This window comes from Ralstonia sp. 110700041-2 (genome assembly GCF_056280165.1).
Genome location: NZ_JBSFAI010000011.1, coordinates 107664 through 204105, shown reverse-complemented (window position 1 = coordinate 204105; position 96442 = coordinate 107664). Strand labels below are relative to the sequence as shown.

Genomic DNA, 96442 nt, shown 5'->3' with positions numbered 1-96442 from the left:
TGGCTATCTGTGAATCTCGACTTCTTCATCTGCAGAACTCCCTCTTAACGAGAAAATTCTACTTCTCCCAGCGGTGGATTTCAGGGGGTATTACCACACGAGCATGCCAAAACCGCCAGAGAGTCGCTTTGCGTTTTTTATCGAGAATATTCTATCCATCACTTACACTTGCATTGTTCGTGAGCATCGGGGCATCTTTGACCTTCGATTGGCGATCATTTGCACCGCAACGTCTGTGTCTGGTAATTCCGACCCGCTTCTGTCTTAGGCAACGCATAGGGCGCCATGCACTGCCCCTCCTTCCACTTCACCACCAACGTGCCTTGCTCCTGATTGAGCAGCACAAACGCCTTGCCGCTCGGGTCTGCAATTCCCAGTAGTTTGCCGGTTTGCACGTTTTCCACGCTGGCGCCAAACGGCACCGGTTTGCCGTCCGCTTGCTGCAGCGTGAACTGCACCCGCTGGCCGCTATAACCCTTGAAAGTTGCCTCCACGATGGCGCCACGGCGCGGCACCACTTGCTTGATGGTGTCTTCCAGCTCCACGTCTGCGCCAAGGTTGTGGGTGTCGGGGCGAAGCGCGTTCAAGCGGTACGGCTGGGCGTAAGTCACGACAGCGTAGCCGTTGCGACCGACCGAGGTGCCACTGTCGGTGCGCACGTCCGCACCCTTAAGGCCTTCCATCTTCATCAATGCGAAGGTGTCGCCCACGGTACGGCTAACATTAACGCCGCCACCATGTACCACCACGGCGCCAGTGGCGCCCACACTGGCGGATTGGTAATCGCTTGCGACGTTGACGTTGGCAGAGAGCTGCCCGGCATCGGCCTCGTGCGTAATGCTGGCACCGCCCGTTGCACCACGCCCTCGGCTGGTGTAGCCGGCTTGCATGGCGTACGACGTGTTGTCGCTGACATAACCGCTCAGACCGCTCTGGATATTGGTGCCGCCGTTGCTGTCGTTGCTTACGTTGGTGTAGGCACGCGGCGACCGCAGCTTGCCACCCAGCGGAATTGACATCGTCAGCATGACCTGGGTGTTGTTGCCACTGCCGCCAAAGCGCGTGTCCTTGGTCTGGCTCAAGCTGAGGTTGTAGCTCAGTTGCTTCCAGTTGTTGCCATAGCCAACGCTGATACTGCGGCTGGAGCCCGGCTGGTTCCAGTAGGTCTGCTGGCTTACGTTCAGATAGACGCTACCGTACTTGCGATCCACGCCTCCCAAATCCTGGCTGGTCGTCAAATCGATACGCGAGCGGCTGCGTCCGGATAGCGCACCCGTGCTACCGAAATCGTTGACATGGTCATTAAACGTCCGATAGCCCGAGGTCGAATATCGATACGCCGCCAGCGTGAAGTTGGTATTGGTGCGCGTAAAAGTCTTGGCATACAAGATGCGCACACTCTGCCCGGTGTCGCGCTTACCTTGCGCGCGGCTGCTCGATTGCGTGATGTCCACCGACAGGGCGCCGACGGGCGTGTTTGTACCGACCCCCACGTTGGCGGCCTGAAAGTCCGGCGAGGCTTGGAAGCCAGCCGCTACAGTGCTGTTGTCCGTCAGACCGTAGACAAGAGAACCGCTCACCAGATTGGGCGAGGCATTCTGATCGCCGTCGTACTTGCCAGCCACGAAGCTATACTTCAGCCGCCCCTTGCGCAGCATGAGCGGCAGGCTGGAAAACGCCTGATGCGTGACGTGCTTCGTACCATCCGCTTCGATGACCGTAATTTTCAGGTCACCGTTGGAGCCGGACGGAAAAATGTCGGTAAGTTGGAACGGCCCCGGCGGAACGTTCGCGCGATACAGTACGTAGCCGCTCTGACGCACTTCCACCACGGCGTTGGTCACGGCTTGCCCGCGGATGACAGGCGCATAGCCGCGTTCGCTGTCGGGCAGCATTGCGTCGTCGGAGGCAATTTGCACCCCACGGAAACGCACGCTATCGAACAATGTCGCGTCGGAATACTGTTCGCCGAGCGTCAGTTGCCCCTTGATGGCATCGACGTCGCGCTGCACCAGCGTTCTGTTGCTCTTGAAGCGCGTCTGGCCACTATTACTTCCCGTCAGAGCGGATTCATTGCGCAGACGCCAACGACCAATGTTCACCCCATTCTGCAAGCCAACGTAGTAGCTGCTGCTGTCCGTACCAAAACGGCTGTGGCCGTAGTTGCCGCTGAACTGGTAGTTCACATAGCCTGCAGTGACGCCCTCATCCCATAGGGCGGGGTCCACATAGCCACGGGCGGCCCGCGAAAGGAAGGCCTGCGGAATACTCAGGTTCAGTTGCAGGCGGCCGGAATCGAAATCGACGGCCGCCTGGTCCATCAGCTGCGGCAAGTCCAGGCACGCTTGGCTGTTGAGATCCAGCGGAGGCGTAATGGCGGTCAGGTTCACGCCAAAATCCTGCAGCATTTGAGCAGTCAAGCATGGACGGACCTTACCGTTGCCGCCCTCCTGGTGAAAATCGACGTCGCGCCTCCCCACGAGATTGCCATTGACCTTTACTTCCACGCGATACGTGCCGGGCGGCACGCTGTTGCCCGAAGAGAGCACGGCGCTGAGGTCAGCCGGGCGCCCCTGGCCGTGCAGGAAATCCGCATTGAAGGCGAGGAGTGTGGGATCAACCTGGGCGACAAGCGTTTCGCCCTCCGCCGCGCGCGCGCTGTTGAACATCGCCAGACACAACGCCAGGTACAGCGGGGTTGCCCTGGGACGAGCAGCGGCCGCATTTCCATCAATCTTTTTAGAGCATGGTTTGGTGGTCGGGCGTTTAGACATCGCAATGCTCGCTGTTGGCTCTGAGAGTCGGGGTGTCACATAGGCAAGCTCCGCTACGAAGGGGCGCGGGCTGACCCAGCCCAAGCAGGCCGGATCGACTGGATCGACGCGGTCGATCAGTTGCCGGCAGAGACCGGCGTGCTCGGCTGGCTGCCGTGCAAGGTGACGCGGTAGCTTTCGCGACCGCCGTAATCATTGATGACTTCGTAGCGCAGCTCAGGAGCGCTGTCGCTACCGGGCGGCAGCTTCACGGGCAATGCCAAAGTGGCGCCGGGCGCGATCATCTTGGCATCAACGACCGGTTCATCGGAGTTACCGACGTGCAGCTTGGCGTCCACCAAGGTCACGTGATACAGGCTCGGATTGGTCAAGCGCAGCAGCCCTTTGCCGGCGCCCTGGTTCAACTGCCATTGCAGGCGTGTAGGCGCCTTGACCGGATCGCCAGCCAGACCGGTGGGCCGGTAGAACACCTTGATGCGTTGACGAACAGCCAATTGCAGGACGTTGTCTTCTTTGGCGGTCTGAGGAATCTCCTGGACGTTCAGCCAAAATACGGATTCGCGATCCGTTGGCATGCCGACGCCTTCGTACAGCACACGCAGCAGTTGCTGCTGCTTGGCACCAACCTTTGCCAAAGGCGGTGTAATTGCGAACGGCAGTTGGGCATTGGCTACGTCTTCCAATGGATCCAGCCACGCCTGGAGCAGCGCATCTTGACCATCATTGCTGACGACCACTGAGCTTTCCTTGTTCTTTCCATCAAAGATGACGCGCGTGGTGCTGAGTGAAATGCTGGCGTGGCTCGCGGACGCAACCAACGCGCACGCCAACGCCGCGCCAACGGCGTATCGTTTTGCTTTCATATCCGGAACTGCCTGTGAAGAAATAGGCGGCAGCGGGGTAATGACCGCTGCCGATTGAAGCCAGCCGCGTTGGCTGGCGCTTGGCTTACGCTTACTCGTAGGTGAGCGTGAACGGCAGGCTGGCGTTGGCAATACCCGGCTTGATCTTGGTCGGATCTGCAGCCACATAGGCGGCGGAGAATCGGACGTTGACTGCCCCACCGGTCGCCGGCACCGTGGTCTGTGCCAGCAGGTCGCCGTTGCTCAGGTCGAACGCGTTTGCGCCTGCGCCCGTACCTTCGTACACAGCAATGCCCACACCTTGTGCGAAACCTGCAGCGGTGTTGCCGCTGTTCACGCGCAGCGTCTTCTTGTCGGCGCTGAGGTCAGCTGCCTTGCCGGCGAACTTCATGCTGACCTTGGCGCCTGTCTTGCACACCACGTCAATGTTGGCCGAGCCAGCACCGCTGGTCAGGCGCTTGGGTGCTGCAACGGTACCAATGTCGTCGGCAGCGATCTTGCCCATGTCCACGTTGATGGTGCCTGCGTCGCCAGTCAGCGAAGACACCTTGCAGGTGTCGCTCAGGATCGTGCCTTGGAAATTGATGACACCATCCACCGACGTGGGCGTCGTTTGCGCCATTGCGGCAGAGGACAGTGCAGACATGGCGAAGCCCGCCAGGAACAGTTTTGCTTTCATTGACTTACCCTTAAATGAGACCGCAGCAGAAAGGTGCCGGGACTTGGTCGAGAAGAAATGCCTATCGAATGAGGCAGGCGCAAGTATTCCAAGCGAGGCGCCCGCGCCATATCAGACTGCTCTGAAAAGCACCCTGAATTGACGCATTTGGTCTGCGCGATTCAGATCGGCGCCCGCTACGTGAAGAGGCTTTCTCGTTGTAAATGCAGGGTTACGTCGATGAGGCTGCCGAGATGGAGGATTGGGACAACACGAGGCGCAGGCCGCCGCAGGTGGGGTCGACAGCGCGTATGCCGGGGGAGCGCGATCAGGTCGACACGGGGCCCTGAGCGAAAGAATCAGGCGTCGGGGGTCTCTGCTCCGTGCAAGGATTGGAGTGCAACGAGGAGCGCCTGAATCTCCGCATTGATGTGGCTGGACGGGGGCGAAAGACGTCTTTCCAGATCTCTGGCCAAGTGGCGCGTCTGCAGATCTTCCACAACGGCCGCAGCGCCAGAAATTCGATGAGCAGCTCGACGTGCCTGCTCGATATCCCGATGCGCGATGCCCTGGCTAAGCATCTCAAGATCGGTTTTCATGGTCTGTCGGTAAACCGCGAGCACGTCCGACGACGGCGCCAGGTCGTGCTCCATAGGCTCCGTGTTGGTGGCGAGATCGCCATGGGCGCACCACAGCTCGATCAGCTCCCGCAATGCGGCAAGGCGCAGCGGTTTGCCGAGCACACCGTCCATGCCGCTGTCGAAGCACCGAATACGGTGCGCGTCGTCTGTCGCGGCGGAGATGGCGACAATCGGCGTACGCTCGCCTCCGCGCTGATGTTCGATGTCTCGCATGCGCTGCGCGACGGTATATCCGTCAATCCCGGGCAGATTGCAGTCGAGCAGCACCATGTCAAACGCTGCTGACGCAAACTGTTCGAGCGCGGCCTCGCCGGTGCCGGCAATGGCAGACCGACAGGCCAGTGCGTCCAGTTGGTGCTGGATCGCGTGCTGCACCGCCTCGTGGTCATCGACCACCAGGACCAGCGGCCCCTCCTTCGATTCCGGCGACGGCGCCTTTGCCGCCAGAGAAGGCGATATCGCGTGAGACGCAGACGCCCACGCTGCTTCCGCAGCCTTTGGCAACGCCATCGCTGCGTGTGCTTCCCGTGCCGGCAACATGACGGTGAACACCGTGCCGACCTCGGGGCTGCTGCTGACGGTGATCACGCCCCCCATCAATTCCACGAGTTCGTGGCAGATCGACAAGCCCAGCCCAGTTCCGCTGGCACCGCGATTGCCCACGCTTTCCACGCGTGCATACGGTTCAAAAATGTTCCGCTGGCGCTCCGGAGGAATGCCCAAGCCCGTGTCTCTGACCTCGAGCACGAGCGTTCCTGTGCCGCGTCGCTTTGCGGGCAGATAGTCGACGCGGAGGACAACCTTGCCGGCCGTGGTGAATTTGATTGCGTTCACCAGCAGATTCAGTGCGATCTGCCGCACCCGCATGGCATCGATCTCCACGCTGAAATCCGGCGCGCAGGCAAGATCGAGCGACAACGCCAGTTTCTTCTCATCGGAGCGCCAACGGACCATGTCCAGAGTCTGCTCGGCCCACGGCCCGATCGCTGTAGGCTGAAGCGCGAGTGTCACGCTGCGAGATTCGAGACGCGAGTATTCAAGGACATCGTCAAGCAGCGCCAAGAGCGTTTCCGACGCCGAGACAGCGGCATCCGCGCGACTGGCTTGCTGGCCCGTCAATTGCGAGCGCTGCAGCAGTTCCAGGGACGCGAGAATCGTGTGCATTGGCGTGCGGATTTCGTGGCTGATGAATGCGAGGAACATCGCCTTTTCACGCTCACTGCGAACGGCGGCCACACGCGCACGCCATAGCACATAGGCCAACACCGCAAACGCCAGAACAATGGCCGCAACGAGAGCGACCTGTCGCCAGCGGTAATGCAGGATCGACGCCAGCGACGGCGCACCGTAATCGGTTGTTTCCTGCCACCGCTGCCTGATCGCGTCTGCGTCCGACGCCGAAATGGCGGTCAGCGACTTATCGAGAATCGACGCGAGCACGGGATTGTCATCGCGCGTGACCATCGTCAACGCATAAGGCCGGTCCCAGAGGCTGCCCGAAAGGAACAGTTGGCCCTTGAACTGCCGGTGCAGTTGCGGAACGATCGAAGCGTCCGTTCCGAGTGCGGCGTCGGCATCGCCGTCAACAACCGCCTGCAACGCGTCGGACTCGCTTTGAAACGTTACCAACCTCACCGGAACGGAGCTGCGGCGGATGGCCAGTTCAAGACCACCGCCGCCCTTGATCGCAAGCCGTTTGCCGGACAATTGCGAGAAACTGGCGAATAGGTTTTCCTGTTCCGCCGTAACGATGGCGATTGTCCCGACATAGTAGGGCGTACTCGCGATGAAACCGTCCCGATAGGGTGCTACGGCTTCGTCCTTGCTCCAGTCCGGCAGCATGTCAACCTGCCCCAGCTTCAGTGCAGCCAGCGAGCCGTTCCAGCACGCACCGTCCACATATTCGAAACGCAGCCCGCTTTGATGGGCGACCGCATCGAGGAACGATGGAACCATGCCGGCCACCTTGCCAGCTTTGACAAACTCGAAGGGTCGCCAGTGCGCATCCACGCAGGTGCGCACGATCGGATGCGCGGTGATCCAGGCATCCTCTTCGGGGGTGAACAGCGAAGTTGGGGCCGCATTGCTGCCGCCGGACATCAAGCCGAGCCAGAAGCCTAAGATCAGCGCGCGGACCGCCGCGGCTACATTGCTCACATCTCCCCCCGTCCCCATATCGGAATCGATTGCCTCGGCGCGTCGGGTTCGCGATGTTGCTGATCGCGCCAATTCAGAAGCTTAATTCAGTCCCGAGCCGGATGGCCGGAAACGACCTTAAGGCTGTGTCGAACGGTCAGCGAACGCACGGATGCGATTCGACTGGTGATGGAGCTGCCGCGCGTCGCCCCAGGAAGAGCGCAGACGCTCAAGACCGACACGCACGACGCCGCGCCAAGGCTACCGCAGCTGCGGCCAGTGCGAGCCCGAGAATCGGGTCCACCGCACCGGCACCCCCCACCCCTGTGCTGCCCGTGGCCGCACCCGCCGCCGCATCGCCTTCCGGACTCGTGCCGCCACCTGCGGTCTGCGTATTGAGGGCGAGGTCGACCAGCACCGGGTCATGATCCGACGAGCGGTACGCGTCCGGTGCGTAGAACGTTTGTTGTTGCTCTGCGCTCTTGTGGCCGAACGCGTATTCGAGCGCGATCGGCTCGTCGGCATTGATATGCCACTCATGTACGGCACGCACGCGCTCTGCCAAGCCAGGGGTGGCGAGCGCGTGATCGATGTAGCCGGATTCGCCGCCGTAGACATAGCTGTACGCATCCCTGCCGACGAACTTCGCCACCATGTCGGCATACCCCTTCTGGGCGAACAGCACGACGGGGTCTTCCTTGGCATAGCTGTTGAGATCACCAATGAGGAGCTGGCCCACATCGGCCACGCCGGTCGGTGAGGTCGCCAGCCAGTCGGCGATCAGGCCGGCAGCACGTACGCGGGTTGGGTTCCAGCAGCTCTGGCCGTCGCCCTGGTCGGCGTCCTTGCCGGTCGCACCAGAACAGCCCTTGGACTTCAGGTGATTGACGACCACGGTGAAGTTCTGCGTGTCGCCAATGCGCCGGAAGCTGCGTGCCAGCGGCTGGCGGTTCTTGTTGTCGATCGCCAGCGTGGCCGGCGCCCCCACGGGCTCCACGGTGCGGCTGTTGTAGACGATGGCTACCGTGATCGCGTCACCGCCGAGCTTCGGCACGCCAGGATCGACATAGCGCCAGTCGGCCCCGAGCTGGCTTGTCAGGCGGCGGATGGCGCTGAGGTCGCCGTAGCCGTCGTTCTCGATTTCCATCAGGCCGATCACGTCGGCGTTGATGGCCCCGATGGCGGCGACAATCTTGGCTTCCTGCCGTTCGAACTCGGCCTGGGTCTTCGCCCCTCGGTCAGTCCGATCATCGAAGCCGGCCCCTTTGCCGTCACCGTTGAAGTAGTTCAGTACGTTGAACGAAGCCACGCGCACATCCGCCTGCGCGTGGCGCACAGGTGCACCGGCACGCGGGTTCGCGGCGGCATTGAAAACCGGTGCAGCCGCGCCCGGCACGGGCTGCAGACGCCAGGCGTTGTAGCGCATTTCCAGCACGCCTTGTAAACCGCTCACCGTATAGCCCGCACGCACGGGGTTGGTTGCCGACAAGCCGGGCGCTGGATAGCGCACGCTGGCGGGATTCTGCTGATTGGAGCCATCGTCGAGCACGATGCGGTTCAGCGCATTGGCCGCGGCCTGCGCGGCTGCGCCATGCGCGGGCGGAGCCACGTTTGTCGGCAGTGGCAGGCGTCCGTTGCTGAGCAGGACGCTGCCGTGGCGCCCAAGCTCGTACGTTTCGCTCACCGTCAGCGTCTGCGGCAGGCGCACGAGCATCCCTTCATACGCCGACAACGCCTTGGCATCGGCCACGGGCAATGTCACGTCGACCGGCGTCACGCGGTTGCCGCTGGCACAGCTTGCGATGCCGCCGGTGGCCAGCGTCAGTTGCGTCTGGCCGTACTTCTCCTCGACCTTGCCGACCAGGTGGACGAGGTCACCAGCGCGGGCGCTGACGCCGGGTGCATAGACGAACAGGCCTTCCGACACGCCAGACAACCGGCGGCGCTGCGCGTCGGGTTGTTGCACGAAGAAGCCGTTAAAGCCGGTGGCGCCACTATAGTCGGCGGTCACGACGGCTTCGATCTCGACGTTCAGGCCGACCAGCGGCGAAGTGGCCCCGGCGCCCTGCACATCCGCAAGGTGCGTTGCCGGCGCGCCGCACATCGCAACGGCGGGTGGTGGCGTGACGGTGCCCTGCCCGTTGTACAGGCCAAGGTCGGAGAAGTCGTCGATATTGAAGGCATCCCACTGAAGGGATGGATTGAAGGCAGCTGTGCTGTCCGTGTCGCCCGCCTTCACCGTGCCTTGGCGGCGCAGCGTGTGGTCCTTGGTGCCGGCGCTGGCTGTACCCCAGAAGCCGGACGGCGGTTGATAGCCAACCTGGCCGATGCGGTCGACAACAACGCCGGAGCGCGTCAGTCTCAGCGCATCGTCGCCGTTGAAGGAGAACGCCGCGGTCTGGTTGACGCGGCTGCCGAGCACGCTGGCCAGTGTGCTGTGGGCCATCACATGGACGGCGCCTGGCGCCAGCTTGCCCGAGAGCGCAAACGACGCGGTGGGCGTGCTGGCGCCATTGTTGTACTGCTCGATCTTGTAGACCGACAGATCGGCTTCGGCGCCGTCCGGGTTGTAGATTTCGATGGCCTTGTTGTTCGAGCTGCCTTCTACGTACTCGCTGATGAGAAGCTCGGCTTGAGCAGGCAACGCCACGGACAGCACGGCGGCAAGAAGGAAATGCAGGCGCATGGGGACGGGGGGTTGGGGAATAAAAGGATTTCGGCATACCCTCAGCAACGCCGATGACGCACGCATGGCGTGCCGTCACCGATCGTTCAGCATTCTGTAAGCCGTTCCTTCCTCGCAGCCCGCGCTCACCAAAAAATGAAACAAGCGTCGACGCTGCCGTCGGCGTGTTGTCTACGTGGGACCGATACAGAATCGCGAAAATTTATGGATTTCTGTACCTGTTGGCCGAATCGCGGCCAGTGCTAGCCTGCAAGCTCCTCGCCCTTTCCGCAGACAACGATTTCGCCATGCCTACCCTCACCAACCTGCTCACCTTTGCCTTGGTTGCGCTCGGCATGGTGCTGACGCCGGGCCCGAACATGATCTACCTGATCTCGCGTTCGATCTGCCAGGGGCGCAACGCCGGGCTGGTGTCGCTGGCGGGCATCGCCACGGGCTTCGTCTTCTACATGCTGTGCGCCGCATTCGGCATCACAGCCTTGCTGATGGCCGTGCCGTTTGCCTACGATGCACTGCGCTTTGGCGGCGCGATCTATCTTCTCTACCTCGCCTGGCAGGCAGTGCGGCCGGGCGGCCGGGCACCGTTCCAGGTGCGTGAACTACCGGTGGACAGCCCGCGCAAGCTTTACACGATGGGCTTGCTGACCAGCCTGCTCAATCCGAAGGTCGCAGTGCTCTATCTGTCGCTGCTGCCGCAGTTCATCGAGCCGGCGCACGGCAGCGTGCTGGTGCAGTCGGTCTGCCTGGGGCTCACGCAGATCTGCGTGAGCGTGACCGTCAATTCGATGATCGCCGCCACGGCGGGCAGCATCGCTGCGTTCCTCTCGCGCAAGCCGAGCTGGCTGTCGGTTCAGCGCTACCTGATGGGCACCGTGCTGACCAGTCTGGCGCTGCGCATGGCGATGGAAGCGCGCAAGTAAGCCACGCCAATTTGCGAAAAGATACGCCGCCAATGAAAACAAACGGGGCGATCCAGTTTGGCCGGATCGCCCCGTGCTTATTGAACGCGCTACCAGATCAGCGGCGGCGCATGTAGAACGTGAACACCTTGTCGTGCTCGCTGTGCTCCAGCAGCTCGTTGCCGGTTTGCTTGGCGAACGCCTGGAAGTCCCGCGTGGCGCCGGGGTCGGTGGCAAGAATCTTGAGCACGTCGCCGCTTTGCATGTCGGCAAGCGCCTTCTTGGTGCGCAGGATGGGCAGCGGGCAATTCAGGCCGCGCGCGTCGATTTCCTTCTGAAACTCCATGTCTTCCTCAGTGGTACGGGCAAGCGGCGCAGTGCCACTCGCGTCAGTCATTCCGGAATTGTAACGAGCCGCGTGGGTTGCCACTGGCGCGGCGGCGGCTCGGCCGGTTCGCCGGTACGGATGTCGATGTAGCTGACGGGCAAGCCGCGCGCGGTCAGAAAATCCGCGACGGCATAACCAGTGCCGGCCGTCCAGGGGCGGACTTTCTCGAACGGCTTCAGGCGGTATTCAACCAACTCTTCCGACAGCGCGATCTCGCCATCGGCCACCACGTGGTACGCGATGATCAGTTCGTTCTTGCGGATGAACTCATACACGCCGATCAGCGAGATCGATTGAGCGTCGAGGTTCGTCTCTTCCTTCAGCTCACGGGCGATGCCCTCTTCGGGCGTCTCGTCGCGTTCGAGAAAGCCCGTGACGAGCGCGAACATGCCCTCCGGCCACAGTGCATTGCGCGCCAGGAACATCTGCCCGCGATATTCGACAACCGCCGCCAGGACGGGCAACGGATTGTTCCAATGCACGAAGCCGCAGTCCTGCCCCGGGCACGCGATGCGCAGGCGGCCGGCATTGTGCTGCTCGACGAGCGGCGTGGCGCATTGCGGACAGAAACGGTAGTCGAAGCTCATGGCAGTCAGATGGATTAAACGGCCTGCGCGCAGGCTGCGCGAATATCGGCGGCAAAGGCTTCCACCGTCTCCGGTTGCACGTCCCACGAGCACATCAGGCGGCAGCCGCCCGCACCAATGAACGTGTAGAAGCGCCAGCCGCGTGCGCGCAACGCCTCGATGGCCGGCACTGGCAACTCGGCGAACACGGCGTTCGACTCAGTCGGGAACATGATGCGCACGCCCGGCACATCGGCGATACGCGCATGCAGAAGTTGCGCCATCGCATTGCCGTGACGCGCGTTGCGCAGCCACACGTCGTTTTCAAGCAAACCGAGCCATGGCGCAGAAATGAAGCGCATCTTCGAGGCCAGCTGCCCTGCCTGCTTGACGCGATAAGCAAAGTCCTCCGCCAGACGGCGGTCGAAGAAGACAACCGCCTCGCCGACCGGCAGGCCGTTCTTCGTGCCCCCAAAGCACAGCACATCCACGCCGGCGCGCCAGGTAATCTCCGACGGATGCACGCCGAGCGACGCCACCGCATTCGCAAAACGCGCGCCGTCCATGTGCACGCGCAACTGGCGACGCTTGGCAATCGCGGCAATCGCGCGGACCTCGTCCACGGTATAGATGGTGCCGACTTCGGTCGATTGCGTCAGCGAAACCACTTTCGGTTTCGGGTAGTGGATATCGGAGCGCCGCGTGACGAGCGCTTCGACCGCATCCGGCGTGAGCTTGCCGTTCTCGCCCTTGGCGGTCAGCAGCTTGGAGCCGTTGGAGAAGAACTCCGGGCCGCCGCATTCGTCCGTTTCGATGTGCGCCAGCTCGTGGCAGATCACGGAGTGATACGACTGGCATAGCGACGAAAGCGCCAGCGAATTGGCGGCCGTGCCGTTGAAGACAAAGAAGACTTCGCAATCGGTCTCGAACAGGTCGCGGATGCGGTCGCACACGCGCTGCGTCCAGGAATCATCGCCATAGGCCGGCTCGTGGCCGCTGCTGTTGGCCTCCAGGAAATACTTCAGCGACTCCGGGCAAAAGCCCGAGTAGTTGTCTGAGGCGAAATGCTGCTTGGGCTGCATGGCGGGCCGGCAAATGGGAGTGGAAGACGGGCTACTTCTGTTCGGACCACAGCACGCCGCCGGTGGCCCAGTTCTCGCGCTTGATGTCGGTGATGATGATGTCGACGGCGCCCGGCGCGCAGCCCAGCGATTCGCACGTGACACGCGTCACTTCTTCGACGAGCTTCCTCTTCTGCTCAACGCTGCGGCCCTCGAACATCTCGATATGGAAAGTCGGCATGGTGTCTCCTGTTTGGTGCGTCGCTCTGATAGTCGCGGCGGTTATATCAGTCGCGTCAGTCGCGATACGAAGCGTCGATTTTATCCAGTTTGCGCAACAGCGCCGGCCACTCGATCACGCCTTCGATGGCGCCGCCATCTTCGAGCTGTTCTGCCGCCCGATCTGCCACTTCCGGCGCGGGCGCGACGACCTCGCCGCCGGCAAGCGCGTGGATCTGGATCTCGCATGCCTTGATGAGCGTGGCCATCAGCACGTGCGCCTCGGCCACGGTACGGCCGATGGTCAGCGTTCCGTGATTGCGCAGCAACATGGCGAAACGGTTGCCCAACGATGCGGTAAGGCGGCTGCCCTCTTCCGGCGTGAACGCAAGGCCTTCGTAATCGTGATACGCGATGCGCCGGTGAAACCGCAGCGCATGCTGAGACAGCGGCAACAGCCCGTGCTTCTGCGCAGACACGGCAATGCCCGCCGTGTTATGCAGATGGATCACGCACTGCGCGTCGGGCCGGGCGGCGTGCACGGCTGCGTGCAATGCGAAACCGGTCACGTTAACGGAGGGATGCGTGGCCGCATCGGGCCAGATGCCGACGAGCTGGCCGCGGCCATTGATCTTGACCAGGTTGGATGCGGTGATCTCGTCGAACGCGAGGCCAAAAGCGTTGATCAGGAAGTGATCGGGCTCTCCCGGCACGGACGCAGACAGATGGGTGTAGACCAGATCGTCCCAACCGTTGAGCGCGGCCAGTCGGTACGCGGCGGCAAGGTCGACCCGCACAGCGCGCTCGGCTTGGCTGATCTCGCCGCCGGGCACAACGGCATCGGGGCGCAAGGCAAAAGACATGAGGCTCCTCCAATGGAGGAGGCATTCTAGAACGGGCGCGTCGACCGCGTGGTGGGCGCCTTCACATGCCGCGCATCACGCACGCGCCGGGGCCACGCGCTTGACCACAAGAAAGATGACCACGCCGGCCACGAGCGACACGGCTGCCACGGCAAGCGATGCATTGAAGCCGCCCGTGGCCGCAAACAGCCGGTTCGCCAGCGGCGGCCCGGCGATCTGGCCGATGCCATACGCGGCCGTCATCAGCCCCATCAGACGCGGCGCGGCATGCGGCCAGAGCCGGCGGGCCTCGCGCATGGCGAACAGCGTGATCGCCGTGAATGGCAGCCCGAGCAGCGTGCTGGAAAGCGCAAGCCCCGCCACCGTTGGCCACACGATGCTGGTAGTCACAGCAACCGCCTGCATGGCGTAGGCCGTGGCCAGCAGCGAGCGGTTGTCGCGCGCCAGGCTGATCCGGGTTGAAAGGAATGCGCCAAGGGCCACGCCCGCACCGAACATCGGCCAGAACAGATCGGGCCAGACCGAACCCGCCGGCAGCACCTTGCGCGCGATCACGGGCAGAAACGTGGCGGTGATGATATAGCCAAAGCCGGCCAGGCCGTAGGCGAGCGTAAGCGCGCTGATGGGCGCATCCAGGCCGGGTGCGGTCCCGGATACAGCCGGCGCCGGAGCGGCATGCGCATGCACTTCAGGCCGGATGGTCGACCACACCGCCGCCGAGAGCAGCGCCGACAGCACGCCAAACGCTATCCATGCCGACGTTGCGTGCCACCCCAGTGCAACCATGCCGCTGGCCGCCAGGCCCGGAATGGCGATGCCGAGACCGGGCCCGCAGAAAATGATGCCGCCGAGCGCCACGTGGCCCAGTTCGGTCAGCCGATGCAGGCACCAGCCCGCCGTAAAGACGAACACCAGCGCGCTGGCCATACCGGCCGCAAAGCGCAGCAGAAGCCACGCAGGCTGCCCTTGCAACACGCCCATTCCGGCGGTCAGCAGCACCGTCGCAACCAGACCGGTGCGGATGAGGCGCGCTGCATCGCCGCGCACCGCCATGCAGGCCAGCGCGCCCACGAAATAGCCCAGGTAATTGCCGGTGGCCAGCCAACTGCCCTGGGCCAGCGTCAAGCTGCCGTCGTGAAGCATCATCGGCAAGATCGGCGTGAAGGCGAAGCGGCCGATGCCCATCGCCACGGACAGCGCAACCATGCCCGCAACCGCCACGCGCCAGGCGGCGGCCCGCTGGGAATGCGCGGCGGACAAGGCTGGGGTGGACGACAGCGTGTGCTCCATGGAAGGGCCTGGATGGGGAAATCGGCACTTCATCGTACGCAAGGCCGTTCATCCTGAAAAATGAATTATATTGAACGAACCCATTAGCATTTGAGATACATCATGGATCTGTCCTCGCTAGAGATCTTCCGGACGGTCGTGCGGGAAGGCGGCGTCACGCGGGCGGCCCAGCAGTTGAATCGCGTGCAGTCGAATGTGACGACACGCATCCGCCAGCTCGAAGCGTCACTCGGCGTGCAGCTGTTCGTGCGCGAAAGCAAGCGCATGGTGCTGACGCCCGCCGGACAGACCCTGCTGACCTACGCCGACGACATCCTCCGTCTGGCCGCCGAGGCCCGCCAGGCCGTGCAGCCGAGCGAGCCGCACGGGCGCCTGCGCATCGCCTCGATGGAAAGCACGGCGGCCAGCCGCCTTCCTGCCCTGCTGGCCACGCTGCATCAACGCTGGCCGCGCGTACAGCTCGAACTGGTGACGATGACCACGCGCCACTCTCTTCAGGCGCTATCGAACTTTGAAGTCGATTGCGCGTTCGTTGCCGAAACGGCTTGCCTGAACAACACGCGCGCCGCCATGACGACGCTGCCGGCATTTGCCGAAGAGCTGGTGCTGATTGCCCACCGCGCCCATCCACCGATCCGCCGCGCGGCGGACGTGCAGACTGCCGGCATGCTCGCGTTCGAACCTGGCTGCGCCTATCGGCAATTGATCGAAGACTGGTTCGCCGCAGACGGCGTGGTGCCGTCCCGCGTGCTGGAGCTTGGCTCGTACCACGCCATCATCGCGTGCGCGGCGGCCGGCATTGGTGTGGCGCTGGTGCCCCGCTCGGTGCTCGAGCTGTATACGAACGCCCCGGAAATCAGCATCCACGCGCTCGGCAAGCCGGGCCGTGTCGACACGCTGCTTGCCTGGCACCGCGACATGGCTGGACCCGCCCTGCAGGCGCTCGTGCAGGTGCTGAGCGAGCCCCAAGCAGCGGCAAGCAAAACCGCGCGGGAAGCCATTGCCGCCTAAACTGAAACCGGATACTGGGACCGTGCCGCCGGTCTGATCGGGCAAAGCGCGGCAATCACGGACGGAGGCGCGAATGCGACCGTCGTTGCGGATGCGGCGTTGGATGGGATGGTTGGCAGCGGTCATCGCCGCGGTCTGGACCAGCCTTGCCGGGGCAGCCGCTCCGGTCGTGGTGTTGCCGGTCACCGGTGCCATTGGGCCGGCCAGCGCAGCCTACGTAATCCGCGGCCTGCAACAGGCACGCGATCAGGGAGCGCAGCTTGTTGTGCTGCAAATGGATACGCCCGGCGGCCTCGATGCGTCGATGCGCCAGATCATTCAGGCCATCCTTGCGTCGCCCGTGCCGGTGGCGGGCTACGTCGCCCCCGGTGGCGCGCGGGCAGCAAGCGCCGGCACCTACATCCTCTACGCCTGCCACGTTGCGGCGATGGCGCCCGCCACGAACCTGGGTGCGGCGTCTCCCGTGGCGATCGGCATGGGCGGCCATGCCCCGAGCCCCGGCGACGGCGCCAAGCCGGCAAGCGCACCAGCCGCCCCTTCCAGCAACGAAGACACCCTCGCCCGCAAGCAGATGCACGACGCGGCGGCGTACATCCGCGGGCTGGCGCAACTGCGCGGTCGCAACGCGGAATGGGCCGAGCGGGCCGTGCGTGAGGCCGTGAGCCTCGACGCGACCGAAGCCGCCAGCCAGCACGTGGTCGACCTTGTTGCCGCAAGCCTTCCTGATCTGCTCAAGCAAGTCGACGGCCGCGCGGTGCGCACGTCCGCCGGCGACGTCACGCTGCGTACAGCCGAGGCAACCATCGTCACGCTGGAGCCCGACTGGCGCAATCACTTCCTCGGCGTCATTACCGACCCAAGCCTGGCGCTGCTACTGCTGACGGTGGGCGTGTATGCACTGATCTTCGAATTCTCGACCCCTGGCATGGTCGTGCCCGGCATCCTCGGCGCCGTGTGCATCGTGGTGGCGCTCTACGGGCTGCAGATGCTCCCGATCAACTACGCGGGGCTCGCCCTCATTGCACTTGGCCTCGGCTGTATGGTGGCTGAAGCATTCCTGCCGACGTTCGGCGCGCTCGGCGTGGGCGGCATCGTTGCGTTCGTGCTGGGTGCGGTGATGCTGATCGATACGCAAACGCCGGGCTTTGGCGTGCCGCTTCCGCTCATCATCGGACTGGCCTTCGTAAGCCTGACCGTTGTTCTAGCGCTCTCCAGCCTGGCGGTGCGTGCGCGACGGCGGCCGATCGTGACCGGCGGCGATACGCTCATCGGCATGACAGGCGAAGTAGTGGACGTCGATACACCGGACGCCGATGCCGACAGCGACGGCTGGGCGCGCATCCATGGCGAGCGCTGGCGCGTGCGCTGCGATGGTGGCATCGCGCGTGGCGATCAGGTGCGTGTGATCGCCCGGCGTGGGCTGACACTGATGGTGGAACCCGTTGCCCCCCTCGCCGCGTCTTCATAAGGAGAAGAAAAATGCTTTACGGCTTCTTCAGCGCAGGCGGCCTGATCTTCCTGGCCGTGCTGCTGGTCATCTCGTCGTTCCGGGTGCTGCGCGAATACGAGCGCGGCGTGGTGTTTCTGCTGGGCCGCTTCTGGCGCGTGAAGGGGCCGGGGCTGGTGCTGATCGTGCCGGCGATCCAGCAAATGGTGCGCGTGGATCTGCGCACGGTGGTGATGGACGTGCCGCCGCAGGATGTGATCTCGCACGACAACGTGTCGGTCAAGGTCAATGCGGTGGTGTACTTCCGGGTGGTCGATCCGGAGCGCGCCATCATCCAGGTGGCCAACTATCTGGAAGCGACCAGCCAGCTCGCCCAGACGACGCTGCGGGCCATCCTGGGCAAACACGAGCTGGACGAGATGCTGGCCGAGCGCGAAAAGCTCAACCTCGACATCCAGAAGGTGCTCGACATCCAGACCGACCCGTGGGGCATCAAGATCGCGAACGTGGAGATCAAACACGTCGACCTGAACGAATCGATGATCCGCGCCATCGCCCGCCAGGCCGAGGCCGAGCGCGAACGCCGCGCCAAGGTCATCCACGCGGAAGGCGAACTGCAGGCATCGGAAAAGCTGCTGGAAGCTGCACGCATGCTGGCCCAGCAGCCCGAGGCGATCCAGTTGCGCTATCTGCAGACGCTCACGCAGATTGCGGGCGACAGAAGCTCGACGATTGTCTTCCCGCTGCCGATGGAAGTGCTGGGCGCGGTAAAGAAAGCCGCCGGCGGCTGACCCGCATCACAGATCGATCTTCATGCCGAGCTTGAACAGCCGCGGCGCCCCCATCGACAGACGGTTGTTGCCGGCGCCCGCCCAGTAGCGCTTGTCGGTCAGGTTGTCGACATTGAACTGCAGCGTTGCCCGCTTGCCTGAGATGCGCGTCACATAGCGCACGCCTGCACTGAAGAGCGTCGTGCCGCCCAGCTCTGCTTGGTTGGCGTCGTTCACAGGTCGTGGGCCAAGGTAGTAGGCGCCCGCGTTGAACGAGACAGCACGCAGCATCGGCAACGTGTATTCGGCAAAGACGCTGGCAGTGCTGCGCGGCGTGTTTTCCGGCGTTTTTCCGTCGAGGCCGTTGCCGACGCCGCGGAACTTCGCGTCCGTCCAGCCGGCCGAGGCTAGCAGCGACAAATCCTGGGTGACGCGGCCCTGCGCCGTCAGCTCGATACCGCGGATGCGCTCGCGACCGTCTTGCACGAAGATATTGGCGTCGTTGGTGTACGCTGCCGCGCGGTCGATGTCGTACACGGCAGCGGCGAGCTGTGTGCCGGCCGGTGTTTCGTAACGCAGGCCGAGTTCCTTTTGCTCCGACAGCGCTGGCGGCATGGCCACATTGGCGTTGGCGGCCGTGTTGGGCGCGCGTGCGCCAGCTTCCAGGCCTTGCGCGTACGACGCATACGCCGACAGGGCCGGCGTGAACTTGTAGATGACCGCCCCCAGCGGCGTGGTCTTGCTGGCTTCGTAATGGTTGGGCGCCTGCTCGCTGGTGTAGCGCGTGTAGCGCAGGCCAGCGATCACCTGCCAGTGCTCTGACAGCGTCATGCGATCCAGCGCGTAGACGCCGGTGTCTACGGCGCGCTGCTCGGCGGTGAAGCCCGTGCCAGTGGTCGGCAACCAGCCGAGGTCGACCGGGTTGTACAGGTTCTGCGCGCCGGAGAAGCGGTCCGAGTACACGGCCGCCTGGCGCATGTCGGATCGCGCAACGCCAAAGGTCAGGTCATGCGTGATCCGCCCCGTCTTCTCGGTACCGGAAACGTCTACCCGCACGTGGCTGGTATTCCAGCGACCGCTCTGCCGCTGGCCGGACAGCGTGCCGGCACCCGTCAGCATGTTCGTCAGCCGAAATTCGGAGAACGCCCGCGTCCGCGCCGTCTCCGACACGCCACCCTCCACCGTCAGCAGCCATGCATCGGCGAGCGCGTAATCGGCACGCAGCAACGCGTTTGTGTTGTTGCCGTCAAAGTCGGCCCAACCCGGCGAAATGCGTTTGCTCGGGTCGGGCATTGCCGGCAAGGTGATGACGCCGTTTTTGGCGGCGGGCAGCGTCACCACCGACTGTTCGATGATGACCTTGCGCGAATATTCCACGTCGGCTTTCAGGCTGAGCCGGCTGTTGACCTTCCAGTCGAAGGCCACGGCGGCAAGCTGGCGCGTGCCGTCAATGCCGTTGGTAGGTGACTGCAACGAGCCGCCCGCCGCGTTGAAACGGAGGCCGTATTGATTGTCTTCACCGAAGCGGCGCCCCACGTCGAGCGTGCCGACCACGGTGTCGTTGCTGTCGAACTGCATGCCCAGCGTGGTGACCGGCGTGTTGCCCGCCCGCTTGGTGACGAGGTTCACCACGCCGCCCGGCGTCGTGTAGCCGTAATACAGCGCCGACACGCCTTTCAGCACCTCCACGCGTTCCTTGTCTTCCAGCGGGATCGCCGCGAGTGCTGCCAAGGGCATTGAGCCGTTGAAGCGGAAATTGGTACGGTTCTCCAGCGTCACGCCGCGGATGGCGAGGTTGTCGAACGTTTCGCCTGAAAGCTGCTGGCGCGTCACGCCCGCCGTATTGCGCAGCGCGTCGTACAGCGACGTGTCCTGCTGCGCATCAAGCGCCTCGCGCGTGACCACGTTCACGGTGGCGGGAATGTCGCGCAACGCCATCCCGCGGAACGCTCCGACCTGTGCCGTGCTGGCTGCAAAGCCCCGCTGGCTGCCTGCCGTGATAGTCGTCTCGTTGAGGTCCACCGTGGCGCCGCCTGCAGCCGGCTGGCCTGCTTCGGCATGCGCCAATGTGGAAACGGCAAGAGGAATGGCGGCGAGCGCGCACGAGAAGGCGCGAGCCGCGAGATGACGGTTCATCGCGGGCAAAGGGTCGATCAGGATTGGCGAAACCGGACGCGCGGAAATGCGCTGAGAGAAGAGAAAACGCGCCGCAATACATCACGCGGCGCGTCGATCCGTTGGCTGGCAGGTGGAAACCCGCTGGCTCGCCCGGCTGGAGCGATGGTCAGCGGTTGAGCATTCGCCCTAGCCTTCTATCAAATGAGAATGATTCGCATTATATAGATTGAAATGTGATGTCAGCAAGTGTTAATTCGCCGGCACCCCCTGTTTCCACTGGGGCCAGTGCTGCACGATGTCGTCCAACAACGGCTTGGCCGCATTGACAAGGTTGTGTGTGGCCGGCACGAAACCACCCTGCTGCGCATAGTTGATGAGCCCGTCGGAGGCGGTCTGGCCGTCGTACGGACGGTCAAAGTCGGACCCGGCGCGCAGCAGTGCCACGCGGCTGAAATCGACCTTCCCGGCACGGGCGCCGCGCGTCAACACTTCGAGCGTGGCGTTGTCTTCCTGCGCCGTCGTGCAGTAGGTGCCCTTGTTATCGGTCATCGTCTTCACCCAGTCACGCGCGCGCTGTCCGAGGTTGCGGCCGGCCCACCATGTATCGGCGGAAGCCACGTCGCACTGGATGACGGCGGGTGGCTGGTTGGCCGGCGCATATGCGTAGTTCTTGCGGAAGGCGATGGCCTCGGGGCTGTCTTCCAGCGTCGCCGATTTCGACAGCGTGTACGCCTTCTGCAGCAACGTCTCGTTGAGTTGGAACACTTCGGTGCGGTAGTCCATCGGCGGCTTCTCGCCCGGGCCCTTCGTGCCGATGCCGAAGTAGCCGTACGGCCAGCCGGCCGGCATCTCGCGCGCATCGATCTCGTGCGAGAGACCGTAATCGACCGCATACCGCGCCCACGCCGCCGAGCCCACCGTCCCCTGCCCAGGATCGATGCCCGCAATGCCGGCAATCACAAAGTAGGTGTGCGAGAGGTCCAGCTTGCTGCGATAGAGCAACGCAGAAATCGTCGACGCCGCATTCGCATACCCCATGCCCGTGGTGACCTGGCAGATGCCGTCGTAGTTGCACAGCATGTTCGGCGCGTCGGGCGACAGGCCGGAGATATAGACCTTCTCCTTCAGATCGTAACGGTCGATAAAGGGTTGGGCTTCGCCCTGAAACATGTTGATGACGATGACCTTGACGCCGTCAAACGCACAGCTGTTCAAGGTCAGCGCCGCGGCACCGATCGCGCAGAGCCTGGCGATGGATCGCATGGGGGTCTTGAGTGGGGAATCGATCATGGCGAAGGCACTCCGTGTTTCCACACGCTCCAGCGCGTGACGATCTCGTTGACCAGCGGGCCGCCCGCCAGATACAGGTTGTTGAGCGACGGCACGAACCCGCCCGAGTTGCTGTTGACCAGCGAGTCGTACGGCGTCTGCCCCGGATACGGCCTATCGAAGTTGGACGCGGTGCGCAGCACGGCCACACGCTGCAGGTCGAGCAGGCCTGCCTTGGAGCCGCGCGTGAGCGCCTCGAACGTGGCGTTGTCTTCCTGCTGCGTGGTGCAGTACGTGCCCTGCCCGTCCGTCAGCAGCTTGACCCAGGCTGCTTCGCGCTCGCCCAGCTTGGCGCCGTGCCAGTATGTGTTGCCGGCAGCGGTGTCGCATTGCACGACGGAAGGCGGCTGGTTGGCCGGTGCACTCGGGTAGTTGGCGCGATAGGCGCGCGCGGTGGCGTTGTCGTCCAACACCGCGCCCTTGGAGAGCGCCAGCGCCTTCTGCAGCAGCGCCTCGTTCACGCGAAAGACTTCGGTCTTGTAATCCAGCGGCGGCTTCTGTCCGGGGCCCTGCGTGTTGATGCCGATGAAGCCGCCGGGCCAGTTGGCGGGCACCTCGCGCGCGTCGATCTCCCACGCAATGTCGCTGTCGACGAGGAAGCGCGCCCACGCCGCGCTGCCGAGCGTGCCCTGCGACGGGTCGATCCCCGCAATGCCAGCCACAAGGAAGTACGTGCGCTGTAGATCGAACTTGCCGCTGTAGATCAGCGCCGACACCGACGACGCCGCATTCGCCTTGCCCATGCCCGTGGTGAGCTGGCAGACGTCGCTGGCGTTGCAATGCACGTTCGGATAGTCGATGGACAGGCCCGGCACCGGCACATCCTGCGTGAGGCCAAGCTTGTCGATCCACGGCTGCGCCTCGGGCGCGAACATGCTGATGATCAGCACCTTGACCTTGCGCGCGTGCGATTCCGGTGCGAGTTGAGCACCCGGCTGCGTCGACGCGCCAACGCCCGCCGCCAGCAATGCGCCAACCGCGACGGCACGGGCCAATCGTTTGCCTTTGCGCCCGAGCAGCCGGTGCGGCGGCTGCGGTGGCGGGGCGTCAACCTTGTCAGATAGGACGCTCATGGTTCTCCTCGGATTTGGGGATAGGGATGGGATCAACCCGCGCTGTGGGGAACAGCGCGCGCCACCGATGCAAATTGCCTGCCAAGGGGCACGCAATCGCTACACAATCGGCAACGTTTTCCCGGTATAGGCCACGGCTGGGCCTGTCTCCAGCCGGGCGACATTCCCCGCTTGTTCTCATGGCGCAGACAAGCCCCAACGGAGGGCGCGCTGTGCCCCGAAAGTCGCGCGGCCTGCCCCACGGAAATCCGTTGCTCAGGTTTGTGAGGCGCCGCTCAGGTTCTCCGAGTGGACCCAGTTCTGGTCGGGCGCCCGCCATGGCGACCGAAATGAGCGCCTGCGCGTCTTCCTGCTGGACACCACGCCACCGCCCTGATCGCCTCCAAACAAAACGGCGCGCGCCCCGTTGCCGGGAGCGCGCGCCGTCTAGCGCATTCTTGTCGAACGCGTTACATCAAACCTTCTGCTGCACCCACGCTGCCACGCCGGCCAGCGCCTGCGGCAGGTTGTCCGGCTCCGTGCCGCCGGCCTGGGCCATGTCCGGGCGGCCGCCGCCCTTGCCGCCGACTTGCTGGGCGACAAAGTTGACCAGCTCGCCCGCCTTGACCTTGGCCGTGGCGTCAGCCGTCACGCCCGCAATCAGCGCAACCTTGCCGTCGCTCACGCTGCCCAGCACGATGGCTGCGGTCTGCAGCTTGTCCTTGAGCTTGTCCATGGTCTCGCGCAGCGTCTTGGCATCGGCGCCGTCCAGCTTGGCAGCCAGCACCTTGATACCGGCAACGTCCACGGCCTGGCTCACGAGTTCGTCGCCCTGGCTTGCGGCCAGCTTCGATTTCAGGCGCTCCAGTTCCTTCTCGAGCGTCTTGACCTGGTCCTGCACCTGCACGATGCGCGACGTCAGTTCCGACGGCTGCGCACGCAGTGCGGCAGCCGCTTCGTTGATGCGCGTATCGAGCGTCTGCAGGTAATGCAGCACGTTGTCGCCAGTGATGGCTTCCACACGGCGAATCCCCGCCGCCACGCCCGATTCGCTCACGATCTTGAACAGGCCGATGTCGCCCGTGCGCGCCACGTGCGTGCCGCCACACAGTTCCTTCGACGAACCGATCGACAGCACGCGCACTTCGTCGCCGTACTTCTCGCCGAAGAGGGCCATTGCGCCATTCTTGACTGCGTCGTCAAAGCCCATAAGCTGGGCGCTCGTGGCCGCGTTGGCGAAAATTTCTGCGTTGACGCGGGCTTCCACTTCGCGAATCTGCAGCGGCGTCATCGGTGCGTTGTGCGAGAAGTCGAAGCGGGTTTTTTCTGCATCCACCAGCGAGCCCTTCTGCTGCACGTGGCTGCCCAGCACTTCGCGCAGAGCCTTGTGCATCAGGTGGGTGGCCGAGTGGTTGCGCATGGTGCGCGCGCGGCGCACTGCGTCCACCTCCGCCGCCACGGCATCGCCAACCTTCAGCACGCCGGTGCGCAGCTCGCCGTGGTGGCCGAACACGTCCGGCTGCACCTTGAGCGTGTCGACCACATCAAACCAGACGGTCGCAGCCTTGAGCGTGCCCTGGTCGCCAACCTGGCCGCCCGATTCCGCATAGAACGGGGTGTGGTCCAGCACCACCACGCCGGTCTGGCCCGGGTGCATTTCCTGCACCGATGCGCCATCCACAAACAGCGCCGTCACCCGCGCGGTTTCGCGCACGAGCTGCTCGTAGCCGTGGAACGTTGTCTTGTCGCCGGTGTAGTCGAGCGTGCCGGCGGCCATCTTGAACTTGCCGGCCGCGCGTGCCTGCTCGCGCTGGCGGTTCATGGCGGCGTCAAAGGCCGCTTCGTCGACGATCACGTCGTTCTCGCGGCAGACGTCTTGCGTCAGGTCCAGCGGGAAACCGTAGGTGTCGTGCAGCTTGAAGGCCAGTTCGCCGTCGAGCATCTTGGCACCCGAGGTCTTCAGCTCGCCCAGCGCGGCGTCGAGGATCGACATGCCGTGCTCGATGGTCTCGAAGAAGCGCGCCTCTTCCGTACGCAGCACTTCGACCACACGGTCGCGCGCCTCGCGCAACTCCGGATAGGCCTCGCCCATCTGCGCGACGAGGTCGTCCACGAGCTTGTGGAAGAACGCTGCGCGGCAGCCGAGCTTGTAACCGTGGCGGATGGCGCGGCGGATGATCCGGCGCAGCACATAGCCACGGCCCTCATTGCCCGGGATCACGCCGTCGACGATCAGGAACGAGCATGCGCGGATGTGGTCGGCAATCACGCGCAGCGAGTTGTTGGCCAGATCCTTGGTGTTGGTCTCGCGCGCGGCGGCAGCGATGAGCGCCTGGAACAGGTCGATCTCGTAGTTGCTGTGCACGTGCTGCAGGATGGCAGCCAGGCGTTCCATGCCCATGCCCGTGTCGACGCACGGTGCGGGCAGCGGGGTCAGCGTGTATTCGCCGGTCGCCGGATCGAGCTGGCGATCGAACTGCATGAACACGTTGTTCCAGATTTCGATGTAGCGGTCGCCGTCGGCTTCCGGGCTTCCCGGGGGGCCGCCCCAGACGTCGGGGCCATGGTCGTAGAAGATTTCCGAGCACGGGCCGCACGGGCCGGTTTCGGCCATCTGCCAGAAGTTGTCGGAGGCGTACGGCGCGCCCTTGTTGTCGCCGATGCGCACGACGCGCTCGGGCGGCAGGCCAATGACCTTGGTCCAGATGTCGTAGGCCTCGTCGTCGGTCTGGTAGACGGTGGCCCACAGCTTCTCGGCCGGCAGCTTGTATTCCTGCGTCAGCAGCTCCCACGCCCACACGAGTGCGTCGCGCTTGAAGTAGTCGCCGAACGACCAGTTGCCAAGCATTTCGAAGAACGTGTGGTGGCGCGCCGTATAGCCGACGTTTTCCAGGTCGTTGTGCTTGCCACCGGCGCGCAGGCAGCGCTGCACGGAGGCCGCACGCACGTACGGCCGCTTGTCGGTACCGAGGAAGACGTCCTTGAACTGCACCATGCCGGAGTTGGTGAACAGCAGCGTCGGGTCGTTGCCCGGCACCAGCGGCGAGGAGCGCACCACGGTGTGGCCCTTGCCCTCAAAGAACGTCAGGAATTTTTGGCGGATATCGGAGGCTTTCATGTCGCGGGGTGCCGGAGTCAGCATGGCGCCTGGGGCAACCGCCCGGCGCATCTTGGATCAGTGCAAACCATTGATTATACGGGGTTGCTAATGTGTTAGCGCCCATTCGTCGCATGGGGCTGGGGGTACCCCGGCGCGTGGTGTAGAGTGCACCCGTTCCAATCGTGTCGATTCGTCAATCCATGGGCGCTCTGAGCCATCTCCGTGTTCTCGACCTGACCCGCGTACTTGCCGGCCCCTGGTGCGCACAGAACCTCGCCGATTTCGGCGCCGACGTCATCAAGGTGGAGCGCCCGGGCGCCGGCGACGACACGCGCACCTGGGGCCCGCCGTGGCTCAAGGACGAAGCCGGCCAGGACACCGCCGAGGCCGCCTACTACCTGGCCGCCAACCGCAACAAGCGCTCGATCACGGTCGACATCAGCACGCCCGAGGGCCAGGACATCGTCCGCCAGCTCGCCGCGCACGCCGATGTGGTGCTCGAGAACTACAAGGTCGGCCAGCTCGCGAAATACGGGCTCGACTACGCATCGATCAAGGCCGTGAAGCCAGACCTCGTCTACTGCTCCATCACGGGCTTCGGCCAGACCGGTCCTTACGCCGCCCGCGCCGGCTATGACTTCATCGTGCAAGGCATGGGCGGCTTCATGAGCCTGACCGGCGAGCGCGACGACCTGCCCGGCGGCGGTCCGCAAAAGGCCGGCGTGGCCATCTCGGATTTGATGACCGGCATGTACGCCACCGTGGCCGTGCTCGCCGCGCTCGCGCACCGGGACCGCACGGGCGAAGGCCAGTACATCGACATGGCGTTGCTCGACGTGCAGGTCGCCATGCTGGCCAACATGAACACCAACTACCTCGCCAGCGGCCAGGCGCCCAAGCGCTGGGGCAATGCGCATCCGAACATCGTGCCGTATCAGACGTTCCAGGCGGCCAACGGCTGGATCATCGTGGCAGTCGGCAACGACGGCCAGTTCCGGCGCTTTGTCGAGGCCGGCGGCATGCCCGAGCTGGCCGACGACCCGCGCTTTGCCACCAACCCGCAGCGCGTGGCCAACCGGGACGTGCTGGTGCCGATCCTGGCCGAGATGGTCAAGCGCTTGAGCAAAGGCGAATGGATCGACAAGCTCGAAGCCGCCGGTGTGCCGTGCGGCCCGATCAATTCGCTCGACGAGGTGTTCGACAACGAGCAGGTGCAGGCGCGCGGCCTGCGCGTCGACCTGCCTCACCCCAGCGCCGGCACCGTCAAGCTTGTCGGCAGCCCCGTCAAGATGAGCGCCACGCCGCCCAAGGCCGCAAGCCACCCGCCGCTGCTGGGCGAACACACCGAGGCTGTGCTGCGCGACGTGCTGAACCTGAACAGGGAGCAGATCGAAACGCTGCGCGCGCGCGGCGTGATCTGAGCCCTGCAATCCACGCCAACCCTTCCCCACCCTGATGAGGTCAACATGTGGCTTGATGCGTTGCTGGCTTACCTGCATTACATCTCGATCTTCACGCTGATCGTTTTTCTCACCGCCGAGGCCGTGGTGCTGCGCCCGGACATGACGCCCGAGATCCGCAAGCGCCTGGCACGTTATGACGCCGTGTTCGGCTTTGCTGCACTCGCGGTGCTGATCACGGGGTTGCTGCGCGTGTTCTACGGCGCCAAGGGCTACGCGTTCTATGTCCACAACCCGGTATTCCACGTCAAGGTGGGCCTGTTCATTCTCGTGGGGCTGATGTCGATTGTTCCGACCATCAACATCCTGCGCTGGAAGAAGCAGGGCAAGACGCTGCCCGACTTCGTGCCCACGCCGTCGGAGATTGCCAAGACGCGCCGCTGGGTCATGGTCGAGTCGCACCTGATCATCTTCATTCCGCTGGCGGCCGTGCTGATGGCGCGCGGTATCGGCATGTAATTGCACCGGGGGACGCGCAACCGCGTGGTGCGGCCCCAATGTTGCTCAGGGCAACGCTAGGGACAAACCCTGAACCGTTTGCCCGGGGCGCCGCGCCGGCTCATGAAGCGGCATGCCCTCCCCTCCGCAAGCTGCTTGAAAGCCGGTCTGCTTAGCGTGCAAACTTGGTCGCCTTACCAGGCATAAGGCGGCCCGCCTAACCCGCGCGGCACGCCATCCCAAGGAGACCAGACTTGCAGAACGATCCACGAGGTCGTCCGGTGATCCGCAGTCACCAGGACTTTGCATCCGGCGTCATGTTCATCGTCGCCGGTGCGGCGTTTGCCATTCTGGCGCGCAGCTACCGCATGGGCACCGCCAGCAGCATGGGCCCGGGCTACTTCCCGTTCTGGCTGGGCGTGGTGCTTGTGCTGCTGGGCGTGGTGGTGGTCGTGCAATCGCTGTCGCGCAAGGGCGTGGTCGACCGCATTCCGCGTTGGGACGTCAAAACGCTGCTGTGGGTTCTCGGCTCCGTGGTGCTGTTCGGGCTGCTGCTGCAACCGCTGGGGCTGGTGCTCTCGCTTGTGGTGCTCGTGCTGGTCTCCAGCATGGCAAGCCACGAGTTCACGCTCAAGGGCGCAGCCGGCACCGCCATCGTGATGGTGGTGATGAGCCTCGCGGCGTTTGTCTACGGGCTCAAGCTGCAGTTCCCGGTGTGGCCCGCCTTCATCGGCAATTGAGCGCGAGGCACACGACACCATGGACCTCTTTGCCAACCTCGCGCTCGGCTTTTCGACCGCGCTTTCCATCCAGAACCTGATCTACGCGTTCATCGGCTGCGTGCTCGGTACGCTGATCGGCGTACTGCCCGGCCTTGGCCCCATCGCCACGATCGCAATGCTGCTGCCCGCCACGTACGCGCTGCCGCCGGTGGCCGCGCTGATCATGCTGGCGGGCATCTACTACGGCGCACAGTACGGCGGTTCCACCACGGCCATCCTCGTCAACCTGCCGGGTGAATCCTCTTCGGTGGTGACCACCATCGATGGCTACCAGATGGCGCGGCGCGGGCGCGCGGGCGTGGCGCTCGCCACCGCGGGCTTGGGCTCGTTCTTCGCAGGCTGCGTGGCCACGCTGGTCCTGGCGGCATTTGCCACGCCGCTGTCGGAATTCGCGTTCAACTTCGGGCCGGCGGAATACTTCTCGCTGATGGTGCTGGGCCTGATCGGCGCGGTGGTACTGGCGTCGGGCTCGCTCGTCAAGGCGATTGCGATGATCGTGCTGGGCTTGCTGCTCGGCCTGGTCGGCACCGATGTGAACTCGGGCACCGCGCGTTATTCGTTCGACGTGCCGGAGCTGGCCGACGGGCTGAACTTCGTGTCGGTGGCGATGGGCGTGTTCGGCTTTGCCGAGATTATCGCCAACCTCGAACAGAAGGAGCATCGTGAAACCTTTGTCGAGCACGTGCGTAACCTCTGGCCCAGTCGCGAAGATTTCAAGCGCATGATCCCGGCCGTACTGCGCGGCACGGCGCTGGGCTCGCTCCTGGGCATCCTGCCCGGCGGCGGCGCGACGCTGGCATCGTTCGCGTCGTACTCGCTGGAGAAGAAAACCTCGAAGTATTCGAGCGAATTTGGCAAGGGCGCCATCGAAGGGGTGGCGGGCCCGGAATCGGCCAACAATGCTGCGGCGCAGACGTCTTTCATCCCACTGCTCACGCTCGGCATTCCGCCCAACGCAGTGATGGCGCTGATGGTGGGCGCGATGACCATCCACAACATCCAGCCCGGCCCGCAGGTGATGACCAGCAACCCGGCGCTGTTCTGGGGCCTCATCGCCTCGATGTGGATCGGCAACCTGATGCTGATCGTGCTGAACCTGCCGATGATCGGCGTGTGGGTGCGCCTGTTGAAGGTGCCGTATCGCTTCCTGTATCCGGCCATCCTGGTGTTCTGCTGCATCGGCGTGTATTCGGTGTCGAACACGACGTTCGATATCTTCCAGACCGCGCTCTTCGGCTTGATCGGCTACATGTTCGTCAAGCTGCGCTGCGAACCGGCGCCCATGCTGCTCGGCTTCGTGCTTGGGCCGATGATGGAAGAGAACTTCCGCCGCGCGCTGCTGCTCTCGCGCGGGGATTTCTCCACTTTCGTTACGCGGCCGCTGTCGATGGGGCTGCTGATTGCAGCGGGCATCCTGGTTTTGCTGGTGGCGCTGCCCGTCATCAACAGAAAACGCGAGGAAGCGTTTCAAGAAGAGTAAGAAAGCGACGTTGCTGCATCGCACCCTACGAAGCCGGAGGCCCGCCCTCCGGTTTTTATTTGCGCACGCGGCGGCGCAGCATTAGAGCCAGACCTCCACTTCAGTTGACGTCGGACACGGCGCTTCGGATAACGGAGGGCGATCGGCCCAAAGAGGTCGACCACCCATCCAATGTCCAGGAGACAACCGAATGTCACAGACTTCCCTGCTCCATGCTGTGTATGGATCAGCGCGCAGCTTCCTGCGCACGCACGCTGCAGCCGCCGTCTTGGCCGCATCCGCCCTCAGCTTGGGTGCCGTCGCGCCGGCGCAGGCCGCCAGCACCTATGCCGCGACGAAGTATCCGATCGTGTTGGTGCATGGCCTGTCGGGCACCAGCAAGTTTCTCGGCGTGGTCGATTACTGGTATCAGATCCCCGAAGACCTGCGTGCCAACGGCGCCAATGTCTACGTGGCCGATGTCTCCGCCTTCAACGATGAAACCGTGCGCGGAGAACAGCTCGTCAGCCAGATCCGCAGCGTGCTTGCCGCCACGGGCGCCGCCAAGGTCAACCTCATTGGTCACAGCCAGGGCGGCCTGACCTCGCGCTATGCGGCGGCAGTGGTGCCGAACCTCGTGGCCTCCGTCACCACCATTGGCACGCCCCACAAAGGGTCGGAGTTTGCGGACTTTGTGGAATCGACACCGGCGCCGTTCCAGGCGCTCGTGAACCTCGGTGCCGACGTATTCGGCTCGGTGCTCGGCTGGTTCAACGGCAACAGCAATCCGCAGAACGGCTTTGCGGCGCTGCATATCCTGTCGACGTCGGGTGCGGCTGATTTCAACAAGGCGTTCCCCAGCGCGGGCCTCGCCAGCGGATGCAACACCGGCAGCGCCACCGACGTGCGCAATGGCAACGTGCAGAAGCTGTATTCGTGGACGGGCCGCTCCACTGCCACCAACGTGCTCGACGTATTTGATCCGGTGCTGGTTTTCAGCGGCGGCGTCATGCAGGCGCGCGGTTCGGGGACGAACGACGGCCTTGTCTCCGTATGCAGCGCGAAGTTCGGGCAGGTCTTGTCGACGGATTACGCGTGGAACCACCTGGATGAGGTCAACCAGCTGCTCGGTCTGATCGGTTGGGGCGCGGCCGACCCGGTTGCGGTGATCCGCACGCAGGCCAATCGACTGAAGACTGCAGGCCTCTGACCCTCGAATTGCCTAACGCCGATTGCCACGATGAAGCCCCTGTCGCCATCGATACAACCTATGACGTTTGTTGTTGCCGTACTGGTGGCGGTATCGGTCGCGGGCGGGGTCTACTGGTGGCACACGTCGGACGCACCTGACACGCCTGTGGCTTCGCAGCCGCAGGCAGCCAAGGGGGCATTCATCGGCAGTGCAGGCGGCGAACCGTCGACGACGGGCGCGCCGGCACCCGAGCTGGCCGACACACAGGCGCCGGACGGGCTCCAGGTGGATGCGCGCGGCCACCTCATCGTCGAAGCCGCCAACCGCGCGGTGTTCGACTACTTCCTCGACGTGCCGGCGTCGCTGCCCGAAGCTCAGCGGGTGTCGATGGCGGAGGCGCATCTGCGCGCCAAGCTGATCACGCCGGCGCTGGCGGAGGCGCAATCGTTGTTGCAGCATTACCTGGTCTATCGCAAGGCAGCCGCTGAAAACGCCAGCACCGGCCACAACAAACCGACCCTCGAACAAGTCCAGCAGCGCCCGGAGCTGATCGCTACGCTGCGCCAGCAGTTGAGCGAGCGCACCGCGCTGCGTCGACAATACCTGGGAGCGGACGTCGCCCAGGCCTGGTACGGCGATGACGACGCCATGGACGCCGCCGCACTCGAGCGCCTTGCCGTGATGGCAGACCCGTCGCTCACGCAGGAACAGCGCGCGGCCAGGATCGCCGCCATCGATGCCAGCCTGCCGGCCTCGGTGCAACAGGCGCGCCGCGACGCCTCCGCCCCGCTCAAGCTCGCCGCCGACACGGAAACCTGGACAAAGCAGGGCATGAGCGAAGCAGAGATGCGCCAGCGCCTGTCGGCCCGGGGGGTGGACAACCTGGTAGCCGACCGCCTCATCCAGGGCAACCGCGAGGAAGCCGACTGGCGCAACCGCTACGACGCGTACGCCCGTGAACGCGATCGCATCAACGCCTTTGCCGGCCTGTCGGATGCCGATCGGGCAGCGCAAATCGCACAACTGCGCCAACAGACCTTCACCGCCTCGCATGAGCTGTTGCGCGCACAGGCGCTCGATGGCCTGGCCCAGCGTAAATAGCGTCCCGGGGCGCGGAGCGCCGGGCACGGTAAAATCCCGGGATTGCCGAATCACGCACTCCCATGAGCCAAGACAACGCCACCGCCCCGACGTCCAACTTCCTGCGCCAGATCATTGACGCCGACCTCGCGCAAGGCACCTACGCCGATCGCAAGGACGCCACTGGCCAGCCGATTCCGCCGGTGGTCACGCGCTTTCCGCCGGAACCCAACGGTTACCTGCACATCGGTCACGCCAAGAGCATCTGGGTGAACTTCGGCATGGCCCGCGATTACAACGGCCGCTGCCACCTGCGCTTTGACGACACGAACCCCGTCAAGGAAGACACCGAATACGTCGATTCCATCATCGACGCCGTGCACTGGCTCGGCTATTCGTGGAGCGATGCCGGCGGCGAACACCTGTACTACGCCAGCGACTACTTCGAGCAGCTCTACGGCTTTGCCGAGGTACTGATCCAGCGCGGCGTGGCCTACGTCGACAGTCAGAGCGCCGAACAGATCGCCGCCAACCGCGGCGATTTCACCCGCCCGGGCACACCGTCGCCGTTCCGTGACCGCTCGGTCGACGAAAACCTGGCGCTGTTCCGCGACATGCGCGCCGGCAAGTACAAGGACGGCGAGCACGTCCTGCGCGCCAAGATCGACATGGCCGCGCCGAACATCGTGATGCGCGATCCGGTGCTGTACCGCATCCGCCATGCGCATCACCATCGCACCGGCGACGCATGGTGCATCTACCCGATGTACGACTTCACGCATTGCATTTCCGATGCGCTGGAGAACATCACACATTCGCTCTGCACGCTGGAGTTCGAGAACAACCGCCCGCTGTATGACTGGGTGCTCGACCACCTGCGTGATGCCGGCGTGCTGGCCGCCCCGCTGCCGCATCAATACGAATTCGCGCGCCTGCACCTGACCTACGCCATCACCAGCAAGCGCAAGCTGCTGCAACTGGTGACGGAAAAGCGCGTCGACGGCTGGGACGACCCGCGCATGCCGACGCTCGTTGGCATCCGCCGCCGTGGCTACACGCCCGAATCGATCCAGCTGTTCTGCGAACGCGTGGGTGTGTCGAAGGCCGACAGCTGGATCGACATGAGCATCCTGGAAGGCGCCGTGCGTGACGACCTCGACGCGCGTGCGCCGCGCTCGGTGGCCGTGCTGGACCCGGTCAAGCTGGTGCTCGACAACGTGCCGGCCGATTTCAACGAGCCGTGCTCCGCACCCGTGCACCCGAAGCAACCCGAACTCGGCCGCCGCGAATTCCCGCTCACGCGTGAGCTGTGGATCGAGCGCGAGGACTTTACCGAGACGCCTCCCAAGGGCTACTTCCGCCTGTTCCCGGGCAACAAGGTGCGCCTGCGCTACGGCTATGTGATCGAATGCACCGGCTGCGACAAGGATGCCGACGGCAACATCACCGCCGTGCACGCCAACATCATTCCGGACACGAAGAGTGGCACGCCGGGTGCTGACAGCGTGAAGGTGAAGGGCAACATCCACTGGGTGAGCGCCGCACATGCGCTGGAAGCTGAAGTGCGCCTGTACGACCGCCTGTTCAGCGACCCGCAGCCGGATTCGGGCGACAAGAACTTCCTGGATGCGCTCAACCCGAACTCCAAGAAGATCGTCAAGGCCTTCCTGGAGCCGACGCTGGCTACGGCCAAGGCGGAAGACCGCTTCCAGTTCGAGCGCCATGGCTACTTCGTGGCAGACCGCATCGACTCGCAGCCGGGCAAGCCCGTGTTCAACCGCGTGGTCGGCCTGAAGGACAGCTGGGGCAAGTAAGCACAGGCCCATGCGCGCCATGGGCCTCTGATATCGGAGGCATCATGCGTACATGGATCGTATTGCTGGCGGGGTTGTTCACCACCCCCGCCCTCGCCGCGTCATTTGCGCCAGACCTGGCGCACACGTCGGTCTACTTCGGCGCATCGCATTTCGATCGCAGCACGATGCGCGGCCGCTTCGACAAGATCGACGGCGCCATCAACTTCGATGAAGCCACCAGCCAGGGCGGCTTTGATTTCACCGTCGATGCCGACTCCATCAACACGCGCCTGCGCGTGCTGGATGGCGTGCTGAAATCGGAGCAGTTTCTCGACGCCGCGCAGTTTCCGGTCATCCGCCTGCGCAGCGACCGCTTTGTAGTGGAAGGCGGCAAGCTTGCCGCCATCGAAGCCCAGCTGACGCTGCACGGTGTGACGCAGCCTGTGCGGCTAGAGGTGCGCCGCTTCAGTTGCGGCGACGACAAAATGCCCGGCAGCACGCGTCACGTCTGCGGCGGCGATTTTCACCTCGCCATTGCCCGCAGCGCCTTCGGCATGACGCGTTTCCTGCCCGATGTGGGCGACCGCGTCGACATCGATATCAGCGTGGAAGCCACGCCTCAATAAACTCGCAATCACCCCGCATTCCATTCATGCCCAATATCGATTTCGCCCTGACCACCGAATACATCGAGCTTCACAAGCTGCTCAAGCTCACCGGCGTGGTCGACAGCGGCGGCGCCGGCAAGGCTGTTGTCGCCGACGGAGCGGTCACGGTCGACGGCCAGCCGGAACTGCGCAAGACCGCCAAGATTCGAGCGGGCCAGGTGGTCATGCTCGGTGATGTGCGCATTGCCGTGCAGGGCACCGACTAGCGCCTCAGGTGTTTGAAAACGCACCTTGTGCTACGGTGCGGCACTTTCACACCCATCCCAATCCAGGAGACTGACCATGCCGATCGCCCTCTGGTGCGTTCTGGTGGCAGCGGTGTTGCCGATCGTGTGCGTCGGCATCGCCAAAGCCAAAGGCCCGCGGTACGACAACAGCAATCCGCGCGCGTGGCTCGCACAGCAAACCGGCGTAGCGGGCCGTGCCGCAGCCGCACAGCAGAATCACTTTGAAGCGTTTCCGTTCTTTGCGGTGGCCGTGCTGGTGGCCATCCTGGGCGGCGGCGTCATCGACCGCATCAACCTGCTGGCCATCGCGTTCATCGTGGTGCGCGTGCTGTACACGGTATGCTATCTCGCCAACTGGGCACCGCTGCGTTCGCTGATGTGGTTTGCGGGCTTCGCCTTGTGCGTTGCGCTGTTCGTTCAACCCGCCTTCGCGCACTGAACATCCGCTCTGCCAAAGAAAACGGCGCCCAGGTGGCGCCGTTTTCTTTGGGCAATGCCGATTACGTCGATGCATCCGGCGGCACGGACGGCGCGCGGAACAACCGCCAGGCCATGCCGCCCAGCACCGCTACCGCCGCCAACAGGGCGCCCCACAGAACCCACTGGCGCTTGCGGCCGCCCGGTGGCTCTGCCGTCAGCGCGTCAGCAGGCGAATCGCTCATCGCGCCAAGTTGTGCCTGCGCAATGGCAGGCGACGCACCCGCGAGCAAATCCGCGCGTGCGACCGGATTGCCGCGCGCCACTTCCGCCACCGCCAGCATGAACGGCACATTGCCGCGCGCCGCATAGGTGACCGTGGCCGGACGCCAGCCAATCGCCAACTGGGGCGCGCCAGCACCCAGGCCACCGCTGCGCATGTCGACCTGCAGACGCCAATAGCGCTCGCCCGTCGCAGGCACGGGGATTGCCGCACTTTCCTGCTCGCCCTTCCCGTCGGCCCCCGCCAGCCGGAACAGGCGCGCAGAGGTCACCGGCCGCCAGGGCGCCTGGGCATCGGCACGCGCATACAGCGTCGCCTGCGCGACGGTGTTGGCTTGCGGCAGATGGATCTTCACTCGCTCGACCGGGAACACGCCGCCGGTATCGAACTGGTAATCACCGGCAGCGGGCGTCTGCACTGGCGCCAGACCCGAGCGCCACTGGATGGCGTTATCCGCGAGCGCGACCGGCGCACCGGCAGCGAGTTCTGCGCGCACGGCATCCGGCACAGGCGGTTTGCCTTGCCACGTCAGGCGCAGGTATTTCGCCCGTAGCCCCGTGAACTCGATGCGATCCTGCACCAGCGTGCTGCCCTGATTGGACAGGCGGAACAGCGTGGCCTGGGCGACGGGGCTCCAGTGCTGCAAGTCATCGCTGGCCTGCACGCTCACACCGCTCTGAAATTCGGCGGCCGGCAGCGCGACGATCAGCGCCGTCACCGTGTCACGAAGCTGGCTGAGGTCGACCACCCACGCGCGGACAGACGCCTGCGATAGCTGGGCGCCCGTTGCGCGCAGCACACCGTCGGTACCGAGCACGACACCCGCGGCGCCCGGCTTCTGCGCATCGTCGATGGGCGTGGCAAACCAGTGCACGTCGTGCAGCGTTCGGGCCTGCGGCGCCGGATCGCGCGGGATGTCGATGGTGAACGGCACGGGCTCGCCGTCGCCGTTGAGGATGCGCAGATCGGCCAGGCTGGCCTCGTGCGCATGAGCGTAGACGTCTTCGCTGAGCGTGACGGCGTAGTACGGGGCGCCGGGCGTACCGGTCAGCGCAAAGCGTTCGGCCCAGGCCGGCGCAGACAACAGCGACGCCGCAGCCATCGCAAGAGCAACCTTCTTCACAGAACCTCCCCGGTTTCAGCTCCGGCGCTGGTTTTGGGCTTCGGCGGCAACGGCGACAGATAGCCGATCAACAGCAGCAGCACGCCAATCCCGATAAACGACACGATGCGCTCGACACCCGTGACGCGTGACAGGTCGAACAGGAACAGCTTGACCACCGTCACGCCCAGCAGCGCCCCGCCGGTGAACCACAGCGCGCGGCTGGCGCGCCGCGTGGCAAACACCATCACCGCCAATGCCAGCACCGTCCAGAACATCGACAACGATGCCTGTACCAGCATCGAGGCCCCCAGATCGTCCAGCGTGTACGGAATATGCGTCCAGTGGTGCAGCGTGCGCAGCAGCACCGCGTTGGCCCAGATGAACAGCGTCGCGCCGATGGCGTAGCCGATGACCATCGGCTCAGGCACGAGATTGCGCAGCGCCACGCGGCGCATCCACAGCGCGATGGCAAGGAAAACCAGCAGTTGCGCCACGTCCAGCGGGTTGAGAATCGGCAGGTAGAACAGCGGCGCGGCATTGCCGTCGCTGGCGGCGCTCGCCAGGCTCCATAGCCACAGCAGGGCAGCCAGCGGCGCGGCACCCCACAGCAGGTAGGCGCGCTCGAACCGGGCGATCGGCCAGCGAATGCGCCATCCGGCGCCCGCCAGCAGGGCTAGCAACGCGCCATAGGCATAAGCCCAGGCGGCAAAACTCCAGGTGCCCTCGGGCACGTAGGCATCGAGGCGCCAGTAGCCTTCCGTGGCCAGTACGCCGCAGATCAGCCAGAACAGCACGGTATGCAGCGGCGCGAGGATGCGGTCTTTCACGTCGCGTTCCTGGCGGCGCAGCAGCACGAAGGTCAGCACCACAGCGGCAATCCACACCAGCCCGCCCCACCCGGCCAGCGGAGAGGGCACCCAGTGTTCGATCCCAGCCAGCGAAATCAGCGCCAGCACCGGCGACAACGCCAGCGCAGGCCACTCGGCCAGCGCCCAATCGAGCTTGCGGCGCAGGCCGTGTGCAGCCCACGCCGTCAGCACGGCAAAGGCGGCATACAGCGGAATGTCCGGCCGGTCGACGGTCTTGCTGGCGATGCGCCAGGCCCAGCGATCAATCTCGTTGCTGCCGCTGCCGAGCCACCACAGCAAGCCCCACACCGACGCGACAATCCCGAGCACCGGCGCCGCCTTCAGCCAAGCACGCACCTCCGCCTTGCCATGCAGACGCCAGCCGCTGAAGACGCCCGCCAGCGCAATCAATACCCCGCCGATATAGCGGCTGTTGAGCACGGCCCAGCCGCTCTGCGGCGCCCAATCGAACACGGCATCCACGGCGAAGGCGGCGCCCGCCGCAAGTTGCAGGAGCACGCCTGCCGCCAACGCCAGCCGCCGCTGCTGGCGCACTCCCAGCCACACCACGGCGGCACCTTCCAGGGCCCACACCGCGCTGGTCGTGCGTCCATCGAAAGCCAGCGGGATTGCCAGCGTGATGAAGATCACGCCCAACGCAAACATCGCTTCGTACAGCAGGCCGAGATTCGCGCGTTTGGGCGCCAGCCAGCCCGCAATCGCCAGATAGAACGCGGCCAGTGCGGTGGCGCTCCAGGCCATCGCAAACGGAATGTGGTGCACCAGCCCCGCCTGCAGCCCCATCGCCACCAACGGCGTGCCGAACACCAGCGTGCCGTCAACGTAGTTGGTGAGGCTGATATGGCGGCGCAGCGCGGTCAGCAGCGCAATGCCCACATACATCAGGAAGAAGAGGACCAGGAACGGCTCGGTGCTCGCCAGCAACGATGGCTGATAGCGCAGCACGCCCCAGGCCGTGGCAATGCCGAACGTAAAGACGAAGCCGAGCAGATTCAGCGCCCGCCACGCCCGGAACCACGCAATGGCGAAGATGCCCGCGTTCAGCAGCGCGTAATAGCTGAACAGCGCCACGTGGCTGCCTTGGCCCGTCGAGATCAGAATCGGCGCCAGGAAGCCGCCTGCACTGCCCGTAAAGGCGAGCGCCGGCGCGTTCTGCTTGACCGCCAGCCCGGCGGCCAGCGCGCAAATCAGCACCAGCAGCGGAAACGCCATCCCCGGGCTGAGCAGCGGCACGACGCGTGTGGCTGCAAACACGGTCAGATACAACACGCCGACACCGCCACCCTGCAGCACGAGCGCATAGCCCGGACGCTTTTCGCGCAGGCGCCAACCGATGCCGAGCAGCACGATCGCCCCGACCGCCACACCCGCCAGCCGGAACTCAACCGGCAGCAGGCTATTGTCCGCCGCGTACTTGAGCAGGAACGCCACGCCGAAAAACAGGACCAGAATGCCGACCCGCACCACGCTGTTGCCGCCCAGCAGCCAGTCGCGGGCAGCGCCCACGGCGCGCTCGACCCAATCGGGCTCGTGCGGTGCCAAGACGGGCACGGGCTGAGGAACAGGTTGAGGCGTCGGCTGCGTAACCGCCACCTGCGGCGCCGGCACAGGCGCGGCAAGTGCCTCCACCGCTGGCAACGCCTCTGTCGCGGTCGGCGGCGATTCAACGGCAGCAGCCTCCATATCGGCAGGCGCTGCAAACGTTCCACCCCTGATTTCAGCCAGTTGCCGACGCAGGAGCGAAACCTCATGCTCAAGCCGCGCCACACGCTCCTGCAGCGTCGCGGGCGGCGGCGACACGGCTGCCTGCGCGGCCGCATGGCCCGGCACCGCGCCGGTTGCGCCCGGGCCGTCGGGCGGATTGGCCCACTGCGCGCTGGCCCGCTTGTCCATGTACAAAATCAGCGATGCCAGTCCCAGACCGATCAACGCCCCAAAGAACGCCCCGACGACGCCCCCCGACAGGCCTCCGAGCAGCAGACCCACGATTCCGAATATCCAACGCATCGTTCTGATTGTCCTCGTTTGGATAGGAAAACCATGCGCCGACTGGCGCACGCACCGCTCGTATACCGCAAACGGCTGCCGTTGGGAATGCGCCCCGGCAATGCCTTCAGCTTCATCGGCCCGTGCGACAATGCGCGCTTTGCCAAAAACGGCCCATTCTCCGATCACTCGCATGGCCCTGAAATCCACGATCTACAAGGTCGATCTGCAGATCGCCGACATGGATCGCCACTACTACGCCAACCACGCGCTGACCGTCGCCCGCCACCCGAGCGAGAACGACGAACGCATGATGGTGCGCGTGCTTGCCTTCGCCCGCCACGCCAGCGAAACACTTGCCTTCACGCGCGGCCTGTCCGAACCCGACGAGCCCGAACTCTGGCAGCGCGATCTGACCGACGCCATCGAGCTGTGGATCGACCTCGGCAACCCCGACGACACGCGCATCCGCAAGGCCAGCAACCGCGCAGAGCAGGTCGCCGTCTACACATATAGTGGCAACGCCAGCCGCGTGTGGTGGCAGCAGACCGAGACCAAGGTCACGCGCTTTGCCAACGTGTCGGTGTACGAAGTCGCGGCGGACACGGTGGCCGCGCTGGCCGCCATGGTGGAACGCACCATGCGTCTGCAAGTCACCATCCAGGACGGCGACATCTGGATCGCCAACGACACGGACAACGTCCACGTCCAGCTCGAAACCCTCAAGGCCGCAACCGCTGCCTGAGCCTGTTCCCTTATCACCCACGTCACTCTACGAGGCTCATCATGACCATCGAAACCACCGCAAGCGGCCTGCAATACGAAGATGTCGTCGTCGGCGACGGCGCGCAAGCCACGGCTGGCCAGTACGTCACCGTGCACTACACCGGCTGGCTCTACGAAAACGGCCAGGCCGGCAAGAAGTTCGATTCCAGCAAGGACCGTAACGACCCGTTCGCCTTTCACCTGGGCGGCGGCATGGTCATCAAGGGCTGGGACGAAGGCGTGCAAGGCATGAAGGTCGGCGGCACGCGCAAGCTGATCATCCCGGCAGCCCTGGGCTACGGCGCACGCGGCGCGGGCGGCGTGATCCCCCCGAACGCAACGTTGCTTTTTGAAGTCGACCTGCTGGAAGTCTGATCCTGCGCTAGAATCCGCCCCGGCTTGCGATGCGTCACCCGGCGCGTCGTAGCCGCCTCCCCAGGCGGGGTGGCAGAGTGGTCAATGCTGCGGCTTGCAAAGCCGTATAAGACGGTTCAATTCCGATCCCCCGCCTCCAGTTTTCCGGCTGCCCCATGCTTCACCGTTGCGGCCGCGCCATAGTCAAACCTCCCCAAAGCCTCGCAACGCTCTGTTTCCAGGCCATCGGCCGTCCGCTTGCGTGACCACTCGTAACGATTGCTCTATGCTTGCGACATGGCCGTCACCCGAGAGGATCTCGAACAGAACCGGTTGCGCGCCGCCCTGGGTGATTCGCCCGTCGCGTCGTCGTTGCTGACCGAGGCTGCGCTGGAAGCGTCGCTTGCATCGACGCTCGCGCGGTTGTCGGCTGCGCACGGCGACTGCCAGGACGCCTGGGTGTTCGGCTACGGCTCGCTCATCTGGAACCCGATGATCTTCCACACCGAGGCCGCCCGCGCCACGGTGCACGGTTATCACCGCGGCTTCTACCTCTATTCCCGCATCAACCGCGGCACCTGGGACAACCCGGGGCTCGTACTCGGGCTGGACCGCGGCGGCAGCTGCCGGGGCGTGGCGTTCCGCGTACCGCGCGACCATGCCGAGCGCGAATTCCGCGTGCTCTGGCGCCGCGAAATGCTGACTGGCGCGTACCTGCCCCGCTGGCTGCCCACCGAGATCAACGGCCGACGCGTCCTGGCGCTGGCCTTTGTCATGAACCGCGCGCACGAAGCCTATGCCGGCCGCCTGCCGGACGAGCGCGTGGTCGGCTGCCTGCGCGAGGCGGTCGGGCTGTACGGCCCGGCACGCGAATACCTGCAGCGCACGCTGATCGGCCTGGCCAGCAATGGGCTGCACGATCCGTATCTGGACCGCCTGTGGTCGCGCCTGCAGGCCACGGACGCGGCAAACGCTCCCTCCGCCACGACCGACGCAGCGGACGCCACGGACACTGCGCCGCTGCCCGATCCCTATCTCAGCGCCTGAACCCGCCCGCCATGCTCATCGCTCCGCATCCCGCGCTCAACCAGCTCATCGGCGTCATGCTGGGGATGGCGCTGGCGGTGGGCGACATGGCCAACGCGTGGCAGGAGCAGCATCTGCCCATCCTGCATGTGGCGGCCAGCGCCGGCGCGAAAGTCGCACCCGGTGCGACCCACGCCGCGGACACCCGCCCCGTGCGCCGCAGCGACCCGGCCACGCGTGACCGTGACCTGATTCTGGCGGCGCAGGCCGGCAACACGATGGCCATCCAGTCGTTGCTGGCCGAAGGCACCAGCTTGAAGGCGCGCGATGCTGATGGCCGCACGGCGCTCATCGCCGCCGTCATGGCGCACATGGGCGCCGCGGCCCGCCTGCTCATCCAGGCCGGGGCCGACGTCAACCTGCAGGACAACACGCAGAACAGCGCCTTTCTGCTCGCTGCCAGCCAGGGCGATGCGGAAACGGTGCGCCTGGCGCTGTCGCACGGCGCCAACCTGCGCGCCACCAACGCTGATGGCGACACCGCGCTCATCCCGGCCGCGCGCCGCGGCTACGTCGAAGTCGTCAACGAACTCGTGAAGGCCGGCGTACCGCCCGATGCCACCAACAACCTGGGCCTGACCGCGCTGATCGAAGCCGTGGCCCTGGGCGATGGCAGCGACAAATACGAGAAGACCGTGCAACTCCTGCTCGACGGCGGCGCCGACCCGAACCTGGCCGACCGCGGCGGCATCACGCCGATGCGGCATGCGCGTCAGCGTGGTTTCCACGGCATCGGCGCGCTGCTCTTCAAGGCGCGCGGACATTGAAAAAGGGGCCACTCCGGCCCCTTTCTCTTGATGCGCTCCTTACGCGGCGGCCGGTTTCTCGGCCGCTTCATTCCTTGCGTTTTCCTGCTCCTGCAGCGTGCGCCACATCACCTTGCCCGTGCCGGACTTGGGCAGCGCATCCACAAACTCGACCACGCGCGGGTACTTGTAGGCCGCCATGTTGTCGCGCGCCCAGTTGATGATGTCGTCTTCGGTGGTCTTGCCCTTGGCGTGGGCCTTGAGTACCACCACCGCCTTGACCGACTCGCCGCGATACGCGTCGCGCGTGCCGATGATGCAGGCCTCCTGTACGTCGGGATGCTTGTACAGCAGGCTTTCCACCTCGGCCGGCCACACCTTGAAGCCCGACGCGTTGATCATGCGTTTCAGCCGGTCGGTGAGGAAGAAGTAGCCGTCTTCGTCCATCCGGCCAAGGTCGCCGGTGCGGAAGAAGCGCTTGCCTTCGAACTCGATGAAGACTTCTGCGCTGGCCTGCGGCTTGCCCCAGTAGCCGAGGAAGACTTGCGGGCCGCTGACGATGATTTCCCCGACCTCACCGATCGGCAACTCCTGCAGCGTCTGCGGATCGACGATGCGCGCGTCGGTGTTGAACACCGGAATGCCCAGGCACTGCTGCTTGGCCCGATCGGCCGGATTGCTGTGCGTGGGCGCGATCGTTTCCGACAGGCCGTAGCCTTCCTGGTACGCGAGGTTGAAATCCTTCAGCAGCCGCTCGGCCACGGCCTGAGGCATCGCCGCACCGCCGCCGCCGATGTAGGCGAGGCTCGACAGGTCGAACTCCGCCAACTGCGGGCTCGCCAGGAAGTCGATCACCATGGTCGGGATGTTCGTCCAATGCGTGATCTTGTAGCGCGAGATCAGCCGCCCCGCCACCTCGCGATCCCAGCGCGGCAGCATCACGACCGTGGAGCCCATGTAGATCGGCGCGTTCATGCCGTACTGCATGCCGGTCACGTGGAACAGCGGGATGATCGACAGGCTCACGCCCTCCTTCGTCCCATTCGACCACATCGAGCCACCGACGATGTTGTGCATGACCGTGCGATGCGGGTGCATGCAGCCCTTGGGGAAGCCCGTGGTACCTGACGTATACGGCATCACGGCCAGGTCGTCCGGCCCGGCGGTGTGCGGGCCCGGCGTGAGGCGCTGCGCGAGAGCGTCGTTCCATGCAACCGCGCCGGGCTGCGCCGGATGCTGCGCGGTGATCCACGCAGGCGGGGCGTCTTCGGGATATTCGTACCGGGCCGGCAGCGCATCGGCGTAGGACGTGACCAGCAGGTGCCGGGTGCGTTGCGCTTCCGGCAGCTCGGCGTTGGCCGTGGTCACGTTGACGGCCAGATCTGCGCTGCAGATGACCGTGGCAGCGCCCGCATCGGTGATGTAGTGCTTGAACTCTTCGGGCCGGTTCATCGGGTTGACCGGCACGACCACCGCGTCGGCACGCAGGATGCCGTAGTACGCGGCCATGAACTGCGGACAGTTCTGCATATACAGCAGCACGCGGTCGCCCTTCTGCACACCCGCCACCTGCTGCAGCCAGCCGGCCACGGCGACCGCATCGTCGTGCAGTTCACGGAACGTGGTGTGGCGACCGTAGAAGATGATCGCGTCCTTGTCCGGATAGCGTCGCGCCGACACTTCCAGGTTGTACCAAAGGCTCGTTTGCGGCGAGCTGATGTTGTGCGGCAAACGTCGGGGCCAGAACTGGAAGTGCGGTCGTGTCATGCCATGTCTCCGTAAATCTGTGTGTTGTTTTTACCCGATGGTATCCGAACGATCGTTCTATTTTCAACCGTTGCTCTGACATACGTTATTGCGGCGGACAGACTGGCTGAAAACGGCTCGCCCCACCCGCAAGTAAAATGCACGATACCTCTCGCCGGCCCGTGTGCCGGCGCCATTGCCCCTCAGGAGAATCCCGCCGATGAGCGACATCACCTCGCAGAATTTCGCGCAGGAAGTGATCGAAACCTCTCGCCAAATACCGGTGCTGGTCGATTTCTGGGCGCCATGGTGCGGCCCGTGCCGCACGTTGGGCCCGATGCTGGAAAAGCTGGAGGCCGAATTTGCCGGCAAATGGAAGCTCGCCAAGATCAACTCCGACGAAAACCCCGAGCTTTCCGCCCAGTTCCACGTCCGCAGCATCCCGTACGTGGTGGCGTTCGTGGATGGCAAGCCGGTCGACCAGTTCGTCGGCGTCTTGCCCGAAGCACAATTGCGCGCGTTCCTCGACCGCGTGATTCCGCAGCCCGCAGAAGTCGCCTATCGCGAAGGACTGGCAGCGAGCCAGGCCGGCGAAACCGCCCACGCGCGCGAAGCGTTCCAGAACGCGCTGGCCTTCGACCCGGGCTTCGATGCCGCCCGCTTTGCGCTGGTGAACCTGCTGCTCGACAGCGGCGACGTGCATGCCGCGCAAGACGAATTCGCATTGCTCTCGCCCAAGGCGCCGCAGGATGAGCGCTATGCCCCGCTGGAAACGCGCCTGAGGGCCACCGAACGGGCCGATACGCTACCCGATGCCGGCGCCCTTCGCACGGTCGTGGAAGCGCAACCGGACAACCTGCAGGCACGGCTCGACCTGGCACAGCAGTACATCGCGGCACAAGACTACGAAGCCGCCCTGGAGCAATTGCTCGCCATCGTCGAGCGGGATCGCGCCTTCCGTGACGACATTGCGCGCAAGACGATGGTCTCGGTATTCGACATGATGCGCGACGCGCCGCAGGCGGTATCGCATTGGCGCAGGCAGCTGGCGTCCAAACTGAATTGAGGAGCCGTCATGCGACTGATCTACGTGGCCGATCCGATGTGTTCCTGGTGCTACGGCTTTGGCCCGCAGTTGGCTGACCTGCGCAAGCGGCTCGCCGAAACGCTGGGTGCGCCGGCGCCCGTTACGCTCATCACCGGCGGCCTGCGCCCCGGCCAGCGCGAACCAATGGCCGCAGACAAGCGCGACGAAATCCTCCACCACTGGCATGCAGTGGCCGAACGCAGCGGCATGCCCTTTGCCCAGTCGCCCGCGGTGGCGATGCGCCGCGACGGCTTCGTCTACGACACCGAACCCGCCTGCCGCGCCGTCGTCATGGCGCGCGAATACTGGGCTGAGGACGACGAGCGCGTGCTCGCCGTCTTTCACGCGATCCAGCACGCCTTCTACGCCGAAGGCCGCGACACCACACAAGCCGATGTGCTGCGCGACGTTGCGCTCGCCAATGGCGTTGAGGCGGAACACTTCGATGCCGTGTTCGACACGGATGCGCTGCGAGAAGAAACGCGCGAAGACTTCCGACTCTCGCGCCGCTGGGGCATCACCGGCTTCCCCAGCCTGCTGGCCGAACAAGGCGGCACGCTGTACCAGATCGGGCGTGGCTATGCGCCATCGGTGGCGCTCTATGCGCGGGCGGTGGAAGTGCTGCAGCAGCATCCCGCCCCGGACGCCGGCTAACAGGTTTGCCCGTCGTCAAACTGCGGCGCGGTGTGCCTCGCTTAAGCTGATCGCCTCGCCCATCCAATTCTTCAGCCTGCCATGCCCGTGATCGAATGGTCGGAGGCGCTCCAACTCGGAGATGCCGCCACTGACGCCAACCACGTCGAGTTCTGTGCGTTGCTCAATGCCGTTGCAGATGCAACGGACGCCGAGTTCATTGGCGCGCTCGACGCCTTCATCGACCACACCGAGCACCACTTCGCTGAAGAAAACGCCTGGATGGACGCGGCCGACTTTCCCCCGCGCCACTGCCATCGCGGCGAGCACGACAACGTGCTGGCGCTGTGCCGCGAAGTGCACAAGCGCGCCGCCGCCGGCGACATGGACCTCGGCCGCAGGCTCGTGGCGGAGCTGCCCGCCTGGTTTGCCCAGCATGTCGACGTAATGGACCGCATGATGACGACGTATCTGGCACAAATGGGCAATTCGGAGCGCAATATCGAGCACGTTGGCTGAACACAGGTTGTCGACCGGCGGTCCGCTGCCTAGAGTCAGAGTGGCCCTGCCCGCAGGCCTTCGTTGCGCGGGCGTCCACTCCACTCTGGGAGCGCCCATGAAGACCGTCAACGATGCCTCGTTTCAATCCGATGTGATCGACGCCTCGCAACGCAACCCGGTGGTGGTGTGCTTTGCCGCGGAGTGGAGCCACCCGAGCCAGTCCGCCGTGGCCAGCCTCGAGCAGATGGAATCGAGCTACGCCGGACGTGCCACCTTCGTCACGATGGACTTCGACGAAAACCAGCACACCGCCGATCGATACGGCGTCTCGGTCATGCCCGGTTTTGTGGTCTTTGCCAACAGCCAGCCGCGAGACGGGTGGTCGGGCGTGTACGCCGACACCATTCGCGAGAAGCTGGATCAGGTGATCCCTCGATAAGGCAGCACGCCGTCACATACCGGCGATCGCACACAGCGCCGTTGACGCGGCCACCATTCCGAACACCGCCGTCACGCATACGGACGAACCGAACCCCGCGCACGCCAGGCCTTGCGGCCCCTGCGCAGGCTGCGGCGCGGGCGGCGCGTTGACCACGGCAATGTCACCCGCCGCCGCAAGGTCGTCGATGCCGGCGTGGCTCGACTCGACTGGTAACTCGACGGCGCACGCCTGCTGCTCGGGTTCGGGGTAGCGCAGCGGCTCGTCGGAGAACACCGCGTCAATACCGAAGCGCGACTTCGGGTTCTTCGAGAAGCCATGCTGGCGGCGCAGGTTGCCGCGCACCTTCGCCAGCAGCGGGTCTTGAATGGTGCGCGACAGGTCCGTCACGCGAATGCGCGTCGGGTCCAATTGCCCACCCGCGGCGCCGCACGTCACGACGCGTTTGCCGGTGCGTTTGCAGAACGCGATGATCGCCGTCTTCACCTTCACAGCGTCAATGGCGTCGATCACGTAGTCGAACGGGTGGCCGAGCAATGCCTCGACGTTTTCGACAGTCACGAAATCGTCGATGCGGCTGATTTCGGCGCGCGGATTGATCTGGAGGATGCGCTCTGCCATGGCGTCGACCTTGGCCATGCCATACGCGTCGCCCAGCGCGTGGATCTGGCGGTTGGTGTTGGACACGGCGATGTGATCGAGGTCGATCAGCGTGAACTTGCCGACACCGCAACGCGCCACCGCTTCAGCCACCCACGACCCCACCCCACCGATGCCGATGACGCACACATGCGCCGCCGCAAACCGCTCAAGCGCCTGCGGACCATACAGCCGGGCAACACCGCCAAACCGGCGTGCATATTCATCATCGAGGATGGGCGGGTGCGCGGGCGCGCTGATTGCTACTTGGCTCATGACACAATTGAATCGTGGTTGCGCCGAACTATATATCAACGCGCGCGGTCGCATTTTTGTGCCAATACCAACAAAAGGACGATGCGTACATCAGGCAAACTCGCCCTCGGACTGGTCATCACACCCGTCGTCATCGTGGCAGCGGCGGTCTTCTTTGTGCTGACGTTCGACTGGAATCGCGCCAAGCCCTATCTGAATGACCGTATCTCGCAAGCCATCGGGCGCCCCTTCGCCATCAACGGCGATCTGATCCTCACGTGGAAGAAGCCTCAAGGCGAATCCGGCTGGCGTGCATATGTGCCTTGGCCGAGATTGATTGCCAACGACATCACCGTCGGCAATCCGGAGTGGGCCAAGCAGCCCAACGTAGCGACCATCCATCAACTCACGTTTGTGCTGGAGGCGCTGCCGCTGCTGGCGCATCGCATCGTCATCCCGAGCGTGACGCTCGACACGCCCGCCATTGCGCTGGAACGCGACAAGCAGCACCGCAACAACTGGACGTTCAATCTGGCGGGCAGCGAGGGCGACGACAAGAAGCCGTCGGATTGGAAACTGGACCTGCGCGAGATCGCATTCAGCAAAGGCTCGCTGGCGCTGGACGACGACATCAAGCGCATTCATCTGGCCGCGACCATCGACACCGTCGACAACCAGGCGCTGTACTCCGCTGCCAGCGGCGCGGCCATCAAGAGCGCGGACCAGCCCACCACGGCGCCAACCGCATCCGGGGCATCAGCATCCGAGAGTGCGGCACAGACGCCAGCGGCGCCAGACCCGCAGCAGCCTTACGGCATCGCATGGACGCTCAAGGGCACCTACAACAACGCCACCATCAACGGCACCGGTAAGGCCGGCGGCGTGCTGCGTCTGCAGGACGCGCAACGTCCTTACCCGCTACAGGCCGATGTGACAGTCGGCAAGACGCGCATTGACCTGGCAGGTACGCTCACCAACCCGGCCAGCCTGACGGCTCTCGATCTGCGTCTGCATCTGTCGGGCGCGAGCATGGCGCAGTTGTATCCGCTGACCGGTGTGGTGCTGCCCGATACGCCGCCGTTTGACACGCGCGGCCGCCTGATCGGCGAACTGCGCAGGCAAGGTTCGACGTGGCGCTATGAGAAATTCACAGGCCGCGTTGGCGGTTCCGATTTGGGCGGCACGCTCACCTATGCGATGCGCGAGCCCCGTCCGCAATTGACCGGCGAGTTGGTTTCGCATCAATTGCTGTTTGCCGACCTCGCGCCCATCATCGGCGCCGACTCCAACGCCAGCAAGGCCAAGCGGGCCGACCCGAGCGCCGACCCCGATGACAGCAAAACCGTGCGCCAGCCCGCCGACAAAGTCCTGCCGGTCGAGCCGTTCCGCACTGATCGCTGGAACGCCATCGATGCCGACGTGAAATTCACCGGCGAGCGCATCATCCACACCGCAGATCTGCCAATCAATCATCTCGTTACGCATGTCAAGCTGCAGGACGCGGTGCTCACGCTCGACCCACTCAACTTCGGCGTTGCAGGTGGCACGCTTAGCTCCAACATCCAGCTCGACGGACGCGCCACGCCCATGCAGGCCCGCGCGGCGCTGGCGGCACGGCACTTCAAGATCAAGCAACTGTTCCCGAAGATCGAATCCGTGCGCGCCAGCGTGGGCGAGATCAATGGGGATGCTCGGCTCTCGGCGGCGGGGAACTCGGTGGCGGCGCTGCTCGGTTCATCCAACGGCGAGGTGAAGATGCTCGTGGAGCAAGGCACCATCAGCAAGTTCATCCTGGAAGCCATGGGGCTGAACGTCGGCAACGTGATCCTGACCAAGCTCTTTGGCGACAAGCAGGTCACCATCAACTGCGCGGCCGGCGATTTTGCCGTCAGCAATGGCCTGGCGCAGGCGCGCACCTTTGTGGTGGATACGCAGGATGCCGTCATCGACGTGACCGGCGCGACGAGCTTCAGGCAGGAAGCGCTGGACTTCACCATTCACCCGGATTCGAAGGGTCTGCGCGTGTTTTCACTGCGCACGCCGCTGTATGTGAAGGGCACGTACAAGCATCCGGATGTGTCGGTCAACCCGGCCGTCGTGGCACTGCGTGCAGGCGGTGCGGTAGCACTGGCATTGACGGCGCCGGTGGCGGCGGTACTGCCGGTGCTCGAACTCAAGCCCGCGCCGGAGAGTGCCTGCGGCAAGCTGCTCGCCGATGTTCGCCAGCGCCCCACGGCGCCGCCACCCGGCCAGACGTATCACAGCAAGAAACCGGGGCGCACGCCGGAAGGCGAGTTGAAATCGACACAACCTGACGCGGGCAAGACGGCGGCGCCCCAGCGTCCTGCACCCCGCCCCGCCACACCCGCGTCGCGCGATCCGCTGACCACCGGCGGCTGACACGCCGCCGGCATGGTGGCGCTACTTGGCTGAGCGCCGTTTGGCGATGGCTTCCGCGGTCACAGCCGGCGTGGCGGGGTCGCCAAACTGGCGCGTGACGTAGTTGGTCAGCGCAGCCAGCTGTTCGTTCGATAGCTCGCGTCCAAATGCCGGCATGCCGATGTGCCGGTCGCCCGCCTTGCGCTCAATGCCGAACAGAATGACCTGCACAAGGTTGGTCGTATCGCGCGTGCCGACCGTGGAGTTGTGCAGCAGCGGCGGGTAGTAACCATCGGGCGTGCCGCGTCCATCGGCCTGGTGACACGTCGCGCAATTGCCGAGATACAGGCGCGCGGCGTCGATCGTGGTCTCGATGGGCTTGCCGCGCAGCGTCGTCACATCGGTGGCCGGCTTGCCCCAATCCTGCCGCGCGCGTTCGAGGTTGTTGCTCACCGCAGGCACCGTCCGTAGATATTCGGCGATGGCCTGGACGTCCTGCATCGTCATCTTCGAAAAACTATGCTGCACCGCTTCGCCCATCGGCCCTGCGGCCTGTGCCACGCCGGGCACGCTGCCGGTGCGCAGATATTGCACAAGCTGTTCGCGCTTCCATGCGCCGATGCCACTCGTGGGGTCCGAGGTGATGTTGAACGCCGTCCAGCCCGCGAGCGTCGAGCCCGCCAGATAGCCGCTGCCGCGCCCGTCCAGCGCCTTCTCCTGCATGGCGAAACCGCGCGGTGTATGGCACGTGCCGCAGTGCGCCAGGCCTTGCGTGAGGTACGCACCGCGATTCCACGTCGGCGACTTGTCACTCTTGGGGGTGTACGGCTCGCTCTTGAGGAAGAGAAGGTTCCAAAGCTTGAGCGGCCAGCGCATGTTCAGCGGCCATCGGATCGTGCTACGCGGCCGCCGGTTTTCCACCGCCGTCACGCCGTTGCGGAAGTACGCATAGAGATCGCGCATGTCCGCATCGTTGATCTTCGCGTACGACGGATACGGCATGGCCGGATACAGGTTGTTGCCGTCGTCATCCACGCCTTTTCGCACGGCGCGCTCGAATTCTTCGTAGGTCCATTTGCCGATGCCGGTTTTCTCATCGGGCGTGATGTTGCTGCTGTAAATGGTGCCCAGCATCGGAATCTGCATCGGCAAGCCGCCGGCAAAGGGCTTGCCGCCGGGCGCCGTATGGCAGGCCGCGCAGTCCGCCGCAATGGCGAGGTATTCGCCGCGTTTGATCTGCGCGGTGTCGGCCGGTGTGTCCTTCGCCCAGGCATTCGCCACCACGCCGGTCAGCAACAGCAGCGAGAAGGAAGCGATCGTTTTCATCTCACGCCTCCTTCTTCAGTTGATCGGCAATCCGCAGCGCCAGCGCCGCAATGGTCAGCGTCACGTTCACGGTGCCAACCGTCGGCATGGTGGAGCTGCTGCTGATGAACAGGTTCGGGTGGTCAAACGTCCGGCAATCCTTGTCGACCACGGAGTTTTTCGGATCGGCACCCATGATGGTTGCGCCGGTGATGTGGTTGTTGGGCGCGAAGTCGTCGTGGAACTCGACATTGGTACCGCCCATCACCTGTGCAGCAGTCGCGTAGACCTCGCGTGTATGCACGGCGCTGCGTTTGACGTAGTCGTCGATGTGGTACGTGATCTCCGGACGCGGAATGCCGATGGCGTCGACCTCACTTGCGCTCGGCACAATCCGGTTCTCGGGCAGAGGCAGGATCTCGTGAAAACTGTCGAACTGCACATAGCGCGCGGCCTGATCTCGGATGCGCGCATCCAGTTCGGCGGGCTTGATGAGCTTGCCCTCCTTGAAGATGCGCTGCGTCTCCTGCTCGATACGCGACATGTTCGACAGGTGAAGCTTCTTGCCGGCCTGCGTGGCGCGGAACGGCCCATCGCGAAAGCCGATCAGCGAGGTCATTTCCTGCGGCCCGCGCCCCGGCCACAATTTGCGGTCGGCATAGAAACTCACGCCGGTGCCAGGGTGATCCATCAGGTTGCGCCCCACCATGTCGGAGCTGTTGCCAACGCCCTTCGGAAAATCCTGGCTGGTCGACATCAGCATCAGCTTGGGCGTTTCGATGCCGTTGGCAGCCAGCACGAACCACTTGCCTTCCACGCGGTGCTCGGCGCCTTTCGAATCCTTGTACCGCGCCGCCACGATGCGCTTGTTGGGACCGACTTCGAGCTTGAAGACCACGGCGTTCTCGATCAGCCGTGCGCCGGCCTGCTCGGCTTTCTCCACATGCACGATGCCGTTGTACATCGCTCCGATCGGGCAGATCGGCATGCAGTTGTTGTTGCCGCAGCAGGTCGGGCGACCGTCGTACGGGCGACTGTTGCGCGCCACCGGCTCGGTGACCACGTGCAAGCTCGCGTCGTGCGCGTTGAGTGCATCCTTGATCGTGCGTTCACTGAATGACAGCGGAAGCGGCGCCATGGGATACGGCTGGCTGCGCGGCGAGCCGAGGTCTTCGTCGTTCGGGCCCCACACGCCCAGCGCCTCTTCGGCCCGGCCGTAATAGCGTTCAAGATCCTGATACTGGATCGGCCAGTCACGCGCGATGCCATACACGCTGCGCAGCTTGAAATCATTCGGCAAAAAGCGCCACGTCGATGCGGCCCAGTGCCAGGTCGTGCCGCCCACCGCCCGGATGTACTGCGAGTTGAACTGATGCTCACCCTTGAGCACGAGGTAGTTGTTGGGCGGGCCATATTCCGGATGCGGTGCCCATGGCGTTGACGGATACGGCGCCATGAAATCCATCTTGTCGGCCTGGTTGCGGAAGCGCTCGACAATTTCCCAGCGCGGCAGGCGCGGCCCCGCTTCGAGCATCAGCACCGACTTCCCCGCGCGTGCCAGCTCGTACGCCACCAGCGCCCCGGCCACGCCGGAGCCCACCACCACGATATCGGCTTGTTGGGTATCGGCCATCAGGCTTGCCTCTCGACGGGGGGCTCGGCCCAGAAGCCAGGCTGATTAGGGCAATACGTGCGGATGACCAGCGTGTCGGAGACCACGCTGTACATCAGCGCCTGCTCGTACGTGACGACATTGCCGTCAACCACACCCAGGTACCACGCTTCCAGGATCTGCAGCGCGGTCTTCTGCTGTGCATCAGACAGGGAGCCCGCTGCCAACGCCTGCGCCAGCGGCCGCAATTGCGCTGCAAAGTCGGCGCCGGATTTGCCCAGCGCTGCCAGCAACCGCGTGCCGACGCCGCGATCCAGCGCGGGCCGTGCCGTCAGCGCCTGTGACAACGCCATGAATGCATCGAGCGATTCTGTCGGGGCCTGGGCAACCGCGCGCAGCACCTGCGAGCCCGCCAGCCCGGCGGCAGCCAATGCCAGCGTGCCCTGCAGCCACTGGCGGCGCGTCAGGCCGGCGGCGGTGTCGGAAGAATGGGAACGGGGGGCCATTTCGACATCCTGTTGAAATTTTTGTGGGGAACATGGCAGGCGCCGCCAGCCTGACGCCCTTGACTAGCCAATATAGGCGGCGCGGGACAGATCGCCAGCATCCCGCCCCACGCGCAAAGCGTGCCAGCCCTTGCGCGCGAGCAAAGAACGGCAGGCCGTGTTTGTCTATACTCGGCCCGTCCGCATGCCGCATTCGCCACGCTCATGACCTCCATTGCCGATATCCGCACCGATTACGCCCGCGCTTCGCTCGACATCGCCGACGTCGACGCCAGCCCCCTGCGCCAGTTCCGCCGCTGGTTCGACGAGGCCCTGAAAGCCGAGGTGGCTGAAGTCAACGCCATGACGCTCGCCACGGTGGACCCGCATGGCCAGCCCTCGGCCCGCATCGTCCTGCTCAAGAACCTGGACGAACGCGGCTTCACGTTCTTCACGAACTACGCCAGCCACAAGGGCGAGGAACTGGCCGCCAACCCCCGCGCTGCGCTGCTGTTCCACTGGATCGGGCTGGAGCGGCAGGTGCGCGTACAAGGCATCGTCGAAAAAGTGAGCGAAGCAGAGAGCGATGCCTATTACCACTCGCGGCCGCTGGGCTCGCGCCTGGGCGCCTGGGCGTCGGAGCAGAGCAGCGAAGTGCCCGACCGCGCCACGCTGGAAGCGCGCGAAGCCGAATACCGCCAGCGCTTTGGCGATGCCCCGCCGCGCCCGCCCCACTGGGGCGGCTACCGGCTGCTGCCCGAGCGGCTGGAATTCTGGCAAGGCCGCCCGTCGCGGCTGCACGATCGGCTGGAGTACCGCAAGCATGCCGACGGCAGCTGGACAATCGTCCGCCTCGCCCCGTAGCCTGACGACAGATGCGCAATACGTTATTGCGCATCGCGTCATGCCGGCACGGCGCTTGCTGCCGAAGGATCGGGCCGGCACGTCCCCGTAAGATCCGCACAGCACAATGGGAAAGTTTGTCGTAAGCTAATGTGATCCGTTCGGGCCGCAATCCGATGGCCGTCCCGAACACTTGCACATCAGGGAGGCGTCGACATGTTTTTCCAACAGGCGATTGACCGCAAACTTGAGCAGTGGATCCAGGACATCCGCGAGTCTGCCAACCTTCCCGTGCGCCTGCGGTTATGGAACGGTGATCAATACGAGCTGGGCCGCTTCGAGCAGCCCCGCGTCACGCTCACCGTGCGCGAAGCGAGCGCTCTGCCACTGCTGCTCTCCCCAACGCTGAACAACCTGGGCGAAGCGTACGTCCAGGAAAAAATCGACCTGGACGGCAAGCTGGCCGACATCATCAACGTGAGCTACAGCCTGGCTGCTGCGGCCGCGGTCAGCAGCGGCAATGCGCTGGCCCGCGTGGTGCGCCACTTCGCCCACACGAAGGAAGGCGATAAGGAATCGATCCAGTATCACTACGACGTTTCCAACGATTTCTACAAGCTGTGGCTGGATCAGAACATGGTCTACTCCTGCGCCTACTTCGAAAATGGCGATGAAACCCTCGACGAAGCGCAGATCAAGAAGATCGACCACATCCTCACCAAGATCCGCTTACAGCCCGGGCAAACGCTGCTCGATATCGGCTGCGGCTGGGGCGCGCTGGTGCTGCGTGCCGCGCAGAAGTACGGCGCGCGCTGCCTGGGCGTGACGCTGTCGCAAAACCAGTACGAGCTTGCCACCGAACGCGTACGGGCGGCCGGCTTGCAAGACCAGATCGAAATCCGCATCCAGGATTACCGCGACCTGACCGGCCAGTTTGATCGCATCACGAGCGTCGGCATGTTCGAGCACGTCGGTCGCAAGAACCTGCCCGGATATTTCCGCCGCATGCACGATCTCCTGGCTGATGGCGGCGTCGCCATGAATCACGGCATCACGTCTTCCGATACAGCCGGCGGCGAAAGCTCCATGGGCGGCGGCGATTTCATCGATCGCTATGTCTTTCCGCAGGGCGAACTGCCGCACATCTCGCTGGCGCTGAGCGCCGCGCAGGATGGCGGCCTGGAAGCGCTTGACGTTGAAAGCCTGCGCCGCCACTATGCGCGCACGCTCGAGCACTGGGCCGAGCGCTTCGAGGCCAACGGCGAAACCATCCGCGCAATGGTGGGCGAGAAGAAATATCGCATCTGGCGCGTCTACCTGGCCGGCTGCGCACACGCCTTCGACGCCGACGAAATCTCGATCTTCCAGACCGTGCTACAGAAGGCCGGCAAGTCGGCGACGACGATCCCGTGGTCGCGCCGCTATATCTACGCGTAACCATTTGACCGACAGCTCCCCCATCGACGATCTGTTCGGCGCGCCACTCGCACCCAGCGACAACGCGACCGCCGAACCCGGCACATCCGCTCCGAAACCCAAACGCTCGCCCGCCCGACAGGGTGTGCAGCCGGCCGTGGTTGCGCCCGATGTGGCTGCGCTCGCGCAGCGCTTGCCGCGCGATCTGCGCATCGGCACGTCGTCGTGGTCGTATCCGGGGTGGGACGGGCTGGTGTATGCGGGCGAGTACTCCGATTCAATGCTCGCACGCAAAGGCCTGGCGGCTTATGCCCAGCACCCGTTGCTGCGCACGGTCAGTATCGATCGCGGGTTCTATTCGCCAATCCCGCTGGCAGACTACGTCGCCTACGCGGCCAGCGTGCCGGAAGACTTCCGCTTTGCAGTCAAGGCAACCTCTGCCGTATGCGACGCGTGGATTCGTGAATCGGACGGGCGCGGGCGCATGGCCAATCCTGCCTTCCTGAATCCTGAATTTGCGATCCGCGACTTTGTTGAGCCGGCCACCCGCGGGCTCGGGACGCGATGCGGGCCGCTCGTGTTTCAGCTTTCGCCGCTGGGCGCGCTGGCTGAAGATGCCACCGGCTTTGTGGAACGGCTTGCGGCGTTCCTGACCGCGCTGCCGCCACTCGATCCGCAACGCAATCCCGATGCCGTCTACACGGTGGAATTGCGCGACGCCACGCTGCTCACGCCGCGCTTCATCAAGATGCTGCGCGCGGCGGGGGTGCGTTATTGCGTTGGCCTGCATGAACGGATGCCGGCTGTGGACCGGCAAGCCGCCGCCGTCGCATTGCTGGATGAAGGCGCGGGCGGCCCGCTCGTAGTGCGCTGGAACCTGAACAGCCGCTATCGCTACGCGCAAGCCGAAGCAGCGTACAAACCGTTCAACAAGCTCGTCGATGAAGACCCGTTCTCGCGGGAGACGTTGGCCGACATGGCGGTCGCCGCGCTGGCGGCTGGGCGCAAGGTAACGATCCTGGTCAGCAACAAGGCAGAAGGATCATCCCCGTTGTCGTGCATCAAGCTGGCCGAGGCCATTGCCGCGCGCCTGCCGGGGGACGCAGCGTAACCTCAGCGCCCTCTTCTAGCCCTGCAAACGGTGTGCGAACTGCTTGCGGAATTTCGCCACCTTGGGCGAGATGACGAACGCGCAGTAGCCCTGGGCCGGGTGGTCGCGGAAGTAGTTCTGGTGCTCGTCCTCGGCGCGCCAGAAGGTGACCTTGCCGTCAGCGGCATCCACCAGTTCGGTCACGATGGGCGCTTCAAAGATATCGCTGGCGCCCAGCTCGGCAACGGCTGTACGTGCTGTCGCCAACTGCTCGGGCGTCTGCGCAAAGATGGCCGAGCGGTATTGCGGGCCAACGTCGTTGCCCTGGCGATCAACCGTGGTCGGGTCGTGAATGGCGAAGAAGATGTCGAGAATCTCGCGATATGGGATCACAGCCGGGTCGAACTTCACGGCCACCACTTCGGCATGACCAGTGTTGCCATTGCAAACGGCACGGTAACTCGGGCGATCGACATGGCCGCCGGCATAGCCGGACACCACGCTCTGCACCCCTTGCACCTGCTGGAACACCGCTTCAAGGCACCAGAAGCAGCCTCCGCCCAGGACGGCGGTTTCAAGGGCGCGTTGTTCAGTCATTCGGATTCTCCTGCAATTGATTGGGCTGCCATTGGTCGGCCGAAGGCTTCAATCCTGACACAGGCACCACCATGTGGCCGCAGAATCACGCAAAGCCCTACCCGGGCGCGGCCTATCGGGCGTCCGTTACAATTGAGCATTACTTTCGGTAGTTTTCATGGACCAAAACGGAGCCATTCCCATGGATGCGCGCGACAGGGAATCTTCCGCGCGCGAGGCGTCGGCGCATCGACGCCCACATGGCCGCGCCACCCCGCCCGATTTCGATGCCGCGCATTTCCGGCATGCCCTGTCCCAGTTTGCCACTGGCGTGACGGTGGTCACCACGCGCTCGGAAGGCCGGCCAGGTACGCCGGCGTTCGTCGGGGTGACGGCCAGCTCGTTCAATTCGGTGTCGCTGGACCCGCCGCTGGTGCTGTGGAGTCTGGGCGTGCAGGCGAATTCATTTCCGCTGTTCCACGCCGGCTCGCACTACGTCATCAATGTTCTCGCAGCCGATCAACTGGCCCTGTGCAAGCGCTTCGCCACGCTCAAGGGCGACCGCTTTGCCAACATCGACTACCGCCTGAGCCCCACCGGCCTGCCGATCCTCGGACAATCCCTGGCCTGGTTCGAGTGCCATAACCGCAGCCGATATGACGAGGGTGACCACGTCATCTTCGTCGGTGAAGTCGAGCGCTGCGGCGTGATCGACGCGAATGGCGCACCACTGGTGTTCCATCGAGGCGCGTTCTCGTCGCTCACGCGCATCGGCGACTGACCTGCCAGCCATTCACGCGGGCGTGCCTGGTTTCTGCGGCGCGTCCGCGTCGATGCCCCAATCCCCGAATTCATACCAGTCGTCGCCGAGCAGCTCGGCGGGGTGCTGCGTGCGGCCCGAGCCGTTGCCGCAGCCCAGGGCGTCGGTGGAGCAATACTTGTCGCAGCCCCAGCAGATGCGCTCGGGGTGCACAGGATGCAGCGGAAACTTCTTGGCCATGGCCCGCTCCGGTCGACAACACAGGGGCCACTATCCGCGCATGCTTTCAGTAGGGGATTGATTCTCGTCAGAAAGTCCGGCGCCACTTGCTACTTTGCTCTCCCGCCCTTGCCCGTCGCCTTGCCCTCGAGCGGGCGCACGCCCCGCGCTTCCATCAACAGCGCCAGACCGCCGTCGCGGTCCTTGATGGTGCGCAGGACGATATTCGAGCGGATGTCCATCACGCCGGGCGTCTTGTACAGCCGCTCGATGATGAACTCGGAGTAGTGCTGCAGGTTGGGCGCCTGCACGCGCAGGATGTAGTTGCAATCCCCGGTGATGATGTAGGCGGCCACGATCTCGGGCCAACTCTGCACGGCAGCCATGAAGGTCTCGTGCCAGCCCGTCACGTCCTGGCGCATCGACACCTGCACGATGGCTTCCAGTTCCAGCCCGAGTGCCGCCCGGCCCAATTGCGCCCGGTAACCCGTGATGGCGCCGCCCTCTTCCAGCATCCGCACACGCCGCAGGCAGGCCGACGGCGACAGCGCGACGCGTTCGGCCAGGTCCTGGTTGCTGATGCGGCCGTCTTCCTGCAAGACCTGGAGAATGCGCAGATCGGTGGTATCGAGTTGCATCCGTCGTTGTTCTTTGCGTGATTTCCTGTGTACGTTGCATTTTATGCGAATCCATCGAACTCACACGCACGATTATGCAAACCCATTGCGCGCGGATTTCCCTATCATTTCGACACGGATTCACCGATTTTCTTGCCCTGGAGCCGCCTTGGAACGCACTTTGTGGGACATCACCCCCGCCCTTTCGCCCACCACGCCCACGTGGCCCGGCGACACGCCGTTTTCGCAGGAAATTGCGTGGAAGCTCGAAGGTGACTGCCCGGTCAATGTCGGACGCATTACGCTCTCGCCGCACACGGGTGCCCATGCCGATGCGCCGCTCCACTACCGCGCGGACGGCGCTGCCATCGGCCAGGTGCCGCTGGACGCCTACCTGGGCCTGTGCCGCGTTATCCACTGCGTAGGTGTAGCGCGCGTCGAGCCGGAACACGTGCGCGACGCATTGACCAACGCACCGCCGCGCGTGCTGCTGCGCACGTACGCGCATATGCCGCAGACCGCGTGGGACAAAGACTTTGCCGCCGTTGCGCCCGAGACCATCGCGCTGCTGGCCACGCACGGTGTCAAGCTCATCGGCGTCGACACCGCCTCGCTCGATCCGCAGACCTCCAAGACCATGGACGCGCACCACGCCGTCGGCAAACACGGCCTCGCGATCCTCGAAGGGCTGCTGCTCGACGACGTGCCCGCCGGTGACTACGAACTGATCGCCCTGCCACTCAAGTTCGCCACCCTCGATGCCAGCCCGGTTCGCGCCGTGCTGCGCAGCCTGCCCTGATCGATACAACGACAGAACACAAACCGCTTTTTCGCTCCCGTAATCACATGACCATCACCCGCAACTCCTGCCTCGAACGCGACGCGGCCGATCCGATCGCCACGCTGCGCGACGCCTTTGCGCTGCCCGACGGCGTGATTTACCTCGACGGCAACTCGCTGGGCGCCCGCCCGAAAGCCGCGCTCGCCCGCGCGCAGGAAGTCGTCGCCAACGAATGGGGCGATGGCCTGATCCGCAGCTGGAACCAGGCCGGCTGGTTTGAACTGCCGCGCCGCCTGGGCAACAAGCTGGCGCCGCTGATTGGTGCGCGTGAAGATGAAGTCGTCGTCACCGACACCACATCGATCAACCTGTTCAAGGTGCTGGCCGCCGCGATTCGCGTGCAGCGCGAAGACGCGCCCGCCCGCAAGATCATCGTGTCGGAAACGCACAATTTTCCGACCGACCTGTACATCGCTGAAGGACTGGCCGACCTGCTGCGCGACGGCTACAAACTGCGCCTGATCGACTCGCCGGAAGAACTGGAAGGCGCGCTGGGCGACGACGTCGCCGTCACCATGCTGACGCATGTGAACTACAAGAGCGGCCACATGTACGACATGGCGGCCGTCTCGGCGCTGGCGCACAAGCACGGCGCGCTGGCCATCTGGGATCTGGCGCATTCGGCGGGCGCTGTGCCCGTTGACCTGCACGCAGGCGGCGCGGATTACGCCATCGGCTGTACCTACAAATACCTCAACGGCGGCCCCGGCTCGCCAGCCTTCGTGTGGGTGGCACCGGCGTTGCGCGAGCGCTTCTGGCAGCCGCTATCGGGCTGGTGGGGGCACGCGCGGCCGTTCGCGATGGAGTCGCGCTACGACGCCGATGCCGGCATCGGCCGCTTCCTGTGCGGCACGCAGCCGATCACGTCGATGGCGATGGTGGAATGCGGGCTCGACATCTTCGCGCAGACGTCGATGGCCGCCCTGCGCGCCAAGTCGCTGGCGCTCACCGACCTCTTCATCACGCTGGTGGAAACCCGCTGCGCTGGCTTTCCGCTCACGCTCGTCACGCCGCGCGAGCACGCCGTACGCGGCAGCCACGTCAGCTACGAACACCCCAACGGCTATGCCGTGGTGCAGGCGCTGATTGCGCGCGGCGTGATCGGCGACTACCGCGAGCCGCGCATCATGCGCTTCGGTTTCACGCCGCTTTACACGAGCTTTGCCGATGTGTGGGACGCCGTAGAAATTCTGCGCGATGTGCTGGAAACCGGCGCATGGCAATCGGCCCAATTCAACGAACGTACGCTGGTGACCTGAGATGTCGAACCCGAATCAACCCGCAGCATCGGGCTGCCCCATGCATGCCGCCCAGGGCGAGGGCTGGCACGACGCACAGCTCGATTTCTCAAAGTCGATGAGCTATGGCGACTACCTCGCGCTCGACCAGATTCTGAACGCGCAGCACCCGCGCTCGCCGGATCATAACGAGATGCTCTTCATCGTTCAGCATCAGACCACCGAGCTGTGGATGAAGCTGATGCTGCACGAGTTGCGCGCCGCGCGGGATTGCGTGCGCAATGACAACCTGCCGCCTGCGTTCAAGATGCTGGCGCGCGTGTCGCGCATCATGGATCAGCTGGTGCAGGCGTGGAACGTGCTCGCCACGATGACGCCGCCGGAGTACTCGGCCATGCGTCCGCACCTCGGGCAATCGTCAGGCTTTCAGTCGTATCAGTACCGCGAGATCGAGTTCATCCTCGGCAACAAGAACGCGGCGATGCTCAAGCCGCACGCGCATCGCACCGAGCATTACGAACAGGTCAAGGCTGCGTTGGAAACGCCGTCGCTGTACGACGAGGCGGTGCGTTACATGGCGCGTCACGGCTTTGCATTCGACGCAGATTGCATCGAGCGTGACTGGTCGCGTCCCGTGACTTACAACGCCTCGGTGGAAGCGGCGTGGCTGGAGGTCTATCGAGACCCGACGCACCACTGGGAGCTGTACGAGCTGGCTGAGAAGTTCGTCGATCTGGAAGATGCGTTCCGGCAATGGCGCTTCCGGCATGTGACCACGGTCGAGCGCGTGATTGGCTTCAAGCGTGGCACGGGCGGCACCGAGGGCGTCGGTTACCTGCGGAAGATGCTGGATGTGGTGTTGTTTCCGGAGCTTTGGAAGTTGCGGACTGATCTTTGATCGACCCGACTCAGGCGGGCTCGGCGACTTGGCCGAGCCTTGCCGCGAACTCTCGCAGCGCGGGGGCCAGTTCGTCGCGGATGCGCTCTGCATCGGCGGACGTGTGTGGCGCGCTGCAACTCACGACATACGGCTCGCGCTGGCTTGGCGCGAAGAACGCGACTGCGCATGCGTGGATGGCGGGATGCCAGTCGCGCAGCGATACGGCGTAACCATTGCGTACGCCGGCTTTCACTGCATCGTCTGCGGCGGCACCTTCTGCCGCCCATTGCGCGGGCTGCTGCGTGCGCAATGCTTCGTACAGGCGCTCACGCCGCGCTGCCGGCAACGAAGCCAGATACGCCCGACCCATCGAACTCGACAGCAGCGACAGCCGCGAGCCCACGCCCAGCCCGGACGACCCGCTCATCGACGGGCTGTCGTGGCGGATCGTCTCCAGATACACCATGTCCAGCCGATCGCGCTTGCCCAGCGAGATCGATACCCCATAGCGCTGCGCAAATGCGCTCATGTGCGGCCGCGCGAGCTGGATCACGTCGCTCGAGGCCAGGTAGGCAAACCCGAGTGCGAGCACACCGGCGTCGAGCCCGTATTTGCCGAGCGCATCGTCGTAGCGCAGGTAACCGAGCGACACCAGCGTGCCGGCCAATCGACTGACTGTGGCCTTGGGAAAGCCCGTGCGCCGGACGAATTCCTGGTTGCCGAGCAACGTATCGCCAGGGCGGAATGCGCGCAGCAGTTCCAGCCCGCGCGCGAGCGCCGTGACGAAATTCGGGTCGCTCGACTCGGCGGGCGCGGTGTCGAATTCGGGATCGGGGAGACGGGTCGTACTCATGGCAAAAAAAGCCCTGGAAATCGTCGGCGGTTGCGCTATGATAGCCCTAAATTTCGAAACTGTGTTCCGTATATCGGAACAACAACGACTCGGAGACGACCGCCGTGACCGCTCGCAACGCCTTCAATTGGGCCGACCCCCTGCTGCTCGACCAACAACTGACCGACGACGAACGCATGGTGCGCGACGCCGCCGCGTCGTACTGCCAGGACAAGCTGATGCCGCGCGTGCTGGAGTCGTTCCGGCACGAAAAGACCGACGCGTCGATCTTTCGTGAGATGGGCGAGCTGGGCCTGCTGGGCCCGACGATTCCCGAGCAGTACGGCGGCCCGGGCCTGAACTACGTCAGCTACGGCCTGATCGCACGTGAAGTCGAACGGGTGGATTCAGGCTACCGCTCGATGATGAGCGTGCAGTCGTCGCTCGTGATGGTGCCGATCTACGAATTCGGCAGCGAGGCGCAAAAGCAGAAATACCTGCCGAAGCTGGCGACCGGCGAGTGGATCGGCTGCTTTGGCCTGACTGAGCCGAACCACGGTTCCGACCCGGCCTCGATGATCACGCGCGCCAGGAAGGTCGACGGCGGCTACTCGCTGTCGGGCGCCAAGATGTGGATCACCAACTCGCCCATCGCCGATGTGTTTGTCGTGTGGGCCAAGCTGCCGAACGACAACGGCGAGGACGAAATCCGCGGCTTCATCCTGGAGAAAGGATGGAAGGGTCTGACGGCGCCTGCCATCCACGGCAAGGTTGGCCTGCGTACGTCGATCACCGGTGAAATCGTGCTGGACGAAGTGTTCGTGCCGGGAGAGAACTTGATGCCGGGCGTGCGCGGCCTGAAGGGTCCGTTCACGTGCCTGAACTCGGCACGCTACGGCATCGCGTGGGGCGCACTGGGCGCAGCAGAAGCCTGCTGGCACATCGCACGCCAGTACGTACTGGATCGCAAGCAGTTCGGCCGCCCACTCGCCGCCAACCAACTCGTGCAGAAAAAACTGGCCGACATGCAGACCGAAATCACGCTTGGCCTGCAAGGTTGCCTGCGCCTGGGCCGCATGAAGGACGAAGGCACGGCCGCGGTCGAAATCACCTCGATCATGAAGCGCAACTCATGCGGCAAGTCGCTCGACATCGCCCGTGTGGCACGCGACATGCTGGGCGGCAACGGCATCTCGGATGAGTTTGGCGTGATCCGCCACGTGGTGAACCTGGAAGTGGTGAACACGTACGAAGGCACGCACGATATCCACGCGCTGATCCTCGGCCGCGCACAGACCGGCATTCAGGCTTTCTTCTGATTGCGCTTTGCTTTTTCGGCGAGTTGCAGCACACTCGTGCACAACTCGCCACACGCCTTGCCGCTTCTCTCGCCCGTCCTGGGCACCGTTGTTCTCCTTCCCTCGCGATATACCAATTTGCAAATGACCGGGATACGCCACGCCGCATGAATCGGCGGTAGCGCGCGTCTATGCTTCGGTCCAAGTGTCGGCGGATTGTTGGGCCGCACGCCCCTCACACCGATAGAACGAGCGCGCGATCCACACGCAGATTGCAGCGCCACGCGACAAAACCAATCGCGAGACAACGGTCTGGAGAATGCCGGCGCGCGTACGCAGGCACCCGTACCGATATCAAAACCAGAACAGGGCACCTTACGCGGACGACCCAGATCGGCCGGCGCGGAGTCCTGCCAGGAGACAAACCCACCATGGCTGAACAGTCCATTCCGTCGTCGACGGAACTTGGCGCCGCTGGCATCGCCGACGCGCGTGCCATTGATCGCTATTTCCAGATTTCTGCACGCGGCAGCACGCAAAAGCGCGAGGTCGTGGCTGGCATCACCACCTTCATGGCAATGGTCTACGCCGTGTTTGTCGTGCCGGGCATGCTGGGCAAGGCCGGCTTTGATACCAGCGCTGTGTTCGTCGCGGTGTGTCTGACCACCGCCTTCGGCTCGCTGCTCATGGGCTTGTGGGCCAAGCTGCCGATCGCCATCGGCTGCGCGATTTCGCTGACCGCGTTCATGGCCTTTGGCCTGGTGCTCGGGCAAAAGCTCACGCCAGAGATCGCACTCGGCGCCGTGTTCCTGATGGGTGTGGTCTTCACCGCCATCTCGGCCACGGGCGTGCGGTCCTGGATCCTGCGCAATCTGCCTTCGGGCGTGGCGCACGGCACGGGCATCGGCATCGGGCTGTTCCTGCTGCTCATCGCGTCCAACGACGTGGGGCTGGTCGTCAAGAACGCCGGTGCGGGCCTGCCCGTTGCACTGGGCCACGTCACTGCCTTCCCGGTGATGATGTCGGTGCTGGGGCTGGCCGCCATCTTCGGCATGGAGCGTCGTCGCGTGCCGGGCGGCATCCTGATCGTGATCATTGCCATCTCGGTCCTGGGACTGATCTTTGACCCGGCCGTGAAGTTCACCGGCGTGTTCGCCGTGCCCTCGCTCGCCGCTGCAGGGCATGCCTCGCTGATCGGCACAATGGATATTCGCGGCGCACTTACGGCCGCCGTGCTGCCCAGCGTGCTGGCACTGGTGATGACCGCCGTGTTCGATGCCACCGGCACGATCCGCGCGGTTGCCGGCCAGGCCGGACTGCTCAACGACAAGGGCCATATCATCAACGGTGGCCGCGCCCTCACGGCCGATTCGATCAGCTCGATCTTCTCGGCGTTCTTCGGCGGTGCGCCGGCGGCGGCTTACATCGAGTCGACGGTCGGCGTAGCAGCGGGCGGCAAGACTGGCCTGACGGCTGTGGTGGTCGGCGTGATGTTCCTGGCGGTGATGTTCTTTTCGCCGCTGGCCGGCCTGGTGCCGTCGTACGCAACGGCCCCGGCGCTGATGTATGTCGGCTTGCTGATGCTTTCCAGCGTGAGCAAGCTGCACATGGACGACATGGTCGACGCACTGTCGGGCCTCGTCTGCGCCGTGTTCATCGTGCTGACCTGCAACATCGTCACCGGCATCATGCTGGGCTTCAGCACATTGGTGATCGGCCGCCTGGTGGCCGGCGAATGGCGCAAGCTGAACATCGGCACCGTGGCAATCGCGGCTGCGCTGGTAGCGTTCTACGTAGGCGGCTGGGCAATCTGATCGCACGGAACCGTCTTCACAAAAGACAAACCGGCCAGACCCGAAAGGGCTGGCCGGTTTTGTTTTGCCTAGGATCCTGAACCGGCTCCAACGCAAAAAACGCCCGGCACAAGGCCGGGCGGCAATCACACTACCAAGGAGACGGTTACTTATTGGGCTGCGGCGTCAGGCGCAGATACGGACGCAACGCCTTGTAGCCCTTCGGAAATTTCTGCTTGATGACTTCCTCATCCTTCAGCGAGGGCACGATGACCACGTCATCGCCGTCCTGCCAGTTACCCGGCGTGGCCACGCTGTGGTACTCGGTCAACTGCAGCGAGTCGATCACGCGCAGGACTTCATTGAAATTACGCCCCGTCGATGCCGGATACGTAATCGTCAGGCGAATCTTCTTGTTCGGATCGATCACGAACAACGAACGCACGGTGAACGTCTCGCTCGCATTCGGATGAATCATGTCGTACAGCTGCGAGACCTTGCGATCGGGGTCGGCAATGATCGGGAAATTGACGCTGGTGTTCTGCGTCTCGTTGATATCGTTGATCCAGCCCTTGTGCGACTCAACCGAGTCGACCGACAGCGCAATCGCCTTGACATTGCGCTTGGCAAATTCGTCCTTCAGCTTGGCGGTCAGGCCCAGTTCGGTGGTGCAGACCGGCGTGTAATCGGCCGGGTGCGAAAAAAGCACGCCCCAGCTATTGCCCAGCCACTCATGAAACTTGATGCGGCCTTCACTGGAATCCTGCTCGAAATCAGGGGCGATATCGCCCAAACGTAGAGACATCGTGTCCTCCATACACAGATTGGGAACCACTATAGCCAGATTGCCATCCAACCAAAACGACTATAAATTCACAACAACATCACTTTTCGTCATTAGGCGCGGCATTTGCTGACAACAGGGTGGAAGGCGTACGCACATTGCCGGACAATGACCGAAGCCTTGATCCATCGCAGTGCGCGCAACGCGAGCGCTTGAAGTTTCGCGGCGCCCACACATATGCTAGCGAATAAGCGCGTCGACATATTGACGATTGAACTACCCCCCGTCACCGAGGACCCGACCATGACGAACACTTCCCCCAACCTGGCCGATTCCGTCAATAAGGAGAAACTGATGACCGACGTGAAGACTGTACTGTCCGACGCTGAAACCCTGCTCAAACAAGCTGCGTCCACCAGCGGCGAAAAGGCCGCCGAGTTGCGCGAGCGCGGCATGGGCATGCTCCGCCAAGCCAAGGAAAAGGCGCAGGACCTGCAAGACGCGGTCGTCCACAAGAGCAAGGCTGCCGCACGCGCCACCGACGACTACGTCCACGACCACCCATGGCAAGCCGTGGGCGTGGCGGCCGGCGTGGGCCTGCTGATCGGCCTGCTGCTTAACCGCAAGTAACCCGCGGCACCCTTCCTGGCCGATGGCGCGCGCCCTGTGGATCGCGCCATCGGCCAGTTGCATTTTTGCGGTTCCATTCCGGGCATGGCGCGTGCTGTGTTGGCACTGGCGCCATCCGCCTCGCACCCTTTCCACTCCTCATGACCGACGACACCAGCCCCAAGCTGTTCGCTTCCTTGAAGAAACTGGCCGGCACGGTCGTCTCGATGCTGCAGACGCGGCTCGAGCTGGCGAGCGTCGAACTGGCTGAAGAAAAAGAACGGCTGCTCGGCACCGCCTTCCTGGGCATGTTGGCCGTGAGCCTGATCGCCCTGTCCATCATGACGCTGACGGCGCTGGTGGTCATCCTGTGCTGGGATACGTATCGCTGGCAGTCCCTGGCCGTGATGGCGGCGCTGTATGCGCTGGGCGCTGCAGCGTGCCTGTGGAAGGTGCGTTCGCTGCTGCGCGACGCACCGCCGCTGTTCGAGGCCACGCTGGCCGAACTAGACAAAGACCGGGAGATCCTGCGCCGATGACTGATCCGACCGAACACGCGCCGTCACCGGGCACATCCGTGAACGAACCCGCATCGAGCGCGCGGCACCATGTGCGGCCGTCACGCCGCGGCGCCGAAACACGCCTGCCCTTGAGCGTGCGCAAGGAATTGCTGCTCACGCGCGCCGCGCTGGAGCGCTACGACTACGCTCAAGCCCGCAACGATGTCCATCGCGCCAGTAGCCGTACCTTCAGCCTGGGCGGCCTCGGAGCGTTGCTGCCAAGCCTGTTCCGCCCGCTGGCCCGGCCGAACAGCCTGATGCGGACGCTGGGCATTGCGCGTGAGTATCCGCTGGTGGGCACTGTACTGTCGCTCGCGTATGCAGGATTGCGCCGCACCGTCATCGGCCGGATCACGCGCAAGCTCGGCAAGGTGGGGATCGTGGCCGGAGCGGCCTGGTGGGGCTACAAGAAATGGCAGGAGGCACAAGGCGAGCACGCCGGCGCGCCAACGTCGGCGCCCAACGCCGATGCGGAGGAGATCATCCCAGGCAGCACCTCCTGAAGGCTGCGCCCGCAAGAAAAGGCCGGGCAATCCGGCCTTTCTCATTTGCGGCAGCGCAATATCAGTGCAGCGGAATCGGATGACGCACGCGCTCCCACCGCCGGGCCATGCTCTGGCGCAAACCAGCAAGCCCGTGCGGTTGACCAGTGGCGCCCACTTCCGCCTCAGCCGGCTGCGCTGTCACGTCAGCGTCATGCGCGACACGCCGTCGGCCACTCCACATTAGCGCGCCGCCGGCGGTCCAGCCAATCACGAACAGGGTGTCACCAACATGCCGAAGAGAATCGGGCGACGTACCCGCATGGAAGATGGTGCCAAGCATATCGGGAGGCAGCTCCGCGCAGATCCACAAAAAAATCGCCAGCGCAGATGCAAAGACTCCCGGCTGCCACCATGGGTGGGCAACTTGCACTTTGTCGGTCTCCATGGCGCCCTCCATCGCTTCTTCTAGTGACGCTTCGATGCTATGCCCGGGATGCGCAAATGGCGACCCGCCCGTCGCTGAATGGCATGTCGGATTCGTCCGACATCGGCCACTGGCCAAGGCATTGGCACTGCTCCGTTTGGGCTAGGGACCATTCCGCATGACGCGTGGATGGCGTAACCACGAGGCGACGGCACTGCGCCTGCGCAGGCGTACTGACGATTACGGTGGAGGACCACTCCCCCCGCTCATATGCATAATGCATAAATGCAACGCATTGATGCCATACCGTACGCAACACACTCGCCCCACCATGCTGGCCGCCACCCACCTCCAACGCCGCGATGCACGCACCGGTGTCACGCTGCTGCAATCTGCCACGCTTGCTGTGCAGGCAGGCGACCGCATTGCGCTGACCGGGCCATCCGGCGCGGGCAAGAGCGTGCTGCTGCGCGCGCTGGCGCTGCTCGATCCGCTCGATGATGGGCAAGTGACATGGCATGGCCAAGCGATCGGCCCGCGCGCGGTTCCGGCCTATCGCTGTCACGTGGCGTACGTGCGCCAGCGCCCAGCGCTGCTGCCCGGTACGGTGGAAGACAACCTGCGCCTGCCCTATCAGCTGCACGTGCGGCGCCAAAGCACCGGCTTCGATCGGGACGCCGCTATCGCCTTGCTTGTGGGTGCCGAGCGCGACGCCAGCTTTCTCGACAAGAACGCCGCCGATCTTTCCGGCGGTGAAGCACAGATCGCGGCGCTGGTTCGCACACTACAGACACGGCCGACCGTCCTGCTGCTCGACGAGCCTACGGCGGCCCTTGACCCCGCCTCTGCGCGTGCGGTCGAGGCGCTGTTGCAGCATTGGTTTGCGCAGGCACCCGAGCGGCATGCGTGGATGTGGGTGACACACGATTCGGCGCAAGCAGAGCGCATCGGCCAGCAGCATTGGAAGATGGTTGCCGGGCAACTCGACACGGGGCCCGAGCAATGAACGGCCAGGACCTCTCCCTTTCCGCCTGGCAGGTCGGCATTGCGGCTGCGCTGATCCTCGTGAACGGTGCGCTGTCCATCGGCCTGGGGCTTGGGCTCGAGCGACGCCTGGCGTGGGCGGCCGTGCGCACCGTGGTGCAATTGCTGGCGGTGGGCTTCGTGCTCGAATGGGTATTCGCCCACGCGCAATGGGCGGTGGTGCTGGGCATCGTGACCGTCATGACGCTCATTGCAGGGCACGCGACTGGCAGTCGAGGCGCACGCGGCTATGCCGGACTGCGGTTGGACGGCACGTTGTCGGTCTTCGGCAGCACATGGCTGATCGGAGCGATCGGGCTGGTGGTCGTACTGCATGCGCATCCGTGGTATCAGCCGCAATACGCCATCCCGATCATGGGGATGATTCTTGGCAACACGCTCACCGGCGTAGGCCTGGCGCTCGAGCGCATGACCGGCGAGCTGACTGCCACGCGCGACCAAGTGGAGACGATTCTTGCGCTCGGCGGCACGCGCTGGGAAGCGGCGCGCAATGCAGCACGAACGGCCGTGCGCGCCGGCATGACACCGATCATCAACCAGATGACCGTGGTGGGCGTGGTGAGCCTGCCCGGCATGATGACGGGCCAGGTGCTGGCCGGGCAGTCTCCACTGGAGGCCGTGCGCTACCAGATCGTCATCATGTTCCTGCTGGCGGCAGCTTCTGGGCTGGGGACGGTTGCGGCCGTGCTGCTGGCCTATCGCCGGCTGTTCAGCCGTGAGCACCAGTTGCTGACTGCACGCATCACACAACGCGGCGGAACGAAATAGCATGCCGATCGCCCTATCCTGCGGCCTCGTGCTGCTCAACGAAGATGGCGAGGTGCTCCTCGCCCACGCCACTGAAACGCGCCACTGGGACATCCCCAAAGGCGCGCCCGACCCGGGCGAGAACCACCGCGACACCGCCCTGCGCGAGACGCGCGAGGAAACCGGTCTTGTGCTCGACGGCCACGCACTGATCGAACTCGGCCGTTTTCCCTATCGCCGTGACAAGGAGCTGCACCTATTCGCAACGCGCCTGCGCCGGGCGGAAGTTGCGCTTGACACGCTGACGTGCACGTCGATGTTCCACAGCTACCGCACCGGCCGGCTCATCCCCGAGATGGACGCATACCGCTGGACCGCGGCCGAAGAGCTGCCCCAATATGCGAGCCAATCGCTCACGCGCCTGTTTGCGCAGACGTTGACACTGCCAAGTATTGATGCCCGTCTGGCCGAGTCCGGGCTGTAGACGAACAGCGCCTAAACCGGCACGTCCCCTTCGATGGTCGTGCGATGCAGCGTGCGCCGATACTTGTCTGGGCAGCCGGGCGCAAAGTGGATGGTGGAGCGGTTGTCCCAGAACAGCATGTCGCCGGGGCGCCAGCGGTGCGTGTAGACGTTGTCGGCGCGGATGCTGTGGGCGAAGAGCTGCTCCAGCACGCTGGTGCTCTCGTCTTCCGGCAAGCCGATGATGTGCGAGCTGAAGCCCTCGTTGACGAAGAGCGCACGCTTGCCGGTTTCCGGATGCGTGCGCACAACGGGGTGATCGACCGGCGGAACGGCGTCGCGCTGCGCTTGCGTGAGCGGCGGACGCCAGGTCGACAGCGCGCGCAATCGCTCATAGCGGTACACATACGAATGCACCGCGCGGCGGCCTTCGATGACGCGCTTGAGATTGGCCGGCAGCGTTTCGTATGCGCGCACCATGTTGGCGAACAACGTATCGCCGCCCTCTTCCGGCAACTCGCGCGTGAGCAGCATCGAGCCGAGGCTCGGCAACGGCTTGTATGAGAGATCGGAATGCCAGTCGCGCCCCGCATCGCCCAGCCCGATTGGCTTACCGTTTTCGACCACGTTGGAGACGACGAGGATTTCCGAATGTCCGCTCAGATGGAACTGGTTCAACACGTGCACCTGCTGCGGACCGAAGCGCCGGCTGAACGCCACTTGCGCCTGCGGCGTGAATTCGACGTCACGGAACACGAGCAGACCATCATGTGCGAGCCAAGCTTGGCGGATCGTGGCGATGTCGGCGTCAGACAAATCGGCTCCATCGCCCAGGCCGAGGATCTCTGCGCCGAGCGGCGCGTCAGGCAAGCGGCGAATGTGGAAGCGGGCTGTGTGGACGGCAGGAGCATCCGGGGTAACAACGGCGTCGGACATGATGTAAGCGCGCGGCAATAGACGAATTTCACATTACACCGCCCGCCGCAGTCGTGTGCCAACGAAGGAATGTGCAGATCGATAGGCGCTTAGCCGTAGATGGTGGCGTCGGGCAGGATGCCTTCCAGCGCGTAGCGGCCGATGGCGCGCAATTTGTAGTCGAGCGGGTCGTGCAGCGTATGCGTGCGCGCGTTGCGCCAGAAGCGGTCCAGCGCCAGCGCGGCCTTGGTCGAACGTGCGCCTGTCGCCTCAAACAATTCCTGGGCGACGAACAATGCGGCACGATGTGCCAACACCTTGGCTTCGGCCGTGGCAAGCGAGACCTCGGCCCGCTCGTCGGCGCTCAGCGCGGCGCCTTTACGCCAAGCGCGGTCCAACCGTTGGATGGCGCGATCGGCCAGCGCTTCTGCAGCCAGCAATTGCACGCGCATCTCGCCAAAGCGGTGGATTTGGTAAGGATCGTCCGCCGCGCGCTCCACACCCGAGGTGATCCATGGCCGCGACAATTGCAGCGTGTGCTTGCGTGCCTCGTCCAGCGCGCCTGCGGCAATGCCGGTGTAGAGATTGACCAGTACGTTCTGCGCGATACAGGAACGCAACGTTTGATATGGCGTGAGGACGGCCTCGGGGCGGACCAGCACTTCATCTTCGCTGACCTGCACGTGCCGGAATTGCACAGACGCGCTGTCGGTCTGGCGCTGCCCGATCGGATGCCAGTCATCCCGCACCGTGATGCCGTAGCGCGCCGTCGGCACCACCGCAACGACGGGGTTGCCACTGGCCGCGTCGTGGGCAGATACGACCATCACGTCGGAGCCGAGCGCGCCGGAACAGAACCCCTTTTCGCCATCGAGCAGCCAGCCGCTGCCCGAACGCTGTGCACGCAGGCGATGGTCGAGCGGATTGACGGCGTTGCCCCACCACCAGCCCAGTTCTGCGGTCGGCCGCAGGAAGCGTTCCCGCTGCGCGTCGGAGCCGTACAGATAGACGGTCGCAGTTTGCAGATACTGGAAAGCAAGCAAGTGCCCAAGCGAGCTGTCGACTGCCGCAATGGCACGCACCGTGGCAAAGGCATCCTCCCAACTGACGCCCGCTCCGCCGTACTGCGTAGGGATGACCAGCGGCAGCAAACCCGCGCGCGAAATCGCAGCTTTTTCGTGCGCGGCATGGCCGCCTTGCTGGTCGCGTTGCGCAGCGGTGGCCGCCAGATCAGCCAGCAGCTGCGTAAGGTCGGGGAGTTGATGCAGATCGTCGAGCTTCATGCGCTTGCCTCGCGTCGGAGACGCCATCCGGTGCAGGCACTATACGGATGGCCCCGACCGCCTTGAAGGAAGCAATCCGCATACGCATATCCAGCGCGCGACTATGCGTAGTGCACGCGCATGCGCTCGAGGCACGCGCGCGCATTGCCCACGACGAGGTGACAACTGCAAGCGATCATGAGGTTGCGCGGCAGGCCGAAATCTTCCACGACCCAGCCGTCGGCATCATTGCCATTGGCGTTCGGCACCTGCCCGACGAGCGGCACGGCGGGCACGTTGTAGCACCACACCTCCTTGCCGCGGGCGATGGCGTAGCCGATTTCGAAGCACGTACCGGAGTCGGGCTCGTGCCCGCGAAAATCCGCCACGTTGGCGATCACGGCATCCGCCAGATCGATCAGCGCGATGTTCTGCCGGTAGATTTCAGCGGCGGTAGCAGGCCCATCTGCCTGGGGAGCGATCGTGTTATCCAGCGGGTACAGGCCGACAAAACCAAACTCTGCGCACAACACCTTCAGCGCCTCGCCGTGCGCAATGGGCTCCGGACGAAAAACGTCCGGCCCCGCGAGATACAGGCGCAACGTCATGACGCGGCCTGCGTCGAATGCACCGTCGAAGCACGTTCGACCAGCGTGCCGGGCAGCAACACGACACGGGCAGCCTCGCTCACGCCTTCGATGCGTTCATGCACGAATTCGACCGCCTTGTAGCCGATGTCATACGTTGGTTGCCGGATCGTGGTAGTGCCGATCAACTCGGCCCATTCTGGATCATCGATCGACAGCAGCGCCGCCCGCTCCTGCCAGGCTGGGCCAAACTGCATGCGCAGATGTCGCGCAACGACGAGCGCGACCGGCGCGTTGGCAACAAACAGCGCGAGTCGTTTTCCGCCTCGCTGATACACCGCATCGATGCGTGCATCGATCTCGGCCAGCGCACGCTCAGTTGAGGCCGGATCGTTCGGGTCGAGCACCACGGTCGGCTCCGCTGGCCGCCCTCGCGCTGCCATCGCCTCTCGAAAGGCAAGTTCGCGTTCACGCCGGGAACTGACCTGCTCAAACGGCTGCACGATGAACTGGATGGCATCGAAACCGTGATCCAGCAGATGTTGCACGCCCAGCCGGACGGCGTCGCGGTTATCAAGTCCCACGAGGTCGGCGTCGAACCCTTCTACCGTGCGATCCACCAGCACAGCGGGAATGCCGCCGCCCCGCAGCGGACGCAACACGGCCTCTTCCGCGCCGAGCGCGTTGACGATCAAACCTTCGACCCGGTACGTCGTCAGCAACTGGACGAACCGGCGCTCCATCTCGATCTCGTTTGCGGCGTGGCAGATGAGCGGCATGTAGCCCAGCGCGTGGCAAGCGGCTTCAACGCCTTGCAGGACTTCGATCGAGTAAGGATTGGTCAGATCGGCCACCAGCATGCCGAGCAGGCGATTGCGGCCGCGCTTGAGACCGCGCGCCATCTGGTTGGGCCGGTAGTTCAACCGCTGGATGGCGGCTTCGATGCGCTGTCGCAAATCTTCGGAAAGGACCTGCGTCTCGCCATTCAGATAGCGGGACACGCTGGTCTTGCCGGTTCCCGCTTCGCGGGCCACGTCGGTGATGGTCGCAGGGCGCGAGGAAGAGGATGGGAAATCAGTCACGTTGCGCTTCAGAGCAGGCCGTCGGCACGAGGGGCCGAAGCCGGAGTGCGAGGATCATAGCGCAATCCCGGCACGCGACTCACAAGGTGCGCGCGTGCTCCAGCACCTGTGGATTGACCAGGTTCTCACGCAACGTACCGACCAGCGCCTTGATCAGGTTGTCAGCCGCGCAGCGGGCCATTGCGTGTCGCGTCTCGTGCGTCGCGGAGCCGATATGGGGCAGTGCAACCACGTTGTTCATCGCCAGCAGTGGCGAGTTGGCCGGCAGCGGTTCGTGCTCGAACACATCGAGCCCCGCGCCGCGTATCGTCCCGTTACGCAACGCATCGATGAGCGCTGCTTCGTCGACGACGGCCCCACGCGATGCATTGATGAGAATCGCACTGCGCTTCATCTTCGCCAGTTCTGCCGCGCCGATCAGGTGCTGCGTTTCCGGCGTCAGCGGCACCTGCAGGCAAACAAAATCGGCTTCGGCCAGCAACGTGTCGAGCGCCACGCGGCGCGCGCCGTACTGCGCTTCGGCCTCGGGATGCGGATGCCGGTTCGTGTACAGGACAGACATCCGGAACCCCAGCGCCGCACGGCGGGCCAACGCCGCGCCGATCCGACCCAGCCCGACGATGCCGATCGTCTTGCCCTGGACATCCGTGCCGTAAAGTTCTGGCCCGATGCTACGCTGCCAGTTGCCGGCCCTGACCCACTCGGCCAACTCCACCACGCGACGCGCCGAGGCGAGGATCAGCGAAAACACGGTATCGGCGGTCGACTCGGTCAACGCATCCGGGGTGTGCGCAAGCGCAATGCCGCGACGCGTGAGATCGGGCACGTCGAAATTGTCATAGCCGACCGAAATCGTGGACCACGCCCTGAGCCTTGGCGCGCTGTCGAGCATCTGAGGCGTGATCTTCAGGCTCGCGCCGATCGCGCCTTCCGCGTTGGCAAGCGACTCGGTCAACGCCGCGGCGCCGTCAACCTGCACGAGTTCGACATGCTCGCGCAACTCGGCCACGACATCGTCGGGCAGCAGCTTGTAGGCAACGACAAGCGGTTTCATCGGTTCATTTCCCAGGGACAGGGTTGGCCAGCGGGTAAGCGTCACGCGGTTGCGGCTTGACGCAGAGCGTGAGCACCACGGCGGCCAACAGCGCCGCGCTCATGAATGCGTACGACGCCAGCGGAGAGCCCGTGGCACCGTTCAAGTAGCCAACGAAGTACGAGCCGACAAACGAACCGAGAGCGCCCATGCTGTTGATCAGCGCCATCGCGCCACCGGCGACGTTCTTCGGCAGCAACTCCGGCACGATCGCGAAGAACGGACCATACGGTGCATACATCGCCGCACCGGCAATCACGAGCAGCACATACGACATCCAGAAATGCGTTGAGCCGAGTGCAAACGATGCGGCAAACGCTGCGGCCCCCACCAGCAGGAACGGCCAGACGAACCCACGCCGCGACCCCACCTTGTCGGATGCCCACGACGCCGCGAGCATCGCGATGGTGGCCGCAAGATACGGCAGCGCAGACAGCCAGCCCGTCTCGACCATGCCAAGCGACGAGCCGTTCTTCACGATGGACGGTAGCCACAGCACGAAGCCATAGACGCCGATGCTCCAGCAGAAGTACTGCGCGCACAGCTTGATGACGACAGGCGAGCGGAAGGCCTCGCCATAGTTGCGCATCGGCTTGATGGCCGCCTGCTCCGCAGCCAGTGCCTGTTCGAGGTCGCGCTTTTCCTGTGGGCTCAGCCACGGCGCCTGCGCGGGCTTGTCCTGCACCAGGCACCACCAGCACACGGCCCAGATGATGGCGGGCACGCCCTCGGCGATGAACATATGGCGCCAGCCGAACTCGCGCACGAGGTAGCCCGATACCACCGACATCCAGAGCACGGTCACGGGATTGCCCAGAATCAGGAATGTATTCGCGCGCGAACGCTCGTGCTTGGTAAACCAGTTGCTGATGTAGATGAGCATCGCCGGCATGACGGCCGCCTCGACCACACCCAGCACAAACCGGATCGCCATCAACGTTGGAATGTCACTCACGACGCCCGTGAGCGCCGCGCACAAGCCCCACAACACGAGGCTGATGAACACGAGCTTCTTCACGCTGCGGCGCTCTGCGTAGATCGCGCCGGGAATCTGGAAGAAGAAATAGCCGAGGAAAAACAGCGCGCCAATCAACGACGACAGCCCCTGGCTGATCCCCAGATCGTGATTGATGCCGGCCGCCGCCGCGAAGCCATAGTTCGCGCGATCGAGGTAGGCCAGGCTGTAGGTGATAAAGACGATCGGCATGATCATCCACCAGCGCCGCGCAGCCAGTTGCGTTGCCATGGTCGTGTCTCCTTTGATGGTTTGCGTTGCCCGTGACGGGCGGCAGTCGAAGCGCTGCGTTACACGTTGGAAATGGGTTCCGGCTCGCATGCCATGCGGGCCGTTTGTTCAAGCACCTCGAGCGCGGCGCGCGTCGGCAGGCCTTCGGAATCTCCGATCACCTGGATCGCCAGTGCGCCAATACGGTTGCCGCGCGCAACAGCCAGATCGGGCGACAGCCCTTCAAGCAGCGCGCTGACAACGCCCACTGCAAAGCCGTCGCCCGCGCCCACTGTGTCGACGACGCGCGCTACACGCACGCCGTCGGCGATGCCTTCTGCTCCGTCGGCGGTCCGGTAGTACGCACCGGCCGCACCCAGCTTGATGGCCACACCTCGCGCACCTCGATCGAGATAGAAGCGCGCGATATCGGCCGGGGTGTCATAGCCGGTCAGTTGCTGCCCCTCGGCCAAGCCGGGCAGCACCCAATCGGAAAGCGACGCCAGCGCGTTGAGCGTGCTTACCATCTCCGCGGCGGACGGCCACAGCGTTGGGCGCAGGTTCGGATCGAAGGAGATCGAACCCCCGGCCGCACGCATCTCTCGCGCAAGGTGGAACGCCAGTTCACACGACGACGCTGAAATTGCGGGGGCCACGCCCGTCAGATGCAGATGGCGTGCGCCAAGCACGTAGTCGGCGACATAGTCGTCGCGCGAGAGCCGGCTGGCGGCCGAGCCCTTGCGGAAGTACTCCACACGCGGGTCACTGCCATCGTCGGCCCGCGACTTCAGCTGGAAGCCAGTCGGATATTGCGGGTCCACCGCCACGCATGAGACATCGATCCGTTCGCGCGCCAGCGTTTCCAGCACGTACTCGCCAAACGAATCCTGCCCCACCCGGCTCACATAGCCGACGCGAAAACCGAGGCGACTCAAGCCGATGGCCACATTCAGATCGGCACCCGCAATCCGCTTGGTGAACTGCGTGGCCTGCGCGAGCGGCCCCGGCGCCGTCGCCACGAACATCGCCATGGCTTCGCCGTAGGTGATGACATCCAACGTATGTGACATGCATAAGCTCCTTCGATGTCGCGTCCCCGTCAGGCGGCCTTGAGCCACATGACGTGTTGATGGGCATCGGCGACAGGATCGACCGTGTCGAACGGAAATTCGATGCCGCGCGGTACATCGCGGGGCAGCGCGGCCAGTACAGCGGCGAATCGGGCATCGTCGCCCGCAGGCGCCACGGCAAAGCGACGCGCGCCCTCGCCCGCGACGCTCTTGCAATGGATGTATTCGACGTACGGGGCCAGGGCCCGCGCGCACGCCAGCGGCGCTTCGCCCGACCATTCCCAGTTACCAACGTCGAACGTCATGCCCAGCATGTCCGCCGCATCCGCCCTTTCCAAGGCGTCGAACAAACTGCGGAACTGCGCCAGGGAGCCGCCCACCGCCTGTTGACCGTTCTCGACCAGCACCCGTGCGCGCCAGCCTCGCAGGAGTCGGGCCAGCAACTCCGCCGACGCATCGCCGGCAAAGCCGCCAAGCTGGAACTTCACGATGCGCGCACCCAAGGTTTGCGCTTCAACCAGCGCACCTCGGACAGCGACCGTGTCCAGAGCGCCGACGTCCGTGTACAGCGCGGCCGGCGTGGAATAGACCGCCCACAGACCACGCGCTGCCATCAGGCGGCCCAATGCAGTCAGTAAGTCAGCCGATACCGTGCCATCCAGCCCAGCGGGCAACAATTCACGCCGCACCTCGAAGCCGGCTGCGCCGACCGACGCGGCCAGGGGAACATAGGCGTGATGCCCCTGCGCGCGCACCTGAGCGGCGCCGAACGCGCTCGCCACGATCACGATATCTGCCATGTGTGCGCTTTTTCCGTTATGGAACCGGTTCCAATTGGAGCTATGTTGGTGGCTGCAGATCCTGAGCGCTATAGAGGAAATCCCTAGCGGCGGTAGCCGATGCGACCCGTCGGCCATTTGATCGGCGGCGGTCAGTGCGATGGCGCTATCGGGAAGGCACACCGCGCTGTCGATGTGAAAAGCCCGGCCACCAAAAGCGGAAGGAGACGGCAATCGTGCGGAGCACGGCAAACAAAAAGGGCCGACAGTTGCCTGTCAGCCCTTCGAATTTTGGTGGGTCCTGCGGGATTCGAACCCGCGACCAATAGATTAAAAGTCTACTGCTCTACCGACTGAGCTAAAGACCCCAAAGACCGCGATTATAGGAAGATATCTGCGATTCTGTCAACGCTCACCAGATCAAACGAGCTGCTCCATTCGCCACATCTGGTAGCGGAACGCCAGCACCGCACCGATCACGATGCCGGCCAGCGCGATGAACGAACCGATCGCCAGCGTCGACACGCCCGACAGCCCCTGCCCGATCGTGCAACCGAGCGCCGTGACGCCCCCAATGCCCATCAGGATGCCGCCAATGATGTGGTTGCCCGTGTCCTCGGCATTGGCAAAGCCCTCCCAGCGGAACGTGCGCGTGGCCAGCGCCACCGCTGCCGAGCCTGCAATCACGCCAAGCACGCTCACAATGCCGACCGTCAGTACCTTGGATGTATCACTGAAGAACATCAGCCACTCCAGCGTGTACGACACCGGAGCCACGAAGCTCAGCGCTTCCATGCGCCCGCTGTTGGTCGCCACAAACGCTTCCTGCAACGTGTTCGGATCTTCCTGCACGTAACCGAGATGCCCCGATACGTACCACATGCCGACGATGATGAGCCCGACGCCGATGCCGCCCAGCAGGTTGTCGCCCGTGCGGAAATCGCGCCCCAGCAGCGCCCACAGCGACAGCGCCCCGCCGATCCCCAGCGCCAGCACGAGACGCAGCGCGCGCGCATCGGTGGAGAACGCGTGGCCCAGCACGCTCGGCAGATCCTGCGACGTCGGCAACGCAACGGCTACGCTGTCCACCGTCGCCACACGCACCACCCCAAACACGCCCTTGAGCGTCATGTACGCCGCCAGCCCCAGGAACACGAACACCACGACCGACTTGAGATTGCCGCCGCCGATGCGCACCAGCGTCTTGCTGCCGCACCCCGAGCCCAGCACCATGCCGAAGCCGAACAACAGCCCGCCCACCAGCGACGACAGCCACAGCAGCTTGCTCGCCGTGTAGATCGTCTTGCTCGTATCGATCAGGCCAAGCCAGCTCAGGCATCCCGTGCCGATCATGGCCACGCCGATGGCCAGCGCCCACATGCGCAGCCGGTTCCAGTCGCCGATGTTGACGACATCGGACACCGCGCCCATGGTGCAGAAGTGCGTGCGCTGAAGGATCGCGCCAAACACGAACGTCAGCGCAAACGTGCCCCACAGCACTGTGTGGGACAACACGTTGAGATCGATATCGGGCATGGTGCCTCAGACGTAGCGGGTGGGGTCGGGCACGCCCGCGGCTTCAAAGCCGGCCTTGCGGATGCGGCACGAATCGCACACGCCGCAAGCGCGGCCGGCGTCGTCGGCCTTGTAGCACGACACGGTCAGGCCGTAGTCCACGCCCAGCCGCACACCGGCCTGGATGATCTCCGCCTTGGTCATGTTGATGATGGGTGCGTTCACGCGGATGCGCTCGCCTTCCACGCCGGCCTTCGTCGCCAGGTTGGCCAGCGTTTCGTACGCGGCAACGTATTCGGGACGGCAATCCGGATAGCCGGAGTAGTCCACGGCATTCGCGCCAAAGAACAGGTCACGTGCGCCAACCGCCTCGGCCCAGCCAAGCGCCAGCGACAGCATGATCGTGTTGCGTGCCGGCACATACGTGATCGGGATGCCCGATTGCACACCGTCGGTCGGTACATCGAGCGCATCGTCCGTCAACGCGGAGCCCCCGAACTTGCGCAAGTCCAGATCGACGATTTCATGGCGCACTGCGCCGAGCGCCGCCGCCACTTTCTTGGCTGCTTCCAACTCGGACGAATGGCGCTGGCCGTAGCGCATCGACAGCGCGTAAGTCTCAAAGCCGTCGGCATTGGCCATGGCAAGCACGGTGGCAGAGTCCAGGCCGCCTGAGAGCAGGACGATGGCGCGTTTTTTCATGGGCGAAGCCTTGCAAAGCAAATCGGGAAGGCCCGCATTTTAGCGTGCCGCCGCCCTGCCCGCGCCCAACCGGGCATATGCCCGCTATTCAGCGGTCCATGAAAAAACGCCCGCCGGTGCAGCCACGGGCGGGCGTTTGTTTACATGCCGGACGGCTTGCCGATCAGCGCATCGACTTCAGACGGCTTTGCGCCGTCTTAGCCTGCTCGGTGCCGGGATACTGCGAGACCACCGATTCCAGCGTCTTGCGTGCGGCCGCCTTTTGGCCAGACTCGCCCTGGTTGGTCGCCACCTGCAGCAGGGCATCGGGCGCCTTCGGATGCTGCGGATTGCTGCGCGCCATGTTCTCCAGCACGTAGCTCGAGCCCTTGTAGTCGCGCTGCGCATAGAGCGCGTTGCCCAGCCAGAATTGCGCCAGCGGCAGATACGGGCTTTGCGGATACTTCTTCACGAACGCCGAGAACTGGTTGCCCGCGCCCTTGAAGTCCCCGCCCTGGAACGCCTTGAGCGCAGCGTCGTATTCCGGCTTCTCGTTCGGCTGGACCATCCCTTCGCGACCGTCCACCGTCGCTTGCTGCGGCTCGAACTTCTTCAGGCGCGCATCGAGGTCGGCGTAGTAATCCTTTTGCTGCTTGGTCAGCGTATCGACGCTGTTCTGCAGGACTTCGTTCTGCCCGCGCAGGCGCGCCACTTCGGATTTGAGTGTCTCGATCTGGTTTTGCGCGTCGATCAGGTTCTTGCTGTTCTGATCGATGCGCTGGGCCGCCGTCGACTGGAAGTTGTTGAACTTGTCGCGCATGTCGATGATGGCGCGGCGCGCCTCATCGTCGTCAAACACCCCCGCTGCCGCCGGGCCGGCCACGGTGAGGGCGCCACCCGCGACGAGCGTCGCCATCAGGATGGCCCGACGCATGGCCCCATAAGCGCGCTGTTTCATCATCGTATTCATGTGATTGCCAACGTAAGAACGCCGGCCGCAACCTCGCAGCCGGCGCGTTCCACTTCAAACCATACCGATTAGTAGACGATGTCGGCGCGGCGGTTCTGTGCCCACGAGTCTTCGTCGTGGCCGGTCGCTTGCGGCTTTTCCTTACCCAGGCTCACGGCTTCCATCTGGCTGTCAGGCACGCCCATCGACGACAGGGCGCGACGCACGGCCTCGGCACGCTTCTGGCCCAGTGCGAGGTTGTATTCGCTCGTGCCGCGCTCGTCGGTGTTGCCCTGGATCAGGACCTTGCGCTGGTTGTGCGATTGCAGGTAGCGCGAGTGCTGACCCAGCAGGCCTTGGTACTCCGACTTGACCGAGTAGCTGTCGAAATCGAAGTAGATGCTGCGCTTGGCCAGCGGGCTGTTCGGGTCGGTCAGCTCGTCGCGGCCCACGTCCACCCGGGTCACCGTGCGGGCGTCAGCGCCCGTGCCAGCGGCACCGCCCGTCCCGTTCTTGGCGGTGTCATCGAGCTTCACGCCCGAGCTGCAAGCGCCCAGGGCCAGCAGCGCGGCAATGGCTGCAAGTTTGATCATGGTTTGGGACTTCGACATGTCCGATTTCTCCTGTTGGAACAGCTTCGTTATTGCATGAAAGGACCCCACGCCGGCTCACGAACTTCGCCGGCCTGGAGGGAAAGAACCTGACGCGTGCGGCCATCGGTGGACACAGCGGCCAACACCGATTTGCCGCCAACGCGCGTGGCATACAGGATGAACTTGCCGTTGGCCGCAAAGCTCGGCGATTCATCGCTAGAGGTGTCCGTCAACGCGTTCACATCGCCATTCGACAAATCCTGCGTGTACAGGCGGAAGGCACCGCCCACGCGCGAAATGTACGCCAACAGCTTGCCGTCTGGCGACACGCGCGGGCTCGTGTTGTAGTTGCCCTTGAACGTCACGCGTTGCGCACCGCCCGCCTCTTCGCCGTCAACCGACATGCGATAGATCTGCGGTGCGCCACCGCGGTCGCTGGTGAAGTAGATGGAGCGGCCATCCGGCGAGAACGACGGCTCGGTATCGATCGCGCTGCTGCGGCTCAGGCGGCGCAGGCCCGAGCCATCGGCGTTGACCAGGTAGACCTGCGTATTGCCATCGCGCGAGAGCGAGACCGCCACATGACGGCCGTCCGGCGACCAGGCCGGCGCAGAGTTGCTGCCCTTCTGGTTCGAGATGACCGTGCGGCGGCCTGCCACCAGGTCGTGCACATACACCACCGGCTTCTTGCTCTCGAACGACACATACGCGACCTTGGTGCCATCCGGCGACCACGCCGGCGAGATGATCGGCTCGTTGCTCGTCAATGCGATCTGCGGGTTGGCGCCGTCCGAGTCGGAAATCTGCAGCTGGAAGCGGCGGCCGACCTTGGACACGTACGACAGGCGCGTTGCAAAAACACCGCGCTCGCCAATCAGCTTCTGGTAGATGTAATCGGCAATTTCGTGTGCGGCCAGGCGCAGTTGGCCGGGGCCGCGCGTAAGCGACAGACCGCCCAGGCTTTCGCCCTTGGCGGTGTCATACAGGCGGAAGCGGATTTCGTAGCGGTCGCCGTTACGGGTCACGGTGCCGCCCACGAATGCTGCGGCGCCCTTGGCTTTCCAGGCACCCAGGTCAGGTGCGGGGCTCTCCGGTACCACGGCGCCCGCAACATCGACGTTCGAGAAGCGGCCGCTGCGCACCAGGTCTGCCCGGACGATGGCCGAGAGGTTTTGCGGGGCCTGCGCCTCGCCCTGGAAGTTGGCGATCGCGATCGGGTACTGGCTGGCGCCGACGCCCGAGATCTCCACATTGAGCTGGGCATGGGCCACGCCGGCGCACGCTGCGGTCAGCAGCAGTGCCTGCGTAGCGCGTCGGAACATCGGGATCCACATCGTTCGCATCATGTTCATCTTCCCTACTGTCAAATCCGGAATCTGAGTACGCTGGCCAGCGCCACTTTGAGGAGCGCCAACCCGTTATTCCTTCGGCCGGAACGTCAGGATGACGCTCGACGGCGCTTTGCCGTTGGTATCGCGTGGCAGCGGGTCGGAGCGCTCGACCGCACGCATCACCGCTTCGTCATAGGCGCCATTGCCGCTCGATTTCGTCAGGCGCTTGGACAGGATCGAACCGTCCGGCGCCATCTGCACCGACACCACTGCCGACGGGTTGCCATTGACGGCCGAAGGATCGAACAGGATGTTCGGCTTGACCTTGGCCCGTACGCGCTCGGCATATCCTGCCGACGCCGTACCGCCCGTGCCTTGGGCATTGCCGACACCGCCGCCGGAGCCCGCCACCGTCCCCGTCGCACCCGCACCCGCCATCGCACGCAGACGGTCCAACTGCGCCTGGCGTTGTGCATTGGCGCGCGACTCATTCGCCTTATGCTCGGCGTCGGCCTTGGCTTTGGCTTCTGCGGCGACCTTGGCCTTCAATTCCTTCTGCTTCGCATCGGCTTCCGCCTTGGCCTTCGCTTCGGCCTGGGCTTGCAGCTGTGCATTCTTGCGGGCCTGCGCTGCGTCCGCGGCAGCCTTCTCAGCGGCCTTTTCCTTGGCCTGATGTTCTGCCAAGGCCTTGCGTTGGAGTTCCGCCTGACGCACCTGCTGCTCTTCCTTCAGACGGGCTTGACGCTGGGCTTCGGCGCGTTCTTCGGCGGCGCGGCGGGCGAGTTCGGCCTCACGGGCGGCAGCAGCTTCCTGCTCGCGCTTACGCTTCTGCTGCTCCAGCGCGATATCGGCTTCCTCTTCCACCTTGGCCGGCGGTGCCTTGATCACCGGTTCGGGCTTGACCTCGGGCACCGGCGCGGCCTGCTGCACGGCCTGCTGAACCGCCGCCTCGTCCCACAGTTCGGCTTCCTCGCCGCGCGGGGTGCTGCTCTGCCACTGCACGCCAAAGTACAGAAAGATGATCAGCAGAACGTGTGTCAGGACCGCCAGCCCGAATGCGCGCAGCGTGCCGCGCTCGCGAACAGGCTCGTAACGGTGCAACGACGTCGTAGCCATGACGTTCAGGTTGCCTCGCCCGGATTCTTCAGCGTGCTCATGACGATTTCACCATCAGGCCGACGCGCTTCACGCCATCGCCCTTGAGCACGCTCATCACGGTCAGCACGCGGTCATACTGGACCGACTTGTCGGCGGCAATCACGACGGGCTGATCAGGATTTTCGTCAGTGCGCTGCTTCACAAATGCGCGCAGCTCGTTGTTGTTGGCGAGCTTCTGCTCGGTTGCTCCCGAACCGGTCTTGATGCGAGCAAGGATCGTGCCGTCGCCCTTGATCGTCACGACGATGGGCGGCTGGGTCTGCTGCGGCGTGGCGTTGGCCACCGAGGGCAGATTGACCACGCCCGGGTTCACCACGGGTGCCGCCACCATGAAGATGACCAGCAGCACCAGCATCACGTCGATGTACGGAACAACGTTGATGTCAGCCTTGGCCCGTCGGGCGCGGCGCGTTCGCTGGATGGTAGCCATGAGCGCGACTCCTTAGCGCGTCTGGCGCTGGAGGATGTTCGAGAACTCTTCCATGAAGCTCTCGAACCGGTTGGCCAGGCGGTCCATTTCGGTAGCGTAGCGGTTGTAGGCGATCACCGCCGGAATGGCCGCAAACAGACCGATGGCCGTGGCGACCAGCGCTTCGGCAATACCGGGCGCCACCGCCGACAGCGTCGCCTGCTGCACGTTGGACAGGCCGCGGAAGGCGTTCATGATCCCCCAGACCGTGCCGAACAGGCCGATATACGGACTGACCGAGCCGACCGACGCCAGGAATGGCAGGTGCGATTCGAGCGAGTCCATCTCACGCTGGTAAGCCGCACGCATGGCACGGCGGGAAGCATCGAGGATGGCACTCGGATCGCCGCCGCCGCGCTGCAGCTCACGCGCTTTCAAATATTCACGCATGCCGGCTTCAAAGATGCGCTCAAGCGCGCCGGTGGTGTGGCGGTTGTTGGCGGCGCTCTGATACAGCGCCTGAAGGTCGCCGCCAGCCCAGAAATCGCGCTCGAACGATTCGGTCTGGCTGCGCGCGGCGCGCAGGGCGAAGGCTTTGCGGAAGATGTACGTCCAGGAGAACAGCGACATCACCAGCAGCAGGCCCATGACGAATTGGACCAGGAGGCTGGCGTGCAGCACCAGCGAGACGATCGACAGATCTTGTGTGACCTCGACGGGATTCATGCGGCGGCTTTGATGGTTGCGAGTACGGGAGCGGGAATCGGGGTCGGCCGGAAAGTGAGCCGGTCGACACATCCAACACGAATCGTGCCTGATGCGAGCAAAACGTCGCCACGCCAGCCTTCTTGGGCGAATTGGACAGACGCAGGGCCAACCCGTTCCATACGCGAACGGATCTGCAGCAGGTCATCCAGGCGCGCCGGCGCGCGGTAATCCACGGCGGTGCTGCGGACCACGAAAATGGCCCCGGTCGTGTCGGCCAGAGCCTGCTGGTCGACCCCAAGCGCGCGCAGCCACTCGGTGCGGGCGCGCTCAAAAAATTTCAAATAGTTGGCGTAAAACACCACGCCGCCTGCGTCGGTATCTTCCCAATACACGCGCAGGTTCCAGTCAAAAGAAGCCATCGAGTAATTTTACCAAGACGCAAGTGACGGCCAGACATCCACCGACTGGCCGAGGGCTTGCGCTCGAATTCAGGCCATGCCTCGCGTCACGCTGGTGGCCGAGAATGACTGGCAAACGGGCATCAGCTCCATCGCGTTGACATTGAAGTGCGCGGGAAGCGCCGCCATCCAGTAGACCGCCTCGGCAATATCGTCCGCCGTCAGCGCTTCCGTGCCTTCGTAGACCTTCTCTACGCGGGCATCGTCCCCCTTGAAACGGACGTTGGAAAACTCGGTGCCCGAGCAAAGACCTGGCTCAACGTTCGATACGCGGACGCGGGTACCAGTCAAGTCCGCGCGCAAGTTCAACGAGAACTGGCGGACGAACGCCTTGGTGGCGCCGTACACGTTGCCGCCCGGGTATGGGTACGTCCCCGCAATCGAGCCGATATTGATGATGTGTCCGCGATTGCGCTCGACCATGGCCGGAAGTAACGCACGCGTCATATGAACCAGCCCGGAGCAGTTGGTGCCGATCATGCGGTCCCAATCGGTCAGGTCAGCGCGCTGGGCAGGTTCAAGGCCGAGAGCCAGACCGGCGTTGTTGACGAGCACGTCGACTTCGCGCCAGCCCTCGGGCAGGGTGCCCGGCAAGGCAGCAACGGCATCGACGTCCAGCACATCCAGCACGAACGGCAGCACCGCCTCGCCCAACTCGGCCTTGAGCGCATCAAGACGGTCCTGGCGGCGCCCTGCCGCGATCACACGATGGCCTTCTTGTACGAAACGCCGCGCGATGGCCGCGCCGAACCCGGCGGTTGCGCCGGTCACGAATACGATCATGAAAGTGTCTCCGGACCTGAAAATGCGAAAGATCAGAGTTTACCTGAAGCCTTGTACCTTATTGCACCGCAATGTGCGTGTCTGCACGCCCGCTTCTTGCGGCGGCCATGGGGCTGTCGTACACTCGCGAACAACCATTCCACCTTGCGCGACTGGCGAATCCTGAAGCCGCTTCAGCGGCTTCGACATGTGGGCAGCGACCACGAGGAAGCGCAAGGTTTCTGGCGTCATGCACAACGGCGCCTGCCGCTCGCCTGGGCAGCGAATGGGAAGCACAGGGTGACTCGGACACCTCTGCAATCGGCCAACGCTGAGCGCAGTCGTTCAAGCCGCGCGCATGTTTCCCCACGCCTCGCCCGATCTCTGCCATTTCCGTTTCGTTTCAGACCAGACACTCGCCATGTTCGAACGCAGCCGCTATACGATCGACCAGATCGATCCCGAAATCTTTGCCGCCATCCAGAAGGAAAATCAGCGTCAGGAAGACCACATCGAGCTGATTGCCTCTGAGAACTACACCTCCCCGGCCGTGATGGCCGCGCAGGGCTCGCAACTGACCAACAAGTACGCCGAGGGCTACCCCGGCAAGCGTTACTACGGCGGTTGCGAATACGTGGACGTGGTGGAACAGCTCGCCATCGATCGCGTGAAGCAGCTCTTTGGGGCCGAAGCTGCCAACGTGCAGCCAAACTCGGGCTCGCAGGCCAACCAGGGCGTGTTCTTCGCCGTGCTCAAGCCGGGCGACACGATCATGGGGATGAGCCTGGCCGAAGGCGGCCACCTGACCCACGGCATGGCGCTCAACATGAGCGGCAAGTGGTTCAACGTGGTCAGCTACGGCCTGAACGCTCAGGAAGACATCGACTACGACGCGCTCGAAGCCCTGGCGCAAGAGAAGAAGCCGAAGCTGATCATTGCCGGCGCATCGGCATTTGCGCTGCGCATCGATTTCGAACGCATCGGCAAGATCGCCAAGTCGATTGGTGCGTACTTCATGGTGGACATGGCCCACTACGCGGGCCTGATCGCTGCCGGTGTGTACCCGAACCCGGTGCCGCACGCCGACTTCGTCACGACCACCACGCACAAGAGCCTGCGCGGCCCGCGCGGCGGCGTGATCCTGATGAAGGCCGAACACGAGAAGGCCATCAACTCAGCGATCTTCCCGGGCATCCAGGGCGGCCCGCTGATGCACGTGATTGCCGGCAAGGCGGTGGCGTTCAAGGAAGCACTGTCGCCCGAGTTCAAGGCTTACCAGGAACAGGTGGTGAAGAACGCGGCAGCCATGGCCGAAACGCTGATGGCCCGCGGCCTGCGTATCGTCTCCGGCCGCACCGAAAGCCACGTGATGCTGGTCGACCTGCGCGCCAAGAAGATCACCGGCAAGGAAGCCGAAAAGGTACTGGGTGATGCACACATCACGGTCAACAAGAACGCCATTCCGAATGACCCGGAAAAGCCGTTCGTGACGTCGGGCGTGCGCCTGGGTTCGCCTGCCATGACCACGCGTGGCTTCAAGGAAGCCGAGGCGGTGAAGGTCGCCCACCTGATCGCCGATGTGCTGGACAACCCACACGACGAAGCGAACATCGCCGCCGTGCGCGCCAAGGTGGCTGAGCTGACCAAGCAGTTCCCGGTCTACGCCTAAGGCATCCGCCGATGGCCGGATCTTCCGGCCACGTAGTACCCTGCCGCGATGCGCCCCGAATTGAATGAGGGGCCATCGCGGCGTTGTTCTTTTAGCGCAGTGCGTTCTTTGAGGTTGCCGAGGAGACCACCGGCATGAAATGCCCCTTTTGCGGCCACGCGGCCACCCAGGTGATTGATACCCGCATGTCGGAAGAAGGCGACACCGTGCGCCGCCGCCGTCGCTGCGAATCCTGCGACCGCCGCTTCACCACCTACGAACGCATCGAGCTGTTCTTCCCGGCCGTCGTCAAAAAGAACGGCAGCCGCGTCGACTACGACCGCAACAAGGTCAAGGATTCCATGCGCCTGGCGCTGCGCAAGCGCCCCGTTTCCGCCGAAGCCATCGACGAGGCCATCGCCCGCATCGAAGAAAAACTCCTCAGCCACGGCGAAAAGGAAATCGGCAGCGACCGCGTGGGCGAACTGGTGATGCGCGAACTCAAGCGGCTGGACAAGATCGGGTACATCCGCTTTGCGTCGGTGTACCGGAGTTTTGAGGATCTGGCTGAGTTTCGGGACGTGCTGGACGAGGTTGCGGCGACGAATGTGCGGAAATAGCACGCACGCGAACGGCTTCTATCGCCGCTGCGCTCCGGCCGACGACTACCAGCAGCTCGATGCCGTAAGCGTGCCCCCAGATACCATTTTATTCCCCGCCTGATCGTAGCTGAAGGTACCGCATGCATCCGTTGCCTGACCGGCCTGCGGAACGGCTTGAACCGTATAGACCGTCTGCGTAGGCACGACAGAGAAGCTCAGAGCGTAGTAGCCGTTGTCTGACTTGGTATTGGTGTAAACGCCGCTGGCGCCCAATGTCGCGCCAGCGTAGGTGTTGCCCAATGAGCGGTATTGCTCCATTTTCTGAGCCACCGCGAGCAATGCCGTTTTGGCATCCGCGCGCCTGGACTTTTGTATGTAGCCGTTGAGCGACGGATACGCCACGACGGCGAGGATGCCCACAATAGCGACCGTGATCATCAGCTCAACCAATGTGAAGCCGCGGGGCAAACGCCGAGAGCGAGAGAGTCCTGTGTTCATTGGAAGTAGATAACTGAAATCGTCCGTTCAGAGGCGTCCTTTGGATCCAGCAGGAAACGAATCTCTTGCCCCAGACGCAACGACGAGAGGCGGCCCTCATCCCCAGCAGGGCCAAATACGCGCACCGCACGACCGACCTGAAGGCGGTTACCCTGCACGTCGATCTCACCTTTATCCAGATTGAGCGCGGTGACCACGCCACGTATCATGCGAGGTGCTTCACTCGCATGGGGCCGCGCCCGACTCGACGCCGGGCTGGGCGTCACGCCACCAGGCTCGCCACCTCCCACCGCCAGCGCACCATATGCTGCATTGCCTGCCAGCACAAAGGTGGCAATCACACATAGCTTCTTCATACCTGCCCCCTCAGTTCAATTGCCGCCATGCAACACGGCCACGGGAACCCTTACCTGCCGTTTCACCAATCACTTGAATGGCACCCGCCGAAGTATTGACGTATTTGTTTTCAAATGGCGAGGCGCCCGGTGCTTGGATGGGCTGCAAAAAGCCCGGAGCAGCGGGAATTGAGCCGACTTGTCGACCACTCGTATTGGCGGGCGAACCGCCATATTGGAGTAGATCCGAGTTGTTGATGACTCCGTCGCCATTGGTATCGAAGGTCGGACTATCCAAACGGTTGCCCGTAAAGACATCCAGCTCCATCACCCAGCCGGTACCCCCGGCGCTGCATTGGGCGGTGGACGGGATGACAGTGTTAAAAATCACACGACCCGAACGAATGGTCGCATCTGTCACAGCACGCTCTCCGGTAGTCGGCAAGTTGATGTACCAACCGAGCTTCGAGCTGTTGTAGGACCCAAGTGAAATTGCATTGTCGCCGGACCGAAGCGCGTCCAAGGTTGGCGCTCCTACGGCGTGTGTCGTGATGCGATACGTGTTGCCGTCGGGACCTGTTGTTGTGCCCAACACCGATTGCTGCTGAAGATTAGACAGGCCGCTGATCGTGGCGCCCTTGTCGATGATGCCGTAGAAGGTCTGTCCAGCCGTCGACGCTGTATCGGTCGTTGTGAAGTACTGCCCCGTGCCGAAGACCAGGAGGTAGTTACCTTGCAAATTTCGAGTCACGTCCGGGCGTACCGTAATCGGCTGCCCCCCCGTACTGAACAACGGCTGCGGACTGCCGGAGGTACCAAATGCAACCCCCCAATTGCTGACCGTGCTGCTCGACAGGTCGAACTTCCACATGTTGCCCGCCAGATCGCCGGCATAAACAACGTCGGCAATGCCATCCCCGTTGGTATCAACGGCGACAGGTCCTGACAGGCCATTTGGCGCAGCAGTAGTGCCAGCGTTCGTATCGATCTTTGCAGTGACCGCTCCGGTTTCTGCATCCAACACAAACAGCACTGCGTGGCCGGTCGTGCTCGCCGCACCATCAGACTGCGTGCTGTTGTAACCATTGGCCACAATAACGGACCACCTTCCGTTGTTTGTTTTGACGATCAACGGTTGGCCAAAGCTATAGCCCATGTCTGCGTCATTCGCGTCGGTGAATTCCCAGCGCGCGACCTGGCTCGCAGCCGACTCGGTGAACTTCGACGGATCGGTGACGTCGAGCGCGAAAATGCCCTGTCCTCCACCGGCCAGCGCGCCTGACAGCAACGTATGCCACCCGCTCTTATAGAAGGTGTCCCCCACCGTGACGGAGCCGTCCGCGAAGTACTGGTGTGTGTAGGTCGGAGCGGTCAGCATACTGAGGTTGCTGTAGATGGCCGCCGGAACATAGGCCATCGACTCTTTCCCCGTAGACGCATTGATGCCGTGCAGCATGCCGTCATTGGCTCCGACGTAGATCATCGGCGTTCGATTGCGCCAAGTCGATACGAATGCGGAGTAAGGGGCGCTCTCCATGTTGTCTGGATAGTTGAACGCAGGCGCGCCGACATAGTTCGGCGATGAGTGAATGATGTCGCCCAGCTTGCTCGTCGGACGATTGCGAAACGAAGGTGTGCAGGACCCACACGTATTGGCTTCGTTGGCATTGTTGCCACGCAGATAGGTCACACGCTGCGAGCCATAGCCATCGTTGGTGGTCTGGCTGGCGTTGTAGTTCAGCTTGGTCGATTGAGCCGCGTCCATCTCGGTCGCCTTCGGCGAACCCGGCGATACAGGCCACCGGAACGGAATACCGCGAGCGCCAAGAGCCGCAGACGGCTTGTACGTCAGGATCTGGCGCCCGGTATCCCAGTTCTGGGAATTGATCTGCTGGCCGGCATCCCAGAGTTGGCTGCCGATCGAACCGTCCGAGTTAATGGCATATGCAAGCAACTGCCCCGACCAGTCGGCGCTGCTGAACTTGGCCTGATACAAGGCAGTGCCTGTCCCCCAGGAACCCGCGTTCAGGGAAACGGCCGAAGCCGCTGCCACCTTGGTGGTAATGTCCGCCGCGATGCTTTGGAACTGCTGCTGCAGCGTTGCGGGATCCGTGCTCAGGTAAGCATTGCCCGTCCCCCCGAGCTTTGCCATTTGGTTGAGCGCAGCTACCGAAGCGGGGTTGGACACCGTGCTACCCATCCCGACCACGTAGGTCTGAATGTCAAAGGGACTCGTATAACCCTTAACGCTCGTACTGCGTAACGCCGTGATTTGACTGAACACATCGTTCGCAGCGTTGGAGAACGTCCACTGTCCAGTGCTCGAGTTATAGGTGCTTTGCTGATCGGAAAGCGCCCACATCGAACCATCGGTCTTGCCGGTGGGGTTGCCATCGGTCGCTAACAGCACAAAGTTCTTCTGGCAACTTTGAGTCACAGGCGTCGAATAGCCAGTCTGCGAGCCCGCGAAGTAACTCCTCGCCGTTTGCAGACTGCCAGAGAGAGGTGTAGCCACCGCCCCGTTCTTGATTTCGAGCTTGCTGTGGCCGCTCGCTGCTGAATTTGAGTTTGTCTCCGGCGCCAGATAATCGATCAGATTCTGGTAGTGCGAGGGCGAATCCGCCTGCACAGCTTCCAGCATTTTGCCGGACCCGCTTATGTTGGCATAGTAGCCCCACGCACGCGATAGCCAGATCATTCGTGAGTAAGGAGGATTGCCCGGCAGAAACCCGGCGTCGGTCGGGGTAAAGCCAACTTGCTGGCAACCCGAGAAGTCACCGGAATTCCAGGTCGACACGTTGGCGTGGTTCTGGCACCCGTTGTAATTGGTATTGGGATTGCTGGTCGTCCCCCCCGATAAGCCAATAGCCCACGGATACGGCCACGTACCGTTGTAGTACAAGACGTCATTGATGGCAGGATCATCGCCACTGAGCTCGTAAGTCAAATACGAATACGAGGCACCCGATTGCGGATTCGGGACGCAGCGCAGGCCGCCGTTCGATGCGGAAATGCCGTTGACACAGTCATTTGTGAACACCATGGTGCTGGCGCTCCCAAAGAAGTAGGCATACGTGTTGTACAGGCTGGGCCCCGGTGAATCGAACGTCGCTAGGCCCCAGTTGAATTGGGTGCGATAGTTCGAGATGGTCGACGTAATCACCGAGCGCGCAATGTTGCCACGTGTGGTCGGATCGTTGCCCGCGATCAACTTGCCCGTCATCGTCCCGTCCATGGACTGCGAGTTGTCATAGACCACCAAAATATTGGGGGTGGCTGTGTTGCTCGACAGAAACAGCGGATATTGCGCGATGGTGAGCAGCGCCGCGTTAGTTGTCAGCGGCAGCAGCGAGCTGATCAACAGCGCGAGCGCCTTGACTAAGAAAGATTGTGTCTTCATGGCCTCAGCGCTTCACGTAAATGGATTCTAGAACGACGTGGGTTTCGGGGCGTGCGCCGGTCGAGTAGACCGTGATCCGGTAAGCCGTCCCTCCTGCTGGAGGCTTCACACCAATCCCAATACTCTCGCCGGCCGGCACGGATAGTCCAGAGAGTTTTTCAATGACGTATAGCGGCTGGGATGCAACATTGGGCAATGCAACTGCCCCCGTATAAGCGCCATATGTGCGTGTATTCGCACCGTTAGTCCAATCGATCAAAGAGGATACCGACGCCGATTTTGGCGTTGACCACGACGAGGGTGGCGTGCACAACCCGTTCGTGCACGCCTGCACAAAAGCCGTTGTGGTCGTGATGTTTTGAGCAACATCCAATTCGGCATCACGAAGGGCCGCTTCTGCAGCCTGAAAGGCAAGCTTGCTGTCTTTGCTGTTGCCCAACATCATTTCCTGCATCACCGAGCCATTGACGAGCGCCAACCCTAGAAGCGTCAGGAGCACCAGAAACACCAACGCAACAGGCAAAGCAACACCGCCTTGAGCAACGCGCAGCCTATTCAAATTCAGCAGTAGCATCACATCACCCGGTTGCGCAGCGTAATTACGCTCGTAAACACCGAGCGTATTCTTCTGTCGGCTGCCGTCGCCGAAGCGCCATTGAAGGTATAGGTTTGAGCAATGGGCGACACGCTGTTCTGAACCGATGCCATCAAGAGCTGAATCCGCACACTGACTACGTTGTTCCAGGTACCAACGTTATCTGCAGTGACATAGCGGTTCGCGGCTTGGTCGTTATCCGTGTCTTCCCCATAGAGAAGAACCAGGTTATCAACACCCTCAACCAGTTCCTGGGGCTGACCCGCACCCGTGTAGTCAGGCACGCTGTAAGACCACAAGGAGTTCACCGCTTTGTTCCTGGCACTCTGGGCAACGAAATAGGTTTTGGTCACAACACGGTACGCCGATGCATCCGTGTTGAAGACATGCGTGAGATCCGCACTGGCATTGCCAGGCGTTGGCACAGCAACGGCTGCATGCGACAGCGAACCAGTCGTTGGACTGCTCGTGACCTGCGTCGCCTGAAAGACCGCTTGAGCTTCACAGTCGGAGACGAGGATGTAGTCACCCTGAGCAAACGGCGCGCTTGCCTCCACCGTCACCGCACCAGTTGTTCCCGTCATCTGCGCAGTTAATGCAGCGCCATTGTCGTAGGTGCGCTTGATGGCAATGACATCTGTCCCCGCAATCGGAGGTTGCGGAAGGCTGCTGATGCTCGTATCGAGCGCCGGCGTCCACGTTGATCCACTGCCGTGGTAACCAAAAAGCGTCTGATCAAATCGATTGTTAAAGGAGCCCGGCGAGTTCAGGGTATTGACCGGCGAGTTGGCCATGCCGTTACAACCGCGAAAACCGGTCATGCGGATGTCCTGCTCGATCGCCTCAACCGCAAAGCGGGCGCTTTCCTCCAAGCGCCCCACCGTATCGACCACGCGCGATGTTTGACGACCCGAGAGATAGATCGAAACGGCAATGCCCACGAGCAGCAAACCCAGGGTCAATCCGACCATGAGTTCAACTAGTGAGAGGCCGGTTTGTCGGCGATTCATCATGGCTTGAAGCTCTGCGAGAGCATCTGTTGCTGGCCGTTCTCGGTCCACCAGACCATAACGGCGTACACGTTTCCGCCACCGTCACAGCCAGGCGCGGTGGGCGTCGCAGTCGGCGATATTTTGCTGGTCAAGCAAACCACACCAGCACCTTGCGGAAGCTGCGTACTAAGCTCGTTCGACCACTCGTAGTAGTCGTTCTGAGCAATTTGCGCTGCCGAGCAGCCCGCTGAATTCGACACACAATTGGGATTGCTAGCGGCACCCGACAGGCTGCTGTAGGCGCCCGCAGAATAGCCCGTAAGGTTAGCGCGTATTCTGTCGCTTATCTCATACGCCAAGTAAACGGCTTTGCTTCGTTGCGTGGAAATGTTCGAACTGGACATCCCGATCAATTGCAAGCGTGAGAACCCGATTAAGCCGACAGAAATGACCAGAAGCGCAATCAGCGCTTCCAACAGCGCGTAGCCTCGTGCAGTGGAGTTCAGGGGGCGAGCATTCATGGGCACGTTGCGCTGGCAGCATCGACCAGTCCGTTCGGCTGAATCGTGATTTGATATCCCGACGTACCGCTGGCGGTGGAACACACCTTCA

The 96442-nt window shown here is 63.9% G+C and carries 93 protein-coding genes, 2 tRNA genes and 1 riboswitch (1 of these 96 running past the window's edge); of the genes, 41 read left to right on the top strand and 54 right to left on the bottom strand.

Annotated elements, in window-relative coordinates; genetic code table 11:
- Positions 1-215 precede the first annotated feature (215 nt).
- From ACUXH0_RS17765 to ACUXH0_RS17745, 5 genes are all read right to left on the bottom strand, one after another.
- Positions 216-2669, bottom strand: coding sequence for a fimbria/pilus outer membrane usher protein (locus ACUXH0_RS17765; RefSeq protein ID WP_259393717.1), 2454 nt, complete (start codon positions 2667-2669; stop codon positions 216-218).
- Positions 2670-2890: 221 nt separating this feature from the next.
- A complete protein-coding gene (locus tag ACUXH0_RS17760; protein WP_259393716.1) occupies positions 2891-3769 on the bottom strand; it encodes a fimbrial biogenesis chaperone in 879 nt (292 codons plus the stop codon).
- Entirely contained in the window at positions 3729-4316 is a 588-nt protein-coding gene (locus tag ACUXH0_RS17755) for a fimbrial protein (RefSeq protein WP_182594435.1), read from the bottom strand. The genes ACUXH0_RS17760 and ACUXH0_RS17755 overlap by 41 nt, the downstream gene beginning before the upstream one ends.
- A 338-nt stretch (positions 4317-4654) precedes the next feature.
- Complete coding sequence (locus ACUXH0_RS17750; RefSeq protein ID WP_182594434.1) at positions 4655-7111, bottom strand: ATP-binding protein; 2457 nt, start codon at positions 7109-7111, stop codon at positions 4655-4657.
- Between the two features lie 190 nt (positions 7112-7301).
- The gene (locus tag ACUXH0_RS17745) at positions 7302-9758 is read right to left on the bottom strand and encodes an ExeM/NucH family extracellular endonuclease (protein ID WP_182594433.1); all 2457 of its coding nucleotides are present in this window, start codon (positions 9756-9758) and stop codon (positions 7302-7304) included.
- A 287-nt stretch (positions 9759-10045) separates the two neighbouring features.
- Between ACUXH0_RS17745 and ACUXH0_RS17740 the strand changes: the two genes are divergently transcribed.
- A complete protein-coding gene (locus ACUXH0_RS17740) occupies positions 10046-10678 on the top strand; it encodes a LysE family translocator (protein ID WP_012761539.1) in 633 nt (210 codons plus the stop codon).
- Between the two features lie 97 nt (positions 10679-10775).
- On the opposite strand, the gene ACUXH0_RS17735 is transcribed toward ACUXH0_RS17740, so the two are convergent.
- The 6 genes from ACUXH0_RS17735 to ACUXH0_RS17710 form a co-directional block, all read right to left on the bottom strand.
- A complete protein-coding gene (locus ACUXH0_RS17735; protein ID WP_004629370.1) occupies positions 10776-11003 on the bottom strand; it encodes a sulfurtransferase TusA family protein in 228 nt (75 codons plus the stop codon).
- 47 nt (positions 11004-11050) lie between these two features.
- Positions 11051-11632, bottom strand: a complete 582-nt coding sequence (locus tag ACUXH0_RS17730) for an NUDIX hydrolase (protein ID WP_004629372.1) — start codon at positions 11630-11632, stop codon at positions 11051-11053.
- 14 nt (positions 11633-11646) lie between these two features.
- Positions 11647-12693, bottom strand: a complete 1047-nt coding sequence (locus tag ACUXH0_RS17725; RefSeq protein ID WP_024973329.1) for a threonine aldolase family protein — start codon at positions 12691-12693, stop codon at positions 11647-11649.
- A gap of 31 nt (positions 12694-12724) precedes the next feature.
- Positions 12725-12913, bottom strand: a complete 189-nt coding sequence (locus ACUXH0_RS17720) for a 4-oxalocrotonate tautomerase (protein WP_004629375.1) — start codon at positions 12911-12913, stop codon at positions 12725-12727.
- Positions 12914-12968: 55 nt separating this feature from the next.
- On the bottom strand, positions 12969-13754 hold the full coding sequence (locus ACUXH0_RS17715) for a class II aldolase/adducin family protein (RefSeq protein ID WP_182594432.1): 786 nt from the start codon (positions 13752-13754) through the stop codon (positions 12969-12971).
- 75 nt (positions 13755-13829) lie between these two features.
- Positions 13830-15044, bottom strand: a complete 1215-nt coding sequence (locus tag ACUXH0_RS17710; RefSeq protein WP_182594431.1) for a YbfB/YjiJ family MFS transporter — start codon at positions 15042-15044, stop codon at positions 13830-13832.
- A gap of 102 nt (positions 15045-15146) precedes the next feature.
- Between ACUXH0_RS17710 and ACUXH0_RS17705 the strand changes: the two genes are divergently transcribed.
- From ACUXH0_RS17705 to ACUXH0_RS17695, 3 genes are all read left to right on the top strand, one after another.
- Positions 15147-16055 (top strand): LysR family transcriptional regulator, encoded by a 909-nt coding sequence (locus tag ACUXH0_RS17705; RefSeq protein WP_182594430.1) that lies wholly within the window; start codon positions 15147-15149, stop codon positions 16053-16055.
- Positions 16056-16128: 73 nt separating this feature from the next.
- On the top strand, positions 16129-17523 hold the full coding sequence (locus tag ACUXH0_RS17700) for an NfeD family protein (RefSeq protein ID WP_004629383.1): 1395 nt from the start codon (positions 16129-16131) through the stop codon (positions 17521-17523).
- Between the two features lie 11 nt (positions 17524-17534).
- The gene (locus ACUXH0_RS17695) at positions 17535-18293 is read left to right on the top strand and encodes a slipin family protein (protein ID WP_004629386.1); all 759 of its coding nucleotides are present in this window, start codon (positions 17535-17537) and stop codon (positions 18291-18293) included.
- 6 nt (positions 18294-18299) lie between these two features.
- Here the strand turns inward: ACUXH0_RS17695 and ACUXH0_RS17690 are convergent, their stop codons facing one another.
- From ACUXH0_RS17690 to alaS, 4 genes are all read right to left on the bottom strand, one after another.
- Positions 18300-20408: a TonB-dependent siderophore receptor gene (locus ACUXH0_RS17690; RefSeq protein WP_182594429.1), complete on the bottom strand. Its 2109-nt coding sequence runs from the start codon at positions 20406-20408 to the stop codon at positions 18300-18302.
- A 231-nt stretch (positions 20409-20639) separates the two neighbouring features.
- Entirely contained in the window at positions 20640-21680 is a 1041-nt protein-coding gene (locus tag ACUXH0_RS17685; protein ID WP_024973335.1) for a purine-nucleoside phosphorylase, read from the bottom strand.
- The gene (locus ACUXH0_RS17680) at positions 21677-22792 is read right to left on the bottom strand and encodes a purine-nucleoside phosphorylase (RefSeq protein ID WP_004629392.1); all 1116 of its coding nucleotides are present in this window, start codon (positions 22790-22792) and stop codon (positions 21677-21679) included. Before ACUXH0_RS17680 ends, ACUXH0_RS17685 begins: the two co-directional genes overlap by 4 nt.
- A 454-nt stretch (positions 22793-23246) precedes the next feature.
- Positions 23247-25889: an alanine--tRNA ligase gene (alaS, locus tag ACUXH0_RS17675; RefSeq protein WP_024973336.1), complete on the bottom strand. Its 2643-nt coding sequence runs from the start codon at positions 25887-25889 to the stop codon at positions 23247-23249.
- 182 nt (positions 25890-26071) lie between these two features.
- Here alaS and ACUXH0_RS17670 point away from each other — a divergent pair, with 182 nt between their 5' ends.
- The 10 genes from ACUXH0_RS17670 to ACUXH0_RS17625 all read left to right on the top strand — a co-directional run bounded on the left by ACUXH0_RS17670 (position 26072) and on the right by ACUXH0_RS17625 (position 35412).
- Positions 26072-27292 carry a CaiB/BaiF CoA transferase family protein gene (locus tag ACUXH0_RS17670; RefSeq protein ID WP_024973337.1) on the top strand — a complete coding sequence of 407 codons (1221 nt, stop codon included), beginning with the start codon at positions 26072-26074 and terminating at the stop codon, positions 27290-27292.
- A gap of 45 nt (positions 27293-27337) precedes the next feature.
- A complete protein-coding gene (locus tag ACUXH0_RS17665; protein ID WP_012435112.1) occupies positions 27338-27790 on the top strand; it encodes a DUF2214 family protein in 453 nt (150 codons plus the stop codon).
- 296 nt (positions 27791-28086) lie between these two features.
- Complete coding sequence (locus ACUXH0_RS17660) at positions 28087-28509, top strand: tripartite tricarboxylate transporter TctB family protein (RefSeq protein ID WP_235202039.1); 423 nt, start codon at positions 28087-28089, stop codon at positions 28507-28509.
- 19 nt (positions 28510-28528) lie between these two features.
- Entirely contained in the window at positions 28529-30031 is a 1503-nt protein-coding gene (locus ACUXH0_RS17655; protein ID WP_182594428.1) for a tripartite tricarboxylate transporter permease, read from the top strand.
- A gap of 190 nt (positions 30032-30221) precedes the next feature.
- Positions 30222-31220 (top strand): lipase family alpha/beta hydrolase, encoded by a 999-nt coding sequence (locus ACUXH0_RS17650; protein ID WP_182594427.1) that lies wholly within the window; start codon positions 30222-30224, stop codon positions 31218-31220.
- 60 nt (positions 31221-31280) lie between these two features.
- Positions 31281-32303, top strand: a complete 1023-nt coding sequence (locus tag ACUXH0_RS17645) for a lipase secretion chaperone (protein WP_259393715.1) — start codon at positions 31281-31283, stop codon at positions 32301-32303.
- Positions 32304-32365: 62 nt separating this feature from the next.
- On the top strand, positions 32366-34096 hold the full coding sequence (locus ACUXH0_RS17640; protein WP_182594425.1) for a glutamine--tRNA ligase/YqeY domain fusion protein: 1731 nt from the start codon (positions 32366-32368) through the stop codon (positions 34094-34096).
- Positions 34097-34140: 44 nt separating this feature from the next.
- The gene (locus ACUXH0_RS17635) at positions 34141-34704 is read left to right on the top strand and encodes a YceI family protein (RefSeq protein WP_182594424.1); all 564 of its coding nucleotides are present in this window, start codon (positions 34141-34143) and stop codon (positions 34702-34704) included.
- A 26-nt stretch (positions 34705-34730) separates the two neighbouring features.
- Positions 34731-34952, top strand: coding sequence for an RNA-binding S4 domain-containing protein (locus ACUXH0_RS17630; protein ID WP_004629413.1), 222 nt, complete (start codon positions 34731-34733; stop codon positions 34950-34952).
- Between the two features lie 76 nt (positions 34953-35028).
- Positions 35029-35412 (top strand): MAPEG family protein, encoded by a 384-nt coding sequence (locus tag ACUXH0_RS17625; protein WP_182594423.1) that lies wholly within the window; start codon positions 35029-35031, stop codon positions 35410-35412.
- A 61-nt stretch (positions 35413-35473) separates the two neighbouring features.
- Here the strand turns inward: ACUXH0_RS17625 and ACUXH0_RS17620 are convergent, their stop codons facing one another.
- Positions 35474-36796: a DUF3999 domain-containing protein gene (locus tag ACUXH0_RS17620; RefSeq protein WP_182594422.1), complete on the bottom strand. Its 1323-nt coding sequence runs from the start codon at positions 36794-36796 to the stop codon at positions 35474-35476.
- Entirely contained in the window at positions 36793-39654 is a 2862-nt protein-coding gene (locus tag ACUXH0_RS17615) for a DUF2339 domain-containing protein (RefSeq protein WP_182594421.1), read from the bottom strand. The genes ACUXH0_RS17620 and ACUXH0_RS17615 overlap by 4 nt, the downstream gene beginning before the upstream one ends.
- Positions 39655-39826: 172 nt before the next feature.
- On the opposite strand from ACUXH0_RS17615, the gene ACUXH0_RS17610 reads away from it, so the two are divergent.
- From ACUXH0_RS17610 to ACUXH0_RS17590, 5 genes are all read left to right on the top strand, one after another.
- Entirely contained in the window at positions 39827-40378 is a 552-nt protein-coding gene (locus ACUXH0_RS17610; RefSeq protein ID WP_182594420.1) for a YaeQ family protein, read from the top strand.
- 41 nt (positions 40379-40419) lie between these two features.
- Positions 40420-40773, top strand: coding sequence for an FKBP-type peptidyl-prolyl cis-trans isomerase (locus ACUXH0_RS17605; RefSeq protein WP_004629425.1), 354 nt, complete (start codon positions 40420-40422; stop codon positions 40771-40773).
- A 63-nt stretch (positions 40774-40836) separates the two neighbouring features.
- Positions 40837-40912, top strand: a tRNA-Cys gene (locus ACUXH0_RS17600).
- A 137-nt stretch (positions 40913-41049) separates the two neighbouring features.
- Positions 41050-41799 (top strand): gamma-glutamylcyclotransferase, encoded by a 750-nt coding sequence (locus ACUXH0_RS17595; protein ID WP_012435101.1) that lies wholly within the window; start codon positions 41050-41052, stop codon positions 41797-41799.
- Between the two features lie 11 nt (positions 41800-41810).
- The gene (locus tag ACUXH0_RS17590) at positions 41811-42605 is read left to right on the top strand and encodes an ankyrin repeat domain-containing protein (RefSeq protein ID WP_182594419.1); all 795 of its coding nucleotides are present in this window, start codon (positions 41811-41813) and stop codon (positions 42603-42605) included.
- Positions 42606-42644: 39 nt separating this feature from the next.
- On the opposite strand, the gene ACUXH0_RS17585 is transcribed toward ACUXH0_RS17590, so the two are convergent.
- Entirely contained in the window at positions 42645-44351 is a 1707-nt protein-coding gene (locus ACUXH0_RS17585; protein WP_182594418.1) for a long-chain fatty acid--CoA ligase, read from the bottom strand.
- Positions 44352-44550: 199 nt separating this feature from the next.
- Here ACUXH0_RS17585 and trxA point away from each other — a divergent pair, with 199 nt between their 5' ends.
- From trxA to ACUXH0_RS17565, 4 genes are all read left to right on the top strand, one after another.
- Positions 44551-45396, top strand: coding sequence for a thioredoxin (gene trxA / locus ACUXH0_RS17580; protein ID WP_012435099.1), 846 nt, complete (start codon positions 44551-44553; stop codon positions 45394-45396).
- A gap of 9 nt (positions 45397-45405) precedes the next feature.
- Positions 45406-46071, top strand: a complete 666-nt coding sequence (locus ACUXH0_RS17575) for a DsbA family protein (RefSeq protein WP_182594417.1) — start codon at positions 45406-45408, stop codon at positions 46069-46071.
- 81 nt (positions 46072-46152) lie between these two features.
- Positions 46153-46569 carry a bacteriohemerythrin gene (locus ACUXH0_RS17570; protein ID WP_004629438.1) on the top strand — a complete coding sequence of 139 codons (417 nt, stop codon included), beginning with the start codon at positions 46153-46155 and terminating at the stop codon, positions 46567-46569.
- Positions 46570-46666: 97 nt separating this feature from the next.
- Entirely contained in the window at positions 46667-46990 is a 324-nt protein-coding gene (locus tag ACUXH0_RS17565) for a thioredoxin family protein (RefSeq protein WP_004629440.1), read from the top strand.
- Positions 46991-47002: 12 nt separating this feature from the next.
- Here ACUXH0_RS17565 and tcdA read toward each other — a convergent pair whose 3' ends face one another.
- The gene (tcdA, locus tag ACUXH0_RS17560) at positions 47003-47905 is read right to left on the bottom strand and encodes a tRNA cyclic N6-threonylcarbamoyladenosine(37) synthase TcdA (protein WP_182594416.1); all 903 of its coding nucleotides are present in this window, start codon (positions 47903-47905) and stop codon (positions 47003-47005) included.
- An 81-nt stretch (positions 47906-47986) separates the two neighbouring features.
- Here tcdA and ACUXH0_RS17555 point away from each other — a divergent pair, with 81 nt between their 5' ends.
- The gene (locus ACUXH0_RS17555) at positions 47987-50284 is read left to right on the top strand and encodes an AsmA family protein (RefSeq protein ID WP_012435096.1); all 2298 of its coding nucleotides are present in this window, start codon (positions 47987-47989) and stop codon (positions 50282-50284) included.
- A 21-nt stretch (positions 50285-50305) separates the two neighbouring features.
- Here ACUXH0_RS17555 and ACUXH0_RS17550 read toward each other — a convergent pair whose 3' ends face one another.
- From ACUXH0_RS17550 to ACUXH0_RS17540, 3 genes are read right to left on the bottom strand one after another with little or no spacing between them, the layout of a single operon-like run.
- Positions 50306-51589 carry a cytochrome c gene (locus ACUXH0_RS17550; RefSeq protein WP_182594415.1) on the bottom strand — a complete coding sequence of 428 codons (1284 nt, stop codon included), beginning with the start codon at positions 51587-51589 and terminating at the stop codon, positions 50306-50308.
- Between the two features lies 1 nt (position 51590).
- Positions 51591-53201 carry a GMC family oxidoreductase gene (locus ACUXH0_RS17545; RefSeq protein ID WP_004629448.1) on the bottom strand — a complete coding sequence of 537 codons (1611 nt, stop codon included), beginning with the start codon at positions 53199-53201 and terminating at the stop codon, positions 51591-51593.
- On the bottom strand, positions 53201-53686 hold the full coding sequence (locus ACUXH0_RS17540; RefSeq protein ID WP_012435094.1) for a sugar dehydrogenase complex small subunit: 486 nt from the start codon (positions 53684-53686) through the stop codon (positions 53201-53203). Before ACUXH0_RS17540 ends, ACUXH0_RS17545 begins: the two co-directional genes overlap by 1 nt.
- 204 nt (positions 53687-53890) lie before the next feature.
- Between ACUXH0_RS17540 and pdxH the strand changes: the two genes are divergently transcribed.
- The 3 genes from pdxH (at position 53891) to ACUXH0_RS17525 (ending at position 57035) form a co-directional block, all read left to right on the top strand.
- On the top strand, positions 53891-54529 hold the full coding sequence (pdxH, locus tag ACUXH0_RS17535) for a pyridoxamine 5'-phosphate oxidase (RefSeq protein ID WP_004629452.1): 639 nt from the start codon (positions 53891-53893) through the stop codon (positions 54527-54529).
- 195 nt (positions 54530-54724) lie between these two features.
- Positions 54725-55945: an SAM-dependent methyltransferase gene (locus tag ACUXH0_RS17530; protein ID WP_182594414.1), complete on the top strand. Its 1221-nt coding sequence runs from the start codon at positions 54725-54727 to the stop codon at positions 55943-55945.
- A 4-nt stretch (positions 55946-55949) separates the two neighbouring features.
- A complete protein-coding gene (locus ACUXH0_RS17525; RefSeq protein ID WP_024973350.1) occupies positions 55950-57035 on the top strand; it encodes a DUF72 domain-containing protein in 1086 nt (361 codons plus the stop codon).
- Between the two features lie 15 nt (positions 57036-57050).
- On the opposite strand, the gene msrA is transcribed toward ACUXH0_RS17525, so the two are convergent.
- Positions 57051-57611: a peptide-methionine (S)-S-oxide reductase MsrA gene (gene msrA / locus ACUXH0_RS17520; RefSeq protein ID WP_182594413.1), complete on the bottom strand. Its 561-nt coding sequence runs from the start codon at positions 57609-57611 to the stop codon at positions 57051-57053.
- 181 nt (positions 57612-57792) lie between these two features.
- Here msrA and ACUXH0_RS17515 point away from each other — a divergent pair, with 181 nt between their 5' ends.
- On the top strand, positions 57793-58371 hold the full coding sequence (locus tag ACUXH0_RS17515; protein ID WP_004629458.1) for a flavin reductase family protein: 579 nt from the start codon (positions 57793-57795) through the stop codon (positions 58369-58371).
- Positions 58372-58383: 12 nt separating this feature from the next.
- Here the strand turns inward: ACUXH0_RS17515 and ACUXH0_RS17510 are convergent, their stop codons facing one another.
- Complete coding sequence (locus ACUXH0_RS17510; protein ID WP_004629461.1) at positions 58384-58590, bottom strand: DUF3079 domain-containing protein; 207 nt, start codon at positions 58588-58590, stop codon at positions 58384-58386.
- 89 nt (positions 58591-58679) lie between these two features.
- Positions 58680-59207 (bottom strand): Lrp/AsnC family transcriptional regulator, encoded by a 528-nt coding sequence (locus tag ACUXH0_RS17505; RefSeq protein ID WP_004629463.1) that lies wholly within the window; start codon positions 59205-59207, stop codon positions 58680-58682.
- Positions 59208-59355: 148 nt separating this feature from the next.
- On the opposite strand from ACUXH0_RS17505, the gene kynB reads away from it, so the two are divergent.
- The 3 genes from kynB to kynA are packed head-to-tail and all read left to right on the top strand — an operon-like array spanning position 59356 to position 62163.
- Positions 59356-59985, top strand: coding sequence for an arylformamidase (kynB, locus tag ACUXH0_RS17500; protein WP_004629465.1), 630 nt, complete (start codon positions 59356-59358; stop codon positions 59983-59985).
- Positions 59986-60032: 47 nt separating this feature from the next.
- Positions 60033-61286: a kynureninase gene (gene kynU, locus ACUXH0_RS17495; protein ID WP_182594412.1), complete on the top strand. Its 1254-nt coding sequence runs from the start codon at positions 60033-60035 to the stop codon at positions 61284-61286.
- Between the two features lie 40 nt (positions 61287-61326).
- On the top strand, positions 61327-62163 hold the full coding sequence (gene kynA / locus ACUXH0_RS17490) for a tryptophan 2,3-dioxygenase (RefSeq protein ID WP_004629469.1): 837 nt from the start codon (positions 61327-61329) through the stop codon (positions 62161-62163).
- Positions 62164-62173: 10 nt separating this feature from the next.
- On the opposite strand, the gene ACUXH0_RS17485 is transcribed toward kynA, so the two are convergent.
- The gene (locus ACUXH0_RS17485) at positions 62174-62998 is read right to left on the bottom strand and encodes an IclR family transcriptional regulator (RefSeq protein ID WP_012435087.1); all 825 of its coding nucleotides are present in this window, start codon (positions 62996-62998) and stop codon (positions 62174-62176) included.
- A 104-nt stretch (positions 62999-63102) separates the two neighbouring features.
- Between ACUXH0_RS17485 and ACUXH0_RS17480 the strand changes: the two genes are divergently transcribed.
- Entirely contained in the window at positions 63103-64296 is a 1194-nt protein-coding gene (locus ACUXH0_RS17480; RefSeq protein ID WP_024973353.1) for an acyl-CoA dehydrogenase, read from the top strand.
- A 410-nt stretch (positions 64297-64706) separates the two neighbouring features.
- Complete coding sequence (locus ACUXH0_RS17475) at positions 64707-66089, top strand: NCS2 family permease (RefSeq protein WP_004629474.1); 1383 nt, start codon at positions 64707-64709, stop codon at positions 66087-66089.
- A gap of 145 nt (positions 66090-66234) precedes the next feature.
- Here ACUXH0_RS17475 and ACUXH0_RS17470 read toward each other — a convergent pair whose 3' ends face one another.
- Entirely contained in the window at positions 66235-66873 is a 639-nt protein-coding gene (locus ACUXH0_RS17470; RefSeq protein ID WP_004629475.1) for a peroxiredoxin, read from the bottom strand.
- A 282-nt stretch (positions 66874-67155) separates the two neighbouring features.
- Here ACUXH0_RS17470 and ACUXH0_RS17465 point away from each other — a divergent pair, with 282 nt between their 5' ends.
- The 3 genes from ACUXH0_RS17465 to ACUXH0_RS17455 all read left to right on the top strand — a co-directional run bounded on the left by ACUXH0_RS17465 (position 67156) and on the right by ACUXH0_RS17455 (position 68524).
- The gene (locus ACUXH0_RS17465; protein WP_004629476.1) at positions 67156-67482 is read left to right on the top strand and encodes an ElaB/YgaM/YqjD family protein; all 327 of its coding nucleotides are present in this window, start codon (positions 67156-67158) and stop codon (positions 67480-67482) included.
- 140 nt (positions 67483-67622) lie between these two features.
- A complete protein-coding gene (locus ACUXH0_RS17460; protein ID WP_009238781.1) occupies positions 67623-68000 on the top strand; it encodes a phage holin family protein in 378 nt (125 codons plus the stop codon).
- On the top strand, positions 67997-68524 hold the full coding sequence (locus ACUXH0_RS17455; RefSeq protein WP_012435084.1) for a DUF3318 domain-containing protein: 528 nt from the start codon (positions 67997-67999) through the stop codon (positions 68522-68524). Before ACUXH0_RS17460 ends, ACUXH0_RS17455 begins: the two co-directional genes overlap by 4 nt.
- Before the next feature lie 61 nt (positions 68525-68585).
- Here ACUXH0_RS17455 and ACUXH0_RS17450 read toward each other — a convergent pair whose 3' ends face one another.
- Complete coding sequence (locus ACUXH0_RS17450; RefSeq protein WP_182594411.1) at positions 68586-68951, bottom strand: hypothetical protein; 366 nt, start codon at positions 68949-68951, stop codon at positions 68586-68588.
- A 310-nt stretch (positions 68952-69261) separates the two neighbouring features.
- Between ACUXH0_RS17450 and ACUXH0_RS17445 the strand changes: the two genes are divergently transcribed.
- From ACUXH0_RS17445 to ACUXH0_RS17435, 3 genes are read left to right on the top strand one after another with little or no spacing between them, the layout of a single operon-like run.
- The gene (locus ACUXH0_RS17445; protein ID WP_182594447.1) at positions 69262-69936 is read left to right on the top strand and encodes an ABC transporter ATP-binding protein; all 675 of its coding nucleotides are present in this window, start codon (positions 69262-69264) and stop codon (positions 69934-69936) included.
- The gene (locus ACUXH0_RS17440) at positions 69933-70742 is read left to right on the top strand and encodes an ABC transporter permease (protein WP_024973354.1); all 810 of its coding nucleotides are present in this window, start codon (positions 69933-69935) and stop codon (positions 70740-70742) included. Before ACUXH0_RS17445 ends, ACUXH0_RS17440 begins: the two co-directional genes overlap by 4 nt.
- Position 70743: 1 nt before the next feature.
- Positions 70744-71205: an NUDIX hydrolase gene (locus ACUXH0_RS17435; protein WP_004629483.1), complete on the top strand. Its 462-nt coding sequence runs from the start codon at positions 70744-70746 to the stop codon at positions 71203-71205.
- Positions 71206-71216: 11 nt separating this feature from the next.
- Here the strand turns inward: ACUXH0_RS17435 and ACUXH0_RS17430 are convergent, their stop codons facing one another.
- The 19 genes from ACUXH0_RS17430 to ydfG form a co-directional block, all read right to left on the bottom strand.
- Positions 71217-72119, bottom strand: coding sequence for a TauD/TfdA dioxygenase family protein (locus ACUXH0_RS17430; RefSeq protein ID WP_182594410.1), 903 nt, complete (start codon positions 72117-72119; stop codon positions 71217-71219).
- A gap of 89 nt (positions 72120-72208) precedes the next feature.
- Positions 72209-73381, bottom strand: coding sequence for an acyl-CoA dehydrogenase family protein (locus ACUXH0_RS17425; protein WP_182594409.1), 1173 nt, complete (start codon positions 73379-73381; stop codon positions 72209-72211).
- 101 nt (positions 73382-73482) lie between these two features.
- On the bottom strand, positions 73483-73968 hold the full coding sequence (locus tag ACUXH0_RS17420) for a nucleoside 2-deoxyribosyltransferase (protein WP_182594408.1): 486 nt from the start codon (positions 73966-73968) through the stop codon (positions 73483-73485).
- Complete coding sequence (locus ACUXH0_RS17415) at positions 73965-75029, bottom strand: LacI family DNA-binding transcriptional regulator (protein ID WP_182594407.1); 1065 nt, start codon at positions 75027-75029, stop codon at positions 73965-73967. Before ACUXH0_RS17415 ends, ACUXH0_RS17420 begins: the two co-directional genes overlap by 4 nt.
- Before the next feature lie 79 nt (positions 75030-75108).
- Positions 75109-76083 carry an NAD(P)-dependent oxidoreductase gene (locus ACUXH0_RS17410; RefSeq protein WP_182594406.1) on the bottom strand — a complete coding sequence of 325 codons (975 nt, stop codon included), beginning with the start codon at positions 76081-76083 and terminating at the stop codon, positions 75109-75111.
- Positions 76084-76087: 4 nt separating this feature from the next.
- On the bottom strand, positions 76088-77368 hold the full coding sequence (locus tag ACUXH0_RS17405) for an MFS transporter (RefSeq protein ID WP_182594405.1): 1281 nt from the start codon (positions 77366-77368) through the stop codon (positions 76088-76090).
- Positions 77369-77427: 59 nt separating this feature from the next.
- The gene (locus ACUXH0_RS17400; protein ID WP_182594404.1) at positions 77428-78417 is read right to left on the bottom strand and encodes a sugar kinase; all 990 of its coding nucleotides are present in this window, start codon (positions 78415-78417) and stop codon (positions 77428-77430) included.
- Between the two features lie 29 nt (positions 78418-78446).
- Positions 78447-79217 (bottom strand): sugar phosphate isomerase/epimerase family protein, encoded by a 771-nt coding sequence (locus ACUXH0_RS17395; RefSeq protein WP_182594403.1) that lies wholly within the window; start codon positions 79215-79217, stop codon positions 78447-78449.
- 271 nt (positions 79218-79488) lie between these two features.
- A tRNA-Lys gene (locus tag ACUXH0_RS17390) sits at positions 79489-79564 on the bottom strand.
- Positions 79565-79616: 52 nt separating this feature from the next.
- Positions 79617-80732 (bottom strand): YeeE/YedE family protein, encoded by a 1116-nt coding sequence (locus ACUXH0_RS17385; protein WP_004629501.1) that lies wholly within the window; start codon positions 80730-80732, stop codon positions 79617-79619.
- A gap of 6 nt (positions 80733-80738) precedes the next feature.
- The gene (gene queC / locus ACUXH0_RS17380) at positions 80739-81413 is read right to left on the bottom strand and encodes a 7-cyano-7-deazaguanine synthase QueC (RefSeq protein WP_012435072.1); all 675 of its coding nucleotides are present in this window, start codon (positions 81411-81413) and stop codon (positions 80739-80741) included.
- Between the two features lie 163 nt (positions 81414-81576).
- Positions 81577-82362 carry a tol-pal system protein YbgF gene (ybgF, locus tag ACUXH0_RS17375; protein WP_004629505.1) on the bottom strand — a complete coding sequence of 262 codons (786 nt, stop codon included), beginning with the start codon at positions 82360-82362 and terminating at the stop codon, positions 81577-81579.
- Positions 82363-82430: 68 nt separating this feature from the next.
- Positions 82431-82952 (bottom strand): peptidoglycan-associated lipoprotein Pal, encoded by a 522-nt coding sequence (gene pal, locus ACUXH0_RS17370; RefSeq protein WP_182594402.1) that lies wholly within the window; start codon positions 82950-82952, stop codon positions 82431-82433.
- Between the two features lie 29 nt (positions 82953-82981).
- The gene (gene tolB / locus ACUXH0_RS17365; protein WP_182594401.1) at positions 82982-84286 is read right to left on the bottom strand and encodes a Tol-Pal system beta propeller repeat protein TolB; all 1305 of its coding nucleotides are present in this window, start codon (positions 84284-84286) and stop codon (positions 82982-82984) included.
- 66 nt (positions 84287-84352) lie between these two features.
- Positions 84353-85381 (bottom strand): cell envelope integrity protein TolA, encoded by a 1029-nt coding sequence (tolA, locus tag ACUXH0_RS17360; RefSeq protein WP_004629513.1) that lies wholly within the window; start codon positions 85379-85381, stop codon positions 84353-84355.
- A 37-nt stretch (positions 85382-85418) separates the two neighbouring features.
- Entirely contained in the window at positions 85419-85853 is a 435-nt protein-coding gene (gene tolR / locus ACUXH0_RS17355) for a protein TolR (RefSeq protein ID WP_004629515.1), read from the bottom strand.
- Between the two features lie 12 nt (positions 85854-85865).
- Positions 85866-86558 carry a protein TolQ gene (tolQ, locus tag ACUXH0_RS17350; protein WP_004629517.1) on the bottom strand — a complete coding sequence of 231 codons (693 nt, stop codon included), beginning with the start codon at positions 86556-86558 and terminating at the stop codon, positions 85866-85868.
- On the bottom strand, positions 86555-86959 hold the full coding sequence (gene ybgC / locus ACUXH0_RS17345; RefSeq protein WP_004629519.1) for a tol-pal system-associated acyl-CoA thioesterase: 405 nt from the start codon (positions 86957-86959) through the stop codon (positions 86555-86557). The genes tolQ and ybgC overlap by 4 nt, the downstream gene beginning before the upstream one ends.
- A 69-nt stretch (positions 86960-87028) precedes the next feature.
- Positions 87029-87781, bottom strand: a complete 753-nt coding sequence (gene ydfG, locus ACUXH0_RS17340) for a bifunctional NADP-dependent 3-hydroxy acid dehydrogenase/3-hydroxypropionate dehydrogenase YdfG (protein ID WP_182594400.1) — start codon at positions 87779-87781, stop codon at positions 87029-87031.
- A gap of 138 nt (positions 87782-87919) precedes the next feature.
- Positions 87920-88048, top strand: a riboswitch (ZMP/ZTP riboswitch).
- A 133-nt stretch (positions 88049-88181) separates the two neighbouring features.
- Here ydfG and glyA point away from each other — a divergent pair.
- Positions 88182-89429, top strand: a complete 1248-nt coding sequence (gene glyA, locus ACUXH0_RS17335) for a serine hydroxymethyltransferase (protein ID WP_024973368.1) — start codon at positions 88182-88184, stop codon at positions 89427-89429.
- Positions 89430-89563: 134 nt separating this feature from the next.
- On the top strand, positions 89564-90028 hold the full coding sequence (gene nrdR, locus ACUXH0_RS17330; RefSeq protein ID WP_004629525.1) for a transcriptional regulator NrdR: 465 nt from the start codon (positions 89564-89566) through the stop codon (positions 90026-90028).
- A 45-nt stretch (positions 90029-90073) separates the two neighbouring features.
- Here nrdR and ACUXH0_RS17325 read toward each other — a convergent pair whose 3' ends face one another.
- The 7 genes in view from ACUXH0_RS17325 to ACUXH0_RS17295 are tightly spaced (at most 10 nt apart) and all read right to left on the bottom strand, a layout consistent with a single transcriptional unit that may run on beyond the window.
- On the bottom strand, positions 90074-90508 hold the full coding sequence (locus ACUXH0_RS17325; RefSeq protein WP_182594399.1) for a type IV pilin protein: 435 nt from the start codon (positions 90506-90508) through the stop codon (positions 90074-90076).
- Positions 90505-90864 carry a hypothetical protein gene (locus tag ACUXH0_RS17320; protein ID WP_004629529.1) on the bottom strand — a complete coding sequence of 120 codons (360 nt, stop codon included), beginning with the start codon at positions 90862-90864 and terminating at the stop codon, positions 90505-90507. The genes ACUXH0_RS17325 and ACUXH0_RS17320 overlap by 4 nt, the downstream gene beginning before the upstream one ends.
- Before the next feature lie 10 nt (positions 90865-90874).
- Positions 90875-94243, bottom strand: coding sequence for a pilus assembly protein (locus tag ACUXH0_RS17315; RefSeq protein WP_182594398.1), 3369 nt, complete (start codon positions 94241-94243; stop codon positions 90875-90877).
- A gap of 4 nt (positions 94244-94247) precedes the next feature.
- Positions 94248-94817, bottom strand: coding sequence for a pilus assembly PilX family protein (locus tag ACUXH0_RS17310; RefSeq protein WP_004629531.1), 570 nt, complete (start codon positions 94815-94817; stop codon positions 94248-94250).
- Positions 94817-95851, bottom strand: coding sequence for a PilW family protein (locus tag ACUXH0_RS17305; protein WP_012435066.1), 1035 nt, complete (start codon positions 95849-95851; stop codon positions 94817-94819). Before ACUXH0_RS17305 ends, ACUXH0_RS17310 begins: the two co-directional genes overlap by 1 nt.
- Positions 95848-96351 (bottom strand): type IV pilus modification protein PilV, encoded by a 504-nt coding sequence (pilV, locus tag ACUXH0_RS17300; RefSeq protein WP_004629533.1) that lies wholly within the window; start codon positions 96349-96351, stop codon positions 95848-95850. The genes ACUXH0_RS17305 and pilV overlap by 4 nt, the downstream gene beginning before the upstream one ends.
- On the bottom strand, positions 96348-96442 hold the 3' portion of the coding sequence (locus tag ACUXH0_RS17295) for a GspH/FimT family pseudopilin (protein WP_012435065.1). The gene runs 550 nt beyond the window's last position; the window shows 95 of its 645 coding nt (coding positions 551-645); its start codon lies beyond the right edge, outside the window; it ends in the stop codon at positions 96348-96350. The genes pilV and ACUXH0_RS17295 overlap by 4 nt, the downstream gene beginning before the upstream one ends.

Coding starts and splice junctions, on each gene's coding strand:
- ACUXH0_RS17765 (WP_259393717.1), bottom strand. CDS start 2,669: ATGTTCAACAGCGCGCGCGCGGCGGAGGGCGAAACGCTTGTCGCCCAG.
- ACUXH0_RS17755 (WP_182594435.1), bottom strand. CDS start 4,316: ATGAAAGCAAAACTGTTCCTGGCGGGCTTCGCCATGTCTGCACTGTCC.
- ACUXH0_RS17750 (WP_182594434.1), bottom strand. CDS start 7,111: ATGGGGACGGGGGGAGATGTGAGCAATGTAGCCGCGGCGGTCCGCGCG.
- ACUXH0_RS17745 (WP_182594433.1), bottom strand. CDS start 9,758: ATGCGCCTGCATTTCCTTCTTGCCGCCGTGCTGTCCGTGGCGTTGCCT.
- ACUXH0_RS17740 (WP_012761539.1), top strand. CDS start 10,046: ATGCCTACCCTCACCAACCTGCTCACCTTTGCCTTGGTTGCGCTCGGC.
- ACUXH0_RS17735 (WP_004629370.1), bottom strand. CDS start 11,003: ATGGAGTTTCAGAAGGAAATCGACGCGCGCGGCCTGAATTGCCCGCTG.
- ACUXH0_RS17730 (WP_004629372.1), bottom strand. CDS start 11,632: ATGAGCTTCGACTACCGTTTCTGTCCGCAATGCGCCACGCCGCTCGTC.
- ACUXH0_RS17725 (WP_024973329.1), bottom strand. CDS start 12,693: ATGCAGCCCAAGCAGCATTTCGCCTCAGACAACTACTCGGGCTTTTGC.
- ACUXH0_RS17720 (WP_004629375.1), bottom strand. CDS start 12,913: ATGCCGACTTTCCATATCGAGATGTTCGAGGGCCGCAGCGTTGAGCAG.
- ACUXH0_RS17715 (WP_182594432.1), bottom strand. CDS start 13,754: ATGTCTTTTGCCTTGCGCCCCGATGCCGTTGTGCCCGGCGGCGAGATC.
- ACUXH0_RS17710 (WP_182594431.1), bottom strand. CDS start 15,044: ATGGAGCACACGCTGTCGTCCACCCCAGCCTTGTCCGCCGCGCATTCC.
- ACUXH0_RS17705 (WP_182594430.1), top strand. CDS start 15,147: ATGGATCTGTCCTCGCTAGAGATCTTCCGGACGGTCGTGCGGGAAGGC.
- ACUXH0_RS17700 (WP_004629383.1), top strand. CDS start 16,129: ATGCGACCGTCGTTGCGGATGCGGCGTTGGATGGGATGGTTGGCAGCG.
- ACUXH0_RS17695 (WP_004629386.1), top strand. CDS start 17,535: ATGCTTTACGGCTTCTTCAGCGCAGGCGGCCTGATCTTCCTGGCCGTG.
- ACUXH0_RS17690 (WP_182594429.1), bottom strand. CDS start 20,408: ATGAACCGTCATCTCGCGGCTCGCGCCTTCTCGTGCGCGCTCGCCGCC.
- ACUXH0_RS17685 (WP_024973335.1), bottom strand. CDS start 21,680: ATGATCGATTCCCCACTCAAGACCCCCATGCGATCCATCGCCAGGCTC.
- ACUXH0_RS17680 (WP_004629392.1), bottom strand. CDS start 22,792: ATGAGCGTCCTATCTGACAAGGTTGACGCCCCGCCACCGCAGCCGCCG.
- alaS (WP_024973336.1), bottom strand. CDS start 25,889: ATGAAAGCCTCCGATATCCGCCAAAAATTCCTGACGTTCTTTGAGGGC.
- ACUXH0_RS17670 (WP_024973337.1), top strand. CDS start 26,072: ATGGGCGCTCTGAGCCATCTCCGTGTTCTCGACCTGACCCGCGTACTT.
- ACUXH0_RS17665 (WP_012435112.1), top strand. CDS start 27,338: ATGTGGCTTGATGCGTTGCTGGCTTACCTGCATTACATCTCGATCTTC.
- ACUXH0_RS17660 (WP_235202039.1), top strand. CDS start 28,087: ATGTTCATCGTCGCCGGTGCGGCGTTTGCCATTCTGGCGCGCAGCTAC.
- ACUXH0_RS17655 (WP_182594428.1), top strand. CDS start 28,529: ATGGACCTCTTTGCCAACCTCGCGCTCGGCTTTTCGACCGCGCTTTCC.
- ACUXH0_RS17650 (WP_182594427.1), top strand. CDS start 30,222: ATGTCACAGACTTCCCTGCTCCATGCTGTGTATGGATCAGCGCGCAGC.
- ACUXH0_RS17645 (WP_259393715.1), top strand. CDS start 31,281: ATGACGTTTGTTGTTGCCGTACTGGTGGCGGTATCGGTCGCGGGCGGG.
- ACUXH0_RS17640 (WP_182594425.1), top strand. CDS start 32,366: ATGAGCCAAGACAACGCCACCGCCCCGACGTCCAACTTCCTGCGCCAG.
- ACUXH0_RS17635 (WP_182594424.1), top strand. CDS start 34,141: ATGCGTACATGGATCGTATTGCTGGCGGGGTTGTTCACCACCCCCGCC.
- ACUXH0_RS17630 (WP_004629413.1), top strand. CDS start 34,731: ATGCCCAATATCGATTTCGCCCTGACCACCGAATACATCGAGCTTCAC.
- ACUXH0_RS17625 (WP_182594423.1), top strand. CDS start 35,029: ATGCCGATCGCCCTCTGGTGCGTTCTGGTGGCAGCGGTGTTGCCGATC.
- ACUXH0_RS17615 (WP_182594421.1), bottom strand. CDS start 39,654: ATGCGTTGGATATTCGGAATCGTGGGTCTGCTGCTCGGAGGCCTGTCG.
- ACUXH0_RS17610 (WP_182594420.1), top strand. CDS start 39,827: ATGGCCCTGAAATCCACGATCTACAAGGTCGATCTGCAGATCGCCGAC.
- ACUXH0_RS17605 (WP_004629425.1), top strand. CDS start 40,420: ATGACCATCGAAACCACCGCAAGCGGCCTGCAATACGAAGATGTCGTC.
- ACUXH0_RS17595 (WP_012435101.1), top strand. CDS start 41,050: ATGGCCGTCACCCGAGAGGATCTCGAACAGAACCGGTTGCGCGCCGCC.
- ACUXH0_RS17590 (WP_182594419.1), top strand. CDS start 41,811: ATGCTCATCGCTCCGCATCCCGCGCTCAACCAGCTCATCGGCGTCATG.
- ACUXH0_RS17585 (WP_182594418.1), bottom strand. CDS start 44,351: ATGACACGACCGCACTTCCAGTTCTGGCCCCGACGTTTGCCGCACAAC.
- trxA (WP_012435099.1), top strand. CDS start 44,551: ATGAGCGACATCACCTCGCAGAATTTCGCGCAGGAAGTGATCGAAACC.
- ACUXH0_RS17575 (WP_182594417.1), top strand. CDS start 45,406: ATGCGACTGATCTACGTGGCCGATCCGATGTGTTCCTGGTGCTACGGC.
- ACUXH0_RS17570 (WP_004629438.1), top strand. CDS start 46,153: ATGCCCGTGATCGAATGGTCGGAGGCGCTCCAACTCGGAGATGCCGCC.
- ACUXH0_RS17565 (WP_004629440.1), top strand. CDS start 46,667: ATGAAGACCGTCAACGATGCCTCGTTTCAATCCGATGTGATCGACGCC.
- tcdA (WP_182594416.1), bottom strand. CDS start 47,905: ATGAGCCAAGTAGCAATCAGCGCGCCCGCGCACCCGCCCATCCTCGAT.
- ACUXH0_RS17555 (WP_012435096.1), top strand. CDS start 47,987: ATGCGTACATCAGGCAAACTCGCCCTCGGACTGGTCATCACACCCGTC.
- ACUXH0_RS17550 (WP_182594415.1), bottom strand. CDS start 51,589: ATGAAAACGATCGCTTCCTTCTCGCTGCTGTTGCTGACCGGCGTGGTG.
- ACUXH0_RS17545 (WP_004629448.1), bottom strand. CDS start 53,201: ATGGCCGATACCCAACAAGCCGATATCGTGGTGGTGGGCTCCGGCGTG.
- ACUXH0_RS17540 (WP_012435094.1), bottom strand. CDS start 53,686: ATGGCCCCCCGTTCCCATTCTTCCGACACCGCCGCCGGCCTGACGCGC.
- pdxH (WP_004629452.1), top strand. CDS start 53,891: ATGACCTCCATTGCCGATATCCGCACCGATTACGCCCGCGCTTCGCTC.
- ACUXH0_RS17530 (WP_182594414.1), top strand. CDS start 54,725: ATGTTTTTCCAACAGGCGATTGACCGCAAACTTGAGCAGTGGATCCAG.
- msrA (WP_182594413.1), bottom strand. CDS start 57,611: ATGACTGAACAACGCGCCCTTGAAACCGCCGTCCTGGGCGGAGGCTGC.
- ACUXH0_RS17515 (WP_004629458.1), top strand. CDS start 57,793: ATGGATGCGCGCGACAGGGAATCTTCCGCGCGCGAGGCGTCGGCGCAT.
- ACUXH0_RS17510 (WP_004629461.1), bottom strand. CDS start 58,590: ATGGCCAAGAAGTTTCCGCTGCATCCTGTGCACCCCGAGCGCATCTGC.
- ACUXH0_RS17505 (WP_004629463.1), bottom strand. CDS start 59,207: ATGCAACTCGATACCACCGATCTGCGCATTCTCCAGGTCTTGCAGGAA.
- kynU (WP_182594412.1), top strand. CDS start 60,033: ATGACCATCACCCGCAACTCCTGCCTCGAACGCGACGCGGCCGATCCG.
- kynA (WP_004629469.1), top strand. CDS start 61,327: ATGCATGCCGCCCAGGGCGAGGGCTGGCACGACGCACAGCTCGATTTC.
- ACUXH0_RS17485 (WP_012435087.1), bottom strand. CDS start 62,998: ATGAGTACGACCCGTCTCCCCGATCCCGAATTCGACACCGCGCCCGCC.
- ACUXH0_RS17475 (WP_004629474.1), top strand. CDS start 64,707: ATGGCTGAACAGTCCATTCCGTCGTCGACGGAACTTGGCGCCGCTGGC.
- ACUXH0_RS17470 (WP_004629475.1), bottom strand. CDS start 66,873: ATGTCTCTACGTTTGGGCGATATCGCCCCTGATTTCGAGCAGGATTCC.
- ACUXH0_RS17465 (WP_004629476.1), top strand. CDS start 67,156: ATGACGAACACTTCCCCCAACCTGGCCGATTCCGTCAATAAGGAGAAA.
- ACUXH0_RS17460 (WP_009238781.1), top strand. CDS start 67,623: ATGACCGACGACACCAGCCCCAAGCTGTTCGCTTCCTTGAAGAAACTG.
- ACUXH0_RS17455 (WP_012435084.1), top strand. CDS start 67,997: ATGACTGATCCGACCGAACACGCGCCGTCACCGGGCACATCCGTGAAC.
- ACUXH0_RS17450 (WP_182594411.1), bottom strand. CDS start 68,951: ATGGAGACCGACAAAGTGCAAGTTGCCCACCCATGGTGGCAGCCGGGA.
- ACUXH0_RS17445 (WP_182594447.1), top strand. CDS start 69,262: ATGCTGGCCGCCACCCACCTCCAACGCCGCGATGCACGCACCGGTGTC.
- ACUXH0_RS17440 (WP_024973354.1), top strand. CDS start 69,933: ATGAACGGCCAGGACCTCTCCCTTTCCGCCTGGCAGGTCGGCATTGCG.
- ACUXH0_RS17435 (WP_004629483.1), top strand. CDS start 70,744: ATGCCGATCGCCCTATCCTGCGGCCTCGTGCTGCTCAACGAAGATGGC.
- ACUXH0_RS17430 (WP_182594410.1), bottom strand. CDS start 72,119: ATGTCCGACGCCGTTGTTACCCCGGATGCTCCTGCCGTCCACACAGCC.
- ACUXH0_RS17425 (WP_182594409.1), bottom strand. CDS start 73,381: ATGAAGCTCGACGATCTGCATCAACTCCCCGACCTTACGCAGCTGCTG.
- ACUXH0_RS17420 (WP_182594408.1), bottom strand. CDS start 73,968: ATGACGTTGCGCCTGTATCTCGCGGGGCCGGACGTTTTTCGTCCGGAG.
- ACUXH0_RS17410 (WP_182594406.1), bottom strand. CDS start 76,083: ATGAAACCGCTTGTCGTTGCCTACAAGCTGCTGCCCGACGATGTCGTG.
- ACUXH0_RS17405 (WP_182594405.1), bottom strand. CDS start 77,368: ATGGCAACGCAACTGGCTGCGCGGCGCTGGTGGATGATCATGCCGATC.
- ACUXH0_RS17400 (WP_182594404.1), bottom strand. CDS start 78,417: ATGTCACATACGTTGGATGTCATCACCTACGGCGAAGCCATGGCGATG.
- ACUXH0_RS17395 (WP_182594403.1), bottom strand. CDS start 79,217: ATGGCAGATATCGTGATCGTGGCGAGCGCGTTCGGCGCCGCTCAGGTG.
- ACUXH0_RS17385 (WP_004629501.1), bottom strand. CDS start 80,732: ATGCCCGATATCGATCTCAACGTGTTGTCCCACACAGTGCTGTGGGGC.
- queC (WP_012435072.1), bottom strand. CDS start 81,413: ATGAAAAAACGCGCCATCGTCCTGCTCTCAGGCGGCCTGGACTCTGCC.
- ybgF (WP_004629505.1), bottom strand. CDS start 82,362: ATGAATACGATGATGAAACAGCGCGCTTATGGGGCCATGCGTCGGGCC.
- pal (WP_182594402.1), bottom strand. CDS start 82,952: ATGTCGAAGTCCCAAACCATGATCAAACTTGCAGCCATTGCCGCGCTG.
- tolB (WP_182594401.1), bottom strand. CDS start 84,286: ATGAACATGATGCGAACGATGTGGATCCCGATGTTCCGACGCGCTACG.
- tolA (WP_004629513.1), bottom strand. CDS start 85,381: ATGGCTACGACGTCGTTGCACCGTTACGAGCCTGTTCGCGAGCGCGGC.
- tolR (WP_004629515.1), bottom strand. CDS start 85,853: ATGGCTACCATCCAGCGAACGCGCCGCGCCCGACGGGCCAAGGCTGAC.
- tolQ (WP_004629517.1), bottom strand. CDS start 86,558: ATGAATCCCGTCGAGGTCACACAAGATCTGTCGATCGTCTCGCTGGTG.
- ybgC (WP_004629519.1), bottom strand. CDS start 86,959: ATGGCTTCTTTTGACTGGAACCTGCGCGTGTATTGGGAAGATACCGAC.
- ydfG (WP_182594400.1), bottom strand. CDS start 87,781: ATGATCGTATTCGTGACCGGCGCAACCGCCGGGTTCGGCGCGGCCATC.
- glyA (WP_024973368.1), top strand. CDS start 88,182: ATGTTCGAACGCAGCCGCTATACGATCGACCAGATCGATCCCGAAATC.
- nrdR (WP_004629525.1), top strand. CDS start 89,564: ATGAAATGCCCCTTTTGCGGCCACGCGGCCACCCAGGTGATTGATACC.
- ACUXH0_RS17325 (WP_182594399.1), bottom strand. CDS start 90,508: ATGAACACAGGACTCTCTCGCTCTCGGCGTTTGCCCCGCGGCTTCACA.
- ACUXH0_RS17320 (WP_004629529.1), bottom strand. CDS start 90,864: ATGAAGAAGCTATGTGTGATTGCCACCTTTGTGCTGGCAGGCAATGCA.
- ACUXH0_RS17315 (WP_182594398.1), bottom strand. CDS start 94,243: ATGAAGACACAATCTTTCTTAGTCAAGGCGCTCGCGCTGTTGATCAGC.
- ACUXH0_RS17310 (WP_004629531.1), bottom strand. CDS start 94,817: ATGCTACTGCTGAATTTGAATAGGCTGCGCGTTGCTCAAGGCGGTGTT.
- ACUXH0_RS17305 (WP_012435066.1), bottom strand. CDS start 95,851: ATGATGAATCGCCGACAAACCGGCCTCTCACTAGTTGAACTCATGGTC.
- pilV (WP_004629533.1), bottom strand. CDS start 96,351: ATGAATGCTCGCCCCCTGAACTCCACTGCACGAGGCTACGCGCTGTTG.